General features: G+C 63.6%; 101 protein-coding genes, 1 pseudogene and 1 riboswitch (1 of these 103 running past the window's edge). Of the genes and pseudogenes, 70 read left to right on the plus strand and 32 right to left on the minus strand.

Going from position 1 to position 115,343, the window contains the following annotated elements; genetic code table 11:
* Positions 1-80: 80 nt before the first annotated feature.
* Together LB543_RS10200 and LB543_RS10205 are read left to right on the plus strand one after the other, a co-directional pair.
* Positions 81-494: a hypothetical protein gene (locus tag LB543_RS10200; protein ID WP_224613973.1), complete on the plus strand. Its 414-nt coding sequence runs from the start codon at positions 81-83 to the stop codon at positions 492-494.
* On the plus strand, positions 487-819 hold the full coding sequence (locus LB543_RS10205) for a hypothetical protein (RefSeq protein ID WP_224613975.1): 333 nt from the start codon (positions 487-489) through the stop codon (positions 817-819). Before LB543_RS10200 ends, LB543_RS10205 begins: the two co-directional genes overlap by 8 nt.
* A gap of 201 nt (positions 820-1,020) precedes the next feature.
* On the opposite strand, the gene LB543_RS10210 is transcribed toward LB543_RS10205, so the two are convergent.
* Entirely contained in the window at positions 1,021-1,728 is a 708-nt protein-coding gene (locus tag LB543_RS10210; protein ID WP_140763442.1) for a hypothetical protein, read from the minus strand.
* A 176-nt stretch (positions 1,729-1,904) separates the two neighbouring features.
* Between LB543_RS10210 and LB543_RS10215 the strand changes: the two genes are divergently transcribed.
* Together LB543_RS10215 and msrA are read left to right on the plus strand one after the other, a co-directional pair.
* Complete coding sequence (locus LB543_RS10215) at positions 1,905-3,473, plus strand: glycosyltransferase family 39 protein (RefSeq protein WP_224613976.1); 1,569 nt, start codon at positions 1,905-1,907, stop codon at positions 3,471-3,473.
* A gap of 176 nt (positions 3,474-3,649) precedes the next feature.
* Complete coding sequence (gene msrA / locus LB543_RS10220) at positions 3,650-4,168, plus strand: peptide-methionine (S)-S-oxide reductase MsrA (protein WP_140763436.1); 519 nt, start codon at positions 3,650-3,652, stop codon at positions 4,166-4,168.
* Between the two features lie 188 nt (positions 4,169-4,356).
* Here the strand turns inward: msrA and LB543_RS10225 are convergent, their stop codons facing one another.
* Entirely contained in the window at positions 4,357-4,716 is a 360-nt protein-coding gene (locus LB543_RS10225; protein ID WP_411908755.1) for a hypothetical protein, read from the minus strand.
* A gap of 17 nt (positions 4,717-4,733) precedes the next feature.
* Positions 4,734-4,931, minus strand: a complete 198-nt coding sequence (locus LB543_RS10230; RefSeq protein ID WP_224613977.1) for a hypothetical protein — start codon at positions 4,929-4,931, stop codon at positions 4,734-4,736.
* A riboswitch (TPP riboswitch) is annotated at positions 4,922-5,035 on the plus strand. (Overlaps the previous gene by 10 nt.)
* On the opposite strand from LB543_RS10230, the gene LB543_RS10235 reads away from it, so the two are divergent.
* From LB543_RS10235 to LB543_RS10305, 15 genes are all read left to right on the plus strand, one after another.
* Positions 5,026-5,634, plus strand: a complete 609-nt coding sequence (locus LB543_RS10235; protein WP_140763433.1) for a YkoF family thiamine/hydroxymethylpyrimidine-binding protein — start codon at positions 5,026-5,028, stop codon at positions 5,632-5,634. (Overlaps the previous riboswitch by 10 nt.)
* A gap of 43 nt (positions 5,635-5,677) precedes the next feature.
* Positions 5,678-6,481: an ABC transporter permease gene (locus LB543_RS10240; RefSeq protein WP_224613979.1), complete on the plus strand. Its 804-nt coding sequence runs from the start codon at positions 5,678-5,680 to the stop codon at positions 6,479-6,481.
* Positions 6,478-7,245 carry an ABC transporter ATP-binding protein gene (locus LB543_RS10245; RefSeq protein ID WP_224613981.1) on the plus strand — a complete coding sequence of 256 codons (768 nt, stop codon included), beginning with the start codon at positions 6,478-6,480 and terminating at the stop codon, positions 7,243-7,245. Before LB543_RS10240 ends, LB543_RS10245 begins: the two co-directional genes overlap by 4 nt.
* Entirely contained in the window at positions 7,238-8,254 is a 1,017-nt protein-coding gene (locus LB543_RS10250) for an ABC transporter substrate-binding protein (RefSeq protein ID WP_224613982.1), read from the plus strand. Before LB543_RS10245 ends, LB543_RS10250 begins: the two co-directional genes overlap by 8 nt.
* A gap of 194 nt (positions 8,255-8,448) precedes the next feature.
* Positions 8,449-9,129, plus strand: coding sequence for a methyltransferase family protein (locus LB543_RS10255; RefSeq protein WP_411908756.1), 681 nt, complete (start codon positions 8,449-8,451; stop codon positions 9,127-9,129).
* 381 nt (positions 9,130-9,510) lie between these two features.
* Positions 9,511-9,675 (plus strand): DUF3309 family protein, encoded by a 165-nt coding sequence (locus LB543_RS10260; protein WP_023768317.1) that lies wholly within the window; start codon positions 9,511-9,513, stop codon positions 9,673-9,675.
* Between the two features lie 365 nt (positions 9,676-10,040).
* The gene (locus LB543_RS10265) at positions 10,041-10,766 is read left to right on the plus strand and encodes a GntR family transcriptional regulator (protein ID WP_224593024.1); all 726 of its coding nucleotides are present in this window, start codon (positions 10,041-10,043) and stop codon (positions 10,764-10,766) included.
* A gap of 24 nt (positions 10,767-10,790) precedes the next feature.
* A complete protein-coding gene (locus LB543_RS10270; RefSeq protein WP_411908757.1) occupies positions 10,791-11,819 on the plus strand; it encodes an ADP-ribosylglycohydrolase family protein in 1,029 nt (342 codons plus the stop codon).
* The gene (locus tag LB543_RS10275; protein WP_224613984.1) at positions 11,819-12,796 is read left to right on the plus strand and encodes a PfkB family carbohydrate kinase; all 978 of its coding nucleotides are present in this window, start codon (positions 11,819-11,821) and stop codon (positions 12,794-12,796) included. Before LB543_RS10270 ends, LB543_RS10275 begins: the two co-directional genes overlap by 1 nt.
* A 39-nt stretch (positions 12,797-12,835) precedes the next feature.
* On the plus strand, positions 12,836-13,897 hold the full coding sequence (locus LB543_RS10280; RefSeq protein ID WP_224613986.1) for an ABC transporter substrate-binding protein: 1,062 nt from the start codon (positions 12,836-12,838) through the stop codon (positions 13,895-13,897).
* Positions 13,898-13,961: 64 nt separating this feature from the next.
* Positions 13,962-14,825, plus strand: a complete 864-nt coding sequence (locus tag LB543_RS10285) for an ABC transporter permease (protein WP_140763413.1) — start codon at positions 13,962-13,964, stop codon at positions 14,823-14,825.
* On the plus strand, positions 14,825-15,613 hold the full coding sequence (locus LB543_RS10290) for an ABC transporter permease (RefSeq protein WP_224614114.1): 789 nt from the start codon (positions 14,825-14,827) through the stop codon (positions 15,611-15,613). The genes LB543_RS10285 and LB543_RS10290 overlap by 1 nt, the downstream gene beginning before the upstream one ends.
* Positions 15,613-16,680 (plus strand): ABC transporter ATP-binding protein, encoded by a 1,068-nt coding sequence (locus LB543_RS10295; RefSeq protein ID WP_140763410.1) that lies wholly within the window; start codon positions 15,613-15,615, stop codon positions 16,678-16,680. Before LB543_RS10290 ends, LB543_RS10295 begins: the two co-directional genes overlap by 1 nt.
* A gap of 73 nt (positions 16,681-16,753) precedes the next feature.
* Positions 16,754-18,004 carry an aconitase X gene (locus LB543_RS10300; protein ID WP_224593011.1) on the plus strand — a complete coding sequence of 417 codons (1,251 nt, stop codon included), beginning with the start codon at positions 16,754-16,756 and terminating at the stop codon, positions 18,002-18,004.
* Complete coding sequence (locus tag LB543_RS10305; protein WP_140809780.1) at positions 18,001-18,441, plus strand: aconitase X swivel domain-containing protein; 441 nt, start codon at positions 18,001-18,003, stop codon at positions 18,439-18,441. Before LB543_RS10300 ends, LB543_RS10305 begins: the two co-directional genes overlap by 4 nt.
* 8 nt (positions 18,442-18,449) lie before the next feature.
* Here the strand turns inward: LB543_RS10305 and LB543_RS10310 are convergent, their stop codons facing one another.
* Complete coding sequence (locus LB543_RS10310; protein WP_224593004.1) at positions 18,450-19,478, minus strand: LacI family DNA-binding transcriptional regulator; 1,029 nt, start codon at positions 19,476-19,478, stop codon at positions 18,450-18,452.
* 357 nt (positions 19,479-19,835) lie between these two features.
* Here LB543_RS10310 and LB543_RS10315 point away from each other — a divergent pair, with 357 nt between their 5' ends.
* From LB543_RS10315 to LB543_RS10380, 14 genes are all read left to right on the plus strand, one after another.
* Positions 19,836-21,449 (plus strand): extracellular solute-binding protein, encoded by a 1,614-nt coding sequence (locus LB543_RS10315; RefSeq protein ID WP_224613988.1) that lies wholly within the window; start codon positions 19,836-19,838, stop codon positions 21,447-21,449.
* A gap of 82 nt (positions 21,450-21,531) precedes the next feature.
* Positions 21,532-22,392, plus strand: a complete 861-nt coding sequence (locus tag LB543_RS10320; protein ID WP_224613990.1) for a carbohydrate ABC transporter permease — start codon at positions 21,532-21,534, stop codon at positions 22,390-22,392.
* Positions 22,389-23,345 (plus strand): carbohydrate ABC transporter permease, encoded by a 957-nt coding sequence (locus LB543_RS10325; protein ID WP_224613992.1) that lies wholly within the window; start codon positions 22,389-22,391, stop codon positions 23,343-23,345. The genes LB543_RS10320 and LB543_RS10325 overlap by 4 nt, the downstream gene beginning before the upstream one ends.
* Positions 23,342-24,433 (plus strand): ABC transporter ATP-binding protein, encoded by a 1,092-nt coding sequence (locus LB543_RS10330; protein WP_224613994.1) that lies wholly within the window; start codon positions 23,342-23,344, stop codon positions 24,431-24,433. Before LB543_RS10325 ends, LB543_RS10330 begins: the two co-directional genes overlap by 4 nt.
* A gap of 3 nt (positions 24,434-24,436) precedes the next feature.
* The gene (locus LB543_RS10335; RefSeq protein ID WP_224613995.1) at positions 24,437-25,498 is read left to right on the plus strand and encodes an ABC transporter ATP-binding protein; all 1,062 of its coding nucleotides are present in this window, start codon (positions 24,437-24,439) and stop codon (positions 25,496-25,498) included.
* A gap of 35 nt (positions 25,499-25,533) precedes the next feature.
* Positions 25,534-26,622, plus strand: coding sequence for a Gfo/Idh/MocA family protein (locus LB543_RS10340; protein WP_224613997.1), 1,089 nt, complete (start codon positions 25,534-25,536; stop codon positions 26,620-26,622).
* 35 nt (positions 26,623-26,657) lie between these two features.
* A complete protein-coding gene (locus LB543_RS10345; protein WP_224613999.1) occupies positions 26,658-27,572 on the plus strand; it encodes a sugar phosphate isomerase/epimerase family protein in 915 nt (304 codons plus the stop codon).
* Positions 27,573-27,627: 55 nt separating this feature from the next.
* On the plus strand, positions 27,628-28,572 hold the full coding sequence (locus tag LB543_RS10350; RefSeq protein ID WP_224614001.1) for a substrate-binding domain-containing protein: 945 nt from the start codon (positions 27,628-27,630) through the stop codon (positions 28,570-28,572).
* 58 nt (positions 28,573-28,630) lie between these two features.
* Complete coding sequence (locus LB543_RS10355) at positions 28,631-29,635, plus strand: ABC transporter permease (protein ID WP_224614003.1); 1,005 nt, start codon at positions 28,631-28,633, stop codon at positions 29,633-29,635.
* Between the two features lie 2 nt (positions 29,636-29,637).
* Entirely contained in the window at positions 29,638-30,420 is a 783-nt protein-coding gene (locus tag LB543_RS10360) for an ATP-binding cassette domain-containing protein (protein ID WP_224614005.1), read from the plus strand.
* A 10-nt stretch (positions 30,421-30,430) separates the two neighbouring features.
* Complete coding sequence (locus LB543_RS10365; RefSeq protein WP_224614007.1) at positions 30,431-31,612, plus strand: aldose 1-epimerase family protein; 1,182 nt, start codon at positions 30,431-30,433, stop codon at positions 31,610-31,612.
* Positions 31,613-31,697: 85 nt separating this feature from the next.
* Positions 31,698-32,780 (plus strand): fatty acid desaturase family protein, encoded by a 1,083-nt coding sequence (locus LB543_RS10370; RefSeq protein ID WP_224614115.1) that lies wholly within the window; start codon positions 31,698-31,700, stop codon positions 32,778-32,780.
* 28 nt (positions 32,781-32,808) lie between these two features.
* The gene (locus LB543_RS10375; protein WP_224614008.1) at positions 32,809-33,120 is read left to right on the plus strand and encodes a MocE family 2Fe-2S type ferredoxin; all 312 of its coding nucleotides are present in this window, start codon (positions 32,809-32,811) and stop codon (positions 33,118-33,120) included.
* A gap of 57 nt (positions 33,121-33,177) precedes the next feature.
* Complete coding sequence (locus LB543_RS10380; RefSeq protein ID WP_140812016.1) at positions 33,178-33,978, plus strand: 3-methyl-2-oxobutanoate hydroxymethyltransferase; 801 nt, start codon at positions 33,178-33,180, stop codon at positions 33,976-33,978.
* Here the strand turns inward: LB543_RS10380 and hutH are convergent.
* Together hutH and LB543_RS10390 are read right to left on the minus strand one after the other, a co-directional pair.
* Positions 33,943-35,460 carry a histidine ammonia-lyase gene (gene hutH, locus LB543_RS10385; protein WP_224614010.1) on the minus strand — a complete coding sequence of 506 codons (1,518 nt, stop codon included), beginning with the start codon at positions 35,458-35,460 and terminating at the stop codon, positions 33,943-33,945. The two genes, LB543_RS10380 and hutH, sit on opposite strands and share 36 nt — an antisense overlap.
* Entirely contained in the window at positions 35,457-36,458 is a 1,002-nt protein-coding gene (locus tag LB543_RS10390) for an ornithine cyclodeaminase family protein (protein ID WP_224614012.1), read from the minus strand. The genes hutH and LB543_RS10390 overlap by 4 nt, the downstream gene beginning before the upstream one ends.
* A gap of 115 nt (positions 36,459-36,573) precedes the next feature.
* Here LB543_RS10390 and LB543_RS10395 point away from each other — a divergent pair, with 115 nt between their 5' ends.
* The 12 genes from LB543_RS10395 to LB543_RS10450 all read left to right on the plus strand — a co-directional run bounded on the left by LB543_RS10395 (position 36,574) and on the right by LB543_RS10450 (position 51,106).
* A complete protein-coding gene (locus LB543_RS10395; protein WP_224614014.1) occupies positions 36,574-38,001 on the plus strand; it encodes a DHA2 family efflux MFS transporter permease subunit in 1,428 nt (475 codons plus the stop codon).
* 278 nt (positions 38,002-38,279) lie between these two features.
* On the plus strand, positions 38,280-39,266 hold the full coding sequence (locus tag LB543_RS10400) for an ABC transporter permease (RefSeq protein ID WP_140812012.1): 987 nt from the start codon (positions 38,280-38,282) through the stop codon (positions 39,264-39,266).
* An 87-nt stretch (positions 39,267-39,353) separates the two neighbouring features.
* Positions 39,354-40,379, plus strand: coding sequence for a sugar ABC transporter substrate-binding protein (locus tag LB543_RS10405; protein ID WP_224614015.1), 1,026 nt, complete (start codon positions 39,354-39,356; stop codon positions 40,377-40,379).
* Positions 40,380-40,469: 90 nt separating this feature from the next.
* Positions 40,470-42,593 carry an ABC transporter permease gene (locus tag LB543_RS10410; protein ID WP_224614017.1) on the plus strand — a complete coding sequence of 708 codons (2,124 nt, stop codon included), beginning with the start codon at positions 40,470-40,472 and terminating at the stop codon, positions 42,591-42,593.
* A complete protein-coding gene (locus LB543_RS10415) occupies positions 42,590-43,645 on the plus strand; it encodes a hypothetical protein (protein ID WP_224614018.1) in 1,056 nt (351 codons plus the stop codon). Before LB543_RS10410 ends, LB543_RS10415 begins: the two co-directional genes overlap by 4 nt.
* Positions 43,645-45,141: a sugar ABC transporter ATP-binding protein gene (locus LB543_RS10420; RefSeq protein WP_224614020.1), complete on the plus strand. Its 1,497-nt coding sequence runs from the start codon at positions 43,645-43,647 to the stop codon at positions 45,139-45,141. Before LB543_RS10415 ends, LB543_RS10420 begins: the two co-directional genes overlap by 1 nt.
* 384 nt (positions 45,142-45,525) lie before the next feature.
* Positions 45,526-45,936: a carboxymuconolactone decarboxylase family protein gene (locus LB543_RS10425; RefSeq protein ID WP_224614022.1), complete on the plus strand. Its 411-nt coding sequence runs from the start codon at positions 45,526-45,528 to the stop codon at positions 45,934-45,936.
* Positions 45,937-46,080: 144 nt separating this feature from the next.
* Positions 46,081-46,917, plus strand: a complete 837-nt coding sequence (locus tag LB543_RS10430) for a metallophosphoesterase family protein (protein WP_224614024.1) — start codon at positions 46,081-46,083, stop codon at positions 46,915-46,917.
* Complete coding sequence (locus LB543_RS10435) at positions 46,914-48,071, plus strand: ABC transporter ATP-binding protein (RefSeq protein ID WP_224614026.1); 1,158 nt, start codon at positions 46,914-46,916, stop codon at positions 48,069-48,071. The genes LB543_RS10430 and LB543_RS10435 overlap by 4 nt, the downstream gene beginning before the upstream one ends.
* Complete coding sequence (locus LB543_RS10440) at positions 48,064-48,987, plus strand: carbohydrate ABC transporter permease (RefSeq protein WP_224614028.1); 924 nt, start codon at positions 48,064-48,066, stop codon at positions 48,985-48,987. Before LB543_RS10435 ends, LB543_RS10440 begins: the two co-directional genes overlap by 8 nt.
* Positions 48,984-49,814, plus strand: a complete 831-nt coding sequence (locus LB543_RS10445; protein WP_140759125.1) for a carbohydrate ABC transporter permease — start codon at positions 48,984-48,986, stop codon at positions 49,812-49,814. Before LB543_RS10440 ends, LB543_RS10445 begins: the two co-directional genes overlap by 4 nt.
* Before the next feature lie 26 nt (positions 49,815-49,840).
* Positions 49,841-51,106, plus strand: a complete 1,266-nt coding sequence (locus LB543_RS10450) for an ABC transporter substrate-binding protein (protein WP_224614030.1) — start codon at positions 49,841-49,843, stop codon at positions 51,104-51,106.
* 47 nt (positions 51,107-51,153) lie between these two features.
* Here the strand turns inward: LB543_RS10450 and LB543_RS10455 are convergent, their stop codons facing one another.
* The 12 genes from LB543_RS10455 to LB543_RS10505 all read right to left on the minus strand — a co-directional run bounded on the left by LB543_RS10455 (position 51,154) and on the right by LB543_RS10505 (position 61,602).
* Entirely contained in the window at positions 51,154-52,041 is an 888-nt protein-coding gene (locus LB543_RS10455; RefSeq protein WP_224591918.1) for an amidohydrolase family protein, read from the minus strand.
* On the minus strand, positions 52,041-53,159 hold the full coding sequence (locus LB543_RS10460) for a vWA domain-containing protein (protein ID WP_224614032.1): 1,119 nt from the start codon (positions 53,157-53,159) through the stop codon (positions 52,041-52,043). The genes LB543_RS10455 and LB543_RS10460 overlap by 1 nt, the downstream gene beginning before the upstream one ends.
* Before the next feature lie 92 nt (positions 53,160-53,251).
* Positions 53,252-54,133: an AAA family ATPase gene (locus LB543_RS10465; protein WP_140759119.1), complete on the minus strand. Its 882-nt coding sequence runs from the start codon at positions 54,131-54,133 to the stop codon at positions 53,252-53,254.
* Positions 54,134-54,141: 8 nt separating this feature from the next.
* The gene (locus tag LB543_RS33895; protein WP_263498660.1) at positions 54,142-55,143 is read right to left on the minus strand and encodes a xanthine dehydrogenase family protein molybdopterin-binding subunit; all 1,002 of its coding nucleotides are present in this window, start codon (positions 55,141-55,143) and stop codon (positions 54,142-54,144) included.
* Between the two features lies 1 nt (position 55,144).
* Positions 55,145-56,512, minus strand: a complete 1,368-nt coding sequence (locus LB543_RS33900) for a xanthine dehydrogenase family protein molybdopterin-binding subunit (protein WP_263498661.1) — start codon at positions 56,510-56,512, stop codon at positions 55,145-55,147.
* 11 nt (positions 56,513-56,523) lie between these two features.
* A complete protein-coding gene (locus tag LB543_RS10475; protein ID WP_140811998.1) occupies positions 56,524-57,006 on the minus strand; it encodes a (2Fe-2S)-binding protein in 483 nt (160 codons plus the stop codon).
* A gap of 53 nt (positions 57,007-57,059) precedes the next feature.
* Positions 57,060-57,848 carry an FAD binding domain-containing protein gene (locus tag LB543_RS10480; protein ID WP_224614034.1) on the minus strand — a complete coding sequence of 263 codons (789 nt, stop codon included), beginning with the start codon at positions 57,846-57,848 and terminating at the stop codon, positions 57,060-57,062.
* 11 nt (positions 57,849-57,859) lie between these two features.
* The gene (locus tag LB543_RS10485) at positions 57,860-58,303 is read right to left on the minus strand and encodes an SRPBCC family protein (RefSeq protein ID WP_224614036.1); all 444 of its coding nucleotides are present in this window, start codon (positions 58,301-58,303) and stop codon (positions 57,860-57,862) included.
* A 115-nt stretch (positions 58,304-58,418) separates the two neighbouring features.
* Complete coding sequence (locus LB543_RS10490) at positions 58,419-59,246, minus strand: AraC family transcriptional regulator (protein WP_224614037.1); 828 nt, start codon at positions 59,244-59,246, stop codon at positions 58,419-58,421.
* A 177-nt stretch (positions 59,247-59,423) separates the two neighbouring features.
* Positions 59,424-60,422, minus strand: a complete 999-nt coding sequence (locus tag LB543_RS10495; protein ID WP_140759107.1) for an ABC transporter permease — start codon at positions 60,420-60,422, stop codon at positions 59,424-59,426.
* Positions 60,423-60,474: 52 nt separating this feature from the next.
* Positions 60,475-61,218: an ATP-binding cassette domain-containing protein gene (locus LB543_RS10500; RefSeq protein WP_140759106.1), complete on the minus strand. Its 744-nt coding sequence runs from the start codon at positions 61,216-61,218 to the stop codon at positions 60,475-60,477.
* A 120-nt stretch (positions 61,219-61,338) separates the two neighbouring features.
* Positions 61,339-61,602 carry a hypothetical protein gene (locus LB543_RS10505; protein ID WP_140759104.1) on the minus strand — a complete coding sequence of 88 codons (264 nt, stop codon included), beginning with the start codon at positions 61,600-61,602 and terminating at the stop codon, positions 61,339-61,341.
* A 64-nt stretch (positions 61,603-61,666) separates the two neighbouring features.
* Here LB543_RS10505 and LB543_RS10510 point away from each other — a divergent pair, with 64 nt between their 5' ends.
* Together LB543_RS10510 and LB543_RS10515 are read left to right on the plus strand one after the other, a co-directional pair.
* Positions 61,667-62,656 carry a sugar-binding protein gene (locus tag LB543_RS10510; RefSeq protein WP_224614040.1) on the plus strand — a complete coding sequence of 330 codons (990 nt, stop codon included), beginning with the start codon at positions 61,667-61,669 and terminating at the stop codon, positions 62,654-62,656.
* Positions 62,657-62,841: 185 nt separating this feature from the next.
* Positions 62,842-63,624: a FadR/GntR family transcriptional regulator gene (locus LB543_RS10515; RefSeq protein WP_140811993.1), complete on the plus strand. Its 783-nt coding sequence runs from the start codon at positions 62,842-62,844 to the stop codon at positions 63,622-63,624.
* A gap of 22 nt (positions 63,625-63,646) precedes the next feature.
* Here LB543_RS10515 and LB543_RS10520 read toward each other — a convergent pair whose 3' ends face one another.
* Positions 63,647-64,585 carry an NAD(P)-dependent oxidoreductase gene (locus LB543_RS10520; protein WP_224591940.1) on the minus strand — a complete coding sequence of 313 codons (939 nt, stop codon included), beginning with the start codon at positions 64,583-64,585 and terminating at the stop codon, positions 63,647-63,649.
* A gap of 118 nt (positions 64,586-64,703) precedes the next feature.
* Here LB543_RS10520 and LB543_RS10525 point away from each other — a divergent pair, with 118 nt between their 5' ends.
* The 3 genes from LB543_RS10525 (at position 64,704) to LB543_RS10535 (ending at position 67,083) form a co-directional block, all read left to right on the plus strand.
* Positions 64,704-65,600 carry an NAD-dependent epimerase/dehydratase family protein gene (locus LB543_RS10525; protein ID WP_224614041.1) on the plus strand — a complete coding sequence of 299 codons (897 nt, stop codon included), beginning with the start codon at positions 64,704-64,706 and terminating at the stop codon, positions 65,598-65,600.
* Positions 65,601-65,701: 101 nt separating this feature from the next.
* The gene (locus LB543_RS10530; RefSeq protein WP_140759094.1) at positions 65,702-66,478 is read left to right on the plus strand and encodes a FadR/GntR family transcriptional regulator; all 777 of its coding nucleotides are present in this window, start codon (positions 65,702-65,704) and stop codon (positions 66,476-66,478) included.
* 161 nt (positions 66,479-66,639) lie between these two features.
* On the plus strand, positions 66,640-67,083 hold the full coding sequence (locus tag LB543_RS10535) for an SRPBCC family protein (RefSeq protein ID WP_027141553.1): 444 nt from the start codon (positions 66,640-66,642) through the stop codon (positions 67,081-67,083).
* 86 nt (positions 67,084-67,169) lie between these two features.
* On the opposite strand, the gene LB543_RS10540 is transcribed toward LB543_RS10535, so the two are convergent.
* Positions 67,170-67,460: a DUF3175 domain-containing protein gene (locus LB543_RS10540; protein WP_140759090.1), complete on the minus strand. Its 291-nt coding sequence runs from the start codon at positions 67,458-67,460 to the stop codon at positions 67,170-67,172.
* Positions 67,461-67,632: 172 nt separating this feature from the next.
* On the opposite strand from LB543_RS10540, the gene LB543_RS10545 reads away from it, so the two are divergent.
* The 7 genes from LB543_RS10545 (at position 67,633) to LB543_RS10575 (ending at position 75,607) form a co-directional block, all read left to right on the plus strand.
* Positions 67,633-68,862 (plus strand): MFS transporter, encoded by a 1,230-nt coding sequence (locus tag LB543_RS10545; RefSeq protein ID WP_224614043.1) that lies wholly within the window; start codon positions 67,633-67,635, stop codon positions 68,860-68,862.
* A 161-nt stretch (positions 68,863-69,023) separates the two neighbouring features.
* The gene (locus LB543_RS10550; protein WP_224614045.1) at positions 69,024-70,052 is read left to right on the plus strand and encodes a LacI family DNA-binding transcriptional regulator; all 1,029 of its coding nucleotides are present in this window, start codon (positions 69,024-69,026) and stop codon (positions 70,050-70,052) included.
* A gap of 290 nt (positions 70,053-70,342) precedes the next feature.
* Positions 70,343-71,470, plus strand: coding sequence for a sugar ABC transporter substrate-binding protein (locus LB543_RS10555; protein WP_140811986.1), 1,128 nt, complete (start codon positions 70,343-70,345; stop codon positions 71,468-71,470).
* Between the two features lie 78 nt (positions 71,471-71,548).
* Entirely contained in the window at positions 71,549-73,096 is a 1,548-nt protein-coding gene (locus LB543_RS10560) for a sugar ABC transporter ATP-binding protein (protein WP_224614047.1), read from the plus strand.
* Complete coding sequence (locus LB543_RS10565) at positions 73,093-74,073, plus strand: ABC transporter permease (protein ID WP_140759081.1); 981 nt, start codon at positions 73,093-73,095, stop codon at positions 74,071-74,073. The genes LB543_RS10560 and LB543_RS10565 overlap by 4 nt, the downstream gene beginning before the upstream one ends.
* Entirely contained in the window at positions 74,070-75,056 is a 987-nt protein-coding gene (locus tag LB543_RS10570; RefSeq protein WP_140811984.1) for an ABC transporter permease, read from the plus strand. Before LB543_RS10565 ends, LB543_RS10570 begins: the two co-directional genes overlap by 4 nt.
* A 2-nt stretch (positions 75,057-75,058) precedes the next feature.
* A complete protein-coding gene (locus LB543_RS10575; protein WP_224614049.1) occupies positions 75,059-75,607 on the plus strand; it encodes a gluconokinase in 549 nt (182 codons plus the stop codon).
* Here LB543_RS10575 and LB543_RS10580 read toward each other — a convergent pair.
* The 3 genes from LB543_RS10580 to LB543_RS10590 form a co-directional block, all read right to left on the minus strand.
* On the minus strand, positions 75,602-76,753 hold the full coding sequence (locus LB543_RS10580; protein ID WP_224614051.1) for a hypothetical protein: 1,152 nt from the start codon (positions 76,751-76,753) through the stop codon (positions 75,602-75,604). The two genes, LB543_RS10575 and LB543_RS10580, sit on opposite strands and share 6 nt — an antisense overlap.
* A 10-nt stretch (positions 76,754-76,763) precedes the next feature.
* On the minus strand, positions 76,764-77,213 hold the full coding sequence (locus LB543_RS10585) for an RrF2 family transcriptional regulator (protein WP_140759073.1): 450 nt from the start codon (positions 77,211-77,213) through the stop codon (positions 76,764-76,766).
* Positions 77,214-77,465: 252 nt separating this feature from the next.
* Positions 77,466-78,452, minus strand: coding sequence for a sulfate ABC transporter substrate-binding protein (locus tag LB543_RS10590; RefSeq protein ID WP_224614053.1), 987 nt, complete (start codon positions 78,450-78,452; stop codon positions 77,466-77,468).
* 246 nt (positions 78,453-78,698) lie between these two features.
* Between LB543_RS10590 and LB543_RS10595 the strand changes: the two genes are divergently transcribed.
* Both LB543_RS10595 and LB543_RS10600 read left to right on the plus strand, forming a co-directional pair.
* On the plus strand, positions 78,699-78,980 hold the full coding sequence (locus tag LB543_RS10595) for a DUF1778 domain-containing protein (protein ID WP_224614055.1): 282 nt from the start codon (positions 78,699-78,701) through the stop codon (positions 78,978-78,980).
* A complete protein-coding gene (locus tag LB543_RS10600) occupies positions 78,980-79,465 on the plus strand; it encodes a GNAT family N-acetyltransferase (RefSeq protein WP_224614057.1) in 486 nt (161 codons plus the stop codon). The genes LB543_RS10595 and LB543_RS10600 overlap by 1 nt, the downstream gene beginning before the upstream one ends.
* A 58-nt stretch (positions 79,466-79,523) precedes the next feature.
* Here LB543_RS10600 and LB543_RS10605 read toward each other — a convergent pair whose 3' ends face one another.
* The 6 genes from LB543_RS10605 to LB543_RS10630 form a co-directional block, all read right to left on the minus strand.
* Complete coding sequence (locus LB543_RS10605; RefSeq protein ID WP_224614059.1) at positions 79,524-80,564, minus strand: sulfate/molybdate ABC transporter ATP-binding protein; 1,041 nt, start codon at positions 80,562-80,564, stop codon at positions 79,524-79,526.
* Positions 80,565-80,576: 12 nt separating this feature from the next.
* Positions 80,577-81,461 (minus strand): sulfate ABC transporter permease subunit CysW, encoded by an 885-nt coding sequence (gene cysW / locus LB543_RS10610; RefSeq protein WP_140811977.1) that lies wholly within the window; start codon positions 81,459-81,461, stop codon positions 80,577-80,579.
* Positions 81,454-82,305, minus strand: coding sequence for a sulfate ABC transporter permease subunit CysT (gene cysT / locus LB543_RS10615; RefSeq protein ID WP_140759061.1), 852 nt, complete (start codon positions 82,303-82,305; stop codon positions 81,454-81,456). The genes cysW and cysT overlap by 8 nt, the downstream gene beginning before the upstream one ends.
* A gap of 23 nt (positions 82,306-82,328) precedes the next feature.
* On the minus strand, positions 82,329-83,357 hold the full coding sequence (locus tag LB543_RS10620) for a sulfate ABC transporter substrate-binding protein (protein WP_224591973.1): 1,029 nt from the start codon (positions 83,355-83,357) through the stop codon (positions 82,329-82,331).
* A gap of 410 nt (positions 83,358-83,767) precedes the next feature.
* Positions 83,768-85,858: a penicillin-binding protein 1C gene (gene pbpC / locus LB543_RS10625; RefSeq protein ID WP_224614061.1), complete on the minus strand. Its 2,091-nt coding sequence runs from the start codon at positions 85,856-85,858 to the stop codon at positions 83,768-83,770.
* A gap of 173 nt (positions 85,859-86,031) precedes the next feature.
* Positions 86,032-91,530, minus strand: a complete 5,499-nt coding sequence (locus LB543_RS10630; RefSeq protein WP_224614062.1) for an alpha-2-macroglobulin family protein — start codon at positions 91,528-91,530, stop codon at positions 86,032-86,034.
* A gap of 280 nt (positions 91,531-91,810) precedes the next feature.
* On the opposite strand from LB543_RS10630, the gene LB543_RS10635 reads away from it, so the two are divergent.
* The 6 genes and pseudogenes from LB543_RS10635 to LB543_RS10660 form a co-directional block, all read left to right on the plus strand.
* Entirely contained in the window at positions 91,811-93,739 is a 1,929-nt protein-coding gene (locus LB543_RS10635; protein ID WP_224614063.1) for an autotransporter assembly complex protein TamA, read from the plus strand.
* A gap of 2 nt (positions 93,740-93,741) precedes the next feature.
* Entirely contained in the window at positions 93,742-99,798 is a 6,057-nt protein-coding gene (locus LB543_RS10640) for a translocation/assembly module TamB domain-containing protein (RefSeq protein ID WP_224614064.1), read from the plus strand.
* A gap of 252 nt (positions 99,799-100,050) precedes the next feature.
* Complete coding sequence (locus tag LB543_RS10645) at positions 100,051-101,709, plus strand: ABC transporter substrate-binding protein (protein WP_140811971.1); 1,659 nt, start codon at positions 100,051-100,053, stop codon at positions 101,707-101,709.
* 150 nt (positions 101,710-101,859) lie between these two features.
* The gene (locus LB543_RS10650; RefSeq protein WP_140811970.1) at positions 101,860-102,894 is read left to right on the plus strand and encodes an ABC transporter permease; all 1,035 of its coding nucleotides are present in this window, start codon (positions 101,860-101,862) and stop codon (positions 102,892-102,894) included.
* Positions 102,895-102,905: 11 nt separating this feature from the next.
* The gene (locus tag LB543_RS10655; protein ID WP_224614065.1) at positions 102,906-104,063 is read left to right on the plus strand and encodes an ABC transporter permease; all 1,158 of its coding nucleotides are present in this window, start codon (positions 102,906-102,908) and stop codon (positions 104,061-104,063) included.
* A gap of 48 nt (positions 104,064-104,111) precedes the next feature.
* Positions 104,112-106,436: pseudogene (locus LB543_RS10660) on the plus strand (dipeptide ABC transporter ATP-binding protein); the annotation flags it as partial.
* A 433-nt stretch (positions 106,437-106,869) separates the two neighbouring features.
* Here the strand turns inward: LB543_RS10660 and LB543_RS10665 are convergent.
* The gene (locus LB543_RS10665) at positions 106,870-107,460 is read right to left on the minus strand and encodes a transglycosylase SLT domain-containing protein (RefSeq protein WP_140759041.1); all 591 of its coding nucleotides are present in this window, start codon (positions 107,458-107,460) and stop codon (positions 106,870-106,872) included.
* A 216-nt stretch (positions 107,461-107,676) separates the two neighbouring features.
* On the opposite strand from LB543_RS10665, the gene LB543_RS10670 reads away from it, so the two are divergent.
* Entirely contained in the window at positions 107,677-109,215 is a 1,539-nt protein-coding gene (locus LB543_RS10670; RefSeq protein ID WP_224614066.1) for a trimethylamine methyltransferase family protein, read from the plus strand.
* Positions 109,216-109,291: 76 nt separating this feature from the next.
* On the plus strand, positions 109,292-111,733 hold the full coding sequence (locus LB543_RS10675; RefSeq protein WP_224614067.1) for an FAD-dependent oxidoreductase: 2,442 nt from the start codon (positions 109,292-109,294) through the stop codon (positions 111,731-111,733).
* A 22-nt stretch (positions 111,734-111,755) separates the two neighbouring features.
* On the opposite strand, the gene LB543_RS10680 is transcribed toward LB543_RS10675, so the two are convergent.
* Complete coding sequence (locus LB543_RS10680; protein ID WP_224592012.1) at positions 111,756-112,148, minus strand: DoxX family protein; 393 nt, start codon at positions 112,146-112,148, stop codon at positions 111,756-111,758.
* A gap of 201 nt (positions 112,149-112,349) precedes the next feature.
* Here LB543_RS10680 and LB543_RS10685 point away from each other — a divergent pair, with 201 nt between their 5' ends.
* Positions 112,350-112,838, plus strand: coding sequence for a hypothetical protein (locus LB543_RS10685; RefSeq protein ID WP_224614068.1), 489 nt, complete (start codon positions 112,350-112,352; stop codon positions 112,836-112,838).
* A 41-nt stretch (positions 112,839-112,879) separates the two neighbouring features.
* Here LB543_RS10685 and LB543_RS10690 read toward each other — a convergent pair whose 3' ends face one another.
* Positions 112,880-113,656, minus strand: a complete 777-nt coding sequence (locus tag LB543_RS10690; RefSeq protein ID WP_140759031.1) for a VOC family protein — start codon at positions 113,654-113,656, stop codon at positions 112,880-112,882.
* 176 nt (positions 113,657-113,832) lie between these two features.
* Between LB543_RS10690 and LB543_RS10695 the strand changes: the two genes are divergently transcribed.
* Both LB543_RS10695 and LB543_RS10700 read left to right on the plus strand, forming a co-directional pair.
* Positions 113,833-114,561: a gamma-glutamylcyclotransferase gene (locus tag LB543_RS10695; RefSeq protein WP_224614069.1), complete on the plus strand. Its 729-nt coding sequence runs from the start codon at positions 113,833-113,835 to the stop codon at positions 114,559-114,561.
* Between the two features lie 116 nt (positions 114,562-114,677).
* On the plus strand, positions 114,678-115,343 hold the 5' end (the start) of the coding sequence (locus LB543_RS10700; protein WP_224614070.1) for an NAD(P)-dependent oxidoreductase. It continues 699 nt past the right edge of the window; the window shows 666 of its 1,365 coding nt (coding positions 1-666); it begins with the start codon at positions 114,678-114,680; the stop codon falls past the right edge of the window.

Consider the following 115,343-nt stretch of genomic DNA (forward strand, 5'->3'; position numbering starts at 1 on the left):
CGGCAGGACAGAGGGGGGCGCGAAGGAACGCGGCGTTGCAGGTGCCCCTTTCTTCCGTCACTGCTTACTAGGAAACTCCCATGGCACGCTATGCCACCATCATCACCGGCGATGAAGGCCTCGAGGTCGTCAGCGCCATCGGCGAATTCGAGGGCGCGGCGCCTCGGGCGCGGCTCGGCCGTGTCGAGGCGGTTGCGCCCGGCGTGCTGATCGGCATGGTGCGGGATGCGGCGGGCGGTTTCCGTTTTCCGCAAGCAGGCATCGACAGTCGCGCTGTCGGTCTTGTCATGGCCAGGCTGAAGGCGCGGGCCAATGCTGCAAAACCATCAAGCGCTGCAAAACCTGCCGGAAGGCCGAAGCGTGGCAAGCGGGCCAGAAAGAAAGTCACCCGCTCGAAGAAGCGCGCCAACCAAGCCAAATCGGCGCCGAAAGCCGGCACGACGGCTTCCGCCAGCGGCGCCCAGCCAAATGCCATGGTGCCGGCCAATGGCTGACGAAGCCGATGCCGGGCCGAAGCGCGCCAAGACAAGGCCGGCGAGGCGCAAGCCATCTATCGCGCCGCCGGCTTCCGCGCCTCGTCGCAAGCGGACGAAGAAGACACTGGGCGATGATTTCCTCGCCGCCGTGCGCGCCGATTTTCGCGCCCACGGCGCCGGCGTCCTCGCCGAGGTGCGGGCCGACAAGCCGGACCAGTATCTCAAGATCGTGCTCTCGGTGCTGCCCAAGGACATCGATGTCGCCATCAACCAACTGGACATGCTCTCGGATATATTGTTCGAGGTGATCGTGCGGAAGTTCAGGCCAGCTGGGGAGGAATGATTCTGGGCCTTGCCTGGCGTTGAGAATCTGCGGCTCGGTCGAGCCAAAGCCCGCCTTGGCTCGCGCCGGGGCGGGCTTTTTGCGTTTGTGGCTTCTGAGGTGGCCCAAGGCGCGTTTGAATGGATCGAGGCGACGCGCGCTCAGGTCTTCATCTTCATGTCTGCCGTTCTCCCGGTGCCCGGCGGGCTTGCGTGACATGCCTCAGGCCAGAATGTTGACCGCTCGAGCCGCGACAAGCGCGATCGTCAGCAGTGAGATCATGGCCTCGCCCATCATGAGCAGCTTGGCGCGTTGGGAGAGCGGCAACGTGTCGGTTGGCGAAAACGCCGTTGCATTGGTGAAGGCGAGGAAGAAATAATCGACGAAGCCCGGCAGCCAGTCGCGGATTTCGCGGTCGCTCAGGGTCATTTGCGGAAACAGGAAATCGGCATGGGCGCGTGTGACGAGGCCGCAGGTCGGCGGCCCGCCCCGGTCGGTGCTCCAGAACCACAAGGCGAAGACGATGACGTTGGTTATCCAGATGTTGAGCGCGTCGACCAGCAGCGTCTGGCCGCTGGAGCCGGCGTGGCCGGCCAGCAAGGCACGCACCAGGAACACCAGGGAGCCGCAGTTCATGACGCTGACGACGCCGGTCATCACCAGAGCCGTCCTGCGGATCATGACGCGAAACCGGCCAACCAGATACCAGTGCTCCTCCTCGACCGCTTTCTGGGTGGCGGCCTGCGTCCAGGCGGTGGCCACGGACAGGGGTACGAGCAGGGCTGCCTCCAGCGTAGGCGCCAGCCAGCGGGGGCCGAACGAAAGATCGTTGATCACCAGAAGCTGCAGGCAGATGATGACGAGGACCGCCGCGCGCGCCAGCCAGAAGTCGAGCGCGCGGTGGTGGATGACGGCATGCTGGTGACGCATCGAGTATCCGGGATGTTCAAGTGGAATCAGTGTGCGGGCTGTTCTGCCCAGTAAGGGCAGTGAGAGGCCGAAATTCCCGCTCAATCTTGGCCCTGCAATGACCTGCAAGTATACTTTTTGGTAAGCTTTGATGTTGGGGCTGTTCGGCAAACCAGGCGATGTGGTCTAAGCGCCGCATGGCGGGAATTGACGACTCCATCGATCGTTGGGTGCCGGCAGGGCTGCCTGCCGTTGGGCTGGATTCGTCGTCGGTCTGGTCCGCCCTGCTTCGGCACCCCTGGTATCTGCTGGCGCTTTTGTGCCTGATGCAGATCCTGTGCTGGACGGTGGTGCCAGCACTCATCGATCCCGCGCCGCCCGGCGATGTCGTGGAAGGTTTCATGTGGGGCCGCGAGTGGGTGCTTTTGACCTACAAGCATCCGCAGCTCCCCGGCTGGCTGCTCGAGACCAGCCATCTTCTGACCGGATCGTTCCGCTGGCCGCAATATCTGCTCTCCCAACTGACGATCTCGGCCACTTTCGTCCTGGTCTATCTGCTGGCCCGCGACATGCTCGGACAACGCCGCGCGCTGGCTGCCGTGCTTTTGATGCCATCGATCTATTTCTTCGGCTGGCCAACCCCGCAATTCAATCACGACTATGCGCAGATGCCGTTCTGGGCCGCGATCTGCTGGCTGTTGTGGCGCACCGGCCGCGGCGGTGGGCCAGGCTGGTGGCTGGCGCTCGGACTGGTGTCGGGCATCGGGCTCTACGCCAAGTTCTCCACCGGCCTGCTGCTTGCCTTCGGCGGCCTCTGGCTGCTCTACGAGCCGCGCGCGCGGAGCCGGCTGGCGACACCCTGGCCATGGCTTGGCCTGGCCGTTTTTCTCGCGGTCGCCGCGCCGCTGGCCGTCGCACTCTACCGCATGGATTTCCTGCCGCTAACCTATTTCGCCGACCGCGACGCCTGGGTGAGCGAACACCGTGCGCGCCTCTACTATGTCGGTGTCCAACTGGCCGGGTTCTGCGGCTTCCTCCTAGTGCTGGCGATATCAGGGCTGCTGCGGCGCACGCCTGCTCCGCAAGAGCCCGTCGAGCGCGGTACGCTGGTCTATCTCACGTGGATGGGGCTTGGCCCGGCGACGCTGATCATGGTCGCCTCATTGTTCACCGGCGCCGGCGAAGCCTGGGGCGCGCCGATGTACAATCTTGTCGGCGTGGTGGTGCTCGCCCTCCTCGGCCACCGGCTCAGTGCCCTTGAGATGCGAAGGCTGGCGGTCTGCGCGTTCATCTGCATCGTCACCATGTCGGGCGCCTATGCGGCCATCCGCTGGACGAACTGCAATGTGCGGGGACGCATGGACGCCGTCTGCTGGCCGGCGCAGCCGATCTCGGACGAGGCAGAGGCAATCTGGCACGCGGCGGCGCCTGGCCGGCTCGACATCGTCGGTGGCGACACCAATCTCGCCATGCTGGCGGGCCTCAATGCCTATGACAAGCCGTCGATCTTCACCGATCTCGATATGCGGTTCGCACCCTGGATCTCGAGGCAGCGGTTGCGCGACCATGGCGTGCTGATGATTTGGCGGGGTCCTGGCGTGCCGTCACGGCTGCGGGCATGGTTGGGCAACATCCCGGTCAAGACCGTTCTTTTCAACTGGTCGCGCGCGGCGCCGCCGGTGGCGATCAGTTTTGCCGCCATTCCGCCTGGTCCGCGGTATCTGCCGGTTGCCGCCAGCAGCCGGACCCGGCATCCGCGCATCTGAGCGGCGTCATGCAACCCCATTCCCTTTGAGGTGTCTTTCACGGGTGCAACCGAATGGCCGCTCTGGACGAAGCAGGCGACAATGCCCATTTATGGGGTTATCCGAATTTGTTGTCGCGCAATGCCCGACGGAGAGCCGTTACACTTTTCCCGGGATTGCCTTTGAGGAGACGTTACATGGCGACTTCGAGCGAACGTGCAGTGCTTGCCGGTGGCTGCTTCTGGGGTATGCAGGATCTGATCCGGCGCTTCCCGGGCGTCCTCGCCACGCGTGTCGGCTACAGCGGCGGCGACGTGCCGAATGCCACCTATCGCAATCATGGCACGCATGCCGAAGCCATCGAGATCACGTTCGATCCGGCGAAAATCAGCTTCCGCCAGCTTCTGGAATTCTTCTTCCAGATCCACGATCCGACGACGCGCAACCGCCAGGGCAACGATGTCGGCATGAGCTATCGCTCGGCCATCTACTACACCAGCGAGGAGCAGAAGCGCGTGGCGGAGGACACCATCGCCGATGTCGATGCCTCCGGCCTGTGGCCCGGCAAGGTCGTCACCGAACTCGCGCCGGCCGGTGCGTTCTGGGAGGCCGAGCCGGAGCACCAGGATTATCTGGAGAGATATCCCAATGGCTACACCTGCCATTTCGTCAGGCCAGGCTGGAAGCTGCCGGTCCGCGAAAAGGCAGTTTCATGAGTTTTTTTGGCAGTTGGCAGGTATAAGCGCCCACCGATTGCCGCAAGACCATATCAATCGCGGCTGTCAACGTCGTCCGGTGGTTGACAGTTCGAATCGGCGCGAGCCGCCGGCCGGTCGTGACGGATACTAAAACCAATGCGCATGGAAAGCGCGGAACTTGCGTCCGCGCTTTCCATGCCGCGAAACTACTTACCGCAGTTCTTGTCGTTCACGGTCGGCGCAGTCGCGTTGCCATTGGCATCCGTCTGCGCGCCCTGCGGATTGGTCGGGCAATTCTGATCCGCGTTGGAATTCATGTCTCCCGGCATGATGGTTATGCTGTTGGTTGCGCCCGGATCGATTGTATTGGGCGAAGCCGGGGTACTTGGGTCTACGGTGACCGACTTGCCGCTGCCGCCCGACCCATCCGCGCCGGCCGCGCTATTGCTTTGCGCCATGGCGGATGTTGCAAGGGCAATGGTGAAGGCCGAAGCCGCGAGGATTTTCGTGAGCATGGCTTGTCTCCATTCTGTGAATTCGTCGCCGGAGCGGTTCACAGGCTTCACGGAAGCAACTGACCGCTCTATCTTTTTGTTTTGACGCATTCCGGCAGGAAAACCGCTTCGCACTTTTCCTGCGATTGCGTCTGGCGAGGTTCCAGACAGATTTCCGAGCCGACGGGCACCCGATTGCCGCCACGCTGGCGCAATGCTTTTGTCGCAGCTTGCTGAAAAAATAGCTTTCCCAACCGATCGAATGGTGCTTTAACGCCGCCATCCACAGGGGTGCTCCGTACGGTCGGGGCTGAGACGGGGGCGGCAAGCCCACAGACCCTAGAAGCTGATCTGGGTAATACCAGCGGAGCGAGGCGGGCGATGTTTTCAGGCGCACAGGTTTCCCTATATCCCATGGCCGACGATTTTGTCGGCGTCATCCTGGGCGCGCTCGGCGCGCTCGATCCGTATCGCGACAGGCTCAGGATCGAGACCGACGATATCTCGACCCTGCTGGTCGGCCCCCCCGAGGTGTTGTTCCCGGCGCTGCGCGACCTTTTCGTGGCTGCGTCCGGCAGCGGCAAGCATTGCGTGCTGTCGGCCACCATTTCGCGTGGCTGCCCAGGTGAGCCGGACGATCCGATCTGCCGCTCCGACACGTTCGGCGGACCTGCCGGGCCACTCGGCCCGCGCAAGCAAGCCGCCATTGCCGCCGTGCGCGGTGCGCCCGCCACCGGCCAGCCAGCGGCGGCGCAGTTCTCGCTCTATGTGATGGGCACGGACGACCACATGGACGAGATTTATGGCTGCATCGATTTCCTGAAGCAGTCCGGCGTCTACGATCGCTCCAAGAATTTCTGCACCAAGTTGCGCGGCGATGCCGGAGCGATCTTCTCGGCGCTCGATGAAGCCTTCTGCCGCTTCGGGCCAGGCGCAGGTCACGTAACCCTCGACGTCACGGTTTCGGCCAACAGTCCCACTGCCGTCTGAACCGCTCGCGCCGACGCGCGAGCGCCGTCAAGGTCATCCTCTCGTGGCTTCATCGTCATTCAACCCGCGTCACCTCGCGGGCTTCTTCGCCCAGGCAGCGCCGGCCGTGATATCGATCGGTCTGGTGTTCGTGGCGTGGGAACTCTACGCAAACCATTCCGGCATCAAGCCGACGGTTCTGCCGCCGCCCTCGCGCGTCTTCGAACAGGCGGTGCTCAATCGTGACGCGCTGCTCGACAACGCCGTTCCCACCATCCGCGCCACGCTGATCGGTTTTGCCTGTTCGCTCAGTACCGCCTTCGCGCTATCGATGCTGGTCGACTTCTTCCAGCCTTTGCGGCGCGCGCTGTTTCCCGTGTTCATCGTCAGCCAGACCTTGCCGCTGGTCGCCATCGCGCCATTGGTGGTGCTGTGGTTCGGTTTCGGGCTGATGCCCAAGATCATGCTGGTGGCGCTGGTCACCTTCTTCCCGATGCTGGTGGCCCTGGTGCAGGGCTACGAGGCTACCGAGGTCGAGATCGGGCAGATGCTGCGCGCCATGGGAGCAGGGCGCTGGCGGGTCTTCATGCTGGCACGGTTGCCTTCGGCGCTGCCTTATTTCTTCGCTGGCCTCAGGATTTCCATCACCTATGCCGTCGTCGGCGCCATCTTCGCCGAATATGCCGGCGCGGCCAAAGGGCTGGGCATCTACATGCTCAACGCCAAGAACAATTTCCGCCCAGACCTGGTGCTCGCCGCCGTCGGCGTCAGCGCAGCGCTCACTCTCGTCCTGTTCGGGCTGACGGTGCTGCTGCAGCGACTTGCCATGCCCTGGGAACGAGCCGCCGGAAAAGGCCCGCAACCATGAGCCGGCTCGAATTGCGGCATATGCGCAAGGCCTTTGGCGGGCTCGAAGTGCTCGCCGACATTTCGCTGCGCGTGGATGCCGGCGAATTCGTCTCGATCCTTGGGCCTTCGGGCGCCGGCAAATCGACGCTGTTCCAGCTTCTGACCGGCGCCGAGCAGGGCGAGGGTGAGATGTTCTTCAACGGTGCGCCGCTCGACGATCACGGCAGGCATTTCGCCTTCATGCCGCAGCGCGACGCGCTGATGCCGTGGCGGCGCATTCTCGACAACACGACCCTCGGGCTCGAGGTGCAAGGCGTCAGCCGCAAGGCGGCGCGGATGCGGGTCGCGCCGCTGTTTGCCGAGTTCGGGCTTGCCGGCTTCGAGCGGCATTTCCCTACGCAGCTTTCGGGCGGCATGCGCCAGCGCGCGGCGCTGCTGCGTACCGTGGTGCAGGAACGCGACATGTTGCTGCTCGACGAGCCGTTCGGCGCGCTCGATGCACTGACCCGCGCGGCCATGCAGCGCTGGCTCGAACAGATGTGGCGGCATCATCGCTGGACGGCGTTGCTGATCACCCATGATGTACGCGAAGCCGTGTTCCTATCCGACCGCATCTATGTGCTGTCCGCGCGGCCGGCCCGTGTCGTGCGCGAGATCAAGGTGCCACTGCCGCGCCCGCGCGATCCAACCAGCGCTGCCACACGGCAGGCCGGGGCACTCGAGGCCGAGATCCTCGATATTTTGCTCAACCTCCAGCCATCCAAAGGACATGATCATGACTGACTTGACGCGCAGGCAAGCTCTGCTGCTCACACTTGCCGGCAGCGTACCGCTGATCACCGGGTCGAGCCGCTCCTTCGCGGCAACGCGGAAGGTGACCGTCGCCCTCGACTGGACGGTCAACACCAACCACATCGGGCTGTTCGTCGCGCGCGACAAGGGGTTTTATCGCGAGGCCGGTCTGGAGGTCGATATTGTGCCTTACAGCGACACCGGCGCCGGCACGCTTGTTGCCAACCGCGTCGCCGATTTCGGCATCAATGGCACCATTAGCCTGTTCACCCAGAAGACCGCCGGCGCCGACTTGAAGGCCGTCTATGCCGTGGTGCAGTCCGAAACAGGTCGGCTGGTGTTCAATGCGGCGCGCAGTGCGATCAAAAGCCCGAAGGATCTGGATGGCCTAACCTATGGCGGTTTCGGCAGTGCCTGGGAGAACGCGCTGATCTCGACCATCATCCGCCACGATGGCGGCAAGGGCGGTTTCGAGACGGTGACGCTCGGCACTTCCGCCTACGAGGCGCTGGCCAACGGTTCGGTCGACTTCACGCTCGAAGTATCGACTTGGGAGGGCGTCGAAGCCGAACTCAAAGGGGTCAAGCAGCGCAGCTTCGTCTACGCCGACTATGGCGTCCCCGACGAGCACACGACGCTCATCTCTTCGAGCGAAGCGTATCTCAAGGCAAACCCAGAACTGGCGTCGTCCTTCATCCAGGCAACGCGGCGCGGCTATCAGTTGGCGGTCGATCATCCAGAGGAAGCCGCCACGCTGCTGATCGCGGCCAACAAGGACGCCCTGACCAATCCGGCGTTGATCCATGCCTCGTTGAAGACACTGATCGAGGGGCACTATCTGCGCGGACAAGACGGTGCCATCGGCATCATGAATCCGGCCAAGATGGAAGCGATCGGCTCCTATCTCTTCGCCGCCGGCATCCTGCACGACGCCGATGGCAAGATTGTCGCGCAACGTCCGGATTTCGCGGGATATTTCAGCAACGGGTACCTCAGATAGGCACCGACGCGGAGAAAGGTCGTATCGTCCCACGCTGGACGCGAGGATGTGGCTAGGTCGCAGCCCGACAAACCGCGGGTACGGCCTTCACCTTCGATCCGGTTTGATGCCGATCCGATCGTCTCGGTTAACGGCCCGGCAATGGTTGCGTGCGAAGGTCGCCCCGAGGGATCATCGGGATGCTTGCCTTGCTCATGTCAAAAAGTGACACACTTTCGCGTGCGGCCGACAACAGGCTTTTGTCCGCGGCGCGCAAGCACGAGATTCTGCTCGACCTGCGCGAAGGCTTCTTTCGCGCCTGTGCGCTGCTGTGCGCGGGGCTGTTCGTCTATCGCGGCGTCTATCAGCTTGTCGAGGATCCGACTCGACTCAATGCCGCGCTGGTGGCGATTTCCGAGATACTCACCTTCACCTGGCTGCTTCTGTCGCGGCGTCCGGTGACGCGTGACTGGAATCCGCTTACGGTCATCGTTTCGGTGACGGCCAGTTTTGGCGTTGCGTTGATCAGCCTCCAACCAGGCATCGCACTCGTCCCCCTTTACGTCGCCGCGCCGTTACAGGTCATCGCACTGTTGTTCGTTATCTGGGGCAAGATCTCGCTGGGGCGCTCTTTTGCGATCCTGCCCGCCAATCGCGGTGTGATGACGGGCGGTGCCTATCGGCTGGTGCGGCATCCGATCTATGCCGGCTACCTCGCCGGCCATGTGCTCTACCTCCTGTCGGCCTTTTCCTTCCACAATCTCGCGGTCTATGCGGTGATCACCTATCTCCAGCTTTACCGCATCTTGCGCGAGGAGGCGCTGTTGGCCGCCGTGCCGGAGTATCGCGCCTACATGGAACGCGTGCGCTACAGGTTGTGCTACCGGGTCTTCTGAGAGCAAGATCGCCAAGGCACTGCCGCCAATCCAATTTTTCTGGGATAGGCCAACGGATCGGACTGACGCGGTTTGAGGTTGGTCAACGGGAATCCGGACAGGATTGCATGCAGACAATAGCGAGATTCCCGCAAATTTCACGCCGCTGAGGCTCAGGCAGGCCGCGGAACCAGCCGTGGGGCTTTGACCGCACTCTCCTGGCCTCCGGCCGGTCGGAAAGCCCGCCGTCCAGGCGGCTTTCCGCGTTGCGCCCTGAGCGTTCCGTAGCCGCGATGGTCCGGCGGAACGCCAGCCTCCCTAAAACGTTCATACCTTTGCAACATCCGAAATGGCGCGATGTTGAACCCGCGCGAGAGCGCGCATTCAGGAGCAGGGAAGGCCATGGGTCTTGGAACGATACTTATCATTATTCTAATCCTCGCGCTGCTAGGCGGCTTCAGCGGTCTCGGCGGCGGCCCGTTCTATGGAACCGGTTATTATGGTGGTGGCGGTCTCGGACTTGTGTTGCTCATCGTCATCATCCTTGTGGTTCTGGGACGCATTTAGCAGTTCGATCACGGCGGCAATCGCAATCGCGTGACCACGCTCACGTCGCCGGGCACCGAATTGTGATGCAAGCAAGCCGCCTTGTGATCCGGCATTCCGCGGGACTCGCGTATGGTGATTGCGGTCCACACCCCCCGTGGAAACAAGAGGAGAGGGTCCCACCCCTTCATTCTCCTCCAAGGCCCGCCCCGGTGTCCCCGGAGCGGGCTTTCTTTTTAGCAAAGCGATTGCCTCGAAGTGCCGGGTCGCCGCCGGGCGGACGCGGGGCGACTTGCGGTGAAGCGTCCGTGGGCGCCGATCGTTGACAGAGTTCACATAGCAAGATATTGAACAGGATTATACAGGTTCACTGAACAGGTAGGTATATGAAGCGGCGCGCGGTTCAACTGTCTCCCGGCACGGGCAAGCCCGAGCAGATCGCGACCGTTCTCGAGCACGAGATACGCTCCGGCGTTCTTGGTTTCGGTGACAGGCTGCAGAGCGAGAACGAGCTCGTCCAGCGCTTCTCCGTCAGCCGGAATACCGTCCGCAAGGGTCTCGAGGAGCTGTCCAGTCGCGGGCTGATCACCACCAAGGGCGGTATCGGCTCCTTCGTCACTTTTGATGGCAAGCCGGTCGATGACGCCATCGGCTGGTCGCGAGCGCTGGCCAATGCGGGCGCCAATGCCGAAACCCGGACGCTGCGGCTGGAGGTCATCGAGGACGCCGAACTGGCGACCTTGCTGGACGTCGAAAGCCCGTTCTTCATCGCCGTCGACCGGGTGCGCACCAATGCCAGTGACGGTCACGCCATCTCCATCGAACGCAGCCGCCTGCCGCTGTCGCCCGAACTGGAGGACGTGCCGCTGCGTGGCCTGCGCGAGGGGTCGCTGCACCAGACGCTGCGCGGGGCGGGGCTGGTACCGGACCATGGCGAGGAGTGGGTCGACATCGAGAAGCTGAATGCCGATGACGCCGCCATCCTCGGCTGTCCGCAAGGCACGCCGTTCTTGCGCGGCCGCCGGCTGACGCGTGCGGCCGACGAGCGGCCGATCGAATATGTCACCAGCCTGCTCAACCCCGCGCATTTCGCGCTGCATATGAGATTCTGAGCGATGTCGGACAACGAGTTTGAGATGAATCGCGCAATGGGTGCGCTTGTCGGCGGCGCGCTGGGCGACGCACTCGGCATGCCGACGCAGCTTCTGTCGCCGGTCCGTATTGCCGAACTCTACGGCCATGTCGAGGATTTCGTGACGCCTTTCGCCGACCATCCGGTGTCGAAGGGGCTGCTGGCCGGCAGCATCACCGACGATACCGAACAGGCATTGCTGCTTGGCCGCATCCTCATTGAATCCGGCGATCGCTTCGACCATGCGCGTTGGGTCAACGCGCTGCTCGACTGGGAGCGTGAGGTCAAGGCGCGCGGCAGCTACGATCTCCTGGGGCCATCGACCAAGCGCGCCATCGATGCCATCAACAATGGCGTGCCGGCGGAAGAGGCGGGGCGTAGCGGCGACACCAATGGCGCGGCCATGCGTATCGCGCCGGTCGGCATCATGATGTCGCTGGAGCCGCTCGATGCGTTCGTCGCCAAGGTGGCCGAGACCTGCCGGGCGACGCATAACACGTCGATCGCGATTGCGTCGGCCGCCGCCGTCGCGGCCGCTGTCAGCCGCGGCGTCGCCGGTGGCGACTGGCGCGCGGCCTCCGACAGCGCGGTCGCGGCGGCGCGGCGAGCCGCGACGCTAGGCCATTGGGTGACCGGTGGCGACATAGCCGCGCGCATCGCCTGGGCGCAGGATCTGGTGCGCGGCAAGGTGAAGAGGGACGCGACCCGGTTGATTGTCGATCTGGTTGGCACCGGCGTCGCCAGCCAGGAATCGGTGCCGGCTGCCTTCGCCGTGCTGCAAGTCGCCGACGGCGATCCATGGCAGGCGGCAATCATCAGCGCCAATCTTGGCGGCGACACCGACACGATCGGCGCCATCGCGGCCGGTATGGCCGGCGCCTGCACCGGCTTTTCGTATCTGCCGCAGGATCGGATCGCCGATCTCAAGGGCATCGACATGGCGCAGGTTCGGGCGCTGGCCACCGATCTTGTCGCGGCGCGGATGTCGAACGGTCGCGTCGGCAACGCCGGTTCCGGCAAGGATGCGGCATGATGAGCGGGCGTCTCGTCCATATCGGCAGCGCGGTGGTAGACTATGTCTACCGCATCGACGCCTTGCCGGCGCCCGGCAGCGAGAAGACGGCGTCGAGCTATGCGCAGGTCGCCGGCGGCGGCTTCAACATGATGGCCGCAGCGGCCCGCACCGGTATGAAGGTGGTGTTTGGCGGCCAGCTCGGCAGCGGTCCGAATGGCGACTTCCTGCGTGCCGCCTTCGCCGCGGAGGGCATCGAGACGCTGACGCCGCCGTCGCCTCTGATGGACAGCGGCAATTGCGTCGTCATGATATCGAGCGATGCCGAACGCACCTTCGTCTCGTGGCCAGGCGCCGAGAGCGCTCTCAGCCTCGATCTGATGGCGCCGGTGGCGATCGGGTCTGACGACTGGGTGTTCACGTCAGGCTACACGCTGAGCTATCCTGGGAGCCGCGATGCGCTGACCGGATGGATCGAGGCGTTGCCGGCAGCTGTTCCCTTCGTCTTCGATCCGACGCCGGTTATTGCGGACATCCCACGTGCCATTCTCGATCGTGTGCTTGCCCGCACGACCTGGCTGAGCTGCAACACGACGGAGGCGGCCGAGATTGCCGGCGCCGGCGACGCCGAGGCTCTCGCCTCGCGGCTTCTGACGGATCATTGCGCGAAGGCCGATGGCGTGGTCATCCGAGCTGGCGCAGGCGGATGCCTCGTCCGGCTGGCCGACGGCACTGCACGGACCATAGCCGGCTTCAAGGTGGCGGCCGTCGATACCAATGGCGCCGGCGATACGCATATCGGCGCCTTCGTCAGCGCGTTGGCGCGTGGCGTGCCTCCCTTCGATGCCGCGGCCTATGCCAACGCGGCGGCGGCCATTTCGGTGACACGCCACGGCGGCTCATCGGCACCGGCCGACGAGGAAATCCAGACTTTCCTGAGCCAGGCCGCTTCGACCGGCGCGCCAGGCCAGACACGGAAGGCCCATCAGACAGCCTGACAAGCCCCGGAAGCGGGCAAACACAGAGAGGAACGAACCATGCGCATGCCCGACTTGACTGCTCTCTTGACGGCGACCGCCGTCTTCACCTCCGCACTCGCTTTCGCCGCCAAGGCCGACGAGGTGCATGTGCTCAACTGGAAAGGCTACGGCGCGGACGAGCCGTGGGCCATCGCTGCTTTCGAGAAGGCGACCGGTAACAAGGTCGTCAACGACTTCTTCAATTCCGAACAGGAAATGCTGACCAAGATCCGGACCAATCCCGGCCTCTATGACGTCGTCATGATCAATGCCGCCTTCAACGACCAGGCGATGGCGGAAAAGCTGATCCAGCCGATCGATGTCTCCAAGCTGCCGAACTATGCCGATATCAGCAAGGACAAGGCGAGTTCGCCGATGCTCGACCATGACGGCAAGGTCTATGGCGTGCCGTGGGTGTGGGGGTTGACAGCGCTTGCCATCAACGAAAAATCCTTCGACAAACCGCCGACTTCGATCGCCGAGATGTGGAATCCGGCGCATAAAGGCCGTGTCGTCATCCGCGACGACGCCGTCGAGGCGGTCCAGTTCGGCGCTATCGCCACCGGTCAGAACATCAACGACATCAAGGATATGGAGGCGGTGAAGACCAAACTCACCTCGCTGATGCCGCAGATCAAGACCTTCTGGAGCTCGGAGAACGACTGGAACCAGATGGTTGCTTCCAACCAGATCGACATCGGCACCTATTGGAGCGGTTCGGCCGACCGCGCCAAGACGCATTTCAAGCTGCCGGTCTCGCTGGTCATCCCTCAGCAGGGCGCCGTTGCCTGGCTCGACGCCTTCTCCATTCCCGTCGGCTCCAAGAACGTTGCCGGTGCGGAGGCTTTCATCAACTACATGATCGACCCGAAATTCTACGTCGAATGGGTGACCAAGGTCGGCGCGCCGGTGTCAGCCAACACCAAGGCGGTGGACGCGCTTCCCGAGGATGCCTTCAACCGCAAGGTCATGGGCGATCCCGAGGTTGCCAAGCGCATCCAGTTCCAGGCGCCGATCACCGACGCGCAACGCAAGGCTTATCTGGCGCTCTGGCAGCAGCTCAAGGTCGACGTGAAGTAACGAGCTTCGGGACCAGCCGGCGGTTCGCGCCGGCTGGTTCTTCAATCCTGGGGAGGTGGGTATCATGGCAGGTGCGGTCGCGTCGCGCAGCGGGCTGAGATCGGCGCTGCCGCTGCTGGCGCCGGCCTATCTTTGGCTGACGGTGGCGATCTTCCTGCCGCTCTCGGCCATGGTCTTCTTCTCCTTCATGACCGACCTGCCGCTGACGGGAAAGCCATGGGCCTTCACGCTTGGCAATTATGCGGCCTTCTTTTCGCAAAGCCTCTATCTGACGCTGCTGCTCGCTTCGCTCCGGCTAGGCCTGGAGGTGACGCTCTGGTGCGTGGTCATCGGCTATCCTGCTGCCTATGTGCTGGCCAAGGTGCTGAAGGGCCGCAGCCGCGAGGCGATCTTCCTGCTGGTCATCCTGCCGTTCTGGTCGAACGGGCTGGTACGCATCTTCTCCTGGGCGATGGTGCTGCGTGAAGGCGGCATTCTCGACACCGCGCTCAACGCGGTGCTGCCGTTCAAGATCAACATTGACCTGATGTATTCCTATCCGGCCGTCATCATCGGGCTGGTGCACTCCTACGTGCCCTACATGGTGCTGACCTGCTATCTAACGCTGCAGGCCATCGACGACTCGCTGATCGAGGCCGGGCGCTCGCTCGGCGCTTCTCGGCTGCAGGTGCTGAAGCGAGTGATCATTCCGCTGTCGCTGCCGGGACTGGTGGCGGGCGCGGCGCTCATCTTTGTCCCGGTGGTCGGCTCGTTCATGGAGCCGCGCATTCTCGGCGGCCGCACCGGCACCTTCTACGGGACGATCATCGAGGACCAGTTCGTCGCCGTATTCAACTGGCCGCTCGGCGCGGCACTGTCCTTCATCCTGCTCGCCGTCGTGCTGGTCATCCTGGGGGTCGCTTCGCCCGTGCTGCGGAGGGCGGCATGATGGCGACGACACGCATCCTGGAATGGCTGGGTCGCCTCTATGTCGGGCTGCTGCTCGCCTTCCTCTATTTGCCAATCATCATCATGGCGCTGATGTCATTCAACGTCTCGCCCTTCTACCAATTGCCCTTCGAATGGACGACCGAGTGGTACGCCTCGCTGTGGCAGAACGACCAGCTGATCGCGGCGACCTGGAACAGCATCGAGATCGCCATCATCACCACTGTTATTGCGACCGTGCTCGGGTCGGCGGCGTCGCTGGCGCTCTTTCGTTACGAGTTTCGCGGTAAGAAATTTTTGCAGGCCCTGCTGTTTCCGCCGATCGCCATTCCGTGGCTGATCACCGGCACGGCGATGCTGATCTTCTTCTTCGGCGTCGGCATCGGGCGCGGCCTGTTCGCCATCCTGCTCGGCCATGTCGCGCTGGCGTTGCCCTATGTCATCGTCGTCGTCTCGGCCCGGCTGCAGACTTTCGCGCCGGAGCTGGAAGAGGCGGCGCGTTCGCTCGGTGCCAACCAGTGGCAGGTGACCAACCGCGTGACGCTGCCCTGGATCATGCCTGGCGTCATTGCCGGCGGGCTGTTTGCCTTTGCCGTGTCGTTCGACCAGTTCGTCGTCTCCTATTTCCTGGCGACGCCGGGCCAGACGACGTTGCCGGTCGAAATCTACGCCGCGATCCGCAAGGGTTTCACGCCCGAGATCAATGCGGTCTCGACCATCATCATCGTCGTGTCGATGGCGCTGATGCTGCTGACGGCGCGGTTCTTCAAATTCGGCGGAGAGAAATAATGGCCGGAGTGCAGGTATCGAACGTCTCGCGCAGCTTTGGCGCGCACAAGGCGCTGGACGATGTCTCCATCGATTTCGCCGATGGCGGCTTCTATGCGCTGCTTGGGCCGTCGGGCAGCGGCAAGACCACGCTGTTGCGGCAAATCGCCGGCTTCGACTTTCCCGACAGTGGCCGCATTGCCATCGGCGGCGAGAGTGTCGAGCGGGTGCCAGTGGAGAAGCGGCGCATCGGCATGGTGTTCCAGAACTATGCGCTGTTTCCCAATATGAGCGTCGCTGACAATGTCGCCTTCGGCCTGTCGGTGCGCGGCGAGGGCAAGGCGGTGATCGCCACGGAGGTCCAGAGTGCGCTCGACCTCGTGCAGTTGGGCAAGCTCGGCGGGCGGCGTCCGCACCAGCTCTCCGGCGGCCAGCGCCAGCGCGTGGCACTCGCCCGCGCCATCGTCACCAAGCCGCGCGTGCTTTTGTTGGATGAGCCGCTCGGCGCGCTCGACAAGGCGCTGCGCGTCGACATGCAGATCGAATTGAAGCGCATCCAGCGCGAGATCGGCATCACCACCATCTTCGTCACCCACGACCAGGAAGAAGCGCTGACGATGAGCGACCGCATCGGCATATTGCGCGACGGCAGGCTCGTGCAGGAGGGGCCGCCGGAAGAGATCTATGACCGGCCAAAGAGCGAGTTCGCCGCCACCTTCCTCGGCGACGCGAACATCTTTCGCGGTGATGCGACCGGCAATGGCATCCGCCTGGCGGATGGCACGGCGATCGCAGCGGGGGCAGGCGAAACGCTTGCCGCCGGCGCTAAGGCAAGCTGCGCCGTGCGGCCCGAGCGCATCCGCATTGGTACCGATGCCGGAGTCATGGATACCGCCAACGCCAACATGCTCAAGGGGCAGGTGTCGAAGCGCATCTTCGCCGGCAACAACAGCACCTATTTCGTCGAACGCGCCGGACAGACGCTGAAGGTCATTGTGCAGAACACCGGCGCTGACAGGCTAGCGGAGGGGCAGGATGTGGTGCTGCGGTGGTCGCCGGAGAGCACGGTGCTGATCACGGCGGGTTGATCCTTGCTTCGGCTCTTGCCAGACAGCAGGCGATGAGGAACAGCATATCCGGCCACAAGTCCGGAGCACACTGATGACGCTGGAATTGACTGCTGACGACCAGTCGATGTTACAGGGCGACCACGGGCCGGCCGCCGCCGCCGCCATGAAAATCCTCGTCGCCTTCTCCAACGCGATCGGCGCGGGCAGCCTGCTCGACATCACCGGTGCCCATATCGATGGCTGCCTCTATCACGGCAAGGCAGGGCTCGATTTCGTAGAGAGACTGGTCGAGGGCGGTGGCCGTGTACGTGTGCCGACGACGCTCAATGTCGGCTCGTTCGACCTCATCCATCCCGGCATGGTCAAGATGCCGGTGGCTGAAGAAGTGCCGGCGCGGCGGTTGATGAAGGCGCATCTGGAGCTTGGCTGCCAGGCGACCTTCACCTGCGCGCCTTATCAGACACGCTTCCGGCCTGAATTAGGCCAGCAGATCGCCTGGGGCGAATCCAATGCCATCGTTTTCGCCAATTCGGTGATCGGCGCGCGCACCAACCGCTATGGCGATTTCATCGATCTGTGCTGCGCCATGACCGGGCGCGCACCGGCCTGGGGCTTGCATCTCAGCGAGAACCGGCGCGGCCGCATCCTGTTCGAACTGGACATCGCAGGTTCAGAGCCGAGCGACAGTCTGTTCGTCGGCGTCGGACTGATCATTGGGCAAGCCTGTGGCGATCGTGTTCCGGTGATCGCGGGCCTGCCGGAACCGCGTGACGAGGACCAGCTTAAGGCGCTGGGCGCGGCGGCGGCAACGACAGGCGCGGTGGCATTGTTCCATGCGGCTGGCATCACGCCCGAGGCGGGGACGCTTGCAGAGGCGTTCCACGGTCACGCCCCTGAGGAGACGTTTCGCATCAGTCGCGCCGACATTGATCATGCGCTTTCCAGGCTGTCTGGAGTGCCCGATGGCGCGCCGCTCTCGGCCGTCTCACTGGGTACGCCGCATTTCTCGCATGAGGAGTGGATGCGCCTGTTGCCGCTGCTGCGAGAGGCAGCGCCAGGCAAGGGGATCCCGATCTACGTCAACACCGGGCGCGCGACGCTGATGCGGCTGCAGGAGGAGGGTGCGCTCGACGGCATGGAAGCACTCGGCCTGATCGCGGTTGCCGACACCTGCACCTATGTCACCTCGATCCTGGAACGCCTCGACGGCGTGGTGATGACCAATTCCGGCAAATGGGCGCATTACGCGCCGGGCAATATCGGCGTGACCGTCGCCTTCGCCGATATGAGGGACTGCATCCGGTCCGCCGCGATCGGGCACGTCGTGCGGAGTGCGTCATGACGCAGCGGATTGAAACGGACGCGGCTGAAAGGCTGGGCACTTTCCAACAGGCCGGCGCCGCCGAAGGGCAGGCCTTGGTGTTTTCGCAGCCGCTCAGCTTCTGGGGCGGCATCGACGCCGAGACAGGTGGCATAACAGATCATTCGCATCCAGGCCTTGGGCAGAATGTGGCCGGCAGGATCCTTGTCATGCCGAGCGGGCGCGGCTCGTCGTCCTCATCCTCGGTCTTGGCGGAGGCGATCCGCAGCGGCACCGCGCCGGCGGGCATTCTCTTGGAGCGGCCGGACCCGATCCTTGCCGTCGGCGCTATCGTTGCCGAATTTCTCTACGGAATCAGCATGCCGCTGGTCGTATGCGACATAGCAGGTCTCGTCTCCGGCGAACGCCTTGCGATAGGCATTCGCGAGGATGGTCGGGCGATCGTCCGCAGGATCTGAAGATTGCTTCAAATCTCCGGGATGTTCTCCTTGAAGATCACCTGCAGCCTTGGCTGGTGCAATTCGTAGGGCAGCCCCCGTACGGCATGGGTCAGGATGTTGAGCGCCTCGCGGGCCTCGACGCGCGGGTTCTGGTCGATGACCGCGTCGAGCGTGCCGTCGAGCAGCAGCTCCTTGGTGCCGTCGGTCGCCTCGTGGCCGAGGAAAACCATGGACTGGGCACGGCCGCGCTCCTTGAGCGCACGCGCTATGCCGGTGTTGCCGGCGCCGACATTGTAGATCGCGGCAAGGTCCGGGTGCCGTTCCAGAAGAGCCGAGGCCTCCGAATAGGCCTTTTCGCGGTCGTCGAGCATCTCGCGCATCTCGACAATCTCGAGATTGGGTGATTCCTCGGTCAATATGTGCCGGAAGCCCATCTCGCGTTCCTCGTGGCCGCGGTAGGAAAGCGAGCCGGCGAAGAGCGCCACCTTGCCGGGGCGTCCAGAACCCATGAAACGGTTGAGCAGATAGCCGGCCAGCCGCCCGGCGGCGCGGTTGTCGATGCCGATATAGGCGACCCTGGGCACATGCAGGATGTCGGAAGCGATGGTCACCACCTTGACGTCGTTGGCCGACAGCGAGCGGATCGCTTCACGCACGGTCGGATGGTCGAGCGCGATGACGCCGACGCCTTGCGTCTGGCCACGCAGATCCTGCAGCAGGCGGGCGAGCCGGTCGGGATTGAAGCCCTCTATGGTGGCGATGTGGACGTCGAGATCGGGGCGTGCCAGGGCCTGCGCCTCGATGTGGCGATGCAGCATCTTGATGAAGGAATTCGTGCCCGCCGGTAGCGCGAAGTCGAGCCGGATGATCTCGCCGGGCAGGGGCCTAGCCGGCGCTCCGTTTGGGCTCTCGGCGATGTAGCCGAGGCGCTGCGCCATTTCGAGCACGATCTCGCGCGTGCGCGCCCGCACGCCGGGACGATTGTTGAGCACGCGGTCGACGGTGGCGGCGGAGACGCCGGCTTCCCGGGCTATGTCAGTCAGGGTGGAACGCACGGTCTTTCATCTCCTCAATGCATCAAGATCACGCAATGACGGCTGCCGGCCTGATGGTGCCAACGCCTCGCTATCCGCGATTCTGATGGGAAATGATGTATCCGGCCTTGGCCGATGCGCAAGCCGCCAGGCTAAATCAAGTCGCCCGGCATGTTCGCGACGAGACGGGAAGAGATATTTCCCATCAAATCGAGGCATCTGGAGAGGTGTATGAACCCCGGAATGACGCATTTCTCCGCCTCTCTGCGATGTTGTGATGTATTTTGATTATTTATGATGTTGACAGCCTTCCGGTCCTGCCGTCAATATCCCTCATGGGCTCGTGGAGGAAACATTGGGCCTGAGGGAGGAATTCCAATGTCTGATCTGATCCGCATCTCGCGGCGCCGGTTGCTGGCGTCCGGAGGAAAGGCAGCGGTGTTCGTAGCCGCTACAGGTATCGCGCCACAATTCATTCGTCCCGGCCGTGCTTATGCAGCCGACGCACTGGCGCCCGGCATGATCGGCGGGCCGACCGGCTTCGACGGCGCCGAGCGTTATCAATACGGTCCCGACACGCCGGAAGGCCGCGCCGTCGAGGCCGCCAAGGCGCTGAAGGGTGCCGGCAAGGCGCCGGCCAAGATCGTGCTTGGCCTGTCGGACGGCTCGATCGGCCAGCTCACCCAGCCTTTCCCGGCCGGCGCGCCGTCGATCAAGGAGCTCTGGGAGAAGGAAACCGGGATCCCGATCGAGATCGTCGGCCTGCCGAACGGTCAGGAATTCACCAAGACGATGCAGGACATCTCCACCAAGGGTGGGGCCTACGACATCTATTCGACCGAGTGGAACCGCCTTGGCGATCTCGCCGAGACCGGCGGCATCGCCAAGCTCGACGATTTCGTCGCCCAGTACAAGCCCGAATGGGACGATCCCAAGACAGGCTATGTCGACGGTGCCAAGGGTGTGTCGCTGCTCAACAAATATCGCGGCTCGAACTATGGCGTGTCGCTGGACGGCGATTTCCAGACCTGGGTCTACCGCGCCGACCTGTTCGGCGACGAAGCCGAGAAGAAGGCCTTCAAGGACAAATACGGCTACGATCTGGCGCCGCCGAAAACCTGGAAGCAGCACGGCGATATCGCTGCCTTTTTCCAACGCCCGGAAAAGGGCCTGTTCGGCTCCACCGATCTGCGCAACCAGGGCTGGGGCTACACCAACTGGTACCAGCGCTATGTCTCGATGGCCTCGCCCAACCAGTTCCTGTTCGGCGATGACGGCAAGCCGCTGATCAATTCCGAACACGGCATCGCGGCCACCAACGAATATGTCGAATCGCTTGCCCATCATTCGCCGGATGCGATCTCGTGGGGTTGGCCGGAGCAGTACGGCAATTTCGCCAAGGGCGGCGCGGCGATGACCTGCGCCTTTTCCAACCTGCCGAAATTCCTCGACAATGCCGGCAACAATGACTCCAAGGTCACCGGCAAGATCGGCTCGATGCTGCCGCCCGGCCGCGAGATCGACGGCAAGCTGATCAGCCGCTCGGTGCTCTGGTTCTCGCTGACCGGCATGGTCTCGTCGCAGTCGAAGAACCAGGAGGTTGCCTATCTCCTTCTGCAATGGCTGGGTTCGGCCCGCATCTATGCCTGGATGAGCGCCAACCCCGGCGGCTATCTCGATCCGTTCCGGCTTTCGGATTTTTCCGATCCGCTGGTGCGCCAGACCTATCATGCCTACCACATGGACGTGGTGCGCGAGACGGTCGCCCGCACGGTGCCGACCATCAACTATCCCGGCGCCACCGCCTTCCACAACGCGCTGGACGAAAACCTCATGGCCTCGCTGACCAAGGCCAAGACATCGGAGCAGGCGATGGCCGATACGGAAGCCGAGTGGAAGAAGATCGCCCGGCGCATCGGCGAGGACAAATTGCTCGAAGCCATCAGGACCAACAAGGAGGCCTGGCCTACCGTTCTCGATCCGATCAGCTGATCCATCTCCCTGGATCACAGCCGGAGGGGAGGGGCGAAAGCTCTTCTCCTCCGCAACCGACGCCACCAGCAAAAGCAGCCAGATGAAGCGTTCCGTCCCCTTCGAGATATTCCGCTACGCCGCGATCCTCGCGGCGATGGCTGTCACGCTGGTGCCGATCCTGTGGATGGTCTCGATGGCCTTCAAGCCGATCGCAGAATGGTCGGCGACGGGTGCGGACCTGACATGGTGGCCGAAGAACCCGACGCTCAGCAATTTCCAGTTCGTGTTCGGCGAATCCACCAACAATCTGATCGTCGCGCTCGACCGCACAGCGCTGAAGCCGATCCTGTCGTCGCTTCTGTCGGCGGTGTTCGGCACCGCGATCGCCATGTCTGCCGGCACGGCCGCCGCCTACGGCTTGTCGCGCTTCGGCTCGGGCCAGAACCTGCCGCTGGCGTTGATCCAGCTCCGGCTGTTTCCGCCGATGGCTGTGATGATCCCCGTCATGATCATGTGGGCCTTCCTCAACTTCACCGACAGTTGGTGGGGGCTGGCGCTGATTTACGCCATCGTCACGCTGCCGTTCGCCTTCTGGCTGATGAAGACCTTCTTCGATGACAGGCCGCGCGAGATCGAGGAAGCCGCCTTGGTCGAGGGCTGTTCGCGGCTGCGCGTCTTCACCCGCATCACGCTGCCTATGATGCGTGCTCCGCTGGCGAGCGCTGCCCTCTTCGTCTTCATCCTCAACTGGTCGGACTATCTGATCGCGTTGCTGCTGACGACGCGTGAATGGGTGACGATCCCGGTCTACATGGCCTCGCTGTCGTCCTCGATGACCGGACAGCTCTACGGCGCCAAGGCAGCGCTTGGGCTGATTGCCGCCGTGCCGCCGGTCATCATGGGCATCGCCATCCAGCGCCACCTGGTGCGTGGCCTGACTTTTGGAGCGCTGAAGCAATGAGCGCTCTGACGGCAACGATTTCGGAGGATGGGATGGGCGTGCGCGGCAGGCCGGCCCCGCGCGACGAGGGCACGCGGCTGGGCTTTCGCCTGACCTTGCCGGCGCAGATCCTCGTGCTGTTCATCTCGGCCTTTCCGCTCTTGATGCAGCTCTACATCAGCGTCACCGACTGGTCGCCGCTCTCGGGCCTCGGCTGGTGGAATGCGTGGGAGATGTGGAACGGCTTTGCCAACTACACCGATCTCGCGGCCGATGCGCGTTTCTGGAGCGCGCTGAAGCGCACTGTTATCGTCATGGTCGTCTGCGTGCCGGCGGAATTCCTGCTGGGCCTCGCGCTGGCGACGCTGTTCGCCGACGATTTTCCCGGCAAGCGCATTTTCTATTCGATCCTGCTGATGCCGATGATGGTGGTGCCGGCGGTGGCCGGCTACATGTTCTTCATGCTGTTCCAGTCGGGCGGCCCGGTGAACGATATCCTGTCGGCAATCACGGGCACGCAAGTCACCATCGCCTGGCTGTCGGACCCGACACTGGCGCTGATCGCGGTGATGATCGCCGACATCTGGCAGTGGACGCCGCTGATGTTTTTGATCCTGCTGGCCGGCCTGGTCGGCGTGCCGGAGGACCAGATCAAGGCGGCAACGCTGCTCGGCGCCAATCCCTGGCAGCGCTTTACCACCATCGTGCTGCCGAAGATGAAAACGATCATCGTCATCGCGCTGGCGATCCGGGTGATCGAGAACTTCAAGATCTTCGACACGCTCTACATCATGACCGGCGGCGGCCCCGGCGTCGCCACGGAAACGATCTCCGTCTACATCTACAAGGTCACCACGCAGGATCTGATCTGGGGCTATGTGGCGGCGATCGCGCTGGCGATCCTGGTGGTGCTCTCCATCGTCGCCGTGGTCGCCATGAAGCGCATGGCGCGGGCAAGGCAGGTGCCGGCATGAGCACGATCCAGCTCAAGCACCTCACCAAGACTTTCGGCGACTTCACCGCGCTGAAGACCATGGACCTCGACATCGCGGACGGCGAGTTCATGGCGCTGCTCGGGCCGTCCGGCTGCGGCAAGTCGACGACGATGAACATGATCGCCGGCATGGAGGAGCCGACCAGCGGAAAGATCCTGTTCGGCGCACGCGATATGGCCGGCGTGCCGATGGGCCGGCGCGGCGTCGGCTTCGTCTTCCAGAACTATGCCATCTTCACCCATATGACGGTTCGCCAGAACCTGGCCTACGGGCCGACGATGCGGGGCGCCGCCAAGGTCGAGATCGACCGCCGTGTCGGCACTATTGCCGAGCTGCTGCAACTGACGCCGCTGCTCGAGCGTAAGGCCGACCGGCTATCGGTCAACATATTGCAGCGCGTGGCGATCGGCCGGTCCGCGATCATGGAGCCGGCGATCTTCTTGCTCGACGAACCGTTGTCCAATGTCGACGCGGCTTTCCGCGCGGTCATGCGCACCGAACTCAAACAGCTGCAGCGCCAGTTCAGGCAGACCATGGTCTACGTCACTCACGACCAGTTGGAAGCCATGACCATGGCCGATCGCATCGCCGTCATGGATCACGGCGTGCTGCAGCAGGTCGGCACGCCGCTCGAGGTCTACAACAATCCGGCCAATGTCTTCGTCGCCCGGTTCATCGGCGCGCCGGGCATGAACCTGCTCAAGGGCAGGCCGGCGGAGAGCGACCGGGGTCTGGTCGTCGATCTCGGGCCGCTGGGTGTCTCACCGCCGCTGCCGGACGACCTGGCAGCTGTCTTGCGTGGCGCGCGCGGCGAGGTGCTCTACGGCTTCCGGCCGGAAGAGGTGGCCTTGGCGCAAGACGGGCGCGGGCTGGCCATGCCAGTCACCTTCGTCGAGCGCATCGGCGCACGCACCATCGTTCATCTCGGCCAGGGCGATGGCGCCGTGAAAGCGGTGTTCGACAATGATGTCGGGTTGTCGATCGGGCAAACCGCCATCGTCGCGCCAGCGGCGTCATCGGTGCGGGTCTTCGACGCCGCCAGCGGCCTTGCGATGAGCGCGGGCTGAGCCATGGCCGATATCGTCTTCCGCAATGTCACGAAACGCTACGGCACGACGCTCGCAGTGGATGACGCCTCGTTCACCGTCAACGACAACGAGTTCTTTTGCTTCTTCGGGCCGCCGCTGTCGGGCAAGTCGACGATCCTGCGCCTGGTGCTCGGGCTGGAGACCCCGGACGCCGGAGAAATCCTGATCGGCGGCAAGCCGGTCAACACGCTATCGCCGGCCGAGCGCAACGTCGCCATGGTATTCCAGAACCTGGCGCTGTTCCCGCATATGAGCGCGCTCGACAATATCCGTTTTCCGCTGGTCGAGCGCCGGGTCGCCGAGCTCGATATCAAGAAGCGCGTCGCCGATGTCGCGGCCAAGCTGCATATCGGCCATATCCTGCACAAGCCGCCGGCGCAGCTTTCGGGCGGCGAGCGGCAGCGCGTGGCGATCGCGCGGGCGCTGGTGCGCGACCCCAATGCCTATCTGATGGACGATCCGATCTCGGCGCTCGATGCGCGGCTACGCGAGGAAACGCGCGTCGAGCTGAAGCGCATCCAGCGCGATCTCGGCAAGACGCTGATCTATGTCACCCATGACCAGGAAGAGGCGATGTCGATCGCCGACCGCATCGCCATCCTGGACAATGGCAGGATCCGGCAGATCGGCGCCCCGGCCGAGATCTATGACCGTCCGGCCAACACCTATGTGGCGCGGCTGCTCGGGTCGCCTGTCATGAACATCCTGAAATCAGCGCGCGGCGAGGGCGGCGTCGAGGCGGCCGAAGGCGTGATCCGCATCGCCGACAAGACGGCTCCCGCCGATGCCGTCGAGATCGGACTCAGGCCGGAAGATATCAAGGTCAAGCCGTGGGTGAATGGCGGCTCGGGCCGCCCGGCGCGGGTGTTCGAGGTCGAGCCGCTTGGCGGCTACACCGTGGTGACGCTCGCCGCCGGGCAGGCGCGGCTGAAGGCCTTGCTGCGCGGCCAGCCAGACATCAGGCCCGACGCGATGGTGGCGATATCCTGCGAGCCGGCCCGCGTGCATTATTTCGGACAGGGTGGAGGCGCATTGGCAAGATGAATGCGGCCGCGAAGACAGAATTTCGGGAGGAAGGCATGACAGGCAAGGGCTTCGAGCCGGACGTGAAGGTCCGCACGAAGGAATACAGGATCGGTTGCGTCGGCGCCGGCATGATCATGGCCGAGTGCCATCTGGCCGCCTACAAGGAAGCCGGATTTCCGGTCGTGGCGATCGCTTCGCGCACCAAGGCGAATGCGCAAAAGGTCGCCGACCGTTGGAGCATCCCGACCGTCCACGACACGCCGGAACAGCTGATCGAGGACACAAATGTCGAGATTATCGACCTGGCCTTTCCGCCCGACCAGCAGCCGGCGCTGATCCGCCATGCGCTGAAGCAGAGCCACATCAAGGCGATCCTGGCGCAGAAGCCTTTGGCGCTGTCGGTCGAGGAAGCCGTCAAGCTGCGCGACGAGTCGGCGAAGGCCGGCAAGATCCTCTCGGTCAACCAGAACATGCGCTACGACCAGTCGATGCGCGTGTTGAAGCAGATCATCGACAGCGGCGCGCTGGGCGACATCGTCTTCGCGCAGATCGATATGCATGCCATCCCGCACTGGCAGACCTTCCTTCAGGGCTACGATCGGCTGACGCTCGCCAATATGAGCGTGCATCACCTCGATGTGCTGCGCTTCCTGTTCGGCGATCCCGACGAGATCACGACGCTGACGCGCAAGGATCCGCGCACGACATTCGACCATTCCGACGGGATCACCGTATCGACGCTGCGTTTCCCCACAGGCGTGCTCGCCGTGTCGCTGGAGGACGTATGGTCGGGTCCGCGCCAGGAGGGCTATCGCGACGACCAGCATATCAACTGGCGTGTCGACGGCACCAAGGGCGTCGCCAAGGGCACGATCGGCTGGCCGACGGGTGCCGCCTCGACACTGACCTATGCCTCGGCCGAAACCACCGGCGGTGAATGGGTCAGCCCAAGCTGGGACACGATGTGGTTCCCGCATGCCTTCATCGGGGTAATGGAGCAGCTGCAGCATGCCATGAAGACCGGCACGCCGCCGGCGCTCACCGTCGCCGACAACGTCAAGACCATGGCGCTGGTCGAGGCGGGCTATCGCTCGATCGCTTCGGGCCGCACGGTCAAGCTCTCCGAAATCTCCACAAACTGAATCAACTGAATCGCTTACAGGGAGGAATTCACATCATGATGCAGGCAGGTATTTTCACGGGGTATTTCCCGTACGGCCTCGAAGAGACGGCGAAGAAGATCCGCGGGCTCGGTTTCAACACGGTGCAGCTCGACCTGCATTTCAGGGATGTCGACCTGTCGACCGGCCAGATCACCAAGGACAAGGCCAAGAAGGTGCGCGACGTCTTCCGCGATCACAACCTGCCGGTCTGCTGCGTGTCGGGCTACACCAACATCATTCATCCCGACAAGGCCGAGCGCGAGAAGCGCGTCGGCTATCTCAAGGAGATCATCCGCAACGCGCGCGAGTTCGGCTCGCCTTACGTGATTTCGGAAACTGGCACCTACAACACCGAATCGGACTGGGTGCATCACCCCAAGAACAAGACCGAGGAAGGGTTCGAGGAGTGCCGCAAGGTGATCGCGGACCTCGCCAAGACGGCCTATGACCACGGTGCGGTGTTCCTGCTCGAAACCTATGTCAACAACGTCGTCGGCTCGGTCGAGGAGACGGTGAAGATGTTCGCGCAGGTCGACCATCCCGGCCTCGGCCTGCTGATGGACCCGACCAACTATTTCGAGACCCACAACATCGACCGGATGGACCAGATCCTGAACCAGGTATTCGACACGCTGACCGACAAGATCAAGATCGCGCATGCCAAGGATGTGAAGCGCTCGGGCGACGACAAGTCGGAGAAGCATGCCGACATCGGCGATGCCGACGCGATGGAAAGTCACACTTTCCGCGGCGTTGGCGAAATCGAACTGCCGGCGCCCGGCCTCGGGTCGCTGAACTACGACCTCTACCTCCAGCGTCTCGCCGAAAAGCACCCGAACATTCCTGTGATCATCGAACATCTGTCGGAGGACGACGTGCCGCGCGCCAAGACATTCCTCGACGGAAAGTTCCGCGCCAACGGCCTGTGATGGCTCGCCGCGCCGCCGGTGCAGGGCGGCGCGACTTCAAACAAGGGAGGAAAGAATGTTGAAATTCGCTTGGAAATTGGCGGCCGCCGCGACAGTGCTCGCCGGCGTCGCCCTTGGCACGACGGCGCAGGCGCAGGACGGCCAGAAGACCTTCTATCTCTTGTCGCATGGCGGCCCGTCGGATGCGTTCTGGATCGACTGGAACGCCGGTGCGACCAAGGCCTGCGACCAGCTCAAGGTGACCTGCAAGATCTCCTTCAGCGGCGGCGACATGGCGGCGCAGAAAGAGGCCTTCAATTCGGCGCTTGCCGCCAAGCCCGACGGCATCGCCACGACGTCGGCGCAGCCCGGCCTGTGGACCGAGGAGGTGAAAGCAGCAAAGGCGGCTGGGATCCCGATCGTGTTCTTCAACACCGACGATCCGGCGACAGGACGGCAGGCCTATGTCGGCGCGAACCTGAAAGAAGCCGGCGTCATCTGGGCCAAATACCTCGTCGACCACAAGATGGTGAAGCAGGGCGACAAGGTCTTCCTGCCGGTCGAGGTTCCCGGCGCCAGCTACCAGCAGCTCGAGACCGAGGGCATTGCCAGCGTTTTCGATCCGTTGGGGATCAAATATGACGTGGTCGATTGCGGCACCGATCCGGCCGGCATCATCGCCAAGATGACCGACTACATGGTCGCCAACAATCCGCCGGCGATCATCGCGCTCGGCGATTCCGTGGCAGCCAGCGTCAAGCGCGTGTTCGACGGCGCCGGTGTGCCGGCGGGCAAGATCCCGGTCGTCGGCTGGGGCAATTCCAAGGAGACGGCGCAAGCCGTCAAGGATGGCTTCGTCAACGCCGCCGCCTGGCAGTACCCGTCCGCGCAGGGCTTCATGCCGGTGGCGCTGCTCGGGCTCGCCGCTTCGGGCGAACCGATCGGCTACGACATTCACACTTTCGGTCTCTACGACGCCTCCAGCGTCGAGCCGATCCTGAAACTCTACGACAAGAAATGAGAAACAAGCGCCCGCTGCGAAGGCGGCGGGCGTTTTTTCAAGCATGGTCCAAGCCGTCATGACAATTGCCGCAGAAGACGACGCGCCGCGGGTGAAAGGCAGATCGCGCCTGATGCGCTCGCCGCAATTCTCCTCCTTCGTCATCCTCATCATTTTGCTGGCGGTGTTCGCTGTCGCCGACGCCAATTTCCTGTCGCCGCTCAACATCTCCAACATGATGGCGTTCCTACCCGAACTCGGCATCATCGCGCTCGGCATGACATTGCTTTTGACGGCAGGCGAATTCGACCTTTCCGTCGGCGCGGTGTTTGGACTGGCGCCCGTGGTGGTGATGCTGCTGGTGCAGAATGGCGGGGTGGATATCGGTTTCGCGCTTCTGGGCGGACTAGCACTCTGCATCGCGATCGGCGCGATCAACGGGCTGATCGTCACCAAGATCGGCATCTCGTCCTTCCTGGTGACGCTGTCGATGCTGCTCGTCGTGCGCGGGGCAGCGCTTTACATCACGCAAGGCTTTCCGCTGAAATCCTGGGACCAGCCTGGGTTCTTCGTGACGCTGCTCGCCGGCAGCTTCAACATCGGCTCGTTCCGCTTCTACACCTCGCTCTGGTGGTTCATCGGCCTCTCGCTGTTTGCCATCTATATCCTGCGTTACGCCAAGCTTGGCAACTGGATCAGTGCGATCGGTTCTAATCGCAACGCGGCGGTGGCGCGCGGCGTGCCGGCCGACACCGTCAAGATCTGGCTGTTCATCGCGACCTCGGTGCTGGCCGGCCTTGCCGGCATGATCAGCGCCTTCCGCATCTCCGCCGCCTCGCCGGTGGCCGGCACCGGCTACGAGCTGGAGGTGATCGCCATGGTGGTGGTCGGCGGCACGGCGCTGACCGGCGGGCGCGGCACCATCCTCGGTACCATTGTCGGCGCGCTGATGCTGCGTGCGATCCGCAACGGCATCGTGCTGATCGGCGTGCCGGGGCTCGCCTACAACATCTTTGTCGGCCTCATCATCCTCGCCATGCTCATCCTGCACGCTTTGCTGCAGAAGAACGCCGCAAGGGGCTGATGGTGATGCAGGAAGTCCTTCGGCTGCAGAACCTGCAAAAGTCCTTCGGCAGCGTGCGCGCGCTGAAGAATGCCTCGCTGACATTGCGGGAAGGCGAGGTGGTGGCGCTGCTTGGCGACAATGGCGCCGGAAAATCGACGCTGATCAAGGCGATCTCGGGTGTCTTTCCGGTCGATCGCGGCGATATCTATGTGCGTGGCGAGAAGGTCTCGATCCGTTCGACCAGGGATGCGATGGACCTCGGCATCGAGACCATCCACCAGGACACGTCGCTGGCGCCGGATCTCAGCATCGCGCGCAATCTTTTCCTCGGCCGCGAACCGGTCAATTTCGGCTGGCTCGGCGTGTTCGCGCCGCTCGATCTCGCGAAGCTGCGCAATGCCGCTTCCGAATTGCTGAAACGCGTCGGCATCTCGAAGAAACTCGACGCCGATGCGCTGGTCTCGACGCTGTCGGGCGGCGAACGTCAGTCGATCGCCATCTCGCGCGCCATGCAGTTTGCCGCCAAGGTGATCATCCTCGACGAGCCGACCAACAATCTGGGCGTCGAGGAAACCCACGGCGTGCTTCGCTTCGTCAAGGAGGTGCGCGACGCCGGCCATTCCGTGCTGCTCATCACCCACAATATCCACCACGTGTTCCAAGTCGCCGACCGCATCGTCGTCATGCGGCGGGGCGAGATCGTCGCCGAACAGACGGTCGCCGACACCGATCTGCTGACCGTGGAAAGCATCATCACCGGCGCCGACATGTCGGCCTTGCTCAAGGAGGCGAGGGCAAAGTGAAGGGCGTCGGATGGTAGAGCTTTACGGCAAAACACTGTCGCGCCGGCAAGTGGCCGAGCGGTCAGGCCAGCTGTCGCAATTCGCCGGCGTGCGCCTGATGACGCTCGGCGACGGTGTGGAGCGCGGCATCCGCATGCTCGAATTCCGCACCGGCTCGGGCCTGCGCTTCACCGCACTCGTCGACCGGGCGCTCGACATCGCCGATTGCGACTATAGGGGGCAGGCGATCGGCTGGCATTCGCCGAGCGGTTTTCGCAACCCCGGCCTGCATGAGTATGAAGGGGAAGGGGGGCTGGCCTGGGCGCGCTCTTTCTCCGGCCTGCTGGTCACCTGCGGGCTCGACCACATTCTGGGGCGCGAAGACGTGCCGGCCGACAGCTACAACTATCCTGGCAAGAAGACGGTGCTCCATTCGCTGCATGGCCGTGTCGGTACGATCCCGGCGCGGCTGACCGGCTATGGCGAGCGCTGGGAGGGTGACCGCTGCGTGCTGTGGGCCGAAGGCATCGTCCAGCAGTCGACGGTTTTTGGCGAGGATTTGCATCTCATCCGCCGCATCAAGGCCGATGTCGGTGGCAACGAGATCCGGCTTTCCGACCATGTCGTCAATCACGGCTTCAACCGCACGCCGCATATGTATTTCTACCACGTCAATGTCAGCCATCCCCTGCTGGACGAGGGCTCGCGCTATCTGGCGCCGATCCGCGACGTTGTCTGGGCCGGTCATGCCGGAGAACGCTACGAGGCGCAGAAGGTCGGCTACCGCACGGCGCCGGCGCCGCAGATGGGTTTCAGCGAGCAGGTTTGGCAGCACGAAATGGACGCTGACGGAAAGGGCGAAATGCCGGTCGCGGTGGTCAACGACCGGCTCGGTCTCGGCTTCGAAATGGTGACGCGCAAGAGCCAGCTGCCTTGCGCTTATCAATGGCAGAATTTCCAGGCCGGGCAGTACGCGCTGGGAATAGAGCCCTCGACCCACCATGTGCTGGGCGATCTCGCCGCGCGCGAGCGCGGCGAGATGATCTGGCTGGAGCATGGCGAAAACCGGGCCTATGACGCGGTGTTCCGGGTCCTCGATGGCGCCGGTGAGATCGCAGCGGCCGAAGCCAGGATCGCTGCTATCGCCCGACAGCCCGAGCAGGATTATCCTCAGCCTTCCGGAAACTTTCCAAGACTGGCCGGCAGGGCATGAGCGCGACATTTATCCAAAGCAAGCCCTCCGGCCGGCGGACCGGATTGCCAGCGGTGCGCGACGATTGGAGGTCAGTGTGACGACGATGGCAAAAAAGCGCGACTATAGCCTTGTCGGCGAAAGCACCAGGGTGGCGATCGAGACCGGTCTTGCCTCGGCCGAGTGGTATCACACCGACGTCTCGCGCAAGGCGATCAAGGAACTGATGCAGCGTTCCGATGGGCCGGCGATCCGCGACACCATCATCTGGATTGTCGCGATCCTGGGTTCGGCCGCCGGTATCGTCTGGTTCTGGGGTTCGTGGTGGATGGTGCCGTTCCTGTTCGTCTACGGCGTGCTCTACGGCTCGTCGAGCGACTCGCGCTGGCACGAGTGCGGCCATGGCACGGCCTTCCGCACGCGCTGGATGAACGATGTCGTCTACCATATCGCCTCGTTCATGCTGATGCGCAATCCCGTGCAATGGCGCTGGAGCCATGCCCGCCACCACACCGACACCATCATCGTCGGGCGCGATGCCGAGATCGCCGTCATGCGTCCGCCGGACCTGTTGAAGGCCGCGCTTGCCTTCACCGGAATTCTGGATTTCCGCTATTCGCTGCCGACGTTGGTGCGCCAGGCCTTCGGCACGCTGTCGGACGAGGAGAAGAGCTATATCCCCGAGACGGAACAGCATAAGGCCGTGGTCGCCGCCCGCTGGCACGTCGCGATCTATGCCGCGACGATCGCCCTCGCGATCGCGTTGAGGTCATGGATACCGCTGGTGCTGATCGGCGTGCCGCGCCTTTACGGCACCTGGCACATGGTGATGACCGGCCTGCTGCAGCATATCGGCTTGGCCGACAATGTCGTCGACCACCGGCTCAACACCCGCACGGTCTACATGAACCCGATCAGCCGGTTCATCTACTGGAACATGAACTACCATGTGGAGCACCACATGTTCCCGATGGTGCCCTATCACGCGCTGCCCAGGCTGCACGAATTGATCAAGCATGATCTGCCCGAGCCGAACCCGTCGATTTGGCATGCCTACCGCGAGGTCTGGCCGGTTCTGCTCAGGCAGCTGAAATATGAGGATTACTACCTCAAGCGCGAATTGCCGCCGACGGCCAGGCCTTATCGCGGCGAGTTCCACGAGGTCGATATGTCGGCGGCGGCCGAATAGCGATCGCGAATGGTTGCAGGAGATTGAGATGGCGGATTGGGTAGAGGCGTGCGCGGTGGACGATGTCGAGGAAGAGGATGTCATCCGCTTCGACCATGATGGGCGGACCTTCGCGATCTATCGCTCCCCGGACGACGAGTTTTTCGCCACCGATGGTTTTTGCACCCATGAAAAGGCGCATCTGGCCGACGGGCTGGTGATGGACGACATCATCGAATGCCCCAAGCACAATGGCCGCTTCAACTACAAGACGGGCCAGGCCAAAGGCGCGCCGGTCTGCGTCAATCTCGCGACCTATCCGGTGAAGGTCGAGGCCGGTAAGGTGATGATCCGGATCTGAAGCGGGCCAGGATCAACCGATCGACATTGCGATGGTAACCAACAGAGGGACGCATTAATGAGCCGAAAGAGACCGACCGTCGCCGATTTGCGCGCCATGAAGGGCAAGCGGCAGTTGACCATGCTGCGCGTGCTGACCCTGGACGAGGCGGAAGCCGCCGAACGGGCGGGGGTCGACATCGTCTCGGTGCCTCCCGAACTGGTGCTCAACCCGCAATACCGCGATGCGGCACCCAGCCTGTTCACCATGCCGGGCGACAATTTCTTCGAAATCGGTACCGCGGATGATTTCGTCCGATGGGCCTTCCGGCTCTATAAGGCAAGTGCCGACGCGGTCTATTGCAGCGCCGGCTACGCAACCATCAAGCGGATGGCGGACGATGCCATTCCCGTCATCGGCCATGTCGGCCTCATTCCTTCCCGCGCGACCTGGACCGGCGGTTTCAAGGCGGTCGGCAAGTCCGCCGACACGGCGATGCAGGTCTTCGAGGCGGTGCAGCAACTGGAGGCGGCCGGCGCCATCGGTGCCGAGATCGAGGTCGTCCCGGTCGAGGTCGCCAAGGCGATCTCGGAGCGCACCTCGCTGATCATGCTGTCGATGGGCGCGGGCACGGGCTGCGATGCGCAATATCTGTTCGCCGACGACATCCTTGGCCAGAACAGGGGCCACATGCCCCGCCACTCCAAGGTCTATCGCAACTTCGCCGCCGAGTATGACCGGCTGCAGGCGGAGCGGGTGGCGGCGTTCTCCGAATATGTCGCCGACGTCAACAGCGGCGCCTATCCCGAGGACAGGCACATCGTGCACATGGACCCCGCCGAGCTACGCCTGTTCCTTGACAAGGTCGGCCGGAGATAAGGCCGGCTGCCACGCATTGCCGGCAAGTGCGGCGTGGAGTGCTTCCGCATCGACGCCGAGCGGCCGGTCATCCTTCAGCGTCAGAACGAGCGCGCGTATCGCCATGTGGACAGCCGATGTGCGTGGGGCCAGCGTCAACCCTTCACGCAGATCGATTGCCTGCGCCGCTGCCATCAGTTCGAAAGCGATCAGCCGGCGCCACAGTGCGATCATATCAGCGCATTTCGATATCGCCAGCGGCGTCTGCGTGGCGTGGTCCTCGACGCCTTCCGAAACCGGGAGAAAATCGAGCATCACCGGATTGGCCTTATGGCGGATGGCGGCCAGGATCGACGTCACCGTCTTTTGTAGCGGCACGAAACCGGCCGAAGCGCCTCCGACTGGCGACAGATATTTCGGCAAGCCGTTGCGGCCCCAGCCGGTGAGCTGGATGAAGCGGGCGGCACTTGCAGCGGCGCATTGCGCGATTGCGAGGCCTAGTGTCTCGAAGGCAAGCGCCAGCGCCGCCGTGTGGAAATTACCGGTCGACAGCACCAGCTCGTCGTCGCTCAGAACCAGCGGGTTGTCGGCGGCGGCATTGAGTTCGATCTCGACGGCGCGTCTTGCCTGACCGATCGCCTCGATCAGCGCGCCGTGAATCGAGGGCATGCAGCGGATCGACAGCGAGTCCTGTATGGTGGTGGGCGCCGGCGCTTCGTCGCGGGCGAGAAGATCGTGCAGCGCCTTGGCGGCTTCCTGCTGGCCTGCGGCCGACCTAGCCATGTGCAGGCGGGGATCGAGGACGGTGCGGTTGGCGCCGATCCCTTCCATGGTCAACGCGCCGGCCTGCTGCTGCTGGGCCAGAGCCGACAGCGCGTCGGTGACCACAAGTGCGCCGCCGCCGGCGGATACGGCGGACGCGTTGATCAGCGACAGCCCATCCTTGGGCGCCAGGCCGATGGGGCCGAGGCGGGCCATCATCAGCGCCTTGACTGCCGGCATGCGCCTTCCCTGATACTCGGCTTCGCCTTCGCCGATCAGCAGGCGGGCGATCGCGGTCATCAGCACCAGGTCGCCGGCGCCGATCGAGCCCAGCGACGGCATCACTGGATGGACGCCGGCATTGAGCGCATCTACCAAAGCGACAAAGACTGACGGCGAAAGGCCGGAGCCGCCGGCCGACAGCATTGTCAGGCGGGCGAGCATGGTGGCCCGCACGGCCTCGACCGGCAGGGCCTCGCCGACCGCGCCGCTGCGGCCTTCCAGCAACCGGCGCTGGAAGGCGCTGGCGTCACCCTCGACCGATGTGCCGAGATTGGCGCCGAGCCCGGTGTTCAGGCCGTAAATCTGTTGGCCGGAGGCAGCGGCCTGGTCGAGCACCTTTCGCGCCTTCTCCAGCCTGCCGATAACATCGGGTCCGATTTCCACCTTACGCGCTTCGCGGGCGACGGCGGCGACATCGCCGACACTGACGCCAGCCCCGGTGAGGAGGAGCGCGCTCATGCGAAGCGCAGCCTTTGGCCGATGCCTTGCGCCTGTGCCTTGGCCAGCATCGCCTTGCCCAGAGCGATGTCGGACAATGACAGGCCGCGATGCCAGAACAGGATGGTCTCGTCGTCGCGTTCACGACCAACCTTGAGGCCGGCGGCGATCTGGCCGAGTTCGGCATGCAGCGTCTTTTCGCTCAGCCTCCCGGTCTCGACATGGGCGCGCAGCGAACCGAATTTGCCGCCTCTGCACTGGCCCCAATCGTCGACCACCATCTTCTGCATGATGTCGGTCAGTGACAGCTCCACCGCGCTCATCGTACCATAGGGGACGACCAGCGCGCCGGGCTTGATCCATTCCGTCTTGAGCAGCGGCTGCGGCTCGGGCAGCCGCGAGGCTTCGACGACGATGTCGGCGCCTTCGACGCAGCTTTGCCAATCGGCCACCGCCTTGACCGGCTTGCCGAGGTCTGCGGAGAGTTTGGCGGCAAAGCCATCGCGGCTTTCCAGTCGGCGCGAATGGACGCGGATTTCGTCGAAATCGAAGAGATGGTCGAGCAGGCGTACGTTCCAGTAGGCGGTGCCGCGCGCGCCGATATGGGCGAGCACCTTCGAGTTCTTGCGCGCCAGGTGTTTGGCGCCGATGGCGGTGACGGCGCCGGTGCGCATGTCGGTTATGACGGTGGCGTCGAGGATGGCGCGTGGCGTGCCGGTGCGCGGATCGAATAGATTGAGGATACCGAATTCAGAGGGCAGGCCGTGCAGATAGTTGTCGACATAGTCGCCGACGATCTTCACGCCGGCCGCGTCGAGCGGCGCAACATAGCCGCGCAAGACATTGAAATGGCCATGGAAGGATGGGTCGGGTTCGAGGTGGACACGCGGCTCGATCACCGTCTGGCCCTTGCCTTGCGCAACGAGCCCGGCCTCGACCGCGCCGATGATCTCGGCATCGGTCATGGCAAGGGCTTCGATGTCCAGGGCATTGAGATAGTCGATATAGATGGGCTTCATGAGCACGCTGTTCCTCGGCCACCCCGCTCATCCATAACAGGCCGCGACGCGACACGAAAGTTTGTTGGCTCTTGTCTGGACGCGGTCGGCCAAATGCTGTTCAAAGCGGTCCGTCATGACTGCCGTTTCCGAGACCGAAGCTTCAGCCGACGCAGCCGGGAATTCGCGGCGTGTGGCGCTGATCGTCGCCATCGCCTTCTTCATGCAACTGCTGGACTCGACGATCATCTCGACCTCGCTGCCGCAGATGGGGGAATCGTTCGGCGTGCCGGCGGTGGCGATGAGCATCGGCATCACCGTCTACATGCTGACCATGGCGGTGTTCGTGCCGCTGTCGGGCTGGCTCGCCGATCGTTTTGGCGCGCGTAACATCTTCCTCGTCGCCATCGCGCTGTTCACGCTGGCGTCGCTCGCCTGCGGTCTTTCGCAGACCCTGACCGAATTCGTCATTGCCCGTGCCGTGCAAGGCCTGGGCAGCGCGCTGATGACGCCGGTCGGCCGCATCCTGGTGCTGCGCAATGCGTCGAAATCCGAATTGCTCAACGCCACGGCGCTGATCACCTGGCCGGCGCTGTTCGCGCCTGTCGTCGGGCCGGTGCTTGGTGGCTTCATCACCACCTATCTGTCCTGGCACTGGAATTTCTTCATCAACATCCCGCTCGGCATGATCGGGCTGGCGCTGGTCGCCCGCTTCATCCCGGGCGGCCGCGAAGCCGATCCCAAGCCGCTCGACTGGCCGGGTTTTTTCCTGACGTCGCTGGGGCTCGCCTGCCTGCTCTACGGGCTCGAGCGCATCGCGCATCCGGAAGACGGCGTCTGGCCGACGGTGGGGCTGATCGCGGCGGGGATCGTCGTCGGCTGGGTAGCGGTGCGGCATCTCCGTCGCGCGCCGCATCCGCTGCTCGACCTTTCCTCGTTCAAGGTGCTGACCTTCGCCATCTCGACGCTCGCCGCCGGCACCATCTTCCGGGTGGCGATCAACGCCACGCCGTTCCTACTTCCGCTGCTGTTCCAAGTCGGCTTCGGTCTATCGCCCGTCGATGCCGGCATGATGATCCTGGCCTATTTCCTTGGCAATCTCGGCATGAAGACGGTGACGACGCCGACGCTGCGCCGCTTCGGCTTTCGCTCGGTGATGGTCGTCAACGGCATCATCGCGTCCGCATCGATCATGGCTTGCGCGGCGGTCTCGCCGCAGACGCCGCAGGCGCTGGTGGTGGCGCTGATGCTGATTGCCGGCTTGACGCGCTCGATGCAGTTCACCGCGCTCAACACGCTGGCCTTCGCCGATATCGCCGCCGGGCAGCGCAGCTCCGCGGCGACCTTGTCCTCGATGCTACAGCAGGTCGCGATGCTGTTCGGCGTCGCGGTGGCGGCGGCGATCCTCAACCAGTCGCAGATCGCGAGAGGCCGGCCGGCGCTCGATCTCGTCGATTTTCGAGCAGCCTTCCTGGTGATCGGCGTCATCGGACTGGTTTCGTCGTTCCGCTTCCTGGTGTTGCCGAAGACCGCCGGCGCCGAGGTCTCGGGCCATATTGCCTGAAACTGAAATCGAATTTTCCCGCCGATCGCAGGGTTAAATTCCGTCTTCGCCTTTCGGCTTGGTGCTGTGTATCCGCAGGCGCGGACAATGACGCAAACAATTGCCAAAAGTGCAGGAGTTTCCGGGCATTGCGCCAGATTCGGCAATCAATGCGTCCACTTTGCGAATCTCGCCGCCAGCCCGCGTTTTGAACGCGGATTCATTTGACGAAGCGGCGCTCGGCCGATTAGCTTTCTCTCCAAGGGGTGGCTGCGCTGCCAGCGGGGTGAATGCAGACAATGAACATGGCTGGCTGGCTGAACTTCAGGAGCCTGAACCAGGAAGGCATCGTCTTTGCCATAGCCGTCGTGCTGTTCGTTGCCGCGGCTATTGGCCTGCCTGGCTTCATCGATCCCAACAATCTCGTCGCCATCGTCCGCTCGGTCTCGGTGCTGGGTATTCTGGCGCTAGGCATGGCGGTCGTCATCATCGGCCGCGGCATTGACCTGTCGGCGGTGGCGATCATGGCCATGTCGGTCGCCTGGTACCTGCAACTGCTCAACACCGGGACCTCGGATGGACTGGCCTTCGCCTATGTGCTGGCCGGCGTGCTCGCCATCGGACTGCTCAACGGCTTTCTCGTCGCCTATGCCGATGTGCCGGCGATCTTCGTCACGCTGGCGACCGGCTCCTTCGTCTTCGGCTATGTCCGTTCGCAATTGATCACGCAGGATGCGGTGCCGGTGCCGCAGGGCCATTGGGTGGAACTGCTCGGCGGCCTGCGCTTTCTCGACGTTCCGATCGAGGTGTTCGTCTTCGCGGGGCTCGCCTTCCTGTTCTTCCTGTTCCTGCGCTACACCAAATGGGGCCGCTATATCTATTTCGCCGGCGACAATCCGGTCGCGGCGCGCAACATCGGCATTCCGGTGCGGCCAATGCTGGTGCTGCGCTATGTGCTCTCCGCTTTCGTGGCACTGGTCGCCGGCCTGCTGACAGCGGCCAGCCTGCATTCGATCAATACGCGTGTCGTCAATTCGACGCTGCTTTACGACATCGTGCTGGTGGCGGTGATCGGCGGTATCGGCCTGTCGGGCGGACGAGGCGGGGTGCGCAACGTGCTGGTCGGGGCGGCACTGATCGGCATCCTGCTCAATGCCATGACCATCATCGACATTCCGCTGCTCTACCAGAACCTGATCAAGGCGGCGATCCTGCTTGGCGCCATCATCGTCGACGGGATCATCAATCCGCGTGACGAACAGACCGCGCAGCAGGGCGACATTTAGAGCAGATGGGCTAGCCCATCTTGCTCGGGGTACCCGGTGCGATCGGGACGATCCGCCGGCAATGAAAACCGAACCAGAGGATGAGACATGAAACTGATCAGAACACTCATGGCGGCGGCCACGGCACTTGCCGTCACCGCCTTCGTGGCGCCGACCTTCGCCGCTGACGATCCGGGCCCTGCTGCCTATGCACAAGCGCTGAAAGGCAAGCGCGTCATGCTGGTGCCGCTGGCGATGGGCTTCGACCTGGCGCAGGGCTGGGCGCATTATCTGAAGAAGGAAGTCGAGGCCTGGGGCGGCACGTTCGAGACGCGCGATCCGAACTGGGTGGTCGATGCCGGCGCGCAGGCGATCACCGACGCGATATCGTCCGACACCAGACCCGATGTGCTGATCATCCATGCGCCGGACCTCAATTCTTATTCCAAGCTGATGAAGAAGGCGCAGGCCGCCGGCACCTATGTGATCCTCGTCGACAACCCGGCCAACTTCCCGGCCGACGCCTTTGTCGGCAGCGACTGGGACCGACTCGGCCAACTCGAAGCCGAAGCCGCGATCAAAGGCTGCGGCGAGAATTCGTCCAAGAAGATCGGGCTGGTGCAGGGCGACCAGGCCAACTCTTCCAGCCTCTACCAGTATGCCGGCATCATGAAGGTGCTGGACAAGCATCCCGACTTCAAGGTCGTGGCCAAGCCCGACTCCAACTGGGATGCGACGACCTCGCGCAACGTGACGACGACCATGCTGCAGCAGAACCCGGACATCTGTTCGGTCATCGATTTCTGGGATGGTGACGCGACCGGCGCATCCGCCGCGATCCGTGACGCCAAGCTCGACGGCAAGGTGTTTTTGGTCACCACTGGCGGCGGCGAAAAGGCGGCCGATTGCGACAAGCTGCAGGACGGTACTTACGGTGCTGTCGTCATGACAGAACTTGCCCGGCAGTCGGGCGACATGAATGCCATCATCAAATTCCTGCTGCAGAGCGGCCAGCCGGCAGGCACCTCGCACACCTACATCTACACGCTGGAGAAGGCGACGACCAAGGCCGACCTCAAGCCCGACAGTTGCTGGGACCTGAAGGCGCTGCAGGCCGAAGCAGCGGCGAAGTAGGCGGATCGTCTCCAACCGATATCAGCGAGGTGGCCGGATTGTCCGGCCGCCTCTTTCTCTCGTGGCCCCAGACTTGGCAGCAGTGACCTGATGACCTTTCGCGAACGCCTGCAGTCCTGGCGCTACAATCTCGTGCCCGACCATCTGGTCGGCGAGATCCTGACCAAGCGCTGGACCGACAACGCCATTCCCTTCCTGGCTTTGGTGGCGACGCTCGGCGTGTTCGGCTCGATCATTCCGGGCTTCTTCAAGCTGACTTCGCTGCAGGAATCGACCCGCCAGTTGGGAGAATTCTCGATGGTGGTCACCGGCATGACGGTGGTCATGCTGGGCGGTGGCATCGATCTGTCGGTCGGCTCGATCTTCGCGCTATCCTGCTTTTCCGCGGTCTATGTCTTCTTCATCCTCGAACAGTCGATCTGGCTGGCGCTTGCCGCCTCGCTCGCCACCGGCCTCGTCTTCGGCGCCATCAATGGCTACCTTGTCGGGTATCTGCGGCTGCGGGCGTTTCTGACCACGCTCGTCACCTTCATCTTCGGGCGGGCGCTGTTCGACATCCTCGTCACCACCTATGCCGCCGACGTGCAGCTTTCGACCGCTACGTCCGACGTGCTCGATTTCATCGGCGACAGCACTTTCTGGGGCCTGTCCGTCTCGGTGTGGCTGGCGATCATCCTGGCCATCGTCACTCATATCGCGCTCACGCGCTCACGCCCCGGCTGGCATGTGCTGGCGGTGGGCGGCTCCCGGCGCTCGGCGCACAATGCCGGCATCAGGGTGCGCCGCACCGTGTTCATGACCTATGTCTTTTCCGGTTTCTGCGCCTCGATCGGCGGCTTTCTCATCGCCTGCCGCTTGAGCGGGGCGGGGCCAGGCACCGGCCTCAATCTCGAGATCATGGCGCTGACGGCGGCGGTGGTCGGCGGCGTCAGCCTCGGCGGCGGGCGCGGCTCGGTGATCAAGGGCCTGATGGGCGCCATCATCGTGCTGACCATGACCAACGGGCTGATCCGGCTTGGCTACGGCACCGGCACCAACCAGATGGTGCTCGGCATCATGCTTGCTGTGGCGGTGACCATCGACATCCGTTGGCTGAAGAATCGCCACAAGGTGCTGAACGAGGTCTATGTCGCGCCGGTCTATCTCAAGATGGGCGAAACACAGTCCGCGGTGCCGGGCTCGGGCACGCCTTACGCACTCGACAACCGGTTGTCGGGGGCGGACCATATCGGACTTGGCGAGCTCGAGGGGCCGGAAGACGTCATCCTCGACCGCGACGACAATCTCTATTGCGGTACCCGCCATGGCGAGATCGTCCGCTTCTTCGCGCCCGATTATGCCAGATCGGAAGTGTTCGCCCATATTGGCGGCTTTCCGCTGGGGCTCGCCTTTGACAAGTCGGGCAATCTGATCAGCTGCGTCGGCGCCATGGGGCTGTATTCGGTTTCGCCGGATCGGGAGGTGAAACGCCTGTCGGCTGAGACGTCGCGCTCCTGGACTTCTATCGTCGACGATGCCCGGCTGCGCGATCCCAATGATTGCGACATCGCGCCGGACGGCCGCATCTATTTTACGGACTCGACCAAGCGCTATGACGCCCATGACTGGGCGCTGGACTCGATCGAAAACCGCGCTACCGGCCGGCTGCTGGTCTACGACCCCAGGGATGGGTCGACAAAGACGCTGCTCGACGGCTATCGCTACACCAATGGTGTCTGCATGGCGCATGACGGCAAGTCGCTGTTCTTCGCCGAAAGCTGGGCCTGCCGTGTGCATCGCTACTGGCTGGAAGGGCCGAAGGCCGGCACCGCCGAATGCGTCATCCGCGACATGCCGGGCTATCCCGACAACATCAACCGTGCGTCGGACGGCAATTACTGGATGGCGTGGCTGGGCATGCGCACGCCGAGCTTCGATCTCTCGCTGCGTCACCCCGACATGCGCAAGCGCATGACGCGCCGGCTGCCGCAGGACGAATGGCTGTTCCCCAACATCAACACCGGCGGCGTGGTGAAATTCAACGAGAAGGGCGGCATCGTCGAGGCGATGGGCGACTTGATGGGCGGCGCGCATCCGATGGTCACCTCGATGCGCGAGCACAAGGGATATCTGTTCGTCGGCGGCATCCTCAACAACCGCATCGGCCGCTACAAGATATCAGGCGCCGACCCGAACTGGACCAGCCCCGCTTCCTATTGGGGAGCGAAGCCATGATCCTCGATCCGATCCTGGATATGTTTCGCGGCAAGGCGGTGACCATCCCACCGCTCGACGGTGCCTTCCGTCCCAACACGCGGCTCGATGACGCGCCGGCTTTCGCCGAGCTGACCGAGCCGGACAATCTGCTGGTTGCCGATGGCCCGCTGCTGGCCTCCAGCGGCAACGCCGTCTATTCGCTTGTTGCTGGTGTGGAACCTGTCGTCGTCGAGACCTTTCCGTCTCCCGTCACGGCGCTGGCGCTGTCGCCTTCAGGCGAACTGGCGGTGGGGCTGGAGAGCGGCAAACTGTCGATAGCGGGCAGGGAGGTATCCATGCCGGCAGGAATCCGCTGCATTACCGCGCTCGCCTACGCAGGAGACGGTACGCTGTGGCTGGCCGATGGTTCGGCCGAATTCGCGTCGTCGCAATGGGCCGCCGACCTGATGACGAAGGGCGCGTCCGGTTCGCTTTGGAAACGGGACGCGGCGGGTGACAAGTTCCGCAAGGTGGCCGGCGACATCGCCTTTCCCTATGGGCTTCACATTCTTGGCGACGATTTGTTGGTGAGCGAAAGCTGGCGCCATCAACTCGTGCGCTTCGATGGAGCGACCGGCAGCCGCTCGACCGTGCTGACGCATCTGCCAGGCTATCCCGCGCGGCTGTCGCCGGCCGGCGATGGCGGGGCGTGGCTGACCCTGTTCGCTCCACGCAACCGGCTGATCGAATTCGTGCTGCAGGAAACGCAGTATCGCCAGGACATGATCGACCAGGTGCCGCCGGCCTACTGGATTGCCCCGGCGCTGGCATCCAACCGCAGTTTCCTCGAACCGCTGCAATGCGGCGGCATCCGCACCATGGGCATTCACAAGCCGTGGTCGCCCAGCCGCTCCTACGGGCTGGTGGTCCGGCTCGACCGAGACATGCAGCCGCAATTCAGCCTGCACAGCCGCGCCAACGGTACGCGCCACGGTATCTGCAGCGCGGTGGAAAAGGATGGTCGCCTGTTCATCGCTTCCAGGGGCGGCGATTGCGTGCTGGCCGTCGACCTCGCCTCGGGAGGTTTCTGATGGAGCCGATCGTTCGCCTCGAGAATGTCACCAAGAATTACCGTGGCGTGCCAGCGGTCAAGAATGTCACCTTCGAGCTACGCAAGGGCGAAATCCATGCGCTTCTCGGCGAGAATGGTGCCGGCAAGTCGACGCTGACCAAGATCATTGCCGGGGTGGTCGACGCCACGTCGGGCAAGATGTTGCACAAGGGCCAGGAGATCTCCTACGCCTCGCCGCATGCCGCGCTCGAGGCCGGCATCGCCATGGTGTTCCAGGAGACCAGCCTGGTGCCGTCGATGACAGTGGCGCAGAACCTCTATCTCGGTACCGAAAAATTCCTCAACCGGTTGCGCGGCACGTATATTTCAGCACAGCAGTTCCTGCAGTCGTTGAATTTTCCGGTCGATCCGAACGCCATGGTGGCGACGCTGGGTGCCGCCAAGCGGCAGATGGTCGAGATCGCGCGCGCCGTCCACCACAATGCCGAGATCATCATCTTCGACGAACCGACAGCGACGCTGACGCCCGAGGAGAAGCGGCATTTCTTCGCGCTGATCCGGCGGCTGAAGGCGAACGGTGTCTCGATCGTCTTCATCAGCCACGCGTTGGAAGAGGCATTGATGATCGCCGACCGCATCACCATCCTGCGCGACGGCGAACTGGTCATCACCGACGACACGTCGGCCTTCGACCGCGACAAGATCGTCGCCGCCATGGTCGGGCGCACGCTGTCGGGACAGATCTACCGCCAGCGCGACGAGGCCAGGCTGCGCATGCCCGGTAAGAAGGTGCTGTCGGTGCAGGATATCTCGATGAGCAATGTCGTGCGCAACAATTCCTTCTCGATCTTCGAGGGCCAGATCACCGGTGTGTTCGGGCTGATCGGCTCCGGCCGCACCGAGACCTTCAAGATCGTGTCGGGTATCTACAAGCGCGATTTTCTGCGCGGTGGGGCGATCGAACTCGACGACAGGCCGGTGCGCTACCTCGTGCCTAGCGAAGCGGTGGCGGACGGCATCGTCTATGTCACCGAGGACCGCAAGAGCGAAGGCATCTTCGAGACGATGGGTATTGCCGAAAACCTGTTCGGCGGGCTGCTGGCGGCGGGCCGCGAACAGGCCTGGGTGATCAACCAGCAGGAGATGCGCCAGCTTTCGGCGGAATTGACCAAGACGCTGAATATCAAGGCGATCAACGACAATGCCCGCGTCGTCGAGCTGTCCGGCGGCAACCAGCAGAAGGTGGTGATCGGCAAGGGGCTGGTGCAGCAGCCGCGTATCGTCATCTTCGACGAACCGACGCGCGGCGTCGATGTCGGCGCCATCGCCGAGATCCACCAGATCATCAACCGGCTGGCCGACGAGGGCCTGGCTGTGGTGGTCATCTCGTCCTATTTGCCGGAGATCATGAACCTGTCGGATCGCATTCTCGTGTGCCGGCAGGGGCGTATCGTCGAGGAGTTTTCGCCGGCGGAGGCGACGGAGGAGAAGATCATGTATGCGGCGGTGCATTAGGGTGTGTTGGAGGAATACCCGATATGTCTGACAACCCTTGCTGCAGGCTTCGGAGATTAGCCGACACGACGATCACTTCGTCATCCTGGGGCGAAGCAAGGAGCGAAGCGACGCGGCGCAGACCCCAGGATCCATGCCGCGACGTCAGAGCGACACAGCAGTGGAGAATTTTGCACCGTCGCACCCATTGGCCAAGGTCGCGGCATGGAGTCTAGGGTCTCCGCGACGGAGCTTCGCTCCTGCTTCGCCCTAGAATGACGAAGCTTGGGTCCGAGGCGCACCTTTAAAGGTTTCCGAGACACGCCAAAACCGAATCATCCGACGTGAGTGGCCGCCTTTACTCGTTATCCCCAACCCACCCATTCCAAACGAAAGGACCGCACCATGGCCACCACAAGACTCCTGAGCGATGCCGAGGTGGAAAAAATCCCGGCGGTGAAGGCGGTGTTCGACGATATCCGCGCGACACGCAAATCGGATTTCGTCAACAATTTCTGGCGCGGGTTGGCCAATGATCCGGCGGCGCTGAAGCGGATCTGGGAGCAGTTGAAGGTGGTAATGGTCGCGGACAGCGCCATCGACCCGCTGACCAAGGAAATGATCTATATCGCGGTGTCGACCGCCAATGGTTGCACCTACTGCGTCCATTCGCACACGGCCGCCGCCCGGACAAAGGGCATGACCGACGCGCAACACGGCGAACTGGTGTCGATCATCGGTCTCGCTGGCCAGACCAACCATCTGGTCACTGCCATGCAGATTCCAGTCGATCCGCAATTCGAGGTGAAGAGTTAGGTCTAGGAGCCAGCCGGCCAATCGGCGTGGAAGGAAAATTTGTCCCCAGCCTGTTAAGGAAGTGACATGTAACGGCACTAAGGAGACCCCACGCGAAGTCGCGCCGGTGGTTCTCCGGCAGCCGGCTCTCGCAGTGGAGCCGGCATGAAAATCGTCCAGATCACCGATACCCATTTCAGTCCGACCAAGCCGCATTTCAACGGCAATTGGGAGCCGCTCGCCGCCTGGATCGCGCAAAGCGGCGCCGACCTCGTCATCCACACCGGCGACCTCAGTGTCGACGGCGCCGACAAGGACGCCGATATCAGCTTCTGCATGGAGCTGATGCGGGAAATCTCGGTCCCGATGCTGCTGGTGCCCGGCAATCACGATGTCGGCCATCTGCCCGGCTCGCTGCAGCCAGTCAATGCGGGGGGGCTCGAGCGCTGGCGCCGGTTGGTTGGCCCTGATTATTGGACGGAGGACGCCGGAAACTGGCGATTTATCGGTCTCGACAGCCTGCTGATGGGCTTCGATGATGCTGAGGAAGAGGCCCAGTTCGAATGGCTGCGTGCCGAGCTGGAAAGCCGTGGCGGCCGGCGCGCCGCGCTGTTCGCGCACAAGCCGCTGTTCATCGATGAACCTGGGGAGGGCGATACCGGTTACTGGAGTATCCGCCCGGCACAGAGGCAGCGTCTCTACGATTTGATCGCTGCCCATGATGTGGCGCTGTTTGCGAGCGGCCACCTGCACCGGGCATGGCAAGGCAAATACGAAAACACCGCTCTGGTATGGGGTCCGTCGGCGGCCTTCGTCGTCGGCGACATGGAGCGCGACATGCCGGGCGAGCGGCTGCTCGGCGCGATCGTGCATGAATTCGGCGACACAGTCATCAGCGAGATCGTCGCGATCCCCGGCATGAGCGTCCATGTCCTCGACGACGTGGTCGAGGAGGTTTATCCGCACGAGGCGCACAAGGTTCGCAGGAAGGTCGCGTCATGAGCGCGCTCTCGCTTCGCGATCTGAACAAGTCCTTTGGCGGCAATGCAGTCCTGAACGGCGTCAGCCTCGATGTGGAAGCAGGCGAGTTCATTGCTTTGGTCGGTCCCTCGGGCTGCGGCAAAAGCACCTTGCTGCGCATCCTCGCCGGGCTTGATCATGCCGACAGCGGCGAGATTTTCGTCGGTGGCAAGGACATGTCGGCGGTCGCCGCGGCCGATCGCAACATCGCCATGGTGTTCCAGTCCTACGCGCTCTATCCGCATCTGACCGCCGGCCAGAACATCGCGGTTCCGCTGGCCATGAAGCGGCTGAGCCGGACGCAGCGTCTGCCGCTGGTCGGCTCGGCCCTGCCGGGTCAGAAAGAGATCCACGCCGGGATTTCGCGGGATGTCCGCGAAATGGCGACCCTGCTCAAGATCGACCATCTGCTCGACCGCAAGCCTGGTCAGATGTCGGGCGGGCAGCGGCAGCGCGTGGCCCTGGCGCGCGCCATGGTGCGCCATCCCAGCATCTTCCTGATGGACGAACCGCTCTCCAACCTCGATGCCAATCTGCGCGTCCATGCCCGCGGCGAGATCGTCGAACTGCACCGCCGCGCCGGCGTTCCGACGCTCTATGTGACGCATGACCAGGCCGAAGCGCTTTCGATGGCCGACCGCGTCGCGGTGATGATCGGCGGCAATCTGCTGCAACTCGCCGCGCCCGAGGCGATCTACAACGATCCCGCCCATATCGAGGTCGCCCGTTTCGTCGGCCAGCCGAGGATCAACATCATACCGGCGCTCGCCGAAAACGGTCGAATCAGTTTCGAGGGCATCCGACTGGCCTTGCTGGAGAAAGTGGCGAACGGCCCGGTCAGCCTCGGTATCCGGCCCGAATTCGTCAAACTGTCTCCCAGCGGGCGAAGCGGCCCTGCCGGGCGGATCGAGCGTCTGGAATTCCTCGGGTCGGAGGTCGTTGCCTATTGCCGGCTCGACGCGACCGGCGACAACGTCATCGCCAAGCTGGTGCCGCACGAGGCGAGGGACCTGATTGCGGGAATGCCGGTGGGTGTCCTTCTGTCACCCGAACAGGCCATGGTCTTCGGGCCGGAGGGAAAGCGGCTGCGCACGGCGACTGCGGCGCCCGCACGCCAGGAGCCGGCCTATGTCTAGCATCGCGCTGGCGGGCAATGTCCCGAGCGCCGCCGCACTTCACAGGCGCAGCGAGGACCGGATCGCCTGGCTGCTGGCGGCTCCGGCGATCGTGCTTTTGCTGCTGTTCGTGCTGTTGCCGGTTGTTGCCGTCATCTTCCTCGGCTTCACCGACTTCGAGCTCGGCTATGGCAAATTTCGCCTGGTCGGCTTCGAGAACTACGCGCATCTCCTGACCGACCGCACCTTCCGCAGATCGCTGTGGAACACATCGGTCTATACGGCGATCGTCGCACCGGTCTCGATCGTGCTCGGTCTCGGCGTTGCCTTGCTGATCGAAGGCGAACCGCGTGCGCGTGGCTTCTTCCGCACCGTCTATTTCCTGCCGGTGGCGTCGCTGATCGTGGCCATGGCGACCGTCTGGCAATATCTTTTCCATCCGACGATCGGACCGCTCAACGCACTGCTTGCACTGGCCGGTATTCCCGGCCCGAACTGGCTCGGCGCGTCGAACACCGTGCTCTACAGCCTGTCGATCATCGGCGTCTGGCAGTCGGTCGGTTTCAACATGGTGCTGTTCCTGGCGGGCCTGACGGCAATCCCGCGCGAGCTCTATGCCGCCGCTCACGTCGACGGCGCGAAATCGGCGCTCGACCGGTTCTTCCTGGTCACCTGGCCGATGCTCGGGCCGACGACGCTGTTCGTCGTCACCATCAGCATCACCAATGCGGTGAAGGTCTTCGAGACTGTGAAGATGCTGACCGACGGCGGGCCTAACAAGGCCTCCGAAGTGCTGCTGTTCACCATCTACCAGGAAGGCTTCGTCTATCTGCGCGTCGGCTATGCCTCGGCGATGACGGTGGTCTTCCTGGCTATCCTCGTCGTGCTGATGCTTCTCCAATACCGCGTGCTCGACCGGCGGGTGCATTACACATGACCAGCATTCCGGCCGGCCGCATCATCCGCTTCGCCCTGCTTTCGCTCGGCGCGCTGATGATCCTCGCGCCCTACATTTTCATGATCTCGACGGCGGGCAAGACGCAGAGCGACATCTTCACCTCGTCGCTGTCGCTCATCCCCGAGCATTTCTATTTCGCCGAGAATTTCGCCAAGGCGCTGAGCAAGGTGCCGATGGCAACGTTGCTGTGGAACGGCGTCCTTGTGTGCGCCCTCATCTTCTTCTTCCAGGTGCTGGTCGCCATTCCTTGCGCCTACGCCATGGCCAAGCTGAAGTTCCGCGCCGCCCGGCTGATGATGGTGCTCGTCATGCTCGGCCTGCTGGTGCCGATCCATGCCACGGCGCTGCCGCTCTATGTCGCCTTCGACAGGATGTCGCTGCTCAACAGCTACACCGCGCTGGTCGCGCCGTTCACCATCTCGGTGTTCGCGATCTTCATGTTCCTGCAGTTCTTCCGCGCCATGCCCGACGACCTCATCCACGCGGCGCGGCTCGACGGCATGTCCGAGCTTGGGATCGTGGCGCGCGTCATCGTTCCCAACGCGTGGCCGGCAGTCACCGCCTTCGCGATCTTCTCGGTTGTCGCGCACTGGAACGATCTCTACTGGCCGCTGATCGCCGTCAGCAAGCAGGCCTACGCCACGCCACCGCTCGGCCTGATGTATTTCCGTGCCGCCGAGGCAGGCGACGACTACGGCGCGCTGATGGCCGCCACGCTGATCATCACCCTTCCACTCGTCGTCGCCTTCCTGTTCGCACAGAAGCGCTTCGTCGAAGGCATCACCATGACCGGTCTCAAAGGCTGACCGGGTCGAACCAGGAGCACCAGCATATGAAGCAACTTCCCAGGATTCTCGCAGCGGCGGCGGTCTCGCTGGCGTTCGCCCTTCCGGCCTATGCCGACACGACGCTGACGGTTCATTATCCGATGCCCGGCTTCTTCAAGAACGTGATGGACACGATCTCGAAGAAGTTCATGGAAGAAAATCCCGACATCAAGATCCAGTTCGCCAGCCCGTCCGCCACCTATGAGGAAGGTATCCAGACCATCCTTCGCCAGGCCGGCACCGACGAGATGCCCGACATCACCTTCATCGGCCTTAATCGCCTCCGCATGCTCAACGAACGCGACGTTGCCGTCGATCTTGGCCCGTTGGTCAAGAAGGAAGGCAACATGGCGGAACTCGGCTTTTCCGACGCGATCCTGAAGCTGGCGCAGGTCAACGGTAAGCAGGTCGGCCTCGCCTTCGCCACCTCGAACCCGATCATGTATTACAATGCCGACCTCATGAAAGCCGCCGGCGGCGATCCGGACAATCCGCCCAAGACCTGGGACGAGGTGATCGCGCTCGGCGGCAAGATCAAGGCGCTCGGCAATGGCGTCGACGGCATCGACTTCCGCTGGCAAGGCGACGACTGGATGTTCTCGGCGCTGCTGTTCGGCGCCGGCGGCAAGATGCTGAACGAGGACGAAAGCAAGGTCGCCTTCAACGGGCCGGAAGGCGAGAAGGCGGTGGAAATCCTGCAGCGGATGGTGAAGGAGGGCGGCATGCCGGTCTTCACCAAGCCGGCTGGCGAGCAGGCTTTCGCGGCCGGCAAGGTCGGCTTCGAATTCCAGTCCACCGGCGGGCTGGTCAACACCATCAAGAATGTCGGCGGCAAGTTCACGCTGCGCACGGCCAAGATCCCGCTGATCGATCCGGCCAACGGCCATCTGCCGACCGGCGGCAACGCCGTGGTCATCCTGACCAAGGATGCCGCCAAGCAGGACGCTGCCTGGAAATTCGCGAAATTCGCCGCCGGCCCTTATGGCGCGTCGGTCGTCGTGCCCGGCACCGGCTATGTCCCCAACAATGAACTCGCGGCGAAATCGCCGGAATATCTCGGCGATTTCTACAAGAAGAACCCGCTGTTCCGGGCCGGACTCAGCCAGATGCCGCTGATGGTTCCGTGGTATGCCTTCCCGGGCACCAACGGTGTGAAGGTGACGCAGACCATCGTCGACAACCTGTCGCGGATCGTCGACCAGTCGGCGACCCCGAAGGAAGCGCTCACTGATGCGGCAAGCGACGTCGAAGGCATGCTGCCGACGCAATAAGGCCTGCCAGAGCCTCGCCGCGCCAATGGCGCGGCGACGCCGGGCGGTCAAGCTGGTCGATAGATCTTCTCCGCCGTATTCCAGAAGATATCCGCCTCGGCAGCTGGACCGTGCTTCGCCACCGCATCCCGGTGCGCCGTGATCAGTTCGGCGTGGCTGGTCCACAACTTCTCGATCGGGAAGTTTGAGCCGAACATCAGATGGTCCGCGCCCAATATTTCGATCGCGTTGTCGACGATATAGGCGATCAGCGCCGGGTCGTTGCGGTGGATGAAAGTGCCGAGGCCGGACAGCTTGGCGTAGAAGTTCGGCGCCGCCGACAGCGTGCGCAGGCCAGCTTTCCAGGCTTCCGTGGTTTCCGCGTCCGTGCCGGTCAGCATGCCGGCATGGGTGAGAATGAAATTGGTTTCGGGGTTCTCGCCGACCAGCGTCAGCCCGTCCTTCATCTGGGCAGGAAAGAGCTGCAAATCGAAGGACAGGCCATAATCCTTCAGCCGCGCCACATTGGCCCGCACCTTCGGGTCGATCACCTGATCGGCTGAGGCGGCGAAGCGGAAGGCCGGCGTCTCGTGCCAATGCAGTTGCATGCGCACACCGCGCAGCAGCGGATATTTTTTCAAGCGGTCGATCTGGGGCCTGACATCGTCCACCGTCATGTCGGTGTAGCCGACGATGGCGTGCGGCCAGCCGGTCTCGTCGGCCGTTTTCTGCAGGAAGCCGACTTCCTTCTCGAAATCCTCCTTGGCCCAGTTGGTCTGGACGTAGACCGCCTTCTCGACGCCGGCGCCTTTCTGGTCTTCGAGGAATTCCGTGATCGGATAGTCGCGGCGGATCGGCTCGTAGGGGCCAAAGATGCGCGGGACCATCGGCCCGACCAGCCAGGGCTGGTCCTGCTGGCGCCAGATGTGGAAATGCGCGTCGATGGCTTTCTGCATCAGGATACCCTTTTCCAGATTGTCGCAGCCGCCGGGGCAGGGCGGGCGAGCGACAGGATGAAATCGGTGAGGCTGTTCACCGACGAACCATCGACCAGATCGTCGAGCACTGGCAGGATGGCGCGGAGTGCCGCCGTTGCCGGCTGGAAACGCGGGTCGCCGGCCAAAGGTGTTGCCAATGACAGCCGAAAGGCGCGGGCGCTTAGCCGGCGCATCGCGGTCTCCAGTTCGGCATGGTCGCCGCGCTCCAGCGCGTCCGAGAGGATAACGATCGCTGCCCCGCGCGCGAAGGCGGAGAAACGCGGCACTGAAAGGAAGGCGAGCAGCGTCGGACCCATGCGGGTTCCGCCGTCCCAGTCGTCGACCTGGGCGGCCGCGCGCGCCAGCGCCTGCTCGCGGTCGCGGATGCGCAACGCCGTGGTGATGCGGGTCAGCCGCGTGCCGAAGGTGAAGATCTCGGCGCGGTCCGCGCCCTGCACGGCGGCATGCGCGAGCTTGAGGTAGTCAGCCGTGTGCAGCTTCATCGAGCCTGAAACGTCGATGAGGATCAGCAGCTTGCGCGGCACGGTCTGGCGGCGGCGCAACAAGGGCGAGGGGACATCGCCGTCGGCGCTGACGATTTCCCTGAGCGAGCGGCGCAGGTCGAGCTTGCCACGCGAATGGGTGCGCACCGTGCGGAAGGAGCGGCGCGAGGGCAGGGCGCTCGACAGTTGGCGGCGAAAGACGGTCAGTCTGTCGTTGTCGCGCTGGAAGTCGCGGCGGCTCAACTGCTCCAGCGCCGAAGATAGCTCACCGCCTTCCTGCCGCTGCTCGGCCTCGATACGCTCGTCGTCGGCGCCGCCATCATCCTTGATACGGGTCTCTTCGTCGGCGTCGCCTTCGACCACGGCTGACGTGTTGTCGTAAAAATGGCTCTGGAAATGCACCTCGAATTCGTCGCGTCGGTCGGGCGGCGGTGCCAGTGTGGCAAGGGCTGCTTCACGGATATCGGCCATCGAGCGGGGGCCAAGCAAGGTTACCGCCTGCATGAAGCTGGAGACTTGTTCGGGGGCGATGGCGAAACCGTAGCGGCGCAGCAGCCGGCCGAAGCCGAGGAAGGGTGCGGCGGAACGGGGCAAGCTTTTCCGCCGCCGTTCGCGCTGCCCCTCATCCGCCCCTTCGGGGCACCTTCTCCCCGTGAACGGGGAGAAGGGATTGTCAAGGTCGCGGCTCACGCCAGCGCCTCCTCGACGATGCGGCCAAGCTCCGGCGCGATGTAGGAGAGGTCTTCCTCGTCCTTGATCAGCACGCCGATGGCGCGGCGGAAGGCTTCCGGCCACGGGCTGCCGCCTTTTTCAAGAATGGTCGCCGCGTTTGCCCATTCGACCGCCTCGGCGATGCCAGGAGGCTTGGCCAGCGGGCGGGCGCGGATGGTCTGCACGGCCGCCGCCACCGCGCGTGCGGTGCCTTCAGCTACATCGCCGGCGCGCAACATGATGATGGCTGCCTCGCGTTCGGCGTCGGGGTAGCCGATCCAGTGATAGACGCAGCGGCGGCGCAGCGCCTCGGCAAGTTCGCGGGTACGGTTCGAGGTCAGGATGACGATCGGCTGTGCCTCGGCGCGGATAGTACCGCGCTCGGGAATGCTGATCTGGAAGTCGGAGAGGAACTCCAGCAGCAGCGCTTCGAATTCATGGTCCGAGCGGTCGATCTCGTCGACCAGCAACACGCGCTGCTGCGGCGCCTTCAATACCTGCAGCAGCGGACGGGCAATCAGGAAGCGGTCGTCATAGATGTCGATCTCGTGCTCGCCGGCATGGCGGATGGCGAGCAGTTGGCGCTGATAGTTCCATTCGTAGAGCGCATGCGCGGCGTCGATGCCTTCGTAGCATTGCAGCCGCACCAGATCACGACCGAGCAGTTCGGCGATCGCCTTGGCCGCTTCCGTCTTGCCGACGCCTGGCGCGCCTTCGAGCAGCAGCGGCTTGCCGAGCCGGATCGCGAGAAAGATCGCGGTGGCCAGGCTGTCATCAGCGAGATAGCGCGAGGCGGCAAGATGCTGCGCCACCGACTCCGGCGAGGTCGCGACAGTCTCGGTGTTCACCTCGGGCATTTCGGCACTCAGTTCGCTTGTGCCTTCAACGCCCGCAAAATGCGCTCCGGCGTGATCGGCAGCGTGTCGATGCGCACACCGACGGCGTCGAAGACGGCATTGGCGACCGCCGGTATTTGCGGGTTGGCGCACATCTCGCCGGGCCCCTTGGCGCCATACGGTCCGTCCGCCGACGGTCGCTCCAGCACGATGATTTCGGTCTCGGCGAGGTCGCCGGGACCGGGCATCAGATACTGGTTGAAGTCGGTGCCGCCATGGTCGCGGTTGGGATAATAGGGCTCGGTCGTTTCGTAGAGCGCATGGCTGATGCCCATCCAGGAGCCGCCGACCAGTTGCTGCTCGACCATTTTCGGGTTCAGCGCGCGGCCGATCTCGAAGACGTTCTTCACTGTCAGCACCGTCACTTCGCCGGTCTCGTCGTCGACCTCGACTTCCGCGACCGTGCAGGCATGGGCGTAACAGGTCGACGGCTTCATCGCGCCGGTCTCTTTCTCCGGGTAGGAGCGCGGGATCAAAAACATGCCGCGGCCGGAGATGGAGCGGCCGCGTTGGAAATGCGCCGACAGTGCGACATCGAAGATCGAGATCGATTTCTGCGGCGCACCCTTGACCAGTATGTTGCCCTGGCCGTCGGTTTCGAGATCCGAGGCGTTCACCTCCAGTTCCTCGGCCGCCACTTCCAGCATCACCTGGCGCGCTTCCCTGGCGGCCTGGATCACGGCATTGCCAGCGCGGTGGGTGCCGCGCGAGGCGAAGGTGCCCATGCAGTGCGGGCCGGTGTCGGTGTCGGCGGTGTCGACGACGACACGGTCGGTCGGCACGCCGATCGTTTCGGCGCAGATCTGCGCCATGATCTGCTTCATGCCCTGGCCGAGATCGACCGACGACAGCGTGACCATGAAATTGCCGGTCGGTGTCGAATGCACCAACGCCTGTGTCGGGTCGCCGCCGAGGTTCATGCCGGTGGGATAGTTGATCGCGGCGACGCCGCGTCCGCGCCTGATCGCCATCTCAAGCTCCGTTCTTGTAGGAGGACATCGCCATGTATTTCTCAGCCACCGGCCAGTTTGCGGCGCGCGAGGCTTCCTGCATGCATTCGATGAGTGCCGCACCCTCCGTCGGCTGGCGATGCGCCTTCATGTCGCCGTCGCGATAGGCGTTGATGAAACGGAATTCGAGCGGGTCCATTCCGATCAGCCGCGCCAGCTTGTCCATCTGCACCTCTAGCGCGAAGTCGCCGATGGTGACGCCGAAGCCGCGCATGGCCGACGACGGCGTGCGGTTGGTGTAGACGCAGTAGGTATCGATCCAGACATTCGGGATGGTGTAGGGGCCGGGATAATGCCCGGCGCCCTTCTGCGCGCCATAGGGCGAGTGGCGCGAGTAGGCGCCGGCATCGCTGTAGCCGGTGACTTTCCGGGCAACGATGCGGCCGTCCTTCATGATGCCGTCCTTGATGACGACTTTTTCGGCCGCGCGGGGCGAGGAGATTTGCATCTCCTCCTCGCGACTGTAGACAAAAAAGACCGGTCGCCCGGTTAATTTTGCGCCGAGGATGGCGATCGGCTCGACGATGACATCGACCTTGCCGCCGAAACCGCCGCCGACCGTGCCGCCGACGAAATGCAGCTTGCTGCCCGGCATCTGCAGGATGATCGATGTGTTGTCGAGGGTGAAGAACATCGCCTGCGTGTTGGTGTAGCAGGTGAAGCGGTCATTGCCTTCGGGCGCCACCACGCAGCCGGTGGTCTCGGTCGGCGCATGCTCGATAGGCGAGGACTGATAGCTTTGCTCCAGCACGTGATCGGCCTGAGCAAAGCCCGCCTCGACATCGCCGAAACGCACCTTGCGGCACGCGCCGCTGTCATAGAGGTAATAGTTCTGGCCGTGATATTCGTTGACGATGGGCGCGCCTGGCTTCAGCGCTTCCTCCATGTCGAAGACGGCGGGCAGCACCTCATAGTCGACCTTGACCTTGGCGGCGGCTTCCTGGGCGGCGCGCTCGGTTTCGGCCAGCACCGCCACGACGGCCTCGCCCCTCCAGCGCACCTTGCCGTCGGCCAGCACCGTCTCGTCCTCCGGCCCGATCTGGATCAGGATCAGAATGGTGTAGACATTGTGCGGCACATCCTTGGCCGCCAGCACCTTGACGACACCCGGATGCTTCTCCGCCTCCGAGGTGTCGATCGAGCGGATGCGGGCATGGTGGTGCGGGCTGCGCACCATCTTCAGGTGCAGCATGCCGGGGAAATTACGGTCGGCGAAAAAGGCGGTCTTGCCAGTGACGTGGCCGGGCGAATCCGAACGTGGCCGGGGCTGGCCGATCTCATGCAGACCGTCCTTGCGGACGTCGGCGAAGTAGTTCTTGCGCAGTTCCATTCCTTGGTCCCTCAGGCCGCGTTCTGCGAATTGGCGCGGCCGGCGGCGAGCACCGCCTGGATGATCGGCTCGTAGCCAGTGCAACGGCAGATGTTCCCGGACAGCGCCTCGACGACGTCCTCGCGGCTGGGATTGGGGGTGTGGTCGAGCAGCACCTTGGCGGCCATGATCATGCCCGGCGTGCAGAAGCCGCATTGCGTGGCGAATGTGTCGAGGAAAGCTCGTTGCAGCGGATGCAGCACGCCGCCTTCGGCAAGGCCCGATGTGGTGGTGATCATTGCACCGTTGCAGGTCTCGGCCAGCGTCAGGCAGGAGAGCCTCAACTCGCCGTCGATGATGACGGAGCACGCGCCGCAGGTGCCCTGGTGGCAGCCGCCCTTCGGCGAGGTGTCGCCGATCTTGTCGCGCAAGGCGTTGAGCAGCGTCGTGCCGCTGTCGATGAATTCGGCCTTTTCAGACCCATTGAGCGTGAATTGAACCGGGACCTTTGCCATTCTTCCTCCTTGCGCGCCTGCCCCGCAGGGCAAGCGCGCGCCCCCACGTGTGATTAGCTGAGCAGCAGCCTGCCGAGGTGGACCGGCAGGACTTCAGCGCGATACCAGGCGCTGGCGATTGGATCGGTGATGGGCGAAGTGCCGTCGCCCGCCGCTGCCAGCGCCGGTGCGATGCCATCCGGGTCGAGCGTCCTACCGAGTAGCGCTTTTTCCGCTGCCTTGGCACGCATCGGCCGATCGGCCATGCAGCCGAGCGCGATCCGCGCCGAGGACACGGTCCCGCCTCCAGCCTGTTCCAGAACGATCGCGATGCTCAGCACCGAGACCCCCTTGGGCTTGACCCGCGACACTTTGAGGAAGCGGAAGCTGCCGGCCTTCGTGAAACTGACCGACGTGACGATGGCGCGGCCATCGTCACGCCCGGCCAGGAAGGTCTCGATGGGTGTTTCTCCGTCATCGGTGCCGACCGTTGCATCGAGTGCCAGCAGGGCGACGGCGAAATCGCCATAGGGCGCCGGCGCGAACAGATTGCCGCCGACGGTCGCCATATTGCGGATCGCCGGGCCGCCGACGGCGCGGGCGGCCTTGGCAAGGGCACCGAGTTCGGGATGGCGGGCGATCTCCACCATGGTCACCGAGGCGCCGACGCGGACCTTGCCGCCGCGGACCTCGATGGCCGACAGGGCCGGATCGGTCGACCTGACAAGGCCGGAGACCGAGACGTCGCCTTCATTGGCCGCGCGGACGACGAGTGTACCCCCGCCGAGATAGCGCGTGCCGGCGGACTTCAGCGCGGCGTTCGCGTCTTTTACCGTTGCAAAAGTCTGCAGCGCCAGCGCCATTGCCCGCTCCTTCAGCTCTGGCCGGCGAAATGGTTCTTCAATGCATTGAAGCCGCCTTGAAAAACATTGGCGCCCATGCCTTCGGCCAGCTTGTCGGCTTCCTCGGGGGCAGCGTCGAAGCTGGCGGTCCATTCGGCATAGGTGCGGTCGCCATCGGTGACGCGCCTGAGCTGCAGAGTCGCCTTGTGGTTGGTGAGCGGCTGCGGCGTTTCCAGGATGGAATAGCTGACCAGGAAATCGTCATCGGAGAAGTCGAGCAGTTTTTCGCGCAAGCGGGCGCCGCTGGCGAGCTGGAAGTTGCGCACGCAGCCGATCGTGCTTGCATGCTTGCCGTCCTCGATATGGCTCTCGACCATGCGTGGGTGCCAGCCCGGCAGGCCGTTGAAGTCGCGTATGCGTGCCCAGACCTTTTCGACCGGCGCGTCGATGACGCTGGAGATGGTGACTTTCGCCATGAAATGTTCCCTTCCGAATGATCGTTGCGGCAAGGGTAAGGCGCTTGATTGGGCAGCGCTTATCAATGCGTCTCGGGCGTGTATCAACCAGTCTGAAAAACAGACGGCCGCCCGGTCAGGCCGTCGCCCGCGCGGCCTCGCGGTAGAGCGTCGGCGGCACGCCGACATGATCGCGGAAGAAGCGCGAGAAATTACCCTGCGTGGTGAATCCGAGGTTGCAGGCGACCGAGATGAGCGGCTCCCGCGACCATTGCAACTGCCGCACCGCTTCCTCCATGCGCAGCGTGTTCCAGTAGACGTTGGGCGTCAGACTGGTCTGTTCCTTGAACAGAGCGAAGAAATGCGGCCTGGACAGGCCAACGGCGCGGGCGACATCGTCGAACGAGATGCGCTCGCAGACATTGGCCTTCATCAGCTGGATCGCCTTGCGGACGCGGAAATCCTGCATCGTGTTTATGCGGCCGCGCGCCTCCCGCGGCGCCGAGGCGTCGGCGGCGTCGAGCACCGAGTCGATGAAGCGCTCGATCTCGTAATTGGCGATATCGTCGACGCTTTCATTGTCGGTGAGATGGTCGAGCAGGCTGGCGGCGGCCTGGTGCAGCCATGGCTCGAGCGCGATCGCCGCCTGTGAGAATAGCGGGGCGCTGGACGGCAGGTCGCGGCGCCGGCGCGCCCAGTCCGGGTCGATGTAGAAGGCCAGGAACAGGCCCGGCCTGCCGTCCTGGGACAGGACGTGGCTGTGCGGCTGCAGCGAGTTGATGCCGGCGGCGGTGCCCGGGCCGAGGCGGACCGTCTCACGGCCGATGGTCATCTCGCCGGCGGTGCCTTCGAGCCAGATGATCAGATGTGCCTCGATATGTGCATGGGTGACGAAGTCGCTCGCGACATTCAGGACAGAAACATGTCCGAACCGGCCCCAGTAGAGCCTGATCGCTTCCGTCATGGGTATATCCTCCCGCAAGCGACTGGCCTCCCTTCGCTCGCAGGGGGATTGTGCGGCCGGTTTTCGGTATCCGTCAAGGTAGCGGCTGTTGGCCGCTACCAATGGAGGTCGGCTTCAGCCGATTTTCAGACTGAGGGATAGGAGAGCCGGAACGAACAACGCTCCGACGACGCGCTCTCAGTCGCTGCGCCTGAAATTGCGGATGCGGTCGAACAGAACCGCCAGCAGGATGGCGCCGCCGATGAAGGTGCCTTGCCAGAAGGCGTTGATGCCAAGCAGGCCGAGGCTGTTGCGGATCACCTCGATGAGGGCAGCACCAACGATGGCGCCGAAGGCAGTGCCGATACCGCCGGCGAGGTTGGCGCCGCCGATGACGGTGGCGGCTATCACCTGCAGTTCCATGCCGTTGCCGAGATTGGTGGTGACGGCGCCGAGCCAGCCTGTCTCGATGATACCGGCAATGCCGGCTGACAGCGCCGAGATCATGTAGACGGCGACCTTGATCTGGCGCACCGGGACGCCGGTCAGCGTCGCCGCGTGCTCGTTGCCGCCAATAGCGAAGATATGGCGGCCGAACTTTGTCCAGCGCAGGATGAAACCGGTGATCAGGGCCAGCAGGATCATGTAGAGCACCGGATTGGCGATGCCGAACAGCCAGGCGCCGCCGCCGAGCGCCAGAAGCTTGTCGTGGTCCGGCCCGAACTGGAAGACGACGGTGTTGTTGGAGGCGACCATGGCAAGGCTGCGGGCGATCGACAGCATGCCGAGCGTGACCACGAAGGGCGGAAAGCCCAGATAGGCGATAAAAACGCCATTGAAGGCGCCGATGACGAGCGCGGTGGCGATCGAGGCCAGAATGCCGATCTCGATCGAAAAGCCGGCATGCATGGTGACGGCCAGCACCATCGAGCACAGGCACAGTACCGAGCCGACCGACAGGTCGATGCCGCCGGTGATGATGACGAAGGTCATGCCGAGCGCGACGATGGCGACGAAGGTGATGTTGCGGGTGATGTTGTAGAGGTTCTTCGAGGTGGCGAAGGCGTCGGTGGCGAAGGACAGGAAAATACAGGCTAGGATGACGGCGATCACCACCCAGAAAGTCTGGCTGGAGAACAGGCGCGACAGGAAGCTGTGCTGCTTCTGCGCGATCGTCTGGTCAAGGGTGACTGCCATTATAGACCTTTCCTGCGCTGCCCACGCGCGGTGAAATCCGGGTTCGCCATTCTCATGCCACCTGCTCGATGGCGCCGGTGATCAGCCCGGTAACCTCCTCGGGCGAACTCAACGCGATCGCCTTGTCGGCGACCTTCCTGCCGCGCCGCATGACGATGACGCGGTCGGCGACGTCGAAGACGTCGGGCATGCGGTGGCTGATCAGTACAACGGCGATGCCCTGGTCGCGCAGATGACGGATGAGGTTCAACACTTCGGCGACCTGCCGCACCGAGATTGCCGCCGTCGGCTCGTCCATCAGCACGATCTTGGCCTGCGACAGCATGGTGCGGGCGATCGCCACCGCCTGGCGCTGGCCGCCCGACATCTGCTTGACGAGGTCGCGCGGGCGGGTCTCGGATTTCAACTCGGCGAAGATCTGGCCAGCGCGCTTGTACATCGAGGCATAGTCGAGGATGCGGAACGGGCCGACGCCACGGCGCAATTCGCGGCCGAGATAGACATTGGCCGCCGCCGTCAGATTGTTGCAGAGCGCCAGGTCCTGGTGGACGATCTCGATGCCGTGCTGGCGCGCCTCGACCGGCTTGTGCAGGATCAGTTCCTTGTCGTCCATCCGCATCGTGCCATGGCTCGGCCGGAAATTGCCAGCTATCATCTTGACCAGCGTCGACTTGCCGGCGCCATTGTCGCCCATCAGGCCGACGACCTGGCCTGGTTCGATCGACAGCGACACGTCGTTGACAGCCTGGATGGCGCCGAAATGCTTCGAGATGTTGGTGAGTTCGAGAACCGCCACCAGTCTTTGCCTCCCATGCCTGGCCCATCCGCCCGCGGACAGGCGACGGCTTCCATTGGCTTTCCCCAGCTCCTCCCGAGGACAGCGATGCCGTCATTTACGCGAATGGCGTCGCGGGCGTCAATTGTCGAACAGGCAATTGTCAGACGAATAGTGCCGTGCTGTTTTTGAAAAATCCGTTTTGTAGGACAAATAGCATTGACGTTGGCGGCAAGCCGATATTAGTTGAGCGTCGGAGGAAGACGTGCCGGCTTTGACGACGCCATCGGCGACGCCACCGGCACAAAGGTTTTGGCGATCTTGCCAGTGTCGTTGCCGGGCTGGTCGCATCTGAAAATGCTTATCGGCCTGGCCGGATTGAATGAGCGCACGCGTCTCAGTCATCTGGCATCTGGCTGGTTTGTGTGGCGGGCACGCCGTGTCCGTCTGTTTCCAAGGGAGGACTGACATGAGGAAAACAGTATTGCTCGCCGCCGTCGCCGCCATGGCGTTGGGCGCCGGGCCGGCTTTGGCCAAGAAGCAACTCGTCATCGTGGTGAAAGGTCTCGACAATCCATTCTTCGAAGCCATTCACCAGGGCTGCGAAAAATGGAACAAGGAAAACGCCAGCTCGAAATATGAATGCTTCTACACCGGCCCGGCGTCGACTTCCGACGAGGCCGGCGAGGCGCAGATCGTGCAGGATATGCTGAGCAAGGCCGACACGGTGGCGATGGCGATCTCGCCGTCCAACGCACCGCTGATCGCGCAGACGATCAAGAGCGCCAATCCGTCGATCCCGATCATGACCGTCGACGCCGACCTCGCCAAGGAAGACGCGGCACTGCGCAAGACCTATCTCGGCACCGACAACTATCTGATGGGCAAGAAGATCGGCGAGTACATCAAGAAGGCCAAGCCGAATGGTGGCACGATCTGCACCATCGAGGGCAATCCCGCTGCGGACAACATCCTGCGCCGCGCGCAAGGCATGCGCGACGCGCTGACGGGCAAGGACGGCCTCACGGCACTTGCCGGCGAAGGCGGCTGGACGGAAGTCGCCGGCTGCCCGGTGTTCACCAATGACGACGGCGCCAAGGGCGTTCAGGCGATGACCGACATCCTCGCCGCCAACCCCAAGCTCGATGCGTTCGGCATCATGGGCGGCTGGCCGCTGTTCGGCGCGCCGCAGCCCTATCGCGATCTGGTCGGACCTCTGAAGGACCGGCTGGCCAAGAACGACTTCGTCATCGGCGCCGCCGACACGATCGGCGACGAGGTGGCGATCGCCAGGGATGGCCTTGTCACCGCGCTGGTCGGCCAGCGGCCCTTCGAAATGGGCTACAAGGCGCCATCGGTGATGATCGACCTGATCGAAGGCAAGAAAGTCGACGATCCGGTGTTCACCGGTCTCGACGAATGCACCAAGGACACGGTCGACACCTGCATCCAGAAGTAGGCCGCGATTTCGGGGCGCTCGCCAACGAGCGCCCCGTTTCCTCCAATTCTTCAACAGGACGCCTTGGTTGGGGCAACGGGCTCCGGCTTTGACGCGTCCGTAGTTTGGATTTTCGGCAACGGATCGGTGCGCCGCGCGGGTTTAGATCAATGCGGGTGACGGGCGGCCGACCTATTGGAACGTGGATGCCGGACGAGAAGGCAAAAAGAAAAGCCGGCCGGGCCAAGGCGCAAGCCAGTCGCGACCCAGCAGCCGTGCGTAGGGCGGAAGCGGCGCACTTTGCCGGGTCCAGCGTCCATGCCTCGCTCGCCAGCGAGATTGGCCTCAGGATCGTGCGCGGCGACTATCCGCCTGGCAGCATCCTGCCCAACGAAGCCAAATGGGCCGAAACCTTCAATGTCAGCCGTTCGGCGGTGCGCGAGGCGATCAAGATGCTGATGGCCAAGAGCCTTTTGGCGTCGCGCCCCAAGATCGGCAGCTGGGTCGAGCCCAAGGAGCGCTGGAACCTGCTCGACCGCGACGTGCTGGCCTGGTACGCGACCGCGCCGGATCGCGAGGCGTTTCTGCGCACGGTTCAGGAGTTCCGCCACATCATCGAACCGGAGGCGTCCGCCTTCGCCGCCATGCGGCGCAGCGACGAGCAGATGGCCGAGATCAGCCTGGCTTGCCGCGAGATGGGCGAGGCGGCCAACCTGCCCGAGCGCATCCGTGCCGACACGCGCTTTCACCTGGCCATCCTGCGGGCCTCGGGCAACGACCTTCTGGTGCCGCTCGGCGTGCTGATCGAATCGGCGCTCGACCATCTCTTCGTCTTCACCACGCGCCAGGTCGGCGATCAGCGGCGGGCACAGAAACTGCACGAGGCGATCGAAAAGAGCATCCGCCTGCAGCGGCCAGCCGCGGCGCGTAGCGCCGTGCACAAGCTGCTCGCCGACACCGATGAGGGGATCGGAAGGGGCCGGCGGTAAGGGCCCGCCGGCGGTTCGGGTCTCAGATCGTCTGCTTCTTGCCATCCTTCATCGGCATCAGGTCGACACCATTCACTTTGGCGATGTGCGTGGCCAGCATCGGCACGAACTGCTCGGCCGGACCGGTTGCGTGGGCGCCGGCGAAGGAGTTCTTGGTGGCGTTGCCGAGCGGGTTGGCGATGCCGGCCGCACCCGCCATCGATTCCAGATAGGTCAGGTCCTTGAAGGCGTTGGCGATGGTGAATTTGTGGGCGTCGCGATCACCTTCCAGCGTCCAGCGCATGAAGGTCTGGTAGAAGCCGCAATCCATGCGGCCGTTGCGGATGACGCTGTCGAAACGCGGCGGGGAGATGCCGACCTTCTCCGCCAGTGCCAATGCCTCGGAATAGATCGCGGCATAACCCAGCGAGATGAAATTGTTGAGCAGCTTCATGCGGTGGCCATCGCCGGTGTCGCCGATATGGACGATGCGGCCGGCCCAGGTGTCGATCACAGGCTTGACCCTGGCGAAGACGGCGTCGGGCGCGCCGACCATGGCGTCGAGCGTGCCTTCCCAGGCTTCCTTCGGGGTGCGGCTGAGCGGCGCGTCGACATAATCGACGCCAAGCGCGTTGAGTTCTGCCGCGAGCGACACCGTCGAGACCGGATCGGAGGTCGAGCAGTCGACGACGACCGAACCGTTCTTCAACCCCTCCTTGAGCCCGCCGGGGCCGCGAATGATGGCCTCGACCTCGCGCGAGCCGGTGACGCAAATGAAGATGATATCGGATGCCGCCGCCACGTCGCGGGAGGTCGACGCCTCATGAGCGCCTCGGCCGAGAAGATCCTCCGCCGGTTTGCGGTTCTTGCGGCCGAGAAATGTCAGGGAATACCCCTTGTCGACGATGTTCTTGGCGATGCCGTGACCCATCAGGCCAAGGCCGACAAAGCCGATCTTCTCGCTGCTGGCGGTCGTGTTCATGCTGTCTGTCCTGTCTGTGATTATCGATAATGTCGCCGCCGTTTTAGCCATATACGGTTGCAGAAAGCAATATTGTCTGACAATACACGTCAATCCTAGGACTTTCGTGGAGACCAGAATGACGAAGCGGATCATGTTCACCGGCGGCAGCGGCAAGGCTGGGCGCCACGTCGTGCAATATCTGGTGGAGCAGGGTTGCCAGGTGCTCAACATCGACACCAGGCCGCTCGACAATCCTAAGGTGCGCACGCTGATCACCGACATCACCGACAGCGGCCAGGTGTTCAACGCACTGTCGAGCTATATGGGGCTGCACGAATTCGATCCGTCGCTGCGGCCGCAGCAGGTCGACGCCGTGGTGCATTTCGCCGCCATTCCACGCATCATGATCACGCCCGACAACGAGGTGTTCCGCGTCAATGCGATGGGCACCTACAATGTCATCGAGGCCGCGGTGAAGCTCGGCATCCGCAAGGTGATCATCGCTTCCAGCGAGACGACCTACGGCCTGGTGTTCGCCAACGAGCCGCGCGACCCCACGCATTTCCCGCTCGACGAGGAGTACGACGTCGATCCGATGGACAGCTATGCGCTGTCCAAGATCGTCAACGAGAAGACGGCGCGCGCTTTCGCGCAGCGCAATGGCACGGACATCTATGCCCTGCGCATCGGCAATGTCATCGAGCCGCACGAGTATTCGCTGTTCCCGAAATGGTTCGCCGATCCGGGCTTTCGCAAACGGATCGCCTGGAGCTACATCGACGCGCGCGACCTTGGCCAGATCACGCTGCGCGCCATCGAGAAAGATGGGCTGGGCTACCAGGTGTTCAACGCCGCCAATGACGACACCTCGTCCGATCTGCCGACCGCCGAACTCCTGAAGCGGTTTTATCCCGGCGTGCCGGTCAAGGGCGAACTCGGCGAATACGAGACGCTGCTGTCGAACCGCAAGGCGCGCGACATGCTCGGCTTCCGGCCCGAGCATAGCTGGCGCAAATACGTCAAGACCGCCTGAGCGTGGTCGAATCGCGGCTGGGTTGTGCATAGAAGCCGGCTTTGCGGCCCAACGCCCGCACCGCGCTTGACAGCTTCCGTAAACCGGCCTTTCTGGAGCCCATGCGGGACGCGAGACCGAACAAGGAAAAATCGCCCAAAAAGGCTGTAGCTGTCGAGCGCCCGGTCGGTGTTCGCCGGCCCGACGCGGCGCGCATTCCCGGCTCCAGCGTGCATACGTCGCTGGCGAGCGAGATTGGTCTGCGGATCGTGCGCGGCGACTATCCGCCCGGCACCATCCTGCCCAATGAAGCCAAATGGTCGGAGACCTTCAGCGTCAGCCGGTCGGCGGTGCGCGAGGCGATCAAGATGCTGATGGCCAAGAGCCTGTTGGCATCGCGCCCCAAGATCGGCAGTTGGGTCGAACCGAAGGAACGTTGGAACCTGCTCGACCGCGATGTGCTTGCCTGGTACGCGACGTCGCCCGACCGCGAGGTGTTCCTGAGGACGGTGCAGGAATTTCGCCACATCATCGAGCCGGAAGCGACGGCCTTCGCCGCCATGCGGCGGACCGACGAGCAGATGGCCGAGATCAGCCAGGCCTGCCGCGAGATGGGCGAGGCGAAAAGTCTGCAGGAACGGACCCGTGCCGACACCCGCTTCCACCTCGCCATCCTGCGTGCCTCCGGCAACGACCTACTGGTCCCGCTCGGCGTGCTGATCGAATCCGCCTTCGATCATTTGTTCACCTACACGACCCGGGAACTCGACGATTTGCAGCTCGCCCAGAAGATGCACGAGGCAATCGAAAAGAATATCCGCCTGCAACGGCCCGATGCGGCGCGCAATGCCGTGCGCAAGCTGCTGGCCAATACCGACAACGTCATCCGTTCGCGGTAGGATTCACCGATAAGCCATTCGGCACGCGGGTGTTTCCGTCTTGCAGGCCGTCGAAGCAATTCAGGCCGGCACCGCCAAAAAATTCGAGAGCTAGTGTCGGATCGGCTGTGTGGCACCCGTCCTTGGGGTGTCGAACGGGAAACCAGCAAGGAGAATTTGACATGCCCAGCACCGTACGTCTGCACCGCGTTCTGACCACCAGCCCGGAGAAGGTCTACCGCGCGTTCCTCGAGGCCGACGCGCTTGCCAAATGGCTTCCGCCGAACGGCTTCACCTGCACGGTTCATCACTTCGAGGGCAAGGTCGGCGGCACGTTCAAAATGTCGTTCCGCAATTTTACCACCGGCGACAGCCACTCGTTCGGCGGTGAGTATGTCGAGCTCGTTGCGGGCGAACTCCTGCGCTACACCGACAGGTTCGACGATCCCAACCTGCCCGGCGAGATCGAGGTGACGGTGACGTTGAAGAAAGTGTCCGTGGGCACCGAAGTGAACATCACCCAGGCCGGCATCCCGGACGTCATTCCCGCGGAAGCCTGCTATCTCGGCTGGCAGGAATCGCTACGGAACCTGGCCAAGCTCGTCGAACCCGAGATCAAACAATAGGACGCCGACCGGCTGGACAACCGGCACGTTCCTCACCTCGTTTTGAAGGGCCGAGGAAGCAACTCGAGGAGCCATTGGGGGGGCGGCTAATCCTCCTTTGGACGCCCGAATGCGGCGCGCAGTTCGTCCTTGGCGTCCTCGAGGATCTTCTTGCGCGCCGCGGGAAGGTTTTTTCCGGCCCTGTTGATGTAGAAATTCAGCATCGACATGGCGGACTGGAAGGGCTCGGCCTTGCGGCGGTGGCTGTGTTCGGCCGAACGCTTGAGCGAGGCGGCGATCTTCTTGGCGTCGTCGGATTCGAAGACGTGCTCCTCGAGATCCATCGCATCGCTGTGCTCGGTCACCTCGGCCGACCATTTCTGCTTGGTGGCGGTCATGGCTGGACTCCTTTGCGGTGTTGCTGATCGAAAACTCCAGATATCGGCGTCGGTTCCCGCATTCGTATCGGCCTGGAGCCACGGATTTGCCCGCTGTGGCGCTGCTGTACGCGGAGAATGCGTCGATAGTGGTCAAAACAGCAGCGATTGAGACCGCCGACAGGAAACGCCTTTGACGCGAATCGACTTGAGCCGGGCCGGTCCCGGTATCGACAGTTCCTACGCCTGGATGCGCCTTGCCATCTCGATGCTGCTGGCGACGATCGGTGCGGTCGGCATGTGGGCCGTTGTCGTGGTGCTGCCGGCGGCACAGGCCGAGTTCGGCGTCGACCGCGCCGCGGCATCCATGCCCTACACCGCGACCATGGTGGGCTTCGCCGCCGGCAATGTGCTGGTCGGCCGCGCCATCGACCGCATGGGCTATTGGATCCCGGCGCTGTTCTCCTCGATCGCGCTCTCCGCCGGTCTCGTGCTCGCCGCGCTGTCGACATCGATCCTGCAATTCACCCTTGCCCAGGGGGTGCTGATCGGTGTCGGCACATCGGTGATCTTCGGGCCGCTGATCGCCGATATCTCGCACTGGTTCAATCGCCGCCGCGGCGTCGCCGTCACGGCGGCGGCGGCCGGCAACTACCTTGCCGGAGCGATCTGGCCCACGATCATGCCGACGCTGATCAAGGCAGAAGGCTGGCGCTTCACCTATGCGGGCATCGGCGTCTTCTGCCTCGTCACCATGGTGCCGCTTGTGCTGTTGCTGCGTCGCGGCGCTCCGGAAGCGACGGCCGCCGGCTCGCCCGGAAGCCGGCCGGTGCAGCCGATTCCAATGTCGCCGGCGGCAATGCAGGTCCTGCTGGTCGTCGCGGGACTGGGCTGCTGCGTGGCGATGTCGATGCCCCAAGTGCACATCGTCGCCTACTGCATGGATCTTGGCTACGGCATGGCGCATGGCGCCGACATGCTGTCCATCATGATGGCGGCGGGGGTCGTCAGCCGGCTTGCGTCCGGCTTTGTCGCCGACCGCATCGGCGGCGTCAAAACCTTGCTTATCGGCTCCGTGCTGCAATGCCTGTCATTGCTGTTCTATATCCCGTTCGACGGGCTCGCCTCGCTCTATGTCGTGTCGCTGGTCTTCGGCCTGTCGCAGGGCGGTATCGTGCCTTGCTATGCGATCATCGTGCGCGAATATCTGCCCGCCAAGGAGGCCGGCCAGCGCATCGGCATCGTGATGATGGCGACGATTTTCGGCATGGCGATCGGCGGCTGGATGTCGGGCTGGATCTACGACCTGACCGGCTCCTACGCCGCCGCGTTCCTGAACGGCATCGCCTGGAATCTGTTGAACATACTGGCGATCGGGTTGTTCATGTGGAAGGCGAGGCACAGAGCTGTCGCGGCCGCCTAAGGCGAAGGTCTGGCACAGCCATTCGGTGGCTCGGCTTGACAACAGGCAGTCACTGCGCGACGCCAAGGCGGATGGGTGCGGCAACAGGCCGGTGAGATGGCGACAGCTGGAAAGATCGCATTGGGCGCGCGGTTCGATGGCCATGCGCATGGGCCAAGGCCTTGATCAAGCCGCGCTCGCGCCGGGGCGGTGGCCGCCCAACCCTATCGGATGTGGCACACAAGGCCGGCGTCGGCGCCATCACCGTTTCCCGCGCGCTGCGCGAGCCGGAACGCGTTTCCAAGGAGTTGCGCCGCCAGATCATGGCCGCCGTCGAAGAGCTTGGCTATGTGCCGGATCCCAACGCACGCGCATTGGCCTCGGCGCGCGCCGAGGTGTTCGGTGTGCTGGTGCCCTCGCTGACCAACAATGTCTTCGCGGAGGTGGTGCGCGGCATTTATGACAGCCTGTCGGACAGCCCGTTCCGCATCCAGCTCGGCAACACGCATTATTCCGGGCTGGAGGAGGAGCGTCTGCTGCAGCTGTTTGGCTCCCAGCGGCCGGCAGCGCTGATCGTCGCCGGCATCGACCAGACGCCCACCTCGCGAAAACTGTTGGAGAATGCCGGTTGCCCGGTGGTCCAGGTGATGGAGACCGGGCCCGATCCCGTGGACATGATGGTCGGCTTTTCGCATCTCGACGGCGGCAGGACGGCGACCGAGCACCTGATCGAGGCGGGGTATCGCCGGATCGGTTTCATCGGTGCGCGCATGGACCCGCGCTCGCAGCGGCGCCTTGCTGGTTACCGGGTGGCGATGGAGAAGGCCGGGCTGCTGGACCCGCGCCTGATTACCACCACGCCCGTGCTTTCCAGCGTGTCGCTTGGCCGTGAACTGTTCCGCGATGCCCTTGCCAAGATGCCGACGCTCGACGGCGTGTTCTGCAACAATGACGACATTGCGCTCGGTGTGCTGTTCGAATGCCATCGCGCTTCGATCGACGTGCCGAAGACCATCGGCATTGTCGGCTTCAACGATCTCGACATGATGCAGGTGGCTTTTCCCTCGATCACCAGCATCCGCACCTATCGCTACGAAATCGGCAGGCGCGCGGTCGCCATGGCGCTGGCGGCGATATCGGGTGACAGGCCGGAGCAGCGGGTCGTAGACCTCGGTTTCGAGCTGAAGCAGCGCGAGAGCACGGCACGTTGAAACATTTTAGAACCTGCTGAAATCAGCCTTTACAGACATTCTTGGTAGCGCTACCATTCGGGCCAGCGCGAAGTCGAACCGCTGTTTATTATACATAAGCGACAGCATTTTCCTTGTTTATTATTGATAATATGATACTTTCGGCGCTGCTTGAGGAAGCAACAAAGGAGGGATCAGGCCGGCGCCGGCCACCTGACATGCATGGCGAGCCAGGGCAGGAGGTGCTTGGGCGAACGTCATTGTACTGCAGCTAAACAAACAAGTCAGAACTGCAACTGGGAGGAATATCGATGATCAAGTCACTCGTTGGTGGCATCGTTGCCGCCACTGCATTCGTCATGTTGAGCTCAGCGGCGATGGCCGCAGGCCCAGAAATCGTCAAGGGGCCGGCAGCCGAGCCGGGCTGCTTCGCCCCATGGGCAGCCGATACGCAATTCTTCAAGTTCCCCAAGAAGGCCGGCCCATATCGCATTGCGCTCGCCAACGGCTATATCGCCAACACCTGGCGTATCCAGATGGTGCAGACCGCCAAGGCCTATGCCGCACAGCCGGATGTCGCCAAGAAGTTGAAGGAATTCAAGGTTGTGTCGACGGGTGAGGACGTCCCGGCGCAGATCTCCGCGATCAACAATTTCATCGATTCCGGCTTTGACGCCATCGTCGTCAACGCGCAGAACCCGACCGCCTTCGGGCCAGTCATCAAGCGGGCGAAGGAGGCCGGGGTCGTGCTGGTCGCCTTCGACAACATTCTCGACACCAAGGATGCCATCAACGTCAATGTCGACCAGAAGGGCCTTGGCGCATTGTGGGGCAAGTGGTTGGTCTCACATGTTCCGAACGGCGGAAAGGTGCTCGAAGTGCGCGGCGTCGCCGGCACTTCCGTCGACACGGACCGTCATGCCGGCATCCACGAGGTGCTCGACGGCTCGGGCAAGAAATGGGAAGTCACCGAGGTGGTCGGCAAATGGGACGACGGCGTTGCCCAGAAAGCTACGGCGGACGCGATTGCCACCAACGGACCCTTCGACGGCATCACCGGGCAGGGCGGCGACACCGGCATCGTGCAGGCGATGATGGATGCCAAGCATCCATTCGTTCCGTTCGGCGGCGAGACGGAGAACGGTTTTCGCAAGTTCTGTGCCGCACATGCCGGTGACGGCTTGAAGTGCTCTTCCGCCGGCACCGGCCCCGCCCAGGTGGCCGTTGCAATCAAGACGGCAATCGCGGCCCTCGAAGGCAATGTCGTGCCGCAATCGGTGAAGCTGCCGCTGGCCATCGTGGAGGATCCGAACTTCAAGGCAGGCCAGGATTTCTTCCCCGACCAGTCCGACAATTTCTTCGTCGGCAACTCCTTCCCGACCTGCGGCATCAATTTCAGTGCCCAGGAAATCATGGGCCAGACCAAGGAAAACCAGTAGGCTCACTGCTATCGCTGGCGCCGCGGGGTTAACCCCGGCGCCAGCCCCGAAATCCCATGATTGCCCCGGGGAGGGTTGATGGACGGTGCGGCTCCACTCTTTCGCATGGAAGGCATTTCCAAGCGCTATGGCGGCGTGCGGGCGCTCGAGAAGGCCGAGCTGACGGTTTCCACCGGTAGCATCCACGCCATCCTCGGTGAAAACGGCGCCGGCAAGTCGACATTGATCAAGGTCATGGCAGGTGTCGTGGCGCCCGACGAAGGCCGCATGATGCTGGATGGGCGCGAAGTGACCTTCGCTTCGCCCGGTGCGGCGAACAAGGCCGGCATCGTCTGCATCTTCCAGGAATTGTCGCTGATCCCCGAACTCAGCGTCGCCGACAATATCGTCATTTCGGATCCGCCCAAACGCTTCGGCATGATCGATCGCAAGGCGCAGCGCCGCATCGCCGAGGACGCGCTTGCCCGCGCGGGCGCCGCCGACATCCATCCGTTGGCGCTGGTCAAGGACCTGCCGCTGTCGCGCCGGCAGATGGTGGAGATCGCCAAGGCGCTGGCGCGCAAACCACGCATTCTCATCCTCGACGAGGCGACGTCGGCGCTGACGGCAGCGGATGTCGCGAAGATCTTCGGCGTGCTGAAGCGGCTGCGCTCGGAAGGGCTGGCGCTGCTCTACATCTCGCACCGCATGAACGAGATCGCCGAACTGGCCGACCATTGCACGGTGTTCCGCAATGGCCGCAATGTCGCCAGCTACAAGGCCGGCTCGAAGAGCGACAACGAGGTGGTCGAGCTGATGATCGGCCGCGAGTACAGCCATATTTTTCCGCCCAAGCCGCCGGCGGCACCGGCCAGCGCCGCCCCCAGGCTCGAGGCGCGCAAATTGTCCTGGGCCGACCGGCTGGATAACATCTCGCTGACGGTCAGGGCAGGCGAGGTGGTCGGCCTCGGCGGGCTCGATGGCCAGGGCCAGCGCGAATTGCTGCTTGCTTTCTTCGGTGTGCTGCGTGGCCTCTCGGGAGAAGTGCTGATCGACGGCAAGCCGGCGACGATCACCAGCCCGGCGGCGGCCCGCGAGGACGGCATCGGCATGGCGCTCATCCCGGAAGACCGCAAGACCGAAGGCCTGATGCTGCCGATGACGGTGCGCGAAAACCTGTCCTTCGCCGCACTCGACCGGCTGTCCAAAGGCGGCATTATCGACCGCGCCGCCGAACAGCGGCTGATCGACGACATGGTCGGCCTTCTGGCGATCAAGACGGCGGGCCTCGATATTCCGGTTGGCGCGCTGTCGGGCGGCAACCAGCAGAAAGTGGTCATAGCCAAATGGCTGATGCGCCAGCCGCGCATCATCCTGCTCAACGATCCGACGCGCGGCATCGATGTCGGCACCAAGCAGGAAATCTATCAGCTGATGCGCAAGCTGGCGGACGCGGGCGCGGCGATCCTGTTCTATTCGACCGACTATGACGAGCTGATCGGCTGCTGCGACCGGGTGCTGGTTCTCTATGACGGCGCGGTCAAACGCGAACTGGTCGGCGCCGAGATCACCGAAAGGGCGCTGATATCGAGCGCGCTTAACATCCATGGCGAGGAGAGCCCGGTGGGCCTGGGAGCGGAAGCGTGAAGGATTGGCGTTACTGGCTGGCCGAGCAGCGTGGAACATTGCTGGCGCTCGGCATCTTCATCGTCATGTTCGTCATCTACACCTCGAACCATCCGGCGGGCTTCACCGCCAATGTCGTGCAGACGGCGGCGAACAAGGGCGTGCTGCTTGCCTTCGTCGCCATGGCGCAGACGCTGGTCGTGATCACCTCCGGCATCGACCTGTCCGTCGGCATGATATTCCTGCTCACCAACTGTCTGGCCTCCTGGCTGGTGGTGGGCACGCCGATGCAGACGACGCTCGGCGTCGTCGCCGTGCTGGTGGCGGGACTTTTGTGCGGCGCGATCAACGGCGCCATCGTGATCTATGGAAGGCTGCAGCCGATCGTCGCGACCATCGCCACCGGCGCGGTCTACTACGGCATCGGCCTTTTGCTGCGGCCTTTTCCGGGCGGCTCGGTCAACGAGGATCTGGCCGATGCTATGACAGGACGTCTGTTCGATCTGGTGCCGGCAAGCCTGGTCGTGCTGCTGGCGGTCGTTCTGCTGATCTGGGTACCGTTCAGCCGCTCTGTACTCGGCCGCGCCGCCTACGCGGCCGGCTCTTCGGAAACGGCTGCCTATATGTCGGGCGTGCCGATAAGGCGCGGTAAGTTCTCCGCTTACACGCTTGCGGGGCTGCTGGCCGCGATCGGCGGACTGTTCCTGACCTTTTTCACCTATACGGGGGAGGCCGCCTATGCCAGCGGCAACGCCTATACGCTGTTCTCGATCGCGGCGGTCGTGCTGGGTGGTGTTTCGCTGTTCGGCGGCAAGGGCAGCGCCATCGGTGCCATCTTCGGCGCGCTGGCCTTCCGCACCATCGGCGACCTGTTGTTCGTCTTCGACTTCGATCCGCTCTGGCAGCCGCTGTTCCAGGGCGTTATCCTGCTGGTCGCCGTCAGCCTCGGCGCCTTCGCCCTGTTTCGGGTCCGCAACCGGCTGGAGTGGTTCCTGTGAGCGAGACGACCTTGGGCGGCATTGCCGGCCGCATGCCGAAATTCATCCGCCGCGCCGATCCGGCGGTGCTGACCGCCTTTGCCTGCATCGTGGTGCTGCTGTTGGTTGGCAGCCTCTATTCGCGCAGCTTCCTGTCGCCTGAATATCTCTTGCAGCAGCTCAAGGTGGCCTCGTTCCTCGGCGTCATCGCCACCGGCATGATGCTGGTCATCCTGCTCGGCCAGATCGACCTGTCGGTGCCGTGGTCGGTGGCGGCGGGTGCGATGATGGCCTGCGCGGCGGCCGCCTACGGCCCGGCAGGCGTGGCGCTGGCTATCCCGTTCGGCATCTTCTGCGGCGTGCTGATCGGTATCGTCAACGGCATCGGCGTCGCCTATCTGCGCATTCCCTCGATGATCATCACGCTCGCCACCAACGCCGTCGCGCAAGGGTTGATGGTGGTCTACACCGGCGGCTTCTCGCCGCAGGATTCGGCCACCGGCGCCATGCGCTACCTCGCCACCGGGTTCACCATTCCGGGCGTGCCCAATGCAGTCATCATCTGGGCGCTGATCGGGGCCGCGATGGTGTTCGTGCTGACCCGCAGCGGTTTTGGCCGTGCGGTCTATGGCATCGGCAACCGCGAGCGCGCCGCCTATCTCTCAGGCATCGACACAAGACGCGTGGTGATGATCGCCTTCGCTGTCTCCGGCGGGCTCTCCGCCTTTGGCGGCGTGCTGCTGGCGGGCTACGCCTCCAAGGCGGCGCAATCGATGGGTGACGCCTATCTGCTGCCGTCGATCGCGGCCGTCGTGCTCGGTGGCACCTCGATCCTGGGCGGGCGCGGCTCCTATCTCGGCACGGTCGCCGGCGTGATCCTGATCACACTGCTGCAATCCATCCTGTCGGTCATGCAGATGCCGGAGGCGGGACGGCAGATCATCTATGGCGTCGTCATCGTCGCCATGCTCCTTCTTTACGGCCGCGCGCCGGCAAGCCGCTGACAGTGGGCGAAGACGCAGCGCAGGCGCCGACGGGCGCTTCCGGTTTGGCGCCTTCGGCCATCGCGGTGATGGGCGTCGCCGGCTGCGGCAAGTCAGCCGTCGGTATCGCGCTGGCCGACGCGCTGGGTGCCGTCTTCATCGAGGGTGACAGGCAGCATCCGCCGGAGAATGTGGCGCGTATGGCGCGTGGCGAACCGCTCACCGACCAGCTGCGCGAAGGCTGGCTCGACGCGATCGGCGAGCACATCGCGGTCTCTATCGGCAAAGGACAGGGCGTGGTTGCCGCCTGCTCGGCGCTGAAGCGCGGCTATCGCGAGCGCCTGCGCGGCTTCTGCCCTGATATCATCTTCCTTTATCTGGAGATCGATCCCGCCACCGCGCGGCAGCGGGTCGCCAGCCGCAAGGGCCATTTCATGCCGGCAAGCCTGGTCGACAGCCAGTTCGCCATCCTGGAATCGCCGGGCCAAGGTGAACGGGCATTGACGCTCGACGCGACGCGGCCGATCGGCGAACTCGTCGCCCAGGCAATGCGCTCGATGCGCCGGTCATGAGCCCTCCTCGAAACCGACACCGCCGCCGCCCTGAGCCTCTGTCAACCGCTCATGGCGCGACCAGGACATCATCTGCTCGGGGCACAGCTTCAGCGCCTGCAGCAGGCGGTCGCGTTTCAGCAGGATGTAGTGTGCCTGCAGGGCCAGGTTCTTGGCTCCGTCCCTGGTTGTGTCCACGGCCGGGAGCGCCGGTGCCGCCGGTACCAGTTCGGGGCTCAAGACGGCGCGGTATTCCCGGAAGGGCACCACCTCGAAAGTCGACATGGCAAACAGGGCCGTCTTGCCTCGAGCGGCGAAATTCGCCGGTGCCGAGGCAAGGTGCGTCCAGCCGCTTTCGCCCAGGGCGCTTTCGGTGAAGGTCGAGCCGGCGTGGATGGTGTTGGTCATCATCACGACGCCGTTCTGCTTCAGCATCTTTTGAATGCGGATGGTGACCTGATAGGCATCGTCACGGTCGAAGGCGATCCGGCTTTTCAGGAACCGGTTCTCGACATGAACCATTGGCGGGTTGAGGAAGCGCTGGCCGAATGCCGTCTCGGACGCGCCATGCGTGTTGACGCTGACCTGATGCGCTTCGATGCCGGCCTCGTATATGGCGCGCTTGCCGATTATCGTCTGGGCGGTGAATTGATCGCACCAGAGGATCGCGCCGTGGCCGCGTTGCAGGGCTGCCTGCAAGCCCTCGAGCCCTTCCAGCCGGATCTTCGGCGTCCAATGGCCGGCGACCAGATGCGCGGCAAGTTGCATGCGGCGGCGATGGCGCGCCGTGAGCAATGCCTCGAACAGCTTGCGTGTATCGACGCCATCGCCGAGCACCGCGCGCGTTGCGGCGGCATAGAAGCGGAAATCCTTGCGCATATGGCGCTTCAACCGAAACCTGGAAGCCCAATCGCAGATCGGCGCCCACCAGCGCACCGGCAGCGCTGCCGCAACCGCGAGGTAGAAGAGGGTAACCAGGCTTTCGCGAAGGTCCCTGGTGGAGAAGTGGCGGAGCCTGCCGGGATCAGCCAGCTTGCGGCTGAAAAAGCGCACGTCCTCGGCATATTCGGGGACAAAGACGTCGGCGATGATCTCGATGCGAAAGCTGGCTGCCGATGGCCGCTTGCGGGCGGCTTTTCGGGATTTCGTAAACCTCGACAGCCTCATCCACCCGGCTCTAGATCTGGGATGTCAACTCGACCGGGAAATCGTCATTGTCGGCATCGCGCATGGCGGCGAGGCTACGGTTGTCCAGCACCTCGGCGATCGCCTGGCGCACTTCCAGCATCATGTGCCGGACCTGGCAGGTCGCCTCGTCGCAATCCTCGCAGCGCTGATACTGCGTGCGGCTGGCGCAAGGTATCGGCGCCAGCGGCCCGTCGAGCACGCGCACGACATGGCCGATCTTGATCTCGGAAGCGGGGCGGGCGAGACGATAGCCGCCTTCCTTGCCCTTGCGGCTCTGGACGAAGCCGGCGTTGCGCAATTCGCCCAGTATGGCGTCCAGGAATTTCTTCGGGATGTTGTTGGCGACGGCGATGTCGTTGACGAAGGCCAATTGGCCAAGCGGAAGACTGGATAGATGCACGAGGGCCTTCAGGCCGTATTTGCCTTTTTTCGTCAGCATGCCCGAGTCAACCCATTGAAGCCCCAACCACCCCGCATCTGGCGGTTGTTTGTGTGCAAATGATGACAACATTGCCTTCGCACACTGCCGTTTCGCGAAAACAAAGCCATTGGAGGGCAGGTTAGGCACAAACGCGTTGATTCTTTGTAACGTTTTGCACGAAGGGCGCCGAATTTGCCCTATCAGCTGCATAAACAAGGAAAGCCGGCCACCGGGCCGGCTTTCCTGATCTTTCTATCTGGACGCGGAGACTTACCGGCTGCCATAAGCCTGGTCGAGCAGGCCGCCGGCGGCGAAATGCTCCTTTTGGACCTTGTCCCAACCGCCGAAGACGTCTTCTACCGTCAACAGGCGCACGTCCGGAAAATCTGCCTTGTATTTGGCCGCGACAGCCGCGTCGCGTGCGCGCAAGCCATTGTCGGCGGCAATGCCCTGGCCCTCGGGCGTATAGAGGAAGTCGAGATAGCTCTTGGCCAGATCGCGCGTGCCGTGCTCGTCGGCGACCTTGTCGACGATCGCTATCGGGAATTCCGCCAGAAGGCTCACCGAAGGCGTGACCTGCTCGAATTTGTCGTCGCCATATTCCTTGCGGATGCCGCGCGTCTCGGATTCGAAAGTGATCAGCACGTCGCCGATCTCGCGCTGCACGAAGGTGGTGGTCGCGGCGCGCCCGCCAGTGTCGAAGATCGGCACGTTGTTGAACAGCTTGGTGATGAATTCCTTCACTTTGGCGTCGTCGCCCTTGAAGGCTTCCCTGGCGTAGGCGGTGGCCGCGAGATAGGTGTAGCGCGCATTGCCCGACGTTTTCGGATTGGGGAAGATCACCTGCACGTCGTCGCGCACGAGATCGTTCCAGTCCTTGATGTGCTTGGGGTTGCCCGCGCGGACGAGAAACGAAGGCAGCGAATAGAAGGGCGAGGCGTTGTCGGGAAAATCCTTCTGCCAGTCGGCCGAGACGAGGCCCTTCTTGACCAGGAAGTCGACGTCGGTGACCTGGTTGAAGGTGACGACATCGGCACCGAGGCCTTCAGCGATGGCACGCGCCTGCGCCGACGTGCCGGCATGAGACTGGTCGATGCTCACAGCCGGGTGCTTGGCGATGAAGGCCTTGTTGACCTGCACGAAGAGTTCGCGGCCGACGTCATAGGAGGCATTCAGCAGCTTGTCGGCCGACCACGCTTGGGAGGATGCGAGGAGAAGGCCGGCGGCAACGGCAACGCCGATGAAAAATCGCTTCATGAAAAGGCTCCGGATGTCATGCTCTATTATCGGACCATAGCCGGGGTGCGGCGGAGCGGCGAGGTATAGATTCAGGGCTTGGCGGCTGTTGCTAGAAAACCGTTTCCCAAACAGGCACATCGTAGTTTTCTATTTCAAGTAGAATCATCTTTTTGAGGCCGTCCTCTTCAGTCTCTTCCGAAGAGAGGCGACAAATGGATACACATTGTGTATGCGGCATGTTATGATGAGTGAAAGGAGTCTTCCATGGCGAAAGCCGCACCCGAAACCCATGCCAAGCCTGTCAATCTGCGCATCCGAGAGGACATACGCATACTGATTGACCGTGCCGCAAAGATACGCGGGAAAACCCGCTCCGACTTCATGATCGACGCCGCTTATCGTGCGGCCGAGGATACGCTGCTCGACCAAACGTTGATCAAGGCGGATCCTGAGACTTACCGGCATTATCTCGACATCCTCGATGAACCGCCAAGCGGGGAAGGTTTTGCACGCCTTATGAACGTGTCCAGGCCGTGGCGGGACTGATGCCGTCGGCGCCCACGCCGCTGGCCGAAGACCACGATCTCGAACTTTTCCAAAGCGGAACAGAGAGCCTCGACCAATGGCTTCGCCGTCGGGCACGGGCCAACCAGGTCAGTGGCGCATCACGTACTTATGTGATGGCGGAAGGCACACGCGTTGTCGGCTACTATTGCTTGTCTTCGGGCGGGCTTGATCTGGCGGAAGCGCCCGGCATTATTCGCCGCAACATGCCATATCCCATTCCAATGGTTGTGCTCGGACGTCTCGCGGCGGATGCAAGCTGGCAAGGGAAAGGGCTAGGCGCTGCGCTTCTGCAAGACGCCGTCCTGCGCTCCAGTCAAGCCGCGACGATCCTCGGGATTCGCGGAATTTTTGTTCACGCCATATTGGATGAAGCGAAAGCCTTTTACGAGCACTACGGCTTTGCGGCTTCCCCGAAAAATCCCATGATCTTGTTGTTGTCGTTGAAAGGCCAGATGAAGGGATAAGCGACCGCCACCGGACCTGGATATTCCCTGGTGACCAGATTTCACAGTGGTCTGATCGCTATCCAGCCGGAAACAGCCTCCAGCGCCCCGGCCGGAATGCCACCCGGCTCTTTTGCGCCGCCGGATGATCGACCGGCAGTTCGATCTCGACCCGCTGGCGTTCGCCGCCGATTTCGAGCTCGACGCGCCGTGTGCCCGCGACGCGGCGGCTGGCGGCCACGGTGCCGGCGATGCAGCCGCTGCAGCCGTCCAGCAGTTCGACATCATGCGGACGGAAGTAAAGCATCGCATCGCCCTCGGACGCGTGCGGCGCCGACAATCCGATCGGACGGTCGGCCAGCCAGATCTCGCCATTCTCGACTTTGACCGGAAGGGAGCTCGATTCGCCGATAAAGCCGTAGACGAAGGGCGAGTTCGGTGTGTCGTAGATGTCGTCGGCGGTGCCGACCTGCTCGATGCGGCCCTGGCTCATCACCACGACGCGGTCGGCAAGCTCAAGCGCCTCTTCCTGATCGTGGGTGACGAAGACGGTGGTGTGGCCGGTGGCGTCATGGATTTCGCGCAGCCAGCGGCGGAGTTCCCGGCGCACCTGCGCGTCGAGCGCGCCGAACGGCTCGTCGAGCAGCAGCACCTTCGGTTCGATGGCCATGGCGCGGGCGAGCGCCACGCGCTGGCGCTGGCCGCCCGAAAGCTGCGCGGGGTAGCGCTTCTCCAGCCCCGAAAGCTGGACGAGATCGAGAAGCTCGGCCGCACGGCGGCGGATCTCCGCTGCCGGCGGCCGCGTCGGCCCGTGCCGCACTTTGAGGCCGAAACCGATATTGTCGGCAACCGTCATGTGGCGGAACAGGGCGTAGTGCTGGAAGACGAAACCGACATTGCGCTCCTGGATCGATTTCTGCGAAGCGTCCTCGTCACCAAAGAAGATTTTTCCACGCGTCGGACGCTCCAGCCCGGCGATCAGCCTGAGCAAGGTCGTCTTGCCGGAGCCGGACGGGCCCAGCAAAGCGATTAGTTCGCCCGACTTGATGTCGAGCGAAACATCGTGGAGCGCCGGAAAACGCTCGAATTCCTTGCGCACATTGGCAACGCGAACTTCCATGCAATGAACCTTCTAATGCCCGCGCGTCGCGGCGAGTTCGGCGCCGTAGCGCATCTCGAGCAGTGTTTTCAAGACCAGCGTGACGAGCGCCAGCCCGGCAAGCAACGAGGCGACGGCGAAGGCGCCGGCGGCGTTGTACTCGTTGTAGAGGATTTCGACATGCAGCGGCATGGTGTTGGTCAGGCCGCGTATGTGGCCCGACACCACAGAAACCGCGCCGAACTCGCCCATGGCGCGCGCATTGCACAGAAGCACGCCGTAGAGCAGGCCCCATTTGACATTGGGCAAGGTCACGTACCAGAAGGTCTGCCAGCCATTGGCGCCAAGCGAAAGGGCGGCTTCCTCGTCGCCATTGCCCTGTTCCTGCATCAGCGGGATCAGTTCGCGGGCAACGAAGGGGAAGGTGACGAAGACGGTGGCCAGCACGATGCCGGGCACGGCGAACAAGATCTGGATGCCATGTGCCTTCAGCCACTCGCCGAGCAACCCCTGAGCGCCGAACAGAAGCACGTAGACCAGACCCGAAATGACGGGCGAGACCGAGAAGGGGAGGTCGATCAGCGTGGTCAGGAAGGCTTTGCCCTTGAACTCGAACTTGGCGATCGCCCAGGCGGCCGAGATGCCGAAGACGATGTTGAGCGGTACCGAGATCGCCGCCACCAGCAAGGTCAGGCGAATAGCCGAACGCGTGTCCGCGTCGCTCAGCGATTCCAGGTAGGTGCCAACGCCCTTGGCGAAGGCTTCCTTGAAGACGATGATCAGCGGCAGCAACAGGAAGACGGCGAGAAAGACGAAGACGACGGCCATCAGCACGGCCCGCGCCGGCCGGCTCTCGGTCACCGCTGGCGAGCGGCTTTCATGGAACGGTTCGTAGGATTTGATCTCGGGATCAGCCATAGCGCTTGCGGCTCCATGTCTGCACCAGATTGACGATCAACAGCATGAGGAACGACAGCGCCAGCATGATCGCCGCGGTCGCGGTCGCCGCCGGGTAATTGTATTCCTCGAGCCGGATGACGATCAAAAGCGGCGCGATCTCGGATTTGTAGGGCAGGTTGCCGGCAATGAAGATCACCGAGCCGTATTCGCCGACGCCACGCGCGAAGGCGAGCGAGAAACCGGTGATGATGGCCGGCGCCAGGCCCGGAAACAGCACGCGGGTGATGATCTGGAAGCGGCTGGCGCCAAGCGTGGCGGCGGCTTCCTCAACTTCCTTGTCGATCTCTTCCATGATCGGCTGCACGGTGCGCACGACGAAGGGCAGGCCGATGAAGATCAGCGCGATGACGATGCCCAGCGGCGTGTAGGCGACCTTGATGCCCAGCGGCATCAGCAATTTGCCGATCCAGCCGTTCGGTGCATAGAGCGTGGTCAGCGCGATGCCGGCCACCGCCGTCGGCAGCGCGAACGGCAGGTCGACCATGGCATCGACGATACGGCGGCCTGGAAAGCGGTAACGCACCAGCACCCAGGCGACGAGCGTGCCGAAAACGACATTGACGGCAGCCGCGATGAAAGCTGTGCCGAAGCTGATTTCCAGTGCGTTGAGCGTACGGCGGTCGGTGGCGATGGCCCAGAAATCGGTCCAGCCGAGGGCAGCCGAGCGCCAGATCAGCCCGGATAGGGGAATGAGGATGATGAGGGTGAGGTAGGCAAGCGAGAAGCCGAGCGTCAATCCGAAACCCGGAATGACGCTCGGCTGTCTGAACCGCCACCCTGCCTGCGCGGGTGCTATGGTCATGTCGTCCCGATCTGGATTTTAGCTCACTGGGCCGGCTTGTAGATCTGGTCGAATATACCACCGTCGCCGAAATGGTAAGGCTGCGCCTTCTTCCAGCCGCCGAAAAGCGGGTCGTCGATGGTGATCAGCTTGATAGGCGGCAGCTTGGCCAGATCTTCCGGCGGAACCAGTTCGGGCTTGGACGGCCGGTAGTGGTTCTTGGCGATGATAGTCTGACCTTCCTTGGAATAGAGGTAGCTCAGATAGGCCTCAGCCACCTTGCGCGTGCCTTTGGCGTCGACGTTCGCATCGACCACGGCCACCGGCGGTTCGGCCAGGATCGAGGTCGGCGGATAGACGACGTCGAAATTGTCGGCGCCAAACTCGTCGAGCGCCAGATAGGCATCGTTTTCCCAGGCGATCAGCACGTCGCCGAGGCCTTTTTGCGCGAAGGTCACGGTCGAGCCGCGCGCGCCGGTGTCGAGCACGGGAGCATTGGCGTAGAGCTTGCCGACGAATTCCTTGGTCTTGGCCTCGTCGCCGCCATCATTGGCATTCGCATAGGCCCAGGCCGCGAGATAGTTCCAGCGCGCGCCGCCCGAGGTCTTGGGATTGGGCGTGATCACCTGCGTGCCGTCCTTGACCAGGTCGTTCCAGTCGTGGATGCCCTTGGGATTGCCCTTGCGGACAAGGAAGATGATCGTCGAGGTGTAAGGCGCTGAATTGTTTTCGAATTTGGTGCGCCAGTCGGGATTGATCTTCTTGGACTTGGAGACGATGGCGTTGATGTCGCCTTCCAGCGCCAGCGTCACCACATCGGCGTCCAGACCATCGATCACGGCGCGGGCCTGGGCGCCAGATCCGCCATGTGACTGCTGAATGGTCACCGTCTCGCCGGTCTCTGTCTTCCAATGCGCGGCGAAGGCCTCGTCATAGGCCTTGTAGAGCTCGCGCGTCGGATCGTAGGACACGTTGAGAATGGTGGTGTCGGCAAACGCGAAACCGAGCGTGCCGAACTGGACAGATGTGGCGACCAGTGCGCCGAGCAGTTTCCGGAAATGAGGTTTGGTCATTTCTGCCTCCGTTGAACCCGCGCCAAATCTACCAAATTGATAGAAATAAGATGCATTGAATGTTGCCTTTTTTGTCCTCCTGGAGAAAATCTTCGGCGACCTGCCTCGGCGTCGGGAAATATTTTCCTCGCGGCCGCCCCGCGCCGGGTCGGCCCGCCAACCGGCCCATCTAGGGTTGCGAGGTTGCCGGGCAAGGGCAGGTTTACCCGGCGGTCACCGGAAAATCGAAGCGCTGCCGGCAGGAAGGGGATCGGCGAAGGCAGCGAAAGAGATTGTCACAACCAGCGCTGCCGCAACTAACGCTACCGACAATCGAGGATTGCGCGAAGTGCCTCGGACAGGCATGGGCGAGTATCCTGATTATCCGCTGACCTCATCGAAAGCTAATTCTATGAATCGCCTGTCCCACTCTATTCAACGAAAACTTTCACACTCGCCGCCCGTCCAGCTGCGTCGATAACGGTCAGCGTCGAGTAACCCGCGCCGTCGGGCTGCCATGTCGCGGTGCGACGGCGGTCGAGGCCGATGAGCGGCTTGCCGTTGGCCAGCCAGCGGAACGGCGCGCGACCGCCTTGCAATTTCAGCACCAATGGCGAGGCGTCGGCCGAGTTGGTGGCGAGATCGACGCGGGCGCCATCCGGCGGGAAAATGATGGTCGGCGCGGGTTCGGTCGGCGTCGCCTGCACCAGGCCATCCGCGCCGGCGCCGAAGCGGGCAAGCGTCACGGGCAGTTCCTCGCGCTTGGGGGTGAAGGCGCCAGGCGGCTTGCCTGGCAGCGGCACGGTTGCCAGGCCAGAGCGGACAAAGCCTTCGAACAGGATCGGGGCGGCCGAGACATAGCCCGAGAGGCCCGGCACCGCGCCGGCATCGGGCCGGCCGACCCAGACACCCAGCACGTAGCGGCCGTCGAAGCCGACCGACCAGGCGTCACGGTAGCCGTACGAGGTGCCGGTCTTGTAGGCAATGCCACGTTGCAAGGCGCCTTCGGGCGGCTTCACACCGGACAAAATGTCGATGATCTGCCAGTTGGCCTGATCGTTGAGAATGGTGGTGGTCGAACTCACGGCATTGGCCGGCTCGGTGCCGTCATGCAGCGAGTGCGTCTTGCCACCATTGGCGAGCCCTGTGTAGAGCTGGACGAGGTCGCGCAGCGTGACGCCGACGCCGCCGAGGCCGATGGCCAAGCCCGGCGCTTCGTTGACCGGCAGGATCGGGTTGACGCCGCCCTGGCGGAAGCGCGCGGTCAGCCGCGCCGGGCCGACCGCGTCGAGCACGCGGATCGCCGGCACGTTGAGCGACAGTTGCAGCGCCTGACGGATGCTGACATCGCCCTGATAGCCCATGTCGAAATTCTTCGGCCTATAGCCACCGAAATCGACCGGACTGTCCTCGATCAACGTTTCCTGCGCCACCAGTCCCTGCTCGAAAGCGAGGCCGTAGATGAACGGCTTCAACGTCGAGCCGGGCGAGCGCACGACCTTGGTCATGTCGATCCAGCCGGAACGGCTGGAATCGAAGAAATTGGCCGAGCCGACTTCGCCCAGAATGTCGCCGGTGCGTGCGTCGGCCAGCACCATGGCGACGGACAGACGCGGCCCGAGCTTTGTCGCTGCGTCGCGTGCTACCTGTTCCAGTCCCTGCTGGACGCTTTTGCGGATGGTCAGCTTGAGCGGCTGACCGGGAACGGCCCTGGGCAGCATCGCATAAGCGGCATGCGCGGCAAGCGCCGGCAAGGTACGGCGCAGCCCCGACACATCGTCGAGTGCCGCGCGTGCCGCCTCGCGTTCGCCGATCAGGCCTGACGAGACCATGCGGCTCAGCACACGATCGCGCGCTGCATGGGCGATCTGGAGATTGCGGTCAGGCCGGCGCTTCTCCGGCAATTGCGGGAGAGCGACGAGAAGCGCGGCCTCTGAAACCGTCAGCCGCTTCGGTTCCTTGCCGAAATAGGCGAGCGAAGCGGCGCGCACGCCTTCCAGATTGCCGCCATAGGGCGCCAGCGTCAGGTAGCGCTCGAGGATCTCGCGTTTGGACAGCCGCCGCTCGATCTGGATGGCGCGCAACATCTGCTTGATCTTGGAGCCGACGCTGCGGCTCTCGCGCGGCTCGATCAGGCGGGCGAGTTGCATCGACAGGGTCGAGCCGCCGGAAACGATATGGCCGCTGGTGGCGAATTGGCCGGCGGCGCGGGCCAGCGCCAGCACATCGACGCCCTCATGGTCCCAGAAGCGCTTGTCCTCATAGGTGACCAGCATGTCGACAAACTGCTTGTCGACCTGGTCGAGCTGGGTTTCCAGCCGCCAGTAGCCGTCCGGCGTGGCGAAGGCGCGCAGCAACTGGCCGTCGCGGTCCTGGACTTCGGTGGAGACGGTGAGCGTCGCCGGCAATGGTGGCGGAAAAGCGCGGTCGAGTTCCCAGAGGGAAGCGACGGAAAGGGCAAGGACGCCGGCGCAGGAAGCCAGCGTTATGGCTGCACGGCGAAGGAATTTTCTGGAGAGCATGGTGCCGCCCCTCATCCGCCTGCCGGCACCTTCTCCCCGTATAGTGACGGGGAGAAGGGACCTGTCGCGGCGGTCGACGCTAGCCCCTTTCTCCCCGTCACTATACGGGGAGAAATGCCCGGCAGGGCAATGAGGGGCAGCGCAAGGCTCACGTTCATATCCGCCAAGGCACCTTACGGCGCCTTGATCTCCATCATGCCGGTGGCGGTGCGGGCCGAATATTGCGGCCGGTACATGTCCTCAACCGTTGCCGCCGGATGGGCGTAGGTGCCCGGCGTCACGGCGCGCACGACATAGGCGAGCGTCAGATTGTGGTCGTGGTCGCCGTCGGCTGGGTTGAACGCCGCGACGAACCGGTCGTCGCGGAATTCGAGATGGGCGGCGTCGGTCTGTGCCAGCCAGGAGAAGTTCGACAGCTGGGCGCTGGAGACCAGGCCGGGATTGTCGATCTCGAAGCCGGCCGGCAACAGGTCGGTGACCAGCAGGCGCGACGGCCAGCTGTTCCGCTCGGTGACCTTGAGCACGACGACATAGCGTTCGTTCTGGGTTGCCTCCGTCACATTGGCTTCGGTGCCGTCGAGCTTGTAGTAGGTGCGGCTGATGGTGAAACCATCGCCACCGGCCGGCAAAGGCTGGATCGGCGAGGCCACGGTGGTGACGACGGCCTGCAGCGGAGTCTTGCCGGTGTTGGCGACTTCGAGCGGGCTGTCGACCAGGTCGGAGCCGTTGACCTGGTTGGAATAGCCGCCGGAATGCGGCGCGCCATTGACGGTCAACGCGATCGAATCATTGCCCTCCTTCAGCGCACGCGCCGCCAGCAGCATCCAGGAATCGTCCTGGGTGCTGGTCCAGCGGACTTCGGCGCGTTTCCTAGTCACCAGCTTGATCAGCTCGGGCACGATCGTCGATGCCGGCTTCGATTCCGCCGCCAGCGACAGCATCGCCGCGCCGTCACGCAACGACGAGCCGTAGTCGGAGCGGTACCAGTCGTAGTCGGTGCTCGATTTGGCGAGTTGCAGCGCGGTCTTGAACGTCGCCTCCGAACGCTGTGTGTCGCCATAGAGCGCCAGGCTCGCCGCGAGCTGGGCGACGGCCATCGGGCTCGAGAAGGCTTCGAGCTGGGTGTCTGCGTAATAGCGCAGGTCGCCGATCGAGGCCTTCTTGTTGCGGGCCAGCACGTAGAGGGCGTAAGCGATCTCGCTGCCGCGGTCCTGTACGCTCTGGTCGTAACCGAGCGAGTTCTGCAGGTTGTTCAGGGCCTGGTTCATCGCCAGGCTCGGCACGTCGTATTTCTGCTCGCGCGCCCTGGTCAGGAACTCGCTGACATAGGCGTCGAGCCACAAATCGCCGGAGCCTGGACCCCACAGACCGAAGCTGCCGCTCGAGGACTGGTAGCTCAGGACCTTGTAGATCGCGTCCTGGACGCGGCCGTGCAGGTCAGGGTCGTTTTCCATGCCGACGCCCGATGCCATCTCGTTGACGTAGAGAAGCGGCATGGCACGGCTGGTGGTCTGCTCGGCGCAACCATAGGGGTAGCGATCGAGCGTCATCAGCAGTGAAGGCACGTCGAAGGCCGCCGCCTGCGAAACGCCGACGCTGACCGAAGCGCCTTCAAGCAGGCTTGCCGCCAGCAGTTCCTTGTCGACGCGCAGCGCGCCGCCATTGCCCTTGAGGTCGACCACAAGGCGCGTGGTGACCGGCAATTGGGCCGGGCGCACAGGCACATAGAGCGTCTGTTCGACCTTGGTGCCATCGGCGTGCGCCAGCTTGATGGTGAGCGAAGCATTGCCCGCCGTCTTTGCGATCAGCGGCACGGTCAAGGTCTGGCGCTTGCCCTGGGCGAGCGTCAGCTTCTGCGGCAGGGGCTTTTCGCCTGTCGACAGGTCGCCAGTGGTATCGATCGACAATGCATAGTCGCCGGCGGGGCCGTCGGTGTCGGCGACGTCCAGCCGCATGACGGCGTTGTCGCCAGGCGCCAGGAAGCGCGGCAGGCCGGCGGTGATCACTATGGGATCACGCACGATCACGTCCGACTGGGCATGGCCGACCGCTTCCTTGGTCCAGGCGACAGCCATGACGCGCACGGTGCCGTTGAACTGCGGAATGTCGAAGTCGATCCGTGCCTTGCCGTCGGCATCGAGCTGGACGATGCCGGAGAAGAAGGCGACCAGCTTTTCGGTTGGCGGGCTGCCTTGCGCCTGCATGTTGGCGCCGTCACCGCCGGTCCTGAGCTTGCCGGTGGTGCCCAGCGAGCCGTCGATCAGGCGGCCATAGATGTCGCGGATCTCCATGCCCAGCATGCGCTGGCCGAAGAACCAATTCTCCGGGTCCGGCGCCTTGTAGTTGGTCAAGTTGAGGATGCCGACATCGACGGCGGCAACCATGACATAGGCGTTTGTGCCCGGCTGCACGCCGGCCACGGAAACCGGGATCGACAGTTGCTGGCGCGGCATTGTCTTGTCCGGCGGCGTGAGCGTGACGGCAAGCTTCTTGGCGCCCGGATCGACCGTCAGCCATTTCACGCCGATGGCGCGGGCGGGCATGCGCGTTTCCTGCGCATCGCCCGGCCGGAACAGGGTTGCCGTGACATAGGCGCCGGCGCCCCAGTCGTCGCCAACGGGGATATCGACGGTGCTGCCGTTGGCCGGAACGGTCGCCGTGATGGTCTTCAGCAGCTTGTCGGAGCCGATGTTGATCAGAAGCTCGCCGGCAAAATGCGGCGAGATTTTCAGCTTGGCCACTTCGCCCGCGGCATAGTTATCCTTGTCGAGGGCAATCTCCAGGCCGTCAGGCGTTTCGGTGGTGGTCGAGGCGACATACCAGCCGGCGTCGAACTCATAGCTGGTCGCCGGTCCCTCGGGGTCCGATGTCTCGACCTCGAGCCTGTACTGGCCCCAGTCGACGGGTACCGAGACCGTGGCGTCGCCGTCGGCGTTGAGGTCGACCTGGCCGTTGGCGATCGACTTGGTCAAGCTCACCGGCTCGTAGTTCCAGGAGTTGTTGGAGCGATACCACTGATAATTGCGTTCGACCTTGACCAGCGTCCACTGCGCGCCTTTCAGCGCCTCTCGCTTGCCATCGGGATCGACGGCGATCAGGCTGAACTTGGCCGTGCCGCCCTGCGGCACTTCACCGGCGGCGAAATCCGGACGGATGCCGATCATATGGCCTTGCGGGCGGATGCCGATGTTGAGCGAGCGCTCGATGGCGCGGCCGCCGGTTTCGCGCATGCGCACCGTCACCTTGCCATCGACCAGCTTGGTGGTCGAGGGCAACTGGTCGACGGAAACGGGGAAGGTCGCCTTGCCGTCATCGCCAACCACCGGCAGATCGGTGAGCGGCGTGACCGTCGGCTGCGCAGACTGCTCGTCGGCAAGGCCGAAGGAGAAGTTGGGGAAGCGGTCCCAGTCGCGCGACGTCGACAGTGTCAGTTCGCCTTCCAGCGCCAGGCCCGCCGCCGGCGCGCCATAGAGGAAGCGGCCGTCAATGTCGATGTTGGCGGTTTCGCCCCGCGCAATCTCCTGCTTGTCGGCCTTCATGTCGAATTCGATGCGATCCGGCACGAAGTCCTCGACCAGGAACATCTGGCTGGCAACCTCCGGCTGCTTGGGGTCGGTGTAGATCGACACCGACCATGTGCCGCGCATGGCGTTGGGTTCGAGCGGCAGGTCGACGGCGTGGCCGCCGGCCGATGCGCCGTCGCTGACGATGCGGCGGTCCTCGACGCCATCGGGACGCGAGAAGATGAATGTCAGCGGCAGGTTCTCGACCGCCTTGGCCGCGCCGTCGCGGGCAAGGGCGGCGACATGGACGTCCTCGCCGGCGCGGTAGATGCCGCGCTCGGTCCAGGCATAGACGTCGAGCGCGCCCGGTGCGGCGCGTCCGGTGACGCCACGGTCGGACAGGTCGAAGCCGGCCTTGGCCATGTCGAGGAAGACGAAATCATTGTCGCCCTGCTTGGCCATCAGCACGGCCGGCACCATGCCGCCGTCACCGCGCGTTAGGCCGGGGTTGAAGACGGCGTGGCCGTTCGCATCCGATGTCGCGGTTCCGAGAACCTCGTTGTTGCGGGCAACCAGCGTCAGTTCGGCTCCGGCAATCGGCTTGGCGCTGCCCAGCGAACGGGCAAAGACGTTGAGCCCGTCCTGGCCGGTATAGGTCGACAGGCCGATGTCGGAGACGACGAACCACTGCGTGGCCAGCGAGCCGTAGTCGTCGCTCTTGTCGTTGACGGGCTGCGCGGTCAGCACATAGACGCCGGGCTTGCGCTGCGGCAGCGCCTCGTCAACCGGGAAGGAGGTGGTGACTTCCTTGTTGAGGTCGTTGACGATGTCGAGCTGGCCCTGCCAGACCGGCGCGCCGATCTGCTCGGAAATGTTGGAGATGTCATAGCCGTCGAACTGGTGCAGGAACTGGTAACCCGACAGAAGCTGCGCCAGCGAACGGTCGCCGATGCGGTACAGCTTCATCTCGGCGCCATTCATGTTGACGGTGACGATCGGGATGCCGCGGCGCGCGCCTGCCGGCAGCACGAAGCTGTCGCCGGTGAAGCGGGCGGACGGCGCGCGATCCTGCACATAGATCGACAGCACCACGGGGGCGGCGGTCACTTCGCCGATCGCGGCCGGCAGGCCGGCGCGGAAGGTCACGTCATAGTGCTGGCCGTGTTCGAGCCCTTCGACGCAGATCTGCTTGTCCTTGGCCTCGACGCCCTTCGGCGGCGCGTTGTCGACGGTGACGAACTGCGCGTAATCGACGCCGGTCTTGACCAGATCCTCGGAGAATTGCGCACAGATGCGCGGTGCGCTGGTGTCGGCATCGACAGAGTGATCGATGACACGGAACCCCTTGCGGGCCTTGAGATCGGCATACTCGGCCTGGACCGCGGGCGAACTTTCCAGCGCAAGGCTGGCTTCAAAGGCCTGCAGCGCCGGACGGTAGAGATCGCGCTTGTCGAGACCATTGCCGAGCAGCGCCAGCACTTCGGCGCGTGTCTTGGTGGTGCGCAGCAGTTTATAGGCGTTGAAGGCGGCTGAGGTGCCGTTCGTCGGCAAGGTAGACGCCTCGGAGGTGTTCGCGGCAGGCTGCACGGCCAGCGTTTCGCGCGCCAGCTTGAGCCAGAGCTGGCCATCGTCCGGCATGACCGAGACCGCGGCCTCGTATTTCCGCATGGCGGAGCGATGGTCGCCAGCCAATACGGCCTGTTCGGCGGCATTTGTAAGAGCCGCCATGCCCTCGGTCGGCTTGTCAAAGGCCGGGCCAAGCAGCTTGTTGCGGTATTGCTGGGCCTGGTCGGCCAACCAGTTGGGGAAGAAGGCGAGTTCGGGCGGCGCGCCGATGTCCGGGTCCCCGTCGATGTTGACGACCTTGCCGGCGATCGCGCCGTTGAAGGATTTCAACTGGTTATAGTCGGATTTGAGAAAGCACCATTTGGCCTTGGTGTTGTAGGTGAAGGCGCGGCAGGCCGGATCGCCGAGACATGTCGTCTTGCACTGGTCGAGCGTGACGTTCTGGTCCGACCTGAGGTCGAAACCGAAATAGTCGGAATTGTCGGTCGTTGCGATGCGCCGGGCCTCGGCCGCTTGCGCGACGCCGTTCCAGGCTAAGGCGGTGGCCCAGGCGAAGAAGAGAAGGACGAGAATCGACAGACCACGAGCCGCGCGCATTGCCATAACACCCCTCCAGACAATTGCAGACGTCCGGGCATGATCAAGCTTCAGTCGGGCTTGTCAACGCGCGAACGCGGCAGGTGCCGCCCGCCAACGGTTTATTTTCCGGCCAAGGACCGGTATGCGACAGTAACCTCCATAGGACAGGGGATCACGCATTCTTGCGGAAACGCAGAAGGTGTGAATTCCAAGCCCGTCCTATTTCAGACAATTGGATTGTGGCCCCTTTACGAGCGCTTCAGAACTTCATTCCAATTTTAGGTTTACGAATTAGGTTGTCTTAATGCCGGCGTATGAAGAGCAGATGTCACGAGGGACCGCGCCAAGGCGCGTGCTTCCGCGCGCCCTGCTTTTGGCCATGATGTGCGGGACGGCGCTGCTTTGCGAATCGAGGCACGCGGCCGCGTTCGAGCTTTTCGGCATCAAGCTGTGGGGGTCGTCTAAAGACGAGGACGCTGACATTGTCGATCCCCTGCGCTACGCGGTGACCATCTCCGCACCCGATGCCGACAAGGATCTCGTCAAGAAGCTCGAAAATGCCTCAGCGCTGAAGGGCGACGAGGACCGGCCGGTTTCGGGCTCGCTCGGGCTGATGACCAAGGCGCGCAGCGACCGCGAACAGCTGGTGGCGGCGCTTTATGCCGATGCCCGCTATGAAGGCGTCGTCACCATCACCATCGACGGCAAGCCGCTCGACGAACTGCCGCCGGACGCCGAATTCAAGGGTCCGCAGCCCATTCCAGTGGCGATCACCATCTCGGCCGGCCCCAAATTCACCCTTGGCAATATCAGGCTAGAGGGCGACGCGGCGGGGCTGATGAGCGCCGATTACGGCCTGATATCAGGTGGCGACGCCGGATCGGGCGCGGTGCTCAAGGCCGAGGCGCTGATCGTGCGGACGCTGATGGAGCAGGGCAGGCCCCTGGCCAAGGTGACCGACCGGCAGATCGTCGCCGACCATGCCACATCGACGCTCGACGTGACGCTGACGGTCGCAGCCGGGCCGGTCGCCGGCTATGGCGCGACCACCGTGGAAGGCACCGAGAAGGTCGACCGCGACTTCACAGAATACATGACCGGGCTGAAGCGCGGCAAGCAATACTCGCCACAGGAGATCAGCGACGCGCGCGACAGGCTGCTGGCGCTCGAGGTCTTCAACAGCGTGACCTTCAAGGAAGCCGACAAGCTCGACGCCGACGGCAACATCCCGATCGGCGTCCAGGTCAGCGAGCGCAAGCCGCGCTATTACGGCCTCGGCGGCACCTTCTCGAACACCGAGGGGCTTGGCCTGGAAGGTTACTGGGGCCATCGCAATCTGTTTGGCCGTGCCGAAAAGCTGCGCATCGACGGCGCCATCAGCGGCATCGGCAGCAACAATCTGTCCGAACTGAACTACAATGCCGGAATCATGTTCGAGAAACCCGGCGTGATTGGCCCGGCGTCGAAGTTCTTCGCCAGCGTGAAGACCGTGCTAGAGCATCCCGACGCCTATGACCATTTCTCGGTCAAGGGCAGCGCCGGCCTGTCCTATGAACTCGACAAGAAGCAGACCGTATCGGCCGAGGTCGCGCTCGACTATTCACGCATTCACGACGCCTTCGGCAAGCACACCTACCTGATCGCCAGCATTCCGCTGCAATATGTCTATGACAACAGGGACAGCAGGTTGAACCCGACCAGGGGCTTCAGGGTGCTCGCCTATGCCGAACCGAGCTACGACATATTGAGTGGCGCGGCGTTCCTCAAGCTGAAGGGCGAGGGCTCGGCATACCAGTCGCTGGACACCGCGTCGAAGTTCGTGCTGGCGGAACGCGTCACAGTCGGCTCGATCGTCGGCACCGGGCTGCAGAACGTTCCGGCCGACCGGCGCTTCTATTCCGGCGGCGGCGGTTCGGTGCGCGGCTATGCCTATCAGGGCATAGGTCCGAAGGATTTCACCGGCCAGCCGATCGGCGGCCTCTCCTTCTTCGAAACCTCGGTGGAGATGCGTATCGCCGTCACCGACACGATCGGCATCGTGCCCTTCATCGATGCCGGTACGGTATCGACCAGGTCGGTTCCCAACTTCTCCGACGTCAAGGTCGGCGCCGGCGTCGGGCTGCGCTATGTCACGCCGTTCGGACCGCTGCGCATCGACGCGGCCGTGCCGCTCAACCGGGATCCCGGCGACCCGCATTTCGGCATTTATGCCGGCATTGGCCAGGCATTTTGACGATGAAGACGGTCTGGCGCATCCTTCGCATTGTCCTTTACACCCTGCTGATCGTGGTCGCGGGTGCGATCGGCGCGCTGGTCGTGCTGACCAAGACCGAGCGCGGGCGCGACAACCTCGCCGGCATCATTTCGCGGCTGGCCTCGAGCGACGACCGAAAGGTCACCGTCAGCGGCATCGACGGCATCTGGTCGGGCGCGCTCAGCGTCGACCATGTCGTGCTGGAGGATCGCCAGGGCGCCTGGCTGGTGGCGCGCAAGGTGGCCGTCGACTGGTCACCCACGGCGCTTCTGTCGAAAAGCTTCAGCGCTGACCGCATCGCGGCCGAACGCATCGAACTGGCGCGCCTGCCGGTGGCCGGCGCGCAACCGCCGGCGCAAAGCGGCACGACGACGCTGCCTGTCTCCATCGACATCAAGCAGATCGACCTGCCGGAAATCGCGCTTGGCGAGCAGCTAGCCGGCAGCGGCATCGCCGAGCTCGCGGCCAACGGAATGCTCAAGGCCGATGCCGCGCCACTGGCGGTCCAGACGGTGCTCAACGTCACCCGCCGCGACGGCAAACAGGGCAATGTCGACGCCAAGATCCATTTCGCACCCGCTGACAACAAGCTGGACCTCGACCTCAAGGCGTCGGAGCCGGCCGGCGGCATCATTGCCAACCTGCTCAAGCTGCAGGATGCGCCACCGGTCGACATCGTGGTTTCGGGCAGCGGGCCGCTTGCCAACTGGAGTGGTGTCGGCACCTTCCTCGTCGACCATCGGATCGTCACCCAACTCACCGGCCGGCACCAGCTCACCGACAAGGGCAATCATGTCGAGGCGAAGGGCGATGGCGATTTTGCGCGTTTCCTGCCGGAAAACCTGAAGTCGCTGTTCGCCGGCAAGACCAGCTTCGATGTAGCGGGCACCGCCACATCCGCTGGCGGCATCAGCATCGACCGGGCCAGCATCGAGAGCGATGCGGTGCACGGCACTGCCTCCGGCATTGCCGATCCTGCCGGCGCCAGCGACCTGTCGGTCGAACTCGCCGCCAAGGGCCCGCCCGTGGTGATCAGCGTCGGCAGCAAGGCGCAGCCGATCACGCTCGCGATCAAGAACGCCACCGCGCGCGCCTTCGGCGACGGCAAGGCGCCGACCGTCGACATCGGCGCCTCGTTCGTTTCGATCGTCGTCGGCGGCACGCGGCTGGACGATCTGGCGGCGCAGATCCATTCCGATGGTTTCGATATCCAGAATCGCGCCGGCCCGGTTGCCGTCAAGCTGGAGGCGGGCGGCCTGAAAACCGACGTCGCGACGTTGGCGCCGCTGATCACCGGCAAGGTCAACGTCGATCTGGCCGGTTCAATCAGCAAGGACGCCATTATTGCCATCGATCAAGGTACGCTGCGCTCCGATGCGCTCAATGCGTCGCTGACGGCGACGGTAGCGCTCGCCGACATGTCGATGCAGCTCAAAATGAACGCCGATGCCGTGGCGACCGCGTTCCCGCAGCAGATCGCCTCGGTGCTCGGCGGGCGGGTAAAATTCTCGGCCACCGCATCGCGCGATCCGCAAGGTTCTTTCGCCGCGAACTCCATCGAACTCACTTCGGGATCGCTCAGCGCCAGCGGTACGGCCAGCATGCAAGGCACGGACATCCAGGCCGACATCAAGGGCAAATTGGGTGACGTTTCGGTGTTGTCGCCGACGGTCGGCGTGCCGGTTGCCGGCGGGGTCGATTTCGCGCTGTCGGCCACCGGCGCGATCACCGCGCCGGATTTCACTGTTAGCGCCGACAGCGACAGCCTGACCGCTTCGGGCCGCACGGTGAAGGCCATCAAGCTGACCGCGAGCGGCAAAGCCGACATAACGAACCCTTCCGCCAACGTCTCGCTGACCGGCGCCGTCAACGACCAGCCGCTCGACATCAAGGCGGCCCTGGTGACCAGCGAGGGTAAGCGTTCGATCAACGGCTTCCTTGTTTCGCTGGGCGACAACAAGGTCTCAGGCGACCTGGCGCTCGACGACAAGTTCATGCCCTTGGGCACGCTGACACTCGCCGCGCCTGCCATCGACCAGTTGGCCGCGCTCGCCGGCCAGGCGGTGACCGGCGACATCAACGGCACCATCCTCTTCGCCAAGGACGGCGACGCGCCTTCCATTGCCATCGATGCCAAGAGCGCGTCGGTTGCGCGTGGCGAGGTGACGGCCAAGGCGATCGCCATCAATGCGCTGGTCGCCAATTATCTCAAGGCGCCGGCGATCTCGGGCACCATCAAGGCCGATGCGGTCACTTCGGGAAGCACCGAAATCGGCGGCATCGGCGTCGATCTCAAGCGCGACGGCGACTGGACCAATTTCACCGGCGGCGCCACGATCGCGGGCATTCCGGCGACCGCTGCCGGTCGGGTGAAGATCGCCGAGGGCACCACCAGCGTCGAGATCGCCTCGGGCGAAGCCACCATTCGCGGCATCAAGGCGGCGATTGCCGAACCGTCGGCTCTGACCATCGCCGACGGCACGGCCAAGATCGACAAGCTGGCGCTCGATATTGGCGGCGGCAAGGTGGCGCTGTCGGGCAGCGCCGGCGAGACGCTCGATCTTGCGGCACAGGTCTCCGCTTTGCCTGCCGCCCTTGCCAATGCGTTTTTGCCGGGCCTGGATGCCGCGGGAACGCTTGACGGTATCGCTGAAGTGAGCGGAGCGCCGGCGTCTCCCGACATCCGGTTCAACGCGAAACTGGCCGGCGCCGAGACCAGCCAGACGCGACAGGCAGGGCTCGGACCGCTCGCCGTCGATGCGGTCGGCAGCTACACGATTGCCGGCGGCGTCGCGGTCGACCATGCCACCCTCTCCGGCGACAAGGTCTCCGGCCAGGCCGCCGGCACCATCAACCCGAATGGGGCCAACGATTTCGCGATCGATCTGACCTCGTCCGGCCCCAGCCTGCCGCTGACGGTCGGAAGCGCCGAGAGTCCGGTCAAGATCGAGGTCCGATCAGTGTCGGCAAAAATTGCGGGTGAAAGCACGCATGCCCGGCTGGACCTTTCCGCGATCCTGCCCTCGGTCGTCACCAACCCTGCGAAGGTGGACGGACTTACCCTGACGCTGCACTCGGATGCGTTCGATCTTAGGAATCGCGCCGGGCCGGTTTCCGGAACGGTGTCGGTGGACAAGGTTGGGCTCGACAATCCAACGATCGCGCCACTCATGGCGGGCAAGGTCACGGCGGCGCTCAACGCCCGGCTGAGCGCCGACGCCGTCGCCATCGACAGCGGCTCGCTGAAAAGCGATGCCCTCAGCAGCCAGGTCGCCGGCCAGGTTTCGCTGCGTGACGGTGCCATCGACCTCAACCTGAAGGCGGATGCGCCATCATCGGCCTTGCCAGCGGCGGCACGCGGCATGCTTGGCGACCGCGCCGAGATAAGCGCCACGCTGAAGCGCGAGCCCAACGGCAATCTCAACCTGGGTGGATTGAAACTGACTTCGGGCGCGCTGAGCGCCGACGGGCAGGCAAGCCTTGCCGACAACAAAGTGACCGCCGACATCAGGGGGACGCTAAGCGACATCTCGCCATTGTCGAAGGATGCCAGGGGCGCCATAGCTTTCGCGCTCAGCGCGCAAGGGCCGACCATGGCACCGGACCTGTCGCTTACCGTCAACAGCGACAAGCTCTCGGTGGCATCGCGCGAGATCACCGGATTGAAGCTCACCGCCACCGGCAAGGCCGATGCCGCCAACCCGGCGGCCAATGTGCAGCTCACCGGCATTGTCGCCGGCCAGGCGCTGCAGGGGAGTGCCGTGCTGGCAACCGCCGGCGGCAAGAGCGCCATCAACGGCCTGCTTCTGTCGCTGGGCAAAAACAGGATCTCCGGCGATCTGGCACTGGACGACAAGTTCGTGCCTGAAGGCTCCATCTCGCTCGACCTGCCCGATATCGGCCCGCTCGCCGCGCTGGCGTTGGAAAAGGCGGAAGGCGACGTGCGCGGCACGATCGCCTTCTCCAGGAAAGGCGCGGCACCCCAAGTCGCCATCAAGGCGGCTACCGCCTCGATCACGCGTGGCGATCTCCAGGCGAAAGCCGTTTCCATCGATGCGCTGATCGCCAACTATCTCGGCGCGCCAGTCATCTCCGGCAAGATCCGCGCCGACACCGTCACATCGGGCGGCACCGTGATCAGCGGCATCGATGTCGATTTGAAGCGCGATGGCGACTGGACCGGCTTCTCCGGCGGCGCGACGGTCAAGGGCATTCCGGCAAGGGCAGCCGGCCGCGTGAAGGTGGCCGGCGGCACCACCACCATCGAGCTCGCTTCGGGGCAGGCGACCGTCCAGGGAATCAAGGCGGCCATCGCCCAGGCCTCGACCGTCAGCATCGCCAACGGCACGACGACCCTGGACAGGCTGCTGCTCAACCTTGGCGGCGGCACCGCGACGGTAACCGGCAAGGTCGGGCAGGCGCTCGACATCAATGCTGTGCTGGCGCGCGTGCCGATGTCGCTCGCCAACAGTTTCTCGCCCGGGCTCGATGCCGCTGGTTCCATCTCCGGCACGGTGAAGGTGACGGGTGCACCGGCGAGCCCCGCCATTGCCTTCAACATAGACGCCGCCAGCGTGCAGACATCGCAGACCCGTGGCGCGGGCGTCGGCGCGGTCAGTGTTTCCTCGTCCGGCACCTTTGCCGGCAACAAGCTGGCCTTCAACGCCAATATCAGCGACGGGGCTGGCCTTGGTCTCAAGGGCGGCGGCACGGTGACGACAGCGGGCACGCCGGCGCTGGCGCTCGACTTCAACGGTGCCGCTCCATTCGGCCTGCTCAGCGGGAAGCTTGCCGCACAGGGCCTGTCGCTGACTGGCAATGCCAACGTCAATGTGCAGGTGCGCGGTCCGGCGACATCGCCAGTGATCGGCGGCAGCGTCAAAACCTCGGGCGCGCGGCTGGTCGACGCACGCTCGGGCCTTGCCGTCAACGATATCGCGGCCGATGTCTCGATAGGCAACGGCGTCGCCAGGATCAATCGGTTGACCGGAACGCTGTCGACGCGCGGCAGCCTGTCGGCCAGCGGTACGGTCGGCATCAATCCGGCGCAAGGATTCCCGGCCGACCTGTCGATCAAGCTCACCGATGGCCGCTACACGGATGGACGCGTGGTGACCGCAAACCTTGGCGGCGACCTGACGATCAAGGGGCCGCTGACTTCGGCACCTGCGATTGCCGGCACCGTCAACCTGGCCAAGACCGTCATCACGGTTCCAGACAAACTGCCGGGCTCGCTCTCGGCGCTCGATGTCAAGCACAAGAATGCGCCAGGCCCGGTCAGGGCGCAGGACAAGGCGCTGCGCCCGGCGACGACCAGCGGCAAGAGCGGCGGCAGCGGCCTTGCGCTCGACGTCACGGTCAATGCGCCGAACCAGATTTTCATCCAGGGCAGGGGTGTCGACGCCGAATTCGGCGGCTCGCTCAAACTGACCGGCCCGGCCTCGTCGCCGCAAGCCGTCGGCACCTTCACCTTGCAGCGCGGCCGGCTGTCGATCCTTGGCAAGCGGCTGACCTTCACCGAAGGCACGGTCGGGTTCTCCGGCTCGCTGGTGCCCTATCTCAACCTGACCGCGACGACGACCACGACCGGCGCAACCGTCACCATCGTGGTCTCGGGCGAGGCGACCAATCCGAAATTCACCTTCAGTTCGGTGCCGGCGCTGCCGGAAGATGAAGTGCTGGCGCAACTGATCTTCGGGCGGTCGATGTCGAACCTTTCGCCGCTGCAGATTGCGCAGCTGGCCGAAGCGGCCGGGCAACTGGCTGGTGTCGGCGGCTCTACGTCGCTGCTGGAGAATCTGCGCGGCGCCATTGGCGTCGACGATCTCGACGTCACCACCGATGAGAAGGGTGGCACAGCGGTCTCGGCCGGCAAGTACCTGAACGACCGCACCTATGTGACGATCCAGAAGGGCGACAAGCCGGGTTCAGGCAAGGCGACCATCGACCTCAATGTCGGGCGCGGCGTCAAATTGCGCGGTGAGGCGACGGATGCCGGCGAAGCCAAGGGCGGCATATTTTACGAGAAGGAATACTGAGGGTCTGGCCCTCGTCATGGCCGCAACTGGCGCTGTCGTAACCGGTGCGAATGTCTCAGTTTAATCGGCAAAAGAGATTTTGGCGAAATCTGGGCGCACTAGCAATTTTGCGCCAAGACTGTCGCTATCGCGCGAACCGCTCCCCTCCCAAAGTTGCACATTCGCTAACATGTTCCCAATCCACGCCGTCTTTGACATCATGGCCCGGATGCGGAATGTTAATCGGCGGAAAGCCAACAATGGGAGTTAGTCATGACAATCTATAAGAGCAACGGCGACAGCGTTCCGGATCACATCCTGGCGATGGCCGAAGAGGCCAAGTCGGGCAAGGTCGATCGCCGCGAATTCCTCGCGCTCGCCAGCGTCTTCGGCGCGTCGACGGCCATGGCCTACGGCCTGCTCGGCCTAGCCGCTCCGACCCCGGCCAAGGCCGAGGACGTCAAGGGCAAGAAGGGCGGCGTGCTGAAGGTGGCGATGTCGATCAAGGATCCCAAGGATCCGCGTACAGCCGACTGGTCCGAGATTTCCAACGCCGAGCGCCAGGCGCTCGAGCCGCTGGTGAAATACACCAAGGAGTACACCTTCGCGCCATATCTGCTGGCAAGCTGGGACATCAACGACGACGCCACCGAATACACGCTGCATGTGCGGCCTGGCGTCGAATGGAACAATGGCGACAAGTTCACCGCCGACGACGTGGTCTACAATTTCTCGCGCTGGGCCGACAAATCAGCGGAAGGCAACTCGATGCCGGGACGCCTTGGCAGCCTCGTCGACGAGAAGACCAAGAAGTTGCGCGAAGGGTCCGTGGTCAAGGTCGACGACATGACCGTCAAGCTGAAGCTGTCGAAGCCCGACATCGCCATCATCCCGAATCTGTGCGACTATCCCGGCCTCGTCGTCCACAAGAGCTTCGACGAGAAGGGCGCCAACTTCAAGAACTGCCCGATCGGCACCGGCCCGTTCGAGCTCGTCTCCTATGATGTCGGCCAGAAGGTGGTCTACAAGCGCCGCACGACCGGCAAGTGGTGGCAGGGCGAGGCCTTCCTCGATGGCGTCGAGTTCATCGACTATGGCACCGATCCGGCCGCGACGGTTTCGGCCTTCGAATCGGGCGAAGTGCAGACCAACCACGAAACCACTGCCGATTACGTCAAGATCATCGAAGGCGTCGGCGCGCCGGCATCGGAAGTCGTGACCGCAGCAACCGTGGTCTCTCGCTTCAACGTCAATGCCAAGCCCTATGGCGACCAGAAGGTGCGCCAGGCGATGTGCCTTGCCGTCGACAATTCGGTCGTGCTGCAGCTCGGCTACGGCAATGCCGGCACGCCGGCCGAAAACCACCATGTCGCGCCGATCCATCCGGAATATGTCGAACTGCCGAAGATCAAGCGCGACATGGCCAAGGCCAAGCAGATGCTGACGGAAGCCGGCGTGATCGATTTCGAGCACGAGCTGATCAGCAATGACGAGGACTACCACAAGAACACCACCGACGCGATCGCGGCCCAGCTGCGCGAGGCCGGTATCAAGGTGAAGCGCACCGTGCTGCCGAGCTCGACCTTCTGGAACGACTGGACGAAGTACCCGTTCTCGGAGACCAACTGGAACATGCGTCCGCTTGGCATCCAGGTCATCGCCATCGCCTACCGCTCCGGCGAAGCCTGGAACGAGACGGCCTATGCCAATCCGGACTTCGACAAGAAGGTCAACGAGGCACTCGGCATCGCCGATGCGGAGAAGCGCAAGGTGGTGATGAAGGACATCGAGACGATGCTGCAGGAGTCCGGCATCATCATCCAGCCTTACTGGCGCAAGCTCTACATCAACATCAAGCCCGAGGTGAAGAACCACTCGATGCACCCCACCTACGAGCACGACTTCGGCAAGGTCTGGCTCGATCAGGCGTGACCCACAGCTTGACGGATACGAGGGGCCAATGGCCCCTCGTATTCGCAGGATCGTTGCCGTTGCACTGGATGCAGCGGCGGCGTGACGTCACAAGGTTTTCGAAACAGGGTTGACCATATCTGACCCCAACCCGGCCGGCAGGGGGGCACAATGTTCTCATTCATCATCAGACGCATCGGCACTATTCTGCTCACGATGCTGTGCCTGACGCTGGTCGTTTTCTTCCTCGTCAATCTCGAACCCAATCTTAAGAAGCTGGCGATCAGCCAGACCGAAATGCACACATCGGCCGAGCAGCTCGAAAGCTGGCTGGTCAATCACGGCTACCGCCAGAACTTCTTCGTCCGCTACGGCCAGTGGCTCGGCGTCTTGCCCAAGCAGCCGATCACGGATCCGGCGACCGGGAAGACGACGCAGCGTTTCTCCTTCTGCAACGACCCGACGGTGCCGACATTCACCGGCGTCATCGAGGGTGATTTTGGCTGTTCGACCAAGTTCAAGACCACGGTTGGGGCCAAGTTGTTCCCGGCGCTCGGCGCCACCGGCATCCTGATGTTCTGGGTGCTGGCGGTGATGGTGCCGGTTTCGCTGCTGATCGGCATTCTTGCCGGTATGCGCGAGGGCTCGCGCACCGACCGCGTGCTGTCGGTCGCCTCGATCGCCTCGACGGCGACGCCTGAATATGTGTCGGGCGTCATCTTCACCGTCGTCTTCGCCTCCTGGCTCGGCTGGCTGAACGGCTCCGCCGCCTCGGCAAGCCAGGGCATCACCTTCTACAATTTCACCTTGCCGGTGATCACCCTGGCGATCTACGGCATCGGCTATATCGCGCGCATGACGCGCGCCTCGATGGTCGAGGTGATGACGCAGCAATATATCCGCACGGCACGCCTGAAGGGGCTTTCCTTCAAAAGCGTGGTGGTCAAGCACGCGCTGCGCAACGCGTTGATCGCCCCGTTCACCGTGATCATGCTGCAGTTCCCCTGGCTGCTCACCGGCGTCGTCATCGTCGAGGTGATGTTCCGCTACCAGGGCTTCGGCTATACGCTGGTCGAGGCCGCCGGCAACAACGACATCGATCTTCTGCTCGGCTGTTCGCTGGTCTCGGTGTTCATCGTCTTGATCACCCAGCTCATTTCCGACGTCGGCTACGCGTTCCTCAATCCGCGCATCCGCGTTCAGTAGGGAGAAGGCGCATGCAAGCTCAATATATCGGCGCCTCCACCATCATCCTCGAAGTGTTTTGGCGCTTCTGGCCGGTCTGGGTCGCGCTCGCCATCGTCATGGGCGCGAGCTTTCTCTACAAGAAGAAGCTGGCGCTCTATGGCCAGCTGTTCGACAGCGGCGTCGGCATGGCGGGCGTCTTCATCTGCCTGTTCTGGCTGTTCACGGCGATCTTCGCCTCGACCATCTCGCCTTTCGATCCGCTCGGCCAGATCCCGATCATGAAGGACACGCTGCCCGGCGCCATCGAACCGCAATCGGGACTCGTCTATCTCTTCGGCGGCGACAAGCTGGCACGTGACGTGTTCTCGCGCATGGTCTATGGCAGCCAGATCGTGCTGATCATCGCGCCCGCCGCGACCGGTTTCGCGCTGATGGTCGGCATCACGCTTGGCCTGCCGGCCGGCTATTACGGCGGCAAGATCGATTCCGTCCTGTCGTTCCTGGCCAACCTGGTGCTGGCTTTCCCGGTGATCCTGCTGTTCTACCTGCTGGTGACGCCGGGCATCATGGACACGCCAATCCCCTATGCGCTGGCGGGTGTCTTCTTCCTGTTTCCGATCATCTTTTTCAGCGTGCTGTTCTGGACCCGCTACAAGAACCGGCCCGACCGGATCTACATCCTGCTTGGTCTGACGCTGATCATAGGCGGCTGGATCTACCTCGGCCTCGTCTTCGACAGGGATCCGCTGCACATCGTCCACATCGATCCCAATCAGCTCAACATCTTCGTGGCTGTGGTGTTCGCCTCCAGCCCCGGCGTGTTCCGCATCGTGCGCGGGCTGACCATGGACATCAAGACTCGCGACTATGTGGCGGCGGCGCAAACGCGCGGTGAATCACCCTGGTACATCATGCTGTGGGAGATCCTGCCCAATGCACGCGGTCCGCTGATCGTCGATGCCTGCCTGCGCATCGGCTACACCACGATCCTGCTCGGCACGCTGGGCTATTTCGGCCTCGGCCTTGCGCCCGAGAGCCCGGACTGGGGCACCGCGATCAAGGACGCCAGCCGATTGCTGCGCTCCTTCATCCACCCGGCGCTGCCGCCGACGATCGCGCTGATGTCGTTCGTGCTGGGGCTCAACCTGTTGGCCGATTCGCTGCGCGAGCAATCGATGAAAGACTGATTGACGGGTCTTGACCCGCATCTGGTATAATTTGGATTGGAGCGACCCATGAACGAGGCAGTTCGAAATCCCGCCAAGCCGACCAATGGGCCGACCAATGGGCCGATCATCGAGATCGAGAACCTGTCGATCTCCTTCTTCACCCGCAAGGGCGAAATACCGGCCGTGATGGATTTTTCCTGCACGGTCATGCCGGGCGAGGCGATGGGCATCGTCGGTGAATCCGGCTGCGGCAAGTCGACCGTGTCGCTCGGTATCATGCGCGACCTGTCCAACATCGGAAAAATCGTCGGCGGCAAGATCAAGTTCCAGGGCAAGGACATGGGCGAGCTCTCCGACGAGGAGCTGCGCGCCATCCGTGGCAACAAGATCGCCATGATTTACCAGGAGCCGATGGCCAGCCTCAATCCGGCGATGAAGATCGGCCAGCAGCTGATGGAAGTGCCGCTGATCCACGACAAGGTGTCGAAGGAAGAGGCCTATTCCAGAGCGCTCGAAATGGTGCGTTCGGTCAAGCTTCCCGACCCCGAGCGCATGATGCGCTCCTATCCGCACCAGCTTTCCGGCGGCCAGCAGCAGCGCATCGTCATCGCCATGGCGCTGCTGTCGAAGCCGGCGCTGCTTCTGCTCGACGAGCCGACCACCGCGCTCGATGTGACCGTGGAGGCGGGCATCGTCGATCTGGTCAAGGGTCTCGGCGAGAAGTTCGGCACCTCGATGATCTTCGTCTCGCACAATCTCGGCCTCATCCTGGAAACCTGCGACCGCATCACGGTGATGTATTCGGGCGAGGCGGTAGAGACCGGCAAGATCAAGGACGTCTTCGACCGGATGCGCCACCCCTATACGCAAGGGCTGTTCCGTTCGATCCCGCTGCCGGGCGCGGACAAGAACTCGCGGCCACTGATCTCTATCCCCGGCCAATTGCCACTGCCGCACGAGCGGCCGAAGGGCTGCAATTTCGGCCCGCGCTGTCACCATTTCGTCGAGGGCGTCTGCAACGCCGCCGAGATCCCGATGATCGAGGTCGCGGGACACGAAGGCCATTTCTCGCGCTGCGTGCGCTTCAACGAGATCGACTGGGAAGCGCTGCCGCCCGGCGCCAAGAAGGTCAATGAACGTGTCGTGCCCGGTGCGCCGGTGCTCAAGATCGAGGACCTCCGGAAATACTACAAGGTCGGCGGCAGCGAGGTGTTCGGCTCGAGCGAGGGCCGTGTCGTCAAGGCCAACGAGACGATCTCGTTCATGGCGCGCGAATCCGAGACGGTCGCCATCGTCGGCGAATCCGGCTGCGGCAAGTCGACCCTGGCCAAGGTGCTGCTCGGGCTGGAGACGGCCAGTTCCGGCAGCGTGACGCTGGGCAACAAGGAAATCCAGTCGACCGGCATCGAGAGCCGCAGCGTCGACACCGTGTCGTCGATCCAGATGGTGTTCCAGAATCCATTCGACACGCTCAACCCCAGCCATTCGGTCGGATCGCAGATCATCCGCACGCTGGAAAAATTCAATGTCGGCAAGACGGTCGCCGACCGGCGCAAACGCATGCTGGAACTGCTCGACCTGGTGAAGCTGCCGCGCGCCTTCGAGACCCGGAAGCCGCGACAGCTCTCCGGTGGCCAGAAGCAGCGCATCGGTGTGGCCCGCGCCTTTGCCGGTGACGCCAAGGTGGTGGTGGCCGACGAGCCGGTTTCGGCGCTCGACGTCTCGGTGCAGGCGGCGGTGACCGAATTGCTGATGGACATCCAGCGCAAGAACAAGACGACGATGCTGTTCATCAGCCACGATCTCTCCGTCGTGCGCTACATCGCCGACCGCGTCGTCGTCATGTATCTCGGCTATATCGTCGAGCAGGGCACGACAGACCAGATCTTCGCACCGCCCTACCACCCCTATACCGAGGCGCTGCTGTCGGCGATCCCGATTGCCGACACCAGCGTGATCAAGAAACATGTCGTGCTGGAGGGCGACATCCCCTCGGCGATGAACCCGCCGTCCGGCTGCCCGTTCCAGACACGCTGCGGCTACAAGAAGCTGGTGCCGGACAATCTTTGCGAGACCAAGGTGCCGCCGGTCAAGAACCTCGGCGACGGCCATATGAGCCTGTGCTGGCTTTCCGACGAAGTGCTCAAGACCATGGAGCCGGTGATCAAATTCGACAAGGAACACGCCGCCAATGAGGGCGTGCCGGATGATGCGCCCCATGGCGACGGTCCGGGCTTTGCCGGAACTCCGCCCGACCGGCCGCATGGCAAGACGGCCAGTGCGGAAGCCGACGCCGTGGGGGAGGCCGCCGAGGAGGCCGAAGCCGTTTCACGGGCCCGCCGGCACGAAGTTCGGGACGACGTCTCCGAGACCGGCGATGCCTCTCCGAAGCCCGCCAACGCCACCTCCGCGCCGTTCACGCCAAGGACGCTTGGAGACGGCCGCCAGGCGGAGAACGCACGCGTGGCACCAATTGCTGAGCCGGCGGCGAGGCAGACCCGTCTGGCCGGCGCAAATGTCGACAAGAACCGCCCGTCCGGCATCGCCAAGCCTGCCAAATCCGATGACCTCAAGCTGATCTCCGGCGTCGGCCCGAAGACGGAGGGCATCCTCAATGGTCTCGGCATCTTCACCTACGCCCAGGTCGCCGCATGGAAGAAGGCAGAGCGCGAGTGGGTTGACGATCATCTGAGATTCCACGGCCGTATCGAGCGCGAGGACTGGGTCAAGCAGGCAAAGGCGCTAGCCAAGGGCGGCGAGGCTGAATACATCAAGGTGTTCGGCAAGAAGCCGCGCTGAAAGCCACGACCGTTGCGGCAACACTTTAGTTGCCGCACTGGCTCAGTTGCTGTGCATAATCGCGGGCCATCTTGTCGGTGGCCCGTGCATAGCCCTGTACCCCGGCATCGCCACGATTGCCTCGGCCATAGGCGGTCCAGCCGAGATAGTAGGCGAGATAGAGGTTGTAGGTGTCGTTGCGCGCGACGCCGTAGCTGTCTGATGTCTTGGAATGATACCAGCCTACGAAGTCGACGGCGTCGGCGAATTTCGTTCGCCGTGCCGCCCAATTGCCGGTCTCGCTCTGATATTGCGACCAGGTGCCGTCCAGCGCCTGCGAGAAGCCGGTGGCCGACGAGACGTGTTTCCAGGGGATGAAGCCGAGCAGCTTTGTACGCGGCGGCCGGGCGTTGCTCTTAAAGCCGGACTCCTTGCGCACGGTGGCCATCAGCACTGGCACCGGCACGCCGTATTTCTGGGATGCGCGCTCGGCCGCCGACTGCCAATTGTCAAACCAGCCGTCATTCTGGTCGAAGACGGCGCAGACATTGTTGATGTGGCTGGGCGCGGTGGCGCAAGCCGAAAGCGCCAACAGCGCGCAAACTGCTACAATTTTACTAAAACTCGACCTACGCATGTGAGGAGCAATAGGCCGAAATCATAAAGGGAATCTTGCTACCGCCGTTAAGGCTTCGCCGGCACCAGCAGATGGGAAAATGCCGTATCGGTATTCCGACGCCGATTGTCGCCTTTTCTAAACAGACATTTCAGATATGCCGCCTTGGCTAAGATCACGCCGGCAAACGGCGTATTTCTGACAGACCGGCCGCGCTGCCGAAGCTTTGATGCCGGCATGACCGAACCAAGACGCAAGCGCGGCGCCGAGCGCACCAGCAACAGAGGCCCAGCGCCTATCGCGCAGCTGCCGCCCAGGCGGGTGACGAATCCCTATCCGCCGATGGCGTTGTTGTCATCAGACCAGATCGAGGCGATCCATCAGGCGTCGATGCATATATTGGAGAATTTCGGCATCGAGGTGATGAGTCCTCGTGCGCTGGCGCTGTTCGAGAAGGCTGGAGCCAGGGTCGACCATGCAACGGCGAATGTCCGCGTCGATCGCGGCATGATCGATGAGGCGCTGAAGACCACGCGGTCAGACTATATGCTGACCCCACGCAACCCGGCCAAGTCAATCCATCTCGGTGGCAACACCATCAATTTCACGCTTGTGGCCGGGCCTCCCAATGTGCACGACATGGAGCGCGGCCGCCGCGCCGGCAATCTGCGCGACTATGCCGATCTCACCCGCCTGGCGCAGCATTTCAACTGCGTCCACATGCTTGGCAACCAGGTCTGCGCGCCGGTCGAGCTGCCGGCCAACTCACGCCACCTCGACACCTACTTCACCAATCTGACGCTGACCGACAAGAGTTTCCATGTCTCGGCGATCGGTCGGGGCAGGGCTCTGGACGGCATCGAGATGATGGCGATTTCACGCGGGCTGACACTGGATCAGATGCGCGATGATCCCGGCGTCGCCACCATCATTTCGGTCAACTCGCCGCGGCGCTTCGACGAGATGATGGCCGAGGGGCTGATGACCATGGCCGAGTATGGCCAGTCGGTGGCGGTGACACCGTTCACGCTGATGGGGGCGATGAGCCCGGTGACGCTGGCCGGCGCCCTGGCGCAGCAGAATGCCGAGGCGCTGTTCGGCGTTGTGCTGACGCAACTCGTGCGTCCGGGCGCGCCGGTCATGTATGGCGCCTTCACGTCCAATGTCGACATGAAGTCGGGCGCGCCGGCCTTCGGCACGCCCGAAAACACCAAGGCCAACATCGCCTCGGGACAGTTGGCGCGGCGCTATGGCCTACCATACCGGACGACACCGGGCTCGGCCTCCAACGCCGCCGACGCACAAGGCGCCTATGAGACGCTGATGGCGCTGTGGGGGGCGGTGCTCGGCCACGGCAATCTCGTCTACCACGCCGCCGGCTGGCAGGAGGGCGGGCTGACGGCGTCGTTTGAGAAATTCATCATCGACGTCGAGATGATCCAGCACATGATGGAGTTTTTGCGCCCGATCGTGGTCGACGAGGCCGAGCTTGCCGTCGAGGCATTGGGCGCGGTGCCGACCGGCGGCCATTTCTTCGGCGAGCCGCACACGCTGGAGCGCTATGCGACCGCCTTCTACCAGCCGATGCTCTCCAACTGGCAGAATTTCGAAGCCTGGCAGGAGGCCGGCGGTCTCGACGCAACCGCGCGCGCGACGCGGCTGTGGAAAAAGGCGCTGGAAGACTATGTGGAGCCTGCAATGGATAGTGCCGTGCGCGAAGAGCTCGAGGCTTACATGGCCAAGCGGCGCGAGGCGATCGGGCAGGGCGAGCCGTGACTTTAGCGTCGGCGCGAGGCACTTCCCATCCCGATTCACATCACCCATCCAACTCGTTGATATCAGAGAAAAATTCATGAAATCGCATGCAAAGGTCGTGGTCATTGGCGGCGGTGTCGTCGGATGTTCCGTGCTGTTCCACCTCGCCCGCCATGGCTGGACCGACATCGTGCTGCTGGAGCGCGACGAGTTGACCTCCGGCTCGACCTGGCACGCGGCCGGCGGCATGCACACGATCAATGGCGACCCCAACGTCGCCAAGCTGCAGAAATACACCATCAACCTTTACAAGGAGATCGAGGAGCTGTCGGGCCAGGCGACCGGCGTCCACCTGACCGGTGGCGTGCTTTTGGCTGCAACCGAGGCGCGACTTGACTGGTTGTGCGGGGTGGTCGCCAAGGGCCGTTATCTCGGCATCGAGCTGGAGGAAATCTCGCCCAAAGAGGCGGCCGAACTGATGCCGCTGCTCGACCCCAGCCAGTTCGTCGGCGCCGTCCGCAACAAGGAGGACGGCCACCTCGATCCCTCGGGCGTCACGCATGCCTATGCCAAGGCGGCGCGAAAGCTGGGCGCCGAGATCGAACGGTTCACCAAGGTGGAGGACATCGTGCGCCGTCCCGACGGGATGTGGCGCGTCATCACCAACAAGGGCGAGGTGGTGGCCGAGCATGTCGTCAATGCCGGCGGCCTGTGGGCGCGCGAGGTCGGCCGCATGGTCGGGCTCGAACTGCCGGTGCTCGCCATGGAGCACATGTACCTGATCACCGAGGACATGCCGGAGGTCGCTGCCTGGAACCAGAAAACCGGGACCGAGGTCATCCATGCGGTCGATTTCGACGGCGAGCTCTATCTGCGCCAGGAGCGCGGCGGCATGCTGATGGGCACCTATGAGAAGGCCAACAAGCCGTGGTCAGAATACCAGACGCCCTGGAATTTCGGTCATGAATTGCTGGCGCCGGACATCGATCGCATCGCGCCGTCGCTCGAGGTCGGCTTCCGGCATTTCCCGGCTTTCCAGAACACCGGTATCAAGCAGATCATCAACGGACCCTTCACTTTCGCGCCGGACGGCAACCCGCTGGTCGGGCCGGTGCGCGGCCTGCCGGGCTTCTGGGTCGCCTGTGGCGTCATGGCCGGCTTCAGCCAGGGCGGCGGCGTTGGTCTGGCGCTGTCCAACTGGATGATCGAGGGCGATCCGGGCGCCGACATCTGGGCGATGGACGTGACGCGCTACGGCGACTGGGCGACCATGGCCTACACCAATGCCAAGGTGCGCGAAAACTATTCCCGGCGCTTTTCGATCCGCTTTCCCAACGAGGAACTGCCGGCCGGGCGGCCGCTGAAGACGACGCCCGTCTATGACCTGTTGTCGGCCAGGGGCGCGCAATGGGGCGTCGCCTACGGGCTGGAGGTGCCGCTCTGGTACGCGCCGGAAGGCGTCAAGGACGAGTTCTCATGGCGGCGCTCGAGCGACTTCACCCATGTCGCCGCCGAAGTCGCGGCGGTGCGCTCAGGCGTCGGCCTGTCGGAGATATCGAGCTTCGCCAAATACAAGGTGACGGGCGAGGGGGCGGCGGCCTGGCTCGACCGGATGCTCGCCTGCAAGCTGCCGAAGCCCGGTCGCATGACCCTGGCACCGATGCTCAAGGAAGACGGCAGACTGATCGGCGATTTCACGCTGGCCAATCTGGGCCCTCAAGATCGGGAAGAAGGGGGCTGGTTCCTGGCCGGCTCCGGCATTGCCGAGCAATATCACATGCGCTGGTTCGAGCAGCATCTGCCCGATGATGGCTCGGTCCACATCGAAGCGCTGGGGCAAAGGCTCACCGGCCTGTCGATCGCCGGTCCCAAGGCGAGGGACGTGCTGGCGAAAGCCACGCGCTGCGACATATCGAATGCGGCGTTTCCCTTCATGGCTATCGGCAAGATGGATATCGGCATGGCGCCTTGCCTGGTCGGCCGCGTCAGCTACACCGGTGATCTCGGCTACGAGATCTGGGTGGCGCCGGAATATCAGCGTGCGGCGTTCAACGCCTTGATGGCGGCGGGCGAAGAGTTCGGCATCGGCCTGTTCGGCTCGCGCGCGCTCAACGCGCTGCGTCTGGAGAAGAACTATGGCTCATGGGGGCGCGAATACCGGCCGATCTACGGGCCGCTGGAAGCCGGGCTCGACCGCTTCGTCGCTTATGGCAAGGAGGCGGATTTCATCGGCAAGGCGGCGGCGCTGGCCGAGCGCAAACAGGGTGGCAAGCTGCGGCTGCGCGCCTTCATCGTCGATGCCGATGATGCCGATGTCATCGGCGACGAGCCGATCTGGTTCGGCGGCGCGGTGCGTGGCTGGGTGACGTCGGGCGGTTATGCCCATCATTCGAAGAAGTCCGTCGCCGTGGGCTATGTGCCGAAGGAGATCGCCGACGAGAGCGACGGCTTCGAGATCGAGTTGCTGGGCAAGCGGCATGCTGCGCGCATGCAGGCGACGCCGCTGTTCGATGCGAATTTCGAACGAATGCGGGGGTGAGAGCGCATCCCCGCATAGGGCATCACGCGTTGCGGCGGTTGTCGAGCGCGAAGGCGCCGGCGCCGGCAAAGACCAGATAGAGGAAGATGAAGCAGAACGAGATCGCCGCGTCGCCGCTGTTGTTGACGGGGAAGAAGTCGCGCGGCATGTGCGCCGAGAAATAGGCGATCGCCATTTCACCGGCCAGGAGGAACGCGACCGGGCGGGTGAAAAGGCCGAGCGCCAGCAAGATGCCACCGGCGAATTCGAGGATGCCGGCGGTCGTGGTCAGCCCGGTAAGGGCGTGGGGTTGGGCGCTTACCGGGAAGTTGAACAGTTTCTGGCTGCCGTGTTCGATGAACTGCAGCGCGGTCATGATGCGCAACACCCCAAGCGCCTGCTGCTGGTACTTGGCAAGGCCTTCAAAAAGTTTCATCTCAACTCCATTTTTACCCTCCGGCCCGGCGATAGATTATCGCCCAGTGATGGACCATTCACTTCCCCTGGCATGTCATCAACAATCGGTGATTGAAAACGTTCCCCGGTATGCCTTCCCCATATTATTCTCGCCTGGGTTGTATTTTTGTCGCTATGGTTGTATTGACATAGGCACTCTGAACGTGTGGATTTCCTTGCCATGAAAAAAGTAATCATCAGCCTATTCGCACTCGTTGCAGGCACTAGCTTCGCCATGGCCGAGGATGCCGGCTGCGAGGCCTTCAAATGGCCGGTGACGCGCGAACAGGCGCTGTTTCCCGCTGCACCCTCAACGCCGTCCGGAGCGACGCTCGCAGTTGGTGCCGCCGCGGATCTGGCGTTGGTGCCGGCCGAGAAGGCCGGCTTTGCCGTGCCGCCCGAACACGCGCCGGCAGCGGGCACGTTCGGCGCCGTCGCCAGCGTGGCGGTGCCGCCGGAGGGAGCCATCCAGATCAGCCTGTCGGGCGAGGCCTGGATCGATGTCATCCAGGACGGCCATGCGGTGAAATCGGTGGGCTATAGCGGCGTCAAGACGTGCCCCGGCATCCGCAAGAGCGTGCGCTTCAAGCTGGCGGCCGGCCAAGCCACCGTCCAGTTCAGCGGTGCCAAGAAAGAGACCCTCAAGGTCGCGGTGCTGGCGCCGGAATGATCCGACGCCAGCAAGCGTGATATCAGCGGTTGGCGCGGACGCTACCGCACCGGCGCCATCAAAGCGAAATGCGCACCTTGCGGATCCTGGCATTGCACGATCCAGCTGCCACCGGGGACGTCCATCGGCCCCATCAGGATCTTGCCGCCATTGTCGGTGACGCGTTTGGCGGCCGCGTCGATGGCCGGGACATTGAAATAGAACTGCCAGACCGGCACCGGAATCTGCTCGGGCTTGTTCATGATGCCGCCACCGGATTCAGGGCCGGCGGTAAAGGTCTGGTAGATGCCCATCGGGCCCATGTCGAATTCGCCGGCATTGACCCAGCCGAACTGGCCGGAATAGAAATCGAACGCGGCCTTCCAGTCGCTCGTGTAGAGTTCGTGCCAGCCGATATGGCCCGGCGTGCTGGCCGGCACGACGGGCTGGTCCGGACCGTTCGGCTGCAGGAACATGAAGGTCGCGCCTTGCGGGTCGGCCACGACGGCGAAGCGGCCGACGCCTGGAATGTCGTCGGGCCGGCGGTGAACGGCGCCACCTGCTTTTTCCAGCGACGCCGTTGCTGCGTCGACATCCCTGGCGTGGATATAGCCCAGCCAGGCGGGCGGCATGCCCATCTTGGCCGCATCCTCGGGTATCGTCATCAGGCCGCCGACGCCGCGCTCGCCGACATTCATGACGATATAGCGCGGCATGCCCGGGGTCTTGTCGAAGGGCTCGGCCCGCCAGCCGACCACGGCGGTGTAAAAAGCCTCGGCGGCGTCGAGGTCTGATGTCATCAGTTCATACCAGAAGAAGGGCATCGGGGATTTTGGCATGGTCGGTCTCCTCACCGTTGTGCACCGATCGTCGTTCGATCCATCCTAGGACGATCTCGACGACAGAAATCCGACATCTGGGCTAGAAATCGGAAACGGCAAGGCGCAGCCTCCAGGCATCTTGCATGCCTTGCGATTTTCGCCTTTGCTTGGCGTCGAGAAGGGGGCCTCGATCCATGCGGCAGATGTCACTCACAGCCGAGCTTGTCGCACTGTGCCATCGCGAGGAGGCCGATCCCGGGCCCAGCGGCAGCTGGACACAACTGAGCGACGAGGATTTCCAGGCTCTCTCCGCGCGGCTGTCCGATGAAGCCGATGAGGGGCCGTTATGGGTGTTCGCCTATGGCTCGCTGATCTGGAAGCCGGCTTTCGAGTCTGTCGAACGCCAGCGCGCCACCGCCCATGGCTGGCACCGCTCCTTCTGCATCGACATGGTTCGCTGGCGCGGCAGCGTCGCGCAGCCTGGACTGATGATGGCGCTCGAACGCGGCGGGCGATGCGATGGCGTGATCTATCGTTTGCCGGAAGGGGAGAAGACTGCTCAGATCGAAAGGCTATTGCGGCGCGAAATCGACGATCATGAGAGCGTCGCTTCGGTCAGGTGGGTTCCGGTGCGTACGGCGCAAGGGCCGTTGCGGGCGCTGGGTTTCTGGGTCGGGGTGACGGGTAGAGGCACTTCGCTTGGGCAGCCGCTGGAGACTGTGGCACGGGTGCTGGCGCGCGCCTGCGGCCATGTCGGCTCCGGGGCGGAATACCTTTACAACACGGTCGGCCACCTCGAGGAATTCGGCATCCGCGACCGCAATCTTTGGACGTTGCAGCAATTGGTCGCCGATGAGATCAGGTCGATCCATGGCATTGGCATGGGCGGCGGCTCTATGCTTGCCTCACGCACCTTAACTTGAATGCTTGTGTCATCTTTTAGTTCAGCCTTTTCAGTGCCTTGCGTCAAAAATTGACCAATTGATAAAAAAATAAAATGTGCTAGCCTTCCCCAAAACGAAAACATGGGGAACTGAAAATGCCAGAGGGCCAGTTCAAAGAGGGTATCGTCGGCGGCCGACTTCTGCCCGACCAATACGCGGACAATTTTTCCGACCTGCATCCGCCGCTCGATCATCACGAGGCGCTGGTCGAATCCGACCGCTGTTATTTCTGCTACGACGCGCCGTGCATGAATGCATGCCCGACCTCGATCGACATTCCGCTGTTCATCCGCCAGATCTCGACCGGCAACCCGATCGGGTCGGCCAAGACCATCTTCGACCAGAACATCCTGGGCGGCATGTGCGCCCGCGTCTGCCCGACCGAGACACTGTGCGAGGAGGTCTGCGTGCGCGAGGTGGCGGAAGGCAAGCCGGTGCAGATCGGCCGCCTGCAGCGCTACGCCACCGACGTCGCGATGAGCGAGAACAAGCAGTTTTATCCACGTGCCGAACCAACAGGGAAGGCGGTCGCCGTGGTCGGCGCCGGCCCGGCCGGCCTTGCCGCGGCGCACCGGCTCGCCCGCCATGGCCATGACGTGACTATCCTGGAGGCGCGCCCGAAGGCCGGCGGCCTCAACGAATACGGCATCGCCGCCTATAAGAGCGTCGACAACTTCGCCCAGGCCGAGGTCGACTATGTCACCGCGATCGGTGGGATCGACATCCAGAACGGCAAGGCGCTCGGCCGCGACTATCAACTC

Source organism: Mesorhizobium sp. ESP7-2 (genome assembly GCF_020164715.1).
Lineage (GTDB): Bacteria > Pseudomonadota > Alphaproteobacteria > Rhizobiales > Rhizobiaceae > Mesorhizobium.

Coding starts and splice junctions, on each gene's coding strand:
- LB543_RS10200 (WP_224613973.1), top strand. CDS start 81: ATGGCACGCTATGCCACCATCATCACCGGCGATGAAGGCCTCGAGGTC.
- LB543_RS10205 (WP_224613975.1), top strand. CDS start 487: ATGGCTGACGAAGCCGATGCCGGGCCGAAGCGCGCCAAGACAAGGCCG.
- LB543_RS10210 (WP_140763442.1), bottom strand. CDS start 1,728: ATGCGTCACCAGCATGCCGTCATCCACCACCGCGCGCTCGACTTCTGG.
- LB543_RS10215 (WP_224613976.1), top strand. CDS start 1,905: ATGGCGGGAATTGACGACTCCATCGATCGTTGGGTGCCGGCAGGGCTG.
- msrA (WP_140763436.1), top strand. CDS start 3,650: ATGGCGACTTCGAGCGAACGTGCAGTGCTTGCCGGTGGCTGCTTCTGG.
- LB543_RS10235 (WP_140763433.1), top strand. CDS start 5,026: ATGTTTTCAGGCGCACAGGTTTCCCTATATCCCATGGCCGACGATTTT.
- LB543_RS10245 (WP_224613981.1), top strand. CDS start 6,478: ATGAGCCGGCTCGAATTGCGGCATATGCGCAAGGCCTTTGGCGGGCTC.
- LB543_RS10250 (WP_224613982.1), top strand. CDS start 7,238: ATGACTGACTTGACGCGCAGGCAAGCTCTGCTGCTCACACTTGCCGGC.
- LB543_RS10255 (WP_411908756.1), top strand. CDS start 8,449: ATGTCAAAAAGTGACACACTTTCGCGTGCGGCCGACAACAGGCTTTTG.
- LB543_RS10260 (WP_023768317.1), top strand. CDS start 9,511: ATGGGTCTTGGAACGATACTTATCATTATTCTAATCCTCGCGCTGCTA.
- LB543_RS10265 (WP_224593024.1), top strand. CDS start 10,041: ATGAAGCGGCGCGCGGTTCAACTGTCTCCCGGCACGGGCAAGCCCGAG.
- LB543_RS10270 (WP_411908757.1), top strand. CDS start 10,791: ATGAATCGCGCAATGGGTGCGCTTGTCGGCGGCGCGCTGGGCGACGCA.
- LB543_RS10275 (WP_224613984.1), top strand. CDS start 11,819: ATGAGCGGGCGTCTCGTCCATATCGGCAGCGCGGTGGTAGACTATGTC.
- LB543_RS10280 (WP_224613986.1), top strand. CDS start 12,836: ATGCGCATGCCCGACTTGACTGCTCTCTTGACGGCGACCGCCGTCTTC.
- LB543_RS10285 (WP_140763413.1), top strand. CDS start 13,962: ATGGCAGGTGCGGTCGCGTCGCGCAGCGGGCTGAGATCGGCGCTGCCG.
- LB543_RS10290 (WP_224614114.1), top strand. CDS start 14,825: ATGGCGACGACACGCATCCTGGAATGGCTGGGTCGCCTCTATGTCGGG.
- LB543_RS10295 (WP_140763410.1), top strand. CDS start 15,613: ATGGCCGGAGTGCAGGTATCGAACGTCTCGCGCAGCTTTGGCGCGCAC.
- LB543_RS10300 (WP_224593011.1), top strand. CDS start 16,754: ATGACGCTGGAATTGACTGCTGACGACCAGTCGATGTTACAGGGCGAC.
- LB543_RS10305 (WP_140809780.1), top strand. CDS start 18,001: ATGACGCAGCGGATTGAAACGGACGCGGCTGAAAGGCTGGGCACTTTC.
- LB543_RS10315 (WP_224613988.1), top strand. CDS start 19,836: ATGTCTGATCTGATCCGCATCTCGCGGCGCCGGTTGCTGGCGTCCGGA.
- LB543_RS10320 (WP_224613990.1), top strand. CDS start 21,532: ATGAAGCGTTCCGTCCCCTTCGAGATATTCCGCTACGCCGCGATCCTC.
- LB543_RS10325 (WP_224613992.1), top strand. CDS start 22,389: ATGAGCGCTCTGACGGCAACGATTTCGGAGGATGGGATGGGCGTGCGC.
- LB543_RS10330 (WP_224613994.1), top strand. CDS start 23,342: ATGAGCACGATCCAGCTCAAGCACCTCACCAAGACTTTCGGCGACTTC.
- LB543_RS10335 (WP_224613995.1), top strand. CDS start 24,437: ATGGCCGATATCGTCTTCCGCAATGTCACGAAACGCTACGGCACGACG.
- LB543_RS10340 (WP_224613997.1), top strand. CDS start 25,534: ATGACAGGCAAGGGCTTCGAGCCGGACGTGAAGGTCCGCACGAAGGAA.
- LB543_RS10345 (WP_224613999.1), top strand. CDS start 26,658: ATGATGCAGGCAGGTATTTTCACGGGGTATTTCCCGTACGGCCTCGAA.
- LB543_RS10350 (WP_224614001.1), top strand. CDS start 27,628: ATGTTGAAATTCGCTTGGAAATTGGCGGCCGCCGCGACAGTGCTCGCC.
- LB543_RS10355 (WP_224614003.1), top strand. CDS start 28,631: ATGACAATTGCCGCAGAAGACGACGCGCCGCGGGTGAAAGGCAGATCG.
- LB543_RS10365 (WP_224614007.1), top strand. CDS start 30,431: ATGGTAGAGCTTTACGGCAAAACACTGTCGCGCCGGCAAGTGGCCGAG.
- LB543_RS10370 (WP_224614115.1), top strand. CDS start 31,698: ATGGCAAAAAAGCGCGACTATAGCCTTGTCGGCGAAAGCACCAGGGTG.
- LB543_RS10375 (WP_224614008.1), top strand. CDS start 32,809: ATGGCGGATTGGGTAGAGGCGTGCGCGGTGGACGATGTCGAGGAAGAG.
- LB543_RS10380 (WP_140812016.1), top strand. CDS start 33,178: ATGAGCCGAAAGAGACCGACCGTCGCCGATTTGCGCGCCATGAAGGGC.
- hutH (WP_224614010.1), bottom strand. CDS start 35,460: ATGAGCGCGCTCCTCCTCACCGGGGCTGGCGTCAGTGTCGGCGATGTC.
- LB543_RS10390 (WP_224614012.1), bottom strand. CDS start 36,458: ATGAAGCCCATCTATATCGACTATCTCAATGCCCTGGACATCGAAGCC.
- LB543_RS10395 (WP_224614014.1), top strand. CDS start 36,574: ATGACTGCCGTTTCCGAGACCGAAGCTTCAGCCGACGCAGCCGGGAAT.
- LB543_RS10400 (WP_140812012.1), top strand. CDS start 38,280: ATGAACATGGCTGGCTGGCTGAACTTCAGGAGCCTGAACCAGGAAGGC.
- LB543_RS10405 (WP_224614015.1), top strand. CDS start 39,354: ATGAAACTGATCAGAACACTCATGGCGGCGGCCACGGCACTTGCCGTC.
- LB543_RS10410 (WP_224614017.1), top strand. CDS start 40,470: ATGACCTTTCGCGAACGCCTGCAGTCCTGGCGCTACAATCTCGTGCCC.
- LB543_RS10415 (WP_224614018.1), top strand. CDS start 42,590: ATGATCCTCGATCCGATCCTGGATATGTTTCGCGGCAAGGCGGTGACC.
- LB543_RS10420 (WP_224614020.1), top strand. CDS start 43,645: ATGGAGCCGATCGTTCGCCTCGAGAATGTCACCAAGAATTACCGTGGC.
- LB543_RS10425 (WP_224614022.1), top strand. CDS start 45,526: ATGGCCACCACAAGACTCCTGAGCGATGCCGAGGTGGAAAAAATCCCG.
- LB543_RS10430 (WP_224614024.1), top strand. CDS start 46,081: ATGAAAATCGTCCAGATCACCGATACCCATTTCAGTCCGACCAAGCCG.
- LB543_RS10435 (WP_224614026.1), top strand. CDS start 46,914: ATGAGCGCGCTCTCGCTTCGCGATCTGAACAAGTCCTTTGGCGGCAAT.
- LB543_RS10440 (WP_224614028.1), top strand. CDS start 48,064: ATGTCTAGCATCGCGCTGGCGGGCAATGTCCCGAGCGCCGCCGCACTT.
- LB543_RS10445 (WP_140759125.1), top strand. CDS start 48,984: ATGACCAGCATTCCGGCCGGCCGCATCATCCGCTTCGCCCTGCTTTCG.
- LB543_RS10450 (WP_224614030.1), top strand. CDS start 49,841: ATGAAGCAACTTCCCAGGATTCTCGCAGCGGCGGCGGTCTCGCTGGCG.
- LB543_RS10455 (WP_224591918.1), bottom strand. CDS start 52,041: ATGCAGAAAGCCATCGACGCGCATTTCCACATCTGGCGCCAGCAGGAC.
- LB543_RS10465 (WP_140759119.1), bottom strand. CDS start 54,133: ATGCCCGAGGTGAACACCGAGACTGTCGCGACCTCGCCGGAGTCGGTG.
- LB543_RS33895 (WP_263498660.1), bottom strand. CDS start 55,143: ATGGCGATCAGGCGCGGACGCGGCGTCGCCGCGATCAACTATCCCACC.
- LB543_RS33900 (WP_263498661.1), bottom strand. CDS start 56,512: ATGGAACTGCGCAAGAACTACTTCGCCGACGTCCGCAAGGACGGTCTG.
- LB543_RS10475 (WP_140811998.1), bottom strand. CDS start 57,006: ATGGCAAAGGTCCCGGTTCAATTCACGCTCAATGGGTCTGAAAAGGCC.
- LB543_RS10480 (WP_224614034.1), bottom strand. CDS start 57,848: ATGGCGCTGGCGCTGCAGACTTTTGCAACGGTAAAAGACGCGAACGCC.
- LB543_RS10485 (WP_224614036.1), bottom strand. CDS start 58,303: ATGGCGAAAGTCACCATCTCCAGCGTCATCGACGCGCCGGTCGAAAAG.
- LB543_RS10490 (WP_224614037.1), bottom strand. CDS start 59,246: ATGACGGAAGCGATCAGGCTCTACTGGGGCCGGTTCGGACATGTTTCT.
- LB543_RS10495 (WP_140759107.1), bottom strand. CDS start 60,422: ATGGCAGTCACCCTTGACCAGACGATCGCGCAGAAGCAGCACAGCTTC.
- LB543_RS10505 (WP_140759104.1), bottom strand. CDS start 61,602: ATGACTGAGACGCGTGCGCTCATTCAATCCGGCCAGGCCGATAAGCAT.
- LB543_RS10510 (WP_224614040.1), top strand. CDS start 61,667: ATGAGGAAAACAGTATTGCTCGCCGCCGTCGCCGCCATGGCGTTGGGC.
- LB543_RS10515 (WP_140811993.1), top strand. CDS start 62,842: ATGCCGGACGAGAAGGCAAAAAGAAAAGCCGGCCGGGCCAAGGCGCAA.
- LB543_RS10520 (WP_224591940.1), bottom strand. CDS start 64,585: ATGAACACGACCGCCAGCAGCGAGAAGATCGGCTTTGTCGGCCTTGGC.
- LB543_RS10525 (WP_224614041.1), top strand. CDS start 64,704: ATGACGAAGCGGATCATGTTCACCGGCGGCAGCGGCAAGGCTGGGCGC.
- LB543_RS10530 (WP_140759094.1), top strand. CDS start 65,702: ATGCGGGACGCGAGACCGAACAAGGAAAAATCGCCCAAAAAGGCTGTA.
- LB543_RS10535 (WP_027141553.1), top strand. CDS start 66,640: ATGCCCAGCACCGTACGTCTGCACCGCGTTCTGACCACCAGCCCGGAG.
- LB543_RS10540 (WP_140759090.1), bottom strand. CDS start 67,460: ATGACCGCCACCAAGCAGAAATGGTCGGCCGAGGTGACCGAGCACAGC.
- LB543_RS10555 (WP_140811986.1), top strand. CDS start 70,343: ATGATCAAGTCACTCGTTGGTGGCATCGTTGCCGCCACTGCATTCGTC.
- LB543_RS10560 (WP_224614047.1), top strand. CDS start 71,549: ATGGACGGTGCGGCTCCACTCTTTCGCATGGAAGGCATTTCCAAGCGC.
- LB543_RS10580 (WP_224614051.1), bottom strand. CDS start 76,753: ATGAGGCTGTCGAGGTTTACGAAATCCCGAAAAGCCGCCCGCAAGCGG.
- LB543_RS10585 (WP_140759073.1), bottom strand. CDS start 77,213: ATGCTGACGAAAAAAGGCAAATACGGCCTGAAGGCCCTCGTGCATCTA.
- LB543_RS10590 (WP_224614053.1), bottom strand. CDS start 78,452: ATGAAGCGATTTTTCATCGGCGTTGCCGTTGCCGCCGGCCTTCTCCTC.
- LB543_RS10595 (WP_224614055.1), top strand. CDS start 78,699: ATGGCGAAAGCCGCACCCGAAACCCATGCCAAGCCTGTCAATCTGCGC.
- LB543_RS10600 (WP_224614057.1), top strand. CDS start 78,980: ATGCCGTCGGCGCCCACGCCGCTGGCCGAAGACCACGATCTCGAACTT.
- LB543_RS10605 (WP_224614059.1), bottom strand. CDS start 80,564: ATGGAAGTTCGCGTTGCCAATGTGCGCAAGGAATTCGAGCGTTTTCCG.
- cysW (WP_140811977.1), bottom strand. CDS start 81,461: ATGGCTGATCCCGAGATCAAATCCTACGAACCGTTCCATGAAAGCCGC.
- cysT (WP_140759061.1), bottom strand. CDS start 82,305: ATGACCATAGCACCCGCGCAGGCAGGGTGGCGGTTCAGACAGCCGAGC.
- LB543_RS10620 (WP_224591973.1), bottom strand. CDS start 83,357: ATGACCAAACCTCATTTCCGGAAACTGCTCGGCGCACTGGTCGCCACA.
- pbpC (WP_224614061.1), bottom strand. CDS start 85,858: ATGCTCTCCAGAAAATTCCTTCGCCGTGCAGCCATAACGCTGGCTTCC.
- LB543_RS10630 (WP_224614062.1), bottom strand. CDS start 91,530: ATGGCAATGCGCGCGGCTCGTGGTCTGTCGATTCTCGTCCTTCTCTTC.
- LB543_RS10635 (WP_224614063.1), top strand. CDS start 91,811: ATGCCGGCGTATGAAGAGCAGATGTCACGAGGGACCGCGCCAAGGCGC.
- LB543_RS10640 (WP_224614064.1), top strand. CDS start 93,742: ATGAAGACGGTCTGGCGCATCCTTCGCATTGTCCTTTACACCCTGCTG.
- LB543_RS10645 (WP_140811971.1), top strand. CDS start 100,051: ATGACAATCTATAAGAGCAACGGCGACAGCGTTCCGGATCACATCCTG.
- LB543_RS10650 (WP_140811970.1), top strand. CDS start 101,860: ATGTTCTCATTCATCATCAGACGCATCGGCACTATTCTGCTCACGATG.
- LB543_RS10655 (WP_224614065.1), top strand. CDS start 102,906: ATGCAAGCTCAATATATCGGCGCCTCCACCATCATCCTCGAAGTGTTT.
- LB543_RS10665 (WP_140759041.1), bottom strand. CDS start 107,460: ATGCGTAGGTCGAGTTTTAGTAAAATTGTAGCAGTTTGCGCGCTGTTG.
- LB543_RS10670 (WP_224614066.1), top strand. CDS start 107,677: ATGACCGAACCAAGACGCAAGCGCGGCGCCGAGCGCACCAGCAACAGA.
- LB543_RS10675 (WP_224614067.1), top strand. CDS start 109,292: ATGAAATCGCATGCAAAGGTCGTGGTCATTGGCGGCGGTGTCGTCGGA.
- LB543_RS10680 (WP_224592012.1), bottom strand. CDS start 112,148: ATGAAACTTTTTGAAGGCCTTGCCAAGTACCAGCAGCAGGCGCTTGGG.
- LB543_RS10685 (WP_224614068.1), top strand. CDS start 112,350: ATGAAAAAAGTAATCATCAGCCTATTCGCACTCGTTGCAGGCACTAGC.
- LB543_RS10690 (WP_140759031.1), bottom strand. CDS start 113,656: ATGCCAAAATCCCCGATGCCCTTCTTCTGGTATGAACTGATGACATCA.
- LB543_RS10695 (WP_224614069.1), top strand. CDS start 113,833: ATGCGGCAGATGTCACTCACAGCCGAGCTTGTCGCACTGTGCCATCGC.